Raw genomic sequence first — 87,203 nt, 5'->3', positions numbered from 1 at the left:
ATGAAGGAGAAGATCCTATCCGGTATTAGCTTCGGTTTCCCGAAGTTATCCCAGTCTTACAGGCAGGTTGCCCACGTGTTACTCACCCGTCCGCCGCTAACGTCATAGAAGCAAGCTTCTAATCAGTTCGCTCGACTTGCATGTATTAGGCACGCCGCCAGCGTTCATCCTGAGCCAGGATCAAACTCTCCGAAGAAATGTTTGACTTGCTCATTTAAAAAATAAAAATTAACGTTGACGTTGACGTTTACTATTTCGTTCAGTTTTCAAAGAACTCTTGTCTTAAAGCGACTCCTATATAATAACACTTTATAAGAATCGTTGTCAACACTTTTATATAACTTTTTTAAAACTACTAAAAAAGTTATATGTATTTTGCTGACTTTTTATATATTACCAAAATGAAAAGCCTACGGCAAGGTTTTTTTACATAAAAAAAGCCCCTGATTTTTCAGGGGCTCTTTTTATTCTTCCGTTTCTTCAGCTTCAATTACTATATCTGTCTCTTCATGTTCATCTAATTCATCTAATACTTCGTCTTCATCTTCTGAAGTTTGTACTTTTGCAACCGTTGAAACAAACTCTTCGTCTCCTAAACGGATGACTTTGACACCTTGTGTGTTACGGCCCATCTGTGAAATATCTGAAACAGAAACACGGATAAGAACGCCGCTTACTGTGATAAGCATAATATCTTCTTCTTGAGATACGCATTTCAGTGCGACAACATCACCATTTTTATCAGTGATATTACATGTTCTTAAACCTTTACCGCCTCTTGTTTGTACACGATATTCTTCAATCGGCGTACGTTTTCCATAACCATTTTTCGTAATGATCAAGACATCTGATTGTTCTTCGAGAATCTCCATACCGATTACTTCATCTTCTGAATCGAGAGTGATCCCTTTAACTCCAGTAGCCGTACGTCCCATTGAGCGAACATCATTTTCATTAAAACGAATTAACATACCCTTCTTCGTTCCAATAACCATATCGCGCTTACCATCTGTCAATTTAACAGAAATCAATTCATCTTCTTCTCTTAAATTCAAGGCGATAAGTCCGCTATTTCGAATGTTCTCAAAAGAAGATAAAGGTGTACGCTTAGAAATTCCTTGTTTTGTAGTAAAGAATAGATACCAATCGTCTACAAATTCATCGACGCGAATGATGGCATTTACCCACTCACCTTTGTCTACTTCTAACAAGTTAATAATAGGTATCCCTTTAGCCGTTCTTCCGTACTCTGGAATTTCGTATCCTTTTGTCCGATAGACTTTTCCCTTATTTGTAAAGAAGAGAATCGTATCATGAGTAGAAGTTGTTAAAAGATGTTCAACGAAATCATCTTCGTTTGTATTCATTCCTTGAATACCTCTTCCGCCTCTTCGCTGACTCTTATACGTAGAAACAGGCAAACGTTTAATATAGCCGTTGTGCGTTAAGCTAATAACAATATCTTGGCGAGGAATCAGATCCTCGTCTTCGATAATTTCCGCTCCTCCGCTTACGATTTCTGTTCGACGTCCGTCATTGAATCTTTCTTTTACTTCTATTAGTTCTTCTCTAATAATTTCTAATACTTTTTCTTCATCTGCTAAAATAGCTTTTAATTCAGCAATTAGCGCTAATAAAGATTGATATTCCGCTTCAATCTTCTCTCGCTCTAATCCTGTTAAACGCTGTAGGCGCATATCCAAAATAGCTTGCGCTTGTTTTTCAGATAACGAAAACTGAGTCATTAATCCTTCACGTGCAATATCTGTTGTTTGAGAACCTCTAATTAAAGCAATAACAGCATCTAAATTATCAAGAGCAATCTTTAAACCTTCTAAAATATGCGCACGTGCTTCTGCTTTTCGAAGTTCAAATTCAGTACGACGACGAATAACCACTACCTGATGGTCTAAGTAGTACTGTAGACATTGCTTCAAGTTCAATACTTTTGGCTGTCCATCTACTAATGCAAGGGTATTAATACCAAAACTTGTTTGAAGAGATGTCTGCTTATATAAGTTGTTTAATAAAACATTTGCATTTGCATCACGTCTTACTTCAATAACAATACGCATACCTGAACGGTCAGACTCATCTCGTAAATCCGTAATTCCATCAATCTTCTTATCACGAGCTAGCTCAGCAATTTTTTCAATTAGCTTTGCTTTATTTACTTGGTATGGTAGTTCATGAACAATAATAGTTTGTTTACCATTGCTTTGTTCTTCAATTTCTACTTTTGCGCGAACAATAATAGAACCTTTTCCAGTTTCATAAGCTTTACGAATTCCGCTGCGGCCAAGAATTTGTCCTGCAGTTGGGAAATCCGGGCCTGGAATAATCTCCATTAACTCTGCAATTGTGATATCAGGGTCTTGACTTACAGCTAAAACGCCGTCAATGACTTCCCCTAACTGATGCGGAGGAATATTTGTCGCCATACCTACCGCAATTCCGGCTGAACCGTTTACAAGTAAATTTGGAAATCTAGCAGGTAATACAATTGGTTCACGTTCAGAACCGTCATAGTTATCTTGGTAATCAATTGTATCTTTATTGATGTCACGCAACAGTTCCATCGAAACTTTTGACATTCTTGCTTCTGTATAACGCATAGCTGCTGCTGCATCTCCATCAACAGATCCAAAGTTTCCATGACCGTCAATTAGCATATAACGATAGCTAAAATCTTGTGCCATACGAACCATTGTTTCATATACAGCTGAGTCACCGTGTGGGTGATACTTACCAATTACTTCTCCTACGATACGAGCTGATTTTTTATATGGCTTATCCGATCCCATACCTAAATCATTCATTGCATATAAAATGCGACGGTGCACAGGCTTAAGTCCGTCTCTTACATCTGGTAAAGCACGCGATACAATTACGCTCATTGCATAATCTAAAAAAGATGCGCGCATTTCTTGACTAATATTTACTTCTCTTATTTGAGAGTTTGGTTTATCTGACATCGATAAGAACCTCCTTCGCGAAGTTCAGTATAGTAATTCATATATATGTAAACGCAGGATAGAACCTATCTCTATCCTGACGTTTATATACCCTTTATAAAAAATATAAAGGGTATTACCGTTCATTTAAATATCGAGATTTTTTACGTACTGAGCATTTTCTTCAATGAAATTACGGCGTGGTTCTACTTTGTCGCCCATTAAAATTTCAAATGTCTCATCAGCTTCAATTGCATCTTGCAAGTTCACCTGAAGAAGGGTACGGAACTCTGGATCCATTGTTGTTTCCCATAATTGTTCAGGGTTCATCTCTCCTAAACCTTTGTAACGCTGAAGGTTTGGCTTTGCGCCTTCAGGGAAAGAAGCTAATACCTCTTCTAATTGACGATCGTTGTACGCGTACTCCACCTTTTTACCTTGTGAAACTTTGTAAAGAGGCGGCTGGGCAATGTACACATATCCATGCTCAATAATCTGTCTCATATAGCGATAGAAGAACGTTAGAAGAAGCGTACGAATATGTGCACCGTCTACGTCTGCATCTGTCATAATCACAATTTTATGGTAGCGTGCTTTCGAGATATCAAAATCGTCACCAATACCCGTTCCTAGAGCGGTAATGATTGTACGAATTTCGTTATTAGATAAAATTTTATCTAAACGCGCTTTCTCTACGTTGATAATTTTACCGCGTAAAGGCAAAATAGCTTGGAAATGACGGCTTCTTCCCTGCTTAGCTGAACCTCCGGCAGAGTCACCCTCTACTACATAGAGTTCGCTAATAGAAGGATCTTTTGATGAACAGTCTGCTAATTTACCCGGTAAGTTTGAGATTTCAAGCGCACTTTTACGTCTTGTGAGCTCACGAGCTTTTTTAGCTGCCATTCTTGCTCTTGCAGCCATTAAACCTTTTTCAATTACCTTTTTCGCCACAATAGGGTTCTCTAGCAAGTACGTTTCTAAGTGTTCTGCAAATACAGAGTCAGTAATTGTTCTTGCTTCACTATTTCCCAGCTTTGTTTTTGTTTGTCCTTCGAACTGCGGATCTGGGTGCTTAATAGAGATGATAGCTGTAATTCCTTCACGAACATCTTCACCCGTTAGATTGGCGTCACTGTCTTTAAATACGCTGTTTTTACGTGCATAGTCGTTAATTACACGCGTTAACGCTGTTTTAAATCCTGCTTCGTGCGTTCCACCTTCATATGTGTGAATGTTGTTTGCAAAAGAATATAAATTACTTGTATAGCTATCGTTATATTGAATAGCAATTTCTACAGAAATGTTATCTCGATTACCTTCAATATAGATCGGCTCTTCGTGAATCACTTCTTTCGAACGGTTTAAGTGTTCAACATAAGACTTAATTCCGCCTTCATAGTGATATTCACGTCTTTTATCTTCTTCACGTTTGTCTTCAATCGTAATTTTAATGCCGCGATTTAAGAAAGCTAACTCACGCAGACGATTAGCTAACGTATCAAAGTCGTATTCAAGCGTTTCTGTAAAAATTTCACCGTCTGGATGGAATTGAATAACAGTACCTGTTTTATCTGTTTCTCCAACTACTTTTAAGTCAGCAGCCGGTACACCTCGTTCATATTTTTGATAATGAACTTTACCGTCACGATGTACGTGCACTTCCAAAGAGGTAGAAAGTGCGTTAACAACTGAGGCACCTACACCGTGTAATCCACCAGATACTTTATAGCCGCCGCCGCCAAATTTACCTCCGGCATGAAGAACCGTTAAGATAACTTCAACGGCAGGTCTGCCCATTTTTTCTTGAATACCAACCGGAATTCCACGACCGTTATCTTTGACTGTAATACTATTATCCTTTTCGATAATGACATTAATTTCATCGCAATAGCCGGCCAGCGCTTCATCAATACTATTATCTACAATTTCCCATACAAGATGATGTAAACCCTTTGCGCTCGTCGATCCAATATACATCCCAGGACGTTTACGAACAGCTTCTAATCCTTCTAATACTTGTATCTGATCAGCTTCATATGCTTGTACTTCTTTTTGTTCCATCGTCAAATGTATCACCTACACTTTTTTTTAACAGCAAACTGCTGTATTTATCATTTTGTATTATGTTTTTCGAATATTATGTGGAAATAATACGGAGCCTTTAATGTATTTGCAATTTGTTTACTTATGCACAAAATTTCATAATCGAGGGTACGAGTTGAAATATATAACTTAAAACTATAATGATATCATATTTCAGTTAGATTGCCTTGTGAAAAATTTTTAGACAGATCAATTACTATTTGACCTTTTGAATTTGGCCAGCTTCTACGTGATATGTAGCGGCTTTTTCTAAGGTCTCGTGATGAATTCCTTCAATGCTCGTTGTCGTTACAAACGTCTGAACTTTTCCTTGAATGGTATTTAGCAAGTGTGATTGACGAAAATCATCTAATTCAGACAATACGTCGTCTAAAAGCAAGATTGGATATTCACCTACTTCTTGATGAATTAACTCAATTTCAGCAAGCTTTAACGATAAAGCAGTCGTCCGCTGTTGCCCTTGTGAACCAAATGTTTGAACGTCTTTTTCATTAACGTAGAAAAGAAGATCATCACGGTGTGGTCCTGCTAAGGTGACACCTCTATCAATTTCTCTACTTTTTATTTTATCAAACTTTTGATGATATGCTTCTAACATTTTCGACAAATCTGCATCTTCTGATACATCAATTGAATTCTTATACTCAATTTTTAATGTTTCTAAGTCTCGACTGATCCCTTTATGAATAGGCTCTGCCCACTGTTGAAGTAACTGTAAAAACTCAAAACGTTTTTTTAAGATTTTCGCCGCCATTTCACTTAACTGTAACGTAAGTACGTCTAAAAGTGAAAGATCCGTTTGTTTTTTTGTCTGCAGCTGCTTCAAATATTGATTTCTTTGCTGCAAGATCTTTTGATACCTGCTTAAATCATGCATGTAAACAGGCGAAACTTGACCAATTTCCATATCGATAAATTTGCGCCTTACTTGCGGACTCCCTTTGACTAGGTTCAAATCCTCCGGAGCAAACATGACAGTGTTAATTGATCCTATATATTGACTGAGTTTTTTCTGCTCAATGTGATTATATTTTGCTTTTTTCCCTTTTGTTGAGATGACTAAATCCAGTGTAACAGGCCCTCTATGCTTTTCTACAATGCCCGATAGCTTTGCATACTCACAGTCCCATTTAATTAATTCTTTATCGTTGGATGTACGATGAGATTTAGCCATAGATAATACGAAGATCGATTCCATCACGTTTGTTTTACCCTGTGCATTTTCACCCAAAATGACGTTTACTTTATTTTCAAAAGGAATCGTTGTCTTCGTATAGTTTCGGTAATTTGTTAAAGTAATTTCTTTAATATACAAACGTTTCACCAACTTTAAGTAATAACAACAAATGATCCTGCAGCCGGTATATCCACTTCGTCATTTGCATATAATTTACGTCCGCGGCGCTCTTCTAGCTCCCCGTTCACATATACTTCGTGCTCACTTAAAAACCATTTTACCATTCCACCTGTTTGAATGACGTCTGCTAGTTTTAAAAACTGGCCAAGCGTAATGTATTCAGTTGAAATTTTAACCTCTGTTTTCATGCGACTCTCTCACTTTCTAATGATGTATCTCTATTTTACTAAATAATTCTCCCTGAGAAAAGAAAGCTACTAGTACGGCATGCTAGTAGCTTTCTGAGATTTAATATGTTCGCACTGGTAAAATCAGCTGTAGCATTGAATCATCCTCTAATGTTCGAATGACAAATGGACGCATCGCACCAGTGAAGTTAATTTTGATATCTGTTCCTTCGAGCGCTTTTAATGCGTCTAACATATATTTTGCGCTAAAAGAAATTTTTAATTCTTCTCCTGAGATAGACTGACTTTGTACCTCTTCAATTACTTTTCCGATTTCAGGAGAGTTAGAAGAGATTTCAACAATTCCTTCATCCAGCGTAGATAGTTTTACTACGTTGTTTCTTCCTTCACGAGCTAATAAAGAAGCGCGGTCAATCGATTGCAAGAATTCTTTTACGTTCAATATAACATCCGTTTTACTATCAGCTGGGATCAATCTTGAAGTATCAGGATAATTTCCGTCCAATAATCTTGAGAAAAATAGTAAATGTTTTGTTTTAAATAATACTTGATTTTCCGTAATAACAATGTCTACTAATTCATGAGAATCATCAAGGATCTTACTGAATTCACTTAAACTTTTACCTGGAATAACCACATTATACGTTGCTTCATTTCCAGTTTCAATGGTCGCTTTTCGCAAAGCTAGACGGTGACTGTCAGTGGCAATGCACGTTAATTCTTTGCCATCGACCTTCCAGTTTACACCTGTCAAGATAGGTCGTGTTTCTGAGGTGGACACTGCAAAGACAGTTTGTCGAATCATGTTTTTTAATAAGTCTGTCGGTAATCTAAACATGTTGTTTTCTTCGATCTGTGGCAAATGAGGATACTCTTCTGCATCTAAACCATTTAAGTTAAATTCAGCTTTTCCTGAACGAATGATTGTTAAAAAGTGACTTTGGACGTCTAATTCTACAATGTCTTTAGGAAGCTTTTTGACGATTTCACTAAAGAAACGAGCTGGGAGAACCACGCTTCCTGGTTTTTGGATATCAACAATCTCTTTTCCTTCTTCTTCGTTTGGAATAAACGATTCAATTGAAATGTCGGAATCACTTCCGGTTAAGGTAACACCTTCTTCAGTCGCTACAATTTTAATCCCCGTTAAAATTGGAATTGTTGTTCTAGAAGATACAGCTTTCATAACATCTTGAACGCTTTGAACTAGATAGTCTTTCTGTATGATGAATTTCATAATAATTAATCCTCCTTAAAAGTAGGTTTAAAAGCTTATTATTTATTATATTTTAAGATAGTAGTAGTAATAGGGGCTGTGGAAATGTGGATAACCCCCAAAAACGTGAGAACACAGCCTATCCACATGTGGACAGACTGTGTACAATCCTAACTCACTTATACACAAAATACAAGTAAAAAAAGCCTATATTTTTAGTGATTCACTTATTTCTTTAATTTGTTTTTGTAGGTCAGTATCTGTTTGAACAAGTTTTGAGATTTTTTCATGGGCATGGATGACAGTAGTATGGTCTCGCCCGCCAAACTCTTCTCCAATTTTAGGAAGCGAAAAATCCGTTAGTTCGCGAGAAAGGTACATGGCAATTTGTCTAGGAAACGCTACTGACTTTGTGCGTTTCTTCGCTTTGAAATCATCTAATTTTATATTAAATTCTTGTCCAACAATCTGTTGGATGTCTTGAATCGTAATAACCCTAGGTTTTGAACTAGGAATGATATCTTTTAATGCTTCTGCTGCTAAATCAGCGTTTATATCTTTATTAATTAGTGAAGAATAAGCTACTACACGAATAAGTGCTCCTTCTAATTCTCTAATATTTGAATCAATCTGATTGGCGATATAAAGCATAACTTCATTTGGAATAACTAAGCCGTCCGCTTTGGCTTTTTTTCGTAAAATAGCAATTCGTGTTTCCAAATCTGGTGGTGTGATGTCTGTAATAAGGCCCCATTCAAAGCGAGAGCGAAGTCGGTCTTCAAGTGTAGGAATTTCTTTTGGCGGTCGATCACTTGAGATGACAATCTGCTTGCTTTCTTCGTGAAGCGTATTAAACGTATGGAAAAATTCTTCTTGTGTCTGCTCTTTACCTGCTAAGAATTGAATATCATCAATTAGTAAAACATCTACATTACGGTATTTGTTGCGGAATTCTACTGCTTTATTATCACGAATAGAGTTAATAAACTCATTTGTAAATTTTTCAGATGATAAGTACACGACTTTAGCGGCAGGATTATGATCTAACACATAGTGGCCTATGGCGTGCATTAAGTGTGTTTTGCCTAATCCTACTCCCCCGTAAATAAAAAGCGGATTATAGGCTTTAGCCGGCGCTTCTGCTACTGCTAAAGAAGCTGCATGCGCAAACCGATTTCCAGATCCGATAACAAATGTATCAAAGGTATACTTCGAATTTAGCATGCTTTGAGGAAATTCTGATCCTTCGTCTTTATTGACTTTCTTTTTAGGAGTTTGAATATCAAATTCTTCCTCTGCCTGGTTAGGAGGAATAATAAATTTCACATCTAACTCTTCCCCCGTAAGATCGTAAAGTGTTTCAGCAATCAAATTAGAATACCTAGATTCTAACCAGTCCCGTGCAAAATCATTAGGCGCAGTAATAATGAGCGTGTCTCCTTGTAAAGCGTGAGCTTTTGTCGATTTGAGCCAGGTTTCAAAACTAGGTTTGCTTAATTTTTTTTCAATTTGATCTAAAGCTCTATTCCATAAATCATGAATGTTTTCCAACGAGCAATCCCTCCTTTTTCTAGCTTTTATGCACTCTGTACAACCCTTGTACAACCTGTACAAAACCTTATGCATAAAAAATTTATATTTATACAATTGCTATTATGTGGGTAAATATATATTATAGAAGAAAGCCGACTATTCGACAGATTCCACATGGTGTGGATAACTTTATACAGTGATAGTGGAAATGATGTCCACAAGTTGTCCACAGTTTGTGGATAAAAACCAACTGTGGAAAAGTAATTAAGAGTGAAAACAAAAATATAATATCAAAGAATTCGGCATGATGCAATGAATTTTCGAAACTTATCCACAATCACTACACCTTGTGGAGAAAAGTTTTCCACAACACAAGATAGTGTGCATGAGTTGTCGATAAGGAATGGAAAAGTAGAAAAATGTCGAAAAAACTTATCCACAAAGGTTTAAGAGCAGAATTTGAATAAAAAAGAGGCTTTTTATAACATTTATTGTTGTAGTTTTGTTCAGTAACGATGCGATCGCAGCTGCTAGAGAAAGAAAAAGTGATGAAAAGGAAAAATTTTTTCTTTAATAAATCAATGAATTTTATTGATTAGGTATAGACAATTGGGCTATAAAGATATTAGAATGAAGAAGATTGAGTAAAACAGATAATGAAACCAAGAGATTGAAAATTTTATTTTTTAAATAACATTGACATCTTCTTAGTCTTTTCATTATAATTGCAAGGACTGTCTTTTTCAGTTATTCCTCGAGGAGGTGTTTATAGATGAAAAGAACTTACCAACCAAACAAACGTAAGCACAGTAAAGTACACGGTTTCCGCGCTCGTATGAGCTCAGCGAATGGACGTAAAGTTTTAGCTCGTCGTCGTCGTAAAGGAAGAAAAGTATTATCAGCATAATAGACCACTGACGCCAGTGGTCTTTTTTCGCTTTATAAGGCTAAAATCACCTCTGTTCCTGTAGGGACTACATAAGAGCATGACCTGAAAAAGGGCAGGAGTTGTTAAAAATGAAAAAAAGATATCGTATAAAAAAGAATGATGAATTTCAAACAGTTTTTAAAAAGGGCAAGTCCGTAGCGAATCGCCAATTTGTCTTGTATGTTCTAGACAAACCGGATCAAGAACATTTCCGCGTAGGATTCTCCGTGGGCAAAAAGATTGGAAATGCCGTGACGCGTAATCGAGTTAAGCGCCTTGCTAAACAAATTATGTTTGAATTCACACCGTATTTAAAGCAAGACAAAGATTATATTGTAATTGCAAGGCAGCCTGCTGCAACAATGAGCTATGAAGAAATTAAAAGCAGCTTGCAGCATGTCTTTAAGCGTGGCAAATTACTTACACATAGACAAAACGATTAATAAACAATAGAAGAAAAGCCTTTAATAGCTGTTGTTTTTCTACCGCATCCTTATATAATGGATTTTGACGCACTTTCAGAATTGAAAGGTGAACATGTAGAAGGAGGAAAAACAGGTGAAGAAGAAGTTGTTTTTAGGAATAACGCTTATCTTTCTATTAACTGTTTTAGCGGGTTGTACGGAAATTAACCAACCTATTACAGATGATAGTAAAGGTTTTTGGAATGAGTATGTTGTGTATCCGCTGTCATTAGTCATTACGTATCTGGCGGAGGTATTTAAAAGCTATGGAGTTGCGATCATCGTTGTCACAATCCTGATTCGCTTACTTATTCTACCGCTTATGATTAAACAGATGAGAAATACGAAAGCAATGCAGACACTTCAGCCCGAAATGCAGAAGTTAAAGGAGAAATACAGTTCAAAAGATGCCCAGACGCAGCAGCAATTGCAGAAAGAAACGATGGCATTATTCCAAACTTACGGAGTAAATCCTTTAGCTGGGTGCTTTCCAATTCTAATTCAAATGCCCATTCTTATTGGGATTTTCCACGCGATTACACGAACGTCGGAAATCGCAAACAACAGCTTTTTATGGTTTGATTTAGGTGCGCGTGATCCGCTATTTATCTTACCAATTGTCGCAGGAATCACAACGTTTATTCAGCAAAAGATGATGATGGCCGGAAATGCAAATCAAAATCCTCAAATGGCTATGATGCTTTGGGTTATGCCGATCATGATTGTGGTTTTTGCAATCAATTTTCCAGCTGCCTTATCTCTTTATTGGGTAGTGGGAAATCTATTTATGATTATTCAAACCTACTTCATTAAAGGGCCAGACTTAAAACAAGCGAATATTGAAGGGGTTAAAAAATGAACGAAATCACAATTACGGCCCAGACGATTGAAGCTGCTGTTCAAGAAGCATTAGATGCTTTAGAAGTAGAGCGAAATCAAACAAATGTAGAAATAATTGAACCAGGAAAAAAAGGATTTTTAGGAATCTTTAAGGGAAAACCCTCAGTTGTAAAAGTTACAAAAATAGTTGACCCTGTAGAGGAAGCGGTTCATTTTATTACAAATGTTAGCCGTGAAATGGGGATTTCGATTCATACGAACGTCAAAAAAACCTCGAGAAACTGCATAATTGAGATTAGTAGCGATTCAGCGGGAATGTTGATTGGAAAACATGGACAAACCCTTAATGCGCTCCAGCTTCTCACACAATTGGTAGCTAATCGATACAGTCAACAATTTTTAAATGTTGTATTAAATCCAGAAGGCTACCGGGAAAAACGAAAAGAAATGGTCGAAAAACTGGCATTAAAAATAGCTAATCAGGCAATTAAAACGAATCGATCTGTTCAACTAGAACCAATGCCTTCTCATGAAAGAAAAATGATTCACCAAGCGTTAGCTAAAAATTCTTTAGTTGAAACACAATCCGTTGGCAAAGAACCCAAAAGAAGTATTTTGGTTCAGCCAGTTGCCAAAAAGCACTAGCAAAATAAGCTAGTGCTTTTTTATGTGCTTATTTTTATCGATCCAGCGTTCAAAAAAATCAGGATGCATACGTTGTTATTCACATGTGGATAAGTTAAAATAGTACATACTGCCTGTTTTTCTTGCTGTGCATAACAGAAGAACGTTAGAGATGTTCCAAATCGGTGAATTGTGGTATTCTATTTATTTGGTTCATACAAATCATGGGCCTTAAAATAGATGTTTTTGTTCGTGGAAAATTGTTAACGATGATAGTATATAACATCGTTTAAAATAAAAGGTTTATAAAATGAAATGAGGTGAAGTTGGTGTTAGATTTTGATACAATTGCGGCTATTTCTACACCAATGGGAGAAGGAGCTATTGCCATCGTCCGCCTGAGTGGTGAAGAAGCGATTACGATTGCAGATCGTATCTTTAAAAGCGTTTCGAATAAACGATTAACAGACGTAGCTTCTCATACCATTCACTACGGTCATATCGTAGATCCCAAGACAGAGCAAGTCGTTGAAGAAGTGATGCTTTCCATTATGAAAGGTCCCAAGACATTTACTAGAGAAGACATTATTGAAATTAACTGTCATGGAGGAATTGTATCCGTTAATCGTGTGCTGCAGTTAGTTATTGCAAATGGTGCCCGTTTAGCTGAGCCGGGTGAGTTTACAAAACGAGCATTTTTAAATGGTCGAGTAGACTTATCACAAGCAGAAGCTGTCATGGATTTAATTCGTGCCAAAACAGATAAAGCGATGAATATGGCGATTGGCCAAATGGAAGGGCGTTTGTCCAAGCTAGTACGTCATTTACGGCAGGAAATTCTCGAAACACTTGCCCACGTAGAAGTAAACATTGACTACCCAGAATATGACGATGTAGAGGAAATGACTCACCAAGTATTGATTGAAAAAGCTTCAAATGTACGCCAAGAAATTGATAAGCTTCTTCAAACCTCTCATCAAGGGAAAATTTTAAGAGAAGGATTGGCTACGGTTATTATTGGGCGTCCTAATGTAGGGAAATCTTCTCTTCTAAATAGTTTAGTGCAAGATGCAAAGGCCATTGTCACAGACATTCCTGGAACGACGCGAGATGTAATCGAAGAGTACGTCAATGTGCGAGGAGTTCCTCTGCGATTAGTTGATACAGCTGGAATTCGTGAAACAGAAGATATTGTAGAACGAATTGGTGTAGAACGTTCTCGTCAGTATTTGAAAGAAGCAGATTTAATTTTGCTTGTGTTGAATTTTAATGAAGAACTAACGGACGAAGATAAAAAGCTATTTGAAGCTGTAAAAGGCATGGACGTTATCGTGATTGTGAATAAAACAGATCTTGAGCAAAAAATTAATCTAGAGGAAGTGCAGCAATTTGCTGGTGATCATCCAATAGTGACGACTTCGCTTCTTCAAGAACAAGGAGTAGATCAGCTTGAAGAAGCAATCGCAGCTCTTTTCTTTGGAGGAACAATTGAATCTCAAGATTTAACATATTTATCTAATACGAGACATATTGCGCTTTTAACGCAAGCAAGAGGAGCTATCGATGAGGCCATCACAGGTATTGAAAGTGGTGTTCCAATCGATATTGTCCAAATTGATTTAACAAGAACGTGGGAACTATTAGGTGAAATTATTGGTGATGCTGTTCACGAAAGCTTAATTGATCAGTTGTTCTCTCAATTCTGTTTAGGAAAATAGATTATTAAAGGAGGCTACTATTATGCAATATGAAGGTGGACAATATGACGTTATTGTCATTGGAGCAGGTCATGCAGGTTGTGAAGCGGCACTTGCTTCTGCGCGTATGGGTGCTAAAACGTTAACCTTGACCATTAATTTAGACATGGTGGCGTTTATGCCCTGCAACCCTTCTGTAGGCGGTCCTGCAAAAGGTATTGTAGTACGTGAAATTGATGCTCTTGGCGGAGAAATGGGTAGAAATATCGATAAAACTCATATTCAAATGAGAATGTTAAACACAGGAAAAGGTCCAGCCGTTCGAGCACTTAGAGCTCAAGCGGATAAATTTGCTTATCAGCATGAAATGAAAAAAACGTTAGAAAATGAAGAAAATCTAACGCTTATGCAAGGCATGGTAGAACAGTTAATCGTAGAAGACGGTGTATGTACGGGCGTTGTCACTCAAACGGGAGCTGTATATAAAGCTAAAACAGTTGTTATTACGACAGGGACATTCTTACGCGGGGAAATTATTTTAGGTGAACTAAAATATTCAAGCGGTCCTAATAATCAACAACCAGCTATTAAGCTTTCTGAACACTTAGAGGAGTTAGGACTGGATATGGTCCGTTTTAAAACAGGAACTCCACCTCGTGTTAATAGCTCAACTATTGATTACAGCAAAACGGAGATTCAGCCTGGGGATGATGTACCTCGTGCTTTCTCATATGAAACAACACAGTACATTACAGATCAACTGCCTTGCTGGCTAACATATACAAGTGAACAAACTCATCAAATTATTGATGATAACCTCCACTTATCTCCTATGTATTCTGGGATGATTAAAGGCACTGGACCACGCTACTGTCCATCTATTGAAGATAAGGTTGTGCGCTTTAATGATAAACCGCGTCACCAAATTTTCTTAGAGCCAGAAGGACGAAATACGCAAGAAGTATATGTTCAAGGGCTATCAACGAGCCTTCCTGAGCACGTACAGCGTCAAATGCTTGCGACAATTCCTGGTCTTGAAAAAGTCCAAATGATGCGTGCGGGCTATGCTATTGAATATGATGCAATTGTTCCGACTCAGTTATGGCCAACGCTTGAAACGAAGAAAATTAAAAATCTTTATACGGCTGGACAAATTAACGGAACATCTGGTTATGAAGAAGCTGCAGGCCAAGGTCTTCTTGCTGGAATTAACGCGGGAAGAAGAGCGCTGGAACAAGAAGAAGTCATCTTAGGACGTTCTGATGCTTATATCGGTGTATTGGTAGACGATTTAGTAACAAAAGGAACAAATGAACCGTATCGTCTACTAACGTCTCGTGCAGAATATCGTTTATTGCTTCGTCACGATAACGCTGACTTACGCCTTACTGAAATTGGTCGTGAACTAGGATTAATCAGCGATGAGCGCTATGCTAAATTTGAACAAAAGAAAGCGGAAATCGAGCAAGAGAAGAAACGTCTTTTCTCCTTTATAATTAAGCCGAATGAAGCTGTTCAACAACTGATTAAAGAAGCTGGCGGCAGTGAATTAAAAGATGGCATTCGTGCGACAGATTTACTTCGCCGTCCTGAAATGACATATACTCATATTCATCAATTAGCACCAGCTGATGAGACGGTAGATCCTGAAGTAGCTGAACAAGTAGAAATCCAGGTGAAATACGAAGGATATATTCAGAAATCACTTCAGCAAGTTGAACGTTTGAAGAAGTTAGAAAACAAAAAGATTCCTGATTATATCGATTATGATGCAATTAACGGTTTAGCTACAGAAGCACGTCAAAAATTAAACCAAGTGCGTCCACTAACGGTAGCGCAAGCTTCACGTATTTCGGGAGTCAACCCAGCTGATATTTCAATCTTGCTTGTTTATATTGAACAAGGGCGCATCGCTAAAGTATCAAATGATTAAAACTCTTAGGCGCGAAGAAAGGGAAACTCAATGAATATTCAACAGTTTCAACAGCTATTAGAAGAAAAGGGAATTTCTCTTTCTTCTAAACAGCTGAATCAATTTGAAAAGTATTATCAAGTTTTAGTGGAATGGAACGAAAAAATGAATTTAACTGCTATCACTGATCACGGTGAAGTGTATGAAAAGCATTTTTACGATTCTATTTCAGCTGCTTTTTTTCAAGACTTTACAGAAATTGAATCCATGTGTGATGTAGGTGCAGGAGCAGGATTTCCAAGTATTCCGATCAAAATTTGCTTCCCGCATTTGCATGTAACAATCGTTGATTCGTTACAAAAGCGTATTACGTTTTTAACGCATCTTGTAAATGAGCTTGAACTAGACAATGTCACACTATGTCATGATCGAGCTGAAACATTTGGTAAAAAAGAAACGATTCGCGAGTCATTCGATCTTGTAACGGCAAGAGCCGTGGCACGTATCTCGGTTCTCAATGAATTTTGCTTACCGCTTGTTAAAGAACAAGGACGCTTTTTAGCAATGAAAGGTGCTTCTGCCCCTGAGGAATTAAAAAATGGAGAAAAATCATTCCAAGTATTAGGTGGAAAAGTGAATTCGATTGAACATTTCCAATTGCCTTTGGAGCAAAGTGAACGTTACATTATTTTAATAGACAAAATAAAGAAAACGCCTAAAAAATATCCTAGAAAACCTGGTACCCCAGTTAAGCTTCCACTAGAGTAGGCATTAAATAGATAGAGAAGAAAATGTTTCATATGAAACATTTTCTTCTCTATATTTTCTGTTTAGAAAGCAGGATATGATTAAAAAACATCGAATTAGTTTAAGGCGGGATTTTCCTGAAGGTGGTGTGGGACTATGAAATCTGCTTTTTCACGTTTTTTTAATTTAAAAGAAAAAGATGAGGATATTCATGTAGAGATTGAAACTGTCCAAGATGAAAATGTCGAAAAAGTTTTAAGAGATGAAGTAAAACAAATTAGGGTTTCAAGTATTATTCCGAATCGTTATCAGCCGCGTACTGTGTTTAATGAAGCAAAAATTGAAGAGCTAGCTCTTACTATTCATACACACGGTATTATTCAACCTATTGTGGTTCGACCGACTGAGGGCGAAGAATACGAATTAATTGCTGGAGAACGCCGGTGGAGAGCTGTACAAAGCTTAGGGTGGGATACGGTTCCTGCAATTGTGAAACATTTTAACGATACAGAAACGGCCTCTGTGGCTTTAATAGAAAACTTACAACGTGAAGAGCTAACGGCTGTCGAAGAAGCACTAGCCTACGCAAAGTTAATTGAGTTACATAATCTTACCCAAGAGGCATTAGCTCAACGTTTAGGAAAAGGCCAATCCACAATTGCAAACAAGCTTCGTTTGTTAAAGCTTCCTGTTGAAATACAAGAAGCAATCAAACAAAAATTGATTACAGAGCGACATGCAAGAGCGCTCATTCCCCTCAAAAATCAAGAAAAACAACTTCAAGTATTAGCTGAGATTATTGAAAAACAATTAAATGTAAAACAAACGGAAGATCGAGTAGTTAAATTGTTAGAAACGCAGGTTAAAAAGCCAAAAGCAAAAAGAAAAGCGTTTAGTAAAGATACGCGTATCGCAATGAATACAATTCGTCAATCCTTGACAATGGTTAGTGACAGCGGTATTTCATTAAACACGGAAGAAGAAGAGTTTGATGAATATTTTCAGTTTACTATTAAGATTCCGAAAAAATAAAGAAATAGCCCTCATCTTTTTTTGATGAGGCTTTTTTATCAAAGTTTTTCGTCAGAAAATTCAACGAACAATTAAACTGTCTGGACAAATGGGATGGAAATGAAAGTAGGTGACAACATGGGGAAAATTGTGGCAGTTGCGAATCAAAAAGGCGGAGTTGGAAAAACAACAACCGCTGTTAATTTAGGAGCATGTTTAGCTGAACAAGGAAAAAAGGTTCTACTTGTAGACGGAGATCCCCAGGGTAACGCTACGAGTGGAGTTGGTATAGATAAAGCAGATGTAGATGAATGTATTTATAATGTAATCGTGGAAGATATGGAAGCTAAGAACGTTGTTCGTTCAACAGCCGTCGAAAATTTATCAATCATTCCAGCGACCATTCAATTAGCTGGTGCAGAAATTGAATTAGTGTCGACTATTTCACGTGAAGTTCGACTTAAGAGAGCTTTAGAAACGGTGAAAGATCACTTTGATTATGTTATTATTGATTGTCCCCCTTCTCTTGGTTTACTGACATTAAATGCGTTAACGGCAGCTGATTCTGTTTTAATACCTGTACAGTGTGAATATTATGCGCTTGAAGGGTTAAGTCAATTGCTAAATACCGTTAGATTAGTCCAAAAACATTTGAATAATCAACTGCGCATCGAAGGTGTATTGCTGACTATGCTTGACGCACGCACAAATTTAGGACTGCAGGTAACAGCAGAAGTAAAGAAGTACTTTCAGGATCGCGTTTATCAAACGATTATTCCTCGAAATGTTCGTTTGAGCGAAGCACCTAGTCATGGTGAACCAATTATCTTATATGATGCAAGATCTAGAGGGGCCGCAGTTTATACGGAACTTGCAAAGGAAGTGATTTATAATGGCGAAAGGATTAGGGAAAGGAATTAATGCCTTATTTTCAGGCTTAGATGCACAGGCTGATGATTCAATTCAGGAAGTTGCTATTCACGAACTCAGACCCAACCCCTATCAACCACGTAAAACGTTTAATAAAGAAGCAATTAATGAGTTAAAGCAATCCATTTTACATCATGGCATCTTACAGCCTATTGTAGCTCGCAAAAGCATTAAAGGCTATGAAATCTTAGCGGGTGAAAGACGATTTAGAGCTGCTAAAGAAGCCGACCTTGCTACTGTTCCTGTCATTATAAAAGACTTTTCAGAAAAGCAAATGATGGAACTAGCTTTGTTAGAGAATTTACAGCGTGAAGATTTGACGCCAATTGAAGAAGCAACTGCTTATCAATTGCTTATGGATAAGCTCGATATGACACAGGAACAACTTGCTACACGACTGGGAAAAAGCCGACCTCATATTGCTAACTATGTTCGCCTCTTGCAACTGCCTGAGGAAATTCAAACCCTCATTTCTACTAATGAATTGTCTATGGGCCATGGGCGTACGCTAGTCGGTTTAAAAAATAAAGCGCTTCTACCTAAAGTCGTTGAAAAAATACGCAAGGAACAATTAAATGTTAGACAGTTAGAGGCTTATATTGCCCACTTAAATAAAGCCGTTCCACGTGAAACATCAAAAACTAAAAAAGATAAAGATTTATTTATAAAACAAAGTGAATCACAGCTTCGTGAACGTTTTGGTACCTCCGTTCACATTACACAAAGTAAGAAAAAAGGAAAAATTGAAATCGAATTTTTCTCTAAAGAAGATTTAAACCGTCTTCTTGAATTATTTAACGATCTTTCTCAGACTAATAAATCTTCTGTATAAAAAAGGTTGTCCTAGTTTTAGGACAACCTTTTTTATTGTTTATATTGTCTTACCGTTTGGTAAACCGAAGAATTATTAAACTCTTTCTCTCGTTCGTTGTGCGCAGTCTCAATACTTCTCGCAATTAAATCGGCAATGCACATAACGAGGTGAAGCCTCGTATTTTGCAAGACAAAAAACTCCATAAATCCGCTCACGTTGACAACCCCTGTTATATGAATATCTCCGACTGGCGGCAATTCTTTATTAACACCTGCTCCAGGTTTGACGGGCCCAACGGCAAGTGATGCAGAGCCTACACTTTTCATACGACCTAAGCAAGCATCAATTCCAATAATAAAAGGATTTGGAAAAAGCTTTTGAATATGTTTTAACGTTTCTTTCAAATTAACAGCATGAACAGGCTCTTCTAACGTTCCAAAAATGTGAAAAGATGAAACTTTTTTTTCGTTCAGTTTCGTTCCGACTAATGGACCCAATGAGTCCCCAGTTGAACGGTCCGTTCCAATACATACAAAAACAATTGGTCTGTCTTTCTGTGCTGGAAGTAAAGATAGTAACTGTGTACTCAGCTTCTTTGTAGCAGATTCTTCATCATGAAATACGCGGGTTGAATGTTGTGTCTTCTCAAAGAAGGGAGATTTTAAATTCATAGGGTCCACTCCTTATACATAATAGTAACAGTATACGAAGATTTTGAAGATTCTATACATATATTTCATGGATTGGGGGAAAATCGATGTGGAGAGCCGGGTGTAAATGGATATTCTTAATTATGGGAACCATGATAGGCGCTGGATATGCTTCAGGGAGAGAGCTATGGCAGTTTTTTGGCGAAGAAAGCGGACTTGCTATTTTTCTATTTTCTATTATTTTTGCGATTTCTTGCAATGTAATTATGCAAATCAGCTATCGCTACCGAACCAATCAATTTTACCCAGTACTAATTGAATTAATAGGAAAGAGATGGGCTGCAGCCTACGATGTTTTAATCGTTTTTTATTTGTTCACGACGACGGTAATTATGATCGCGGGCGGCGGGGCGACATTGGAAATGTGGCATGTTCCTTACTGGTGGGGAATTGGCGCTCTTAGTGCGTTAATCGTTTTTGTTTTTTCAAGAGGATTAAACGGGCTTCTTTCTATCAATTCTTTCGTTATGCCAATCTTAATGATTGGACTAGCTGGGGTACTTCTTACATTTATTTTACGTCATCCTGGAGCAAATGATTGGCATCTTCAGCATAATTGGCCTGCTGCTTTTACCTTTACGGCTTTAAATATTCTTCCTCTTGTCGCGGTATTATCTACAATTGGAAAGGAAATTAAAAGCAAAAAAGAGATTTATATTGCAAGCGTTGGCAGTGGTTTTTTATTAGGAGGGCTCTCCTTTATTTATAATGAATCGCTTATTCAAGTTTCAGGCCTTCTTTCTTCTTATGAAATTCCATTATTCGCTATTCTTAAAGATTTTCCTTATATAATGCTGTTTTTAATGAGCATTGTTTTGCTTATCGCAATTTATACAACAGCTGTATCGGGAATCTTAGGACTGACCGCGCGTTTTCATACTGAAAAGGTACAATCTCTTTGGAAACTGGCAGCCTGCTGGCTACTTTTAATGATTCCCTTTACAAAGGTAGGTTTTTCTACTTTGATTGCCGTTTTGTATCCAATGTATGGAATCGTCAATTTATTTTTAGTAACAGCCGTTCTATTGTATCCATTTCGAAATCGCTACAAAAGTTCGTAGAAACTTGCTACAATAGATTAAAACTTTCTCGTATGTAGATTATGTTACGATAGGAGCTACATGTAGTATGAATTCGCTGAAGTCAGTTTTTAAGAACGTGTTTGAGCCATTTTTTCAAGAAGAAACGTGGGCACATATTGGAGAGGGATTTATAAAAATTCTGTTGATTCTACTTATTTCCATGTTTTTAATTCGGATTGGAAAGCAAGCGTTAAATAAATTTGTAGAGGTTCGCACAAATAGTCCTCTGCGTATTTCTGAGCGACGAGAAGCTACGATGGTCCGTTTGCTTCAAAATATTTTTTCTTATGCTATTTATTTCGTTGCGGGAGTTATGATTTTAGAAACATTATCGGTAGATGTCCGTGGATTGCTAGCGGGGGCTGGAATTGTAGGGCTCGCGGTAGGGTTTGGTGCTCAAAACTTAGTGAAAGACATCATCACGGGGTTTTTTATTATCTTTGAAGATCAGTTCTCCGTTGGCGATTATGTTCGAGTAGGAACATTTGAGGGAACTGTGGAAGAAATTGGTTTGCGAACCACAAAAATTAAGAGTTGGACAGGCGAAATTAATATTTTGCCCAATGGCAGTATTGTGGAGGTCACTAATTTTTCGTTACATAACAGCGTAGCTTTCGTTGATGTAAGCATTTCTTATGAAGAAAACATACAAAAAGCAGAACAAGTAATTTTAGATTTGTTAGAAGAATTGCCAAGTCGCTATGAAGATATGGTTAAAACGCCTGAATTGCTGGGTGTTCAAAATATTCATGCAACTGAAGTCACGATGAGGATTACCAGCGAAGTAAAACCAATGAGGCATTTCCACATTTCCCGTATGATTCGTAAAGAAGTGCGTACAAGGTTAAATGAACATGGTATTGAAGTTCCATTTCCTCGTATGGTTATGTATAATCGTACAGAAGAAGCACAGCATTCGTCGACGTTGAAAGGGAAATAAGGAGGAGAGAGCTGATGACGGAAAAAGAATTTGGTTTAAATGACGTTGTGGAAATGAAAAAACCTCATCCTTGCGGTACAAATGAATGGAAAATCATTCGAATGGGAATGGATATCCGCATTAAATGTGAAGGCTGCGGCCACAGCGTAATGATTCCAAGACGTGATTTTGCACGTAAAATGAAAAAAATTCTTGTAAAGCATGAGGAATAACCTCATGCATTTTCTATGTTTATGCCTTATACTGTAAGGTGGGACAAAATGAAGTATCTTAACATGATGCGACTAAAGGTTCTTTATTAAACTTGTATTTCAAAAGTTGACTCACTATAATTGTGACAGGTTAACTTGTTTCGGATATATAAAGAGGAGTGAATAAATATATGGCTTTAACAGCTGGAATTGTTGGTCTTCCGAACGTTGGAAAATCAACATTATTTAATGCAATTACACAAGCGGGCGCAGAATCTGCGAACTATCCTTTCTGTACGATTGATCCTAACGTGGGTATTGTAGAAGTACCTGATCATCGTCTTCAAAAACTTACAGAGCTTGTAAAACCTAAAAAAACAATTCCAACAGCATTTGAATTCACAGATATCGCTGGAATCGTAAAAGGTGCTAGTAAAGGTGAAGGTCTTGGAAACAAATTCTTATCTCATATTCGAGAAGTAGATGCAATTTGTCACGTTGTACGTTGTTTTGAAGATGAAAACATCACGCACGTTTCAGGAAAAGTAGACCCTATTTCAGATATTGAAACAATTAATTTAGAATTAATTTTAGCGGATTTAGAAACGGTAGAGAAGCGTATCGGCCGTGTTCAAAAAATGGCTAAACAAAAAGATAAAGAAGCAATGTATGAATACGAAGTTCTAGAGAAACTAAAGAATGCATTTGAAAGTGATCAGCCAGCTCGTGCTGTATCATTTACAGAAGAACAAATGAAGTTAGTAAAACAATTTCACTTGCTAACGATCAAACCTATTCTTTATGTAGCAAACGTTTCTGAAGACGAAGTAGCCGATGCATCTGCTAACGAATATGTAGCAAAGGTGCGTGAGTATGCGGCAAGTGAAGGCGCAGAAGTAATTGTTGTTTGCGCACGCATTGAATCTGAAATTGCTGAACTTGAAGGAGAAGAAAAAGCAATGTTCCTTGAAGAACTAGGTATTGAACAGTCAGGTTTAGATCAGCTTGTACGTGCAGCTTATGACTTACTTGGATTAGCTACGTACTTTACAGCTGGTGAGCAAGAAGTACGCGCATGGACGTTCACACAAGGCATGAAAGCTCCTGAGTGTGCAGGTATTATTCATACAGATTTTGAACGTGGATTTATTCGTGCGGAAACAGTATCATACGAGGACTTATTAGCTGCCAAAACAATGGGAGCAGCTCGTGAAGCTGGAAAAGTACGTTTAGAAGGAAAAGAATACATCGTAAAAGACGGAGACGTTATGCATTTCCGCTTTAACGTATAAGATTAAAAGCCGAAAGAAGATATCTTCTTTCGGCTTTTGTCGTTGGCGAAAATATTAGCATATATTTACGAAACAGCCCGCGATGCGTATTGCTTTGCCTATGGTAGTGTGCTATAATTTTAATTCGTGAGTAATATTTTATTGCTCCTTGCCCGTTTCGGGCCGTTAGACCAAAAGGAGGTGACAGTGATGAGAAAGTATGAAGTAATGTACATCATCCGTCCAAGCATTGATGACGAAGCAAAGAAAGCATTAGTTGAGCGCTTCAACGGCGTATTAACTGATAATGGTGCTGAAATCGCAAATGTTAAAGAATGGGGTAAACGTCGTTTAGCATACGAAATCAATGATTTCCGTGACGGTTACTACATGATTCTTGACGTGGCGGCTACTTCAGAAGCAGTTTCTGAATTTGATCGTCTTGCGAAAATCAACGAAGACATTATCCGTCATATCGTTGTTAAACAAGAAGCATAATTAAACGTTTAAATAAATTGGGTTTTATTTCCTTAAGGAGTGGTTCTGATGATGAATCGCGTAATTCTCGTAGGACGCTTAACCAAAGATCCTGAATTACGTTATACCCCGAGTGGAGCAGCGGTTGCAACATTCACTTTAGCGGTAAACCGCACATTTACAAATCAGCAAGGTGAACGTGAAGCTGACTTCATCAACTGTGTTGTATGGCGTCGTCAGGCTGAAAATGCAGCCAATTTCCTTAAAAAAGGAAGTTTAGCTGGTGTTGATGGTCGACTACAATCTCGCAGTTACGAAGGACAAGACGGTCGTCGTGTATACGTAACGGAAGTTGTAGCGGAAAGTGTGCAATTTTTAGAGCCGAAAAGTGGCGGTGGGGATACGCAACGCAGTAACTTTGCTAACACTGGAGGATCTGGACAAGGCTCTCCATTTGGAGATAATCAGAACCGTAACTCAGGTAATCAAGGTTATACTCGCGTTGATGATGATCCATTTGCAAATAATGGCGAGACAATTGACATTTCTGATGACGATTTACCGTTTTAATTCGCAGTAGATTATCCGGAGTATAAAATTTTATAGAAACTTTTAAGCGGAAGGAGGCGTATCAAAATGGCAGGTGGACGTAAAGGTGGACGCAACAGACGTCGTAAAGTTTGTTTCTTCACAGCAAACGGCATCACTCACATCGATTACAAAGATGTAGATATGCTTAAAAAATTCGTTTCAGAGCGTGGTAAAATTTTACCTCGTCGTGTAACTGGAACAAGCGCTAAATACCAACGTAAATTAACGATCGCTATCAAACGCGCTCGTCAAATGGCATTATTACCATATGTTTCTGGTGAATAATGAACGGTATAAAAAGAGGCAGTAAGGGAATCCTTACTGCCTCTTTTTACATTACATAGGTGCTCTTTTGCCAAATAGTTGCTTCTTATGAATTGAATCGATAAAATAAATAATAGTCTATATCAACGAGGTGAAGTTGTGAAAGGAATTCGATATATTACAGAAGGAGCAGCTCTGTTAGCGCTGTTTGTGGCGCTTTTGCTTTTTTCACTATACATACCTGTTGTAGGAGCCATTTTTCAACTAGCGCTAGCTGTTCCGTTTATTGTGTATACCGTTCGTCATGGGTGGAAAAAGGCAATATTATTTTTGGTAGTAGGGTTGTTATTGACTTTGTTATTTGGAAATGTATTGACTCTTCCTTTTACATTTGTATTTGGTATTGGTGGATTAGCAATAGGAATGCTTTACCGACAAAAACAAAAAAGGTATACCATTTTACTAGGCGGCACGGTTGCATTTAGTTTAGGTTTACTTTTATTGTTCGTAGGAGCAAATGTCATTTTTAATGTTAATTTAATGGAGCAAATAAATAATGCTTTAGATCAATCGATTAATCAAAGTATTGAAATGATGAAAAGTTTAGGACAAGACGTTAAGGAATCTCAAATTGACCAAATGAGAGATGCATTTGATATGTTTAAAAATCTGTTGCCTCTATTAATTGTTATGGGTGGAGTTATTCTGGCCTTTTTCTCTCAGCTTATTTCTACGCCTATTCTTAAAAGAACAGGTTATGAGGTGCAAGCATTCCCGCCTTTTCGTGAATTTAAACTTCCTAAAAGTATTCTATGGTATTATTTGATTGCATTAATCTTATCCTTCCCATCTTTTAATATTGAACAAGGTACATTTATGTACGTAGCTATTATCAACATCGTGATGGGACTGCAAATGCTAGTAGTGTTACAAGGAATCTCTTTTATTTTCTATTTCTCACATCAAAAAGGGTATGCCAAAGCAATTCCAATTGTTGTAACAATTTTAGCATTAATTATTCCAATTATCCTTCAAATTGTGCGCATCTTAGGTATAATTGATTTAGGATTTAATTTAAGAAAACAATTAGACACAAAAAAGTAGATATTGTGGAACTTAAAAAAGTAGGAGCTGAAATGGATGCCTGTCTTTACAAAAAAGAACGTTATTCGCTATCCATTTTACTCATTGTATAGTATAGCTCTGATTTTAGTAGGTATCGTGACCTATCATAATTGGATCATAGGAATGATAGGCTTTATATTACTATTAGCCTGTCTTTTTCTATACATGAGAATGGAGCGAATGCTGTCCGATGAGTTTGAAACCTATATTTCAATGCTGTCTCATCGGCTGAAAAAAGTAGGCGAAGAGGCGTTAATGGAAATGCCGATTGGGATTATGCTGTTTAATGATGAATATCAAATTGAATGGACCAATCCTTTTCTAGCATCTTGTCTCGGTGAAGACACACTAGTGGGAAGATCATTATACGATGTAGCCGAAAGTATTATTCCACTGATCAAACAAGAAGTGGAAACAGAAGTTGTCACGTTGCATGATCGGAAATTTAAAGTGGTGATTAAACGAGACGAGCGCTTACTGTACTTCTTTGATATTACAGAGCAAATAGAAATCGAAAAATTGTATGAAGAAGAACGAACAAGTTTAGGTATTATCTTTTTAGATAATTATGATGAACTAACGCAAGGAATGGATGATCAAGTTAAAAGTAACTTGAATAGCCAAGTAACCTCTATGTTAAATAGTTGGGCTCAAGAATACGGTATTTTTATTAAACGTACGTCTTCCGAGAAATTTATTGCGATTATGAATGAACAAATCTTAATTCATTTAGAGCGAAGCAAATTTTCTATCTTAGACCAAGTTCGAGAAGAGACGTCTAAACAAAATATACCGCTTACATTGAGCATTGGTATCGGAGCTGGTGCTGCTGATTTACCTGAGCTGGGTGCTTTAGCTCAATCTAGCTTGGATTTGGCCTTAGGTCGAGGCGGAGATCAAGTAGCGATTAAACAGCCGAATGGAAAAGTGAAATTCTTTGGGGGCAAGACAAACCCAATGGAAAAACGGACGCGCGTGCGTGCAAGAGTTATTTCTCACGCGTTAAAAGAACTCATTACAGAGAGTGGAAAAGTGATTATCATGGGTCATAAGTATCCGGATATGGATGCTGTAGGAGCTGCTATTGGAATATTAAAAGTAGCCCAAGTAAATCAGAAAGACGGTTTTATCGTATTAGATCCTGATCATATCGATACAGGTGTTCAGCGAATGCTAGAAGAAATTAAAAAGAAAGAAGGCCTGTGGGAGCGATTTATTACGCCTGAAGAAGCCTTAAATCTTGTAAGTGATGATACTCTTTTAGTAGTAGTAGATACGCACAAGCCGTCCATGGTTATTGAAGAAAGATTATTACATCGTATTGAAAATGTCGTGGTCATTGATCATCATAGACGAGGAGAAGATTTTATTGAAGATCCTCTTCTTGTCTATATGGAGCCATATGCTTCCTCGACAGCAGAACTCGTTACTGAGCTTCTTGAATACCAGCCAAAACGATTTAAAATTGATATGCTAGAAGCAACGGCACTTTTAGCCGGTATTATTGTCGATACAAAAAGCTTTACATTACGTACGGGATCTCGTACGTTTGATGCAGCGTCCTTTTTACGTTCTCAAGGCGCAGATACGGTTCTTGTTCAAAAGTTTTTAAAAGAAGATATTACGCAATATGTACAGCGAGCACGCTTTATTGAACATGCAGAGATTTATACAGCAGGTATTGCCATTTCACGAGCCGAACCAAACAAAATGTATGATCAAGTGTTAATTGCGCAAGCTGCAGATACGCTGCTTTCAATCAGCGGAGTGGTTGCTTCGTTTGTTATTTCTAAGCGGCGGGATAATCTAATTGGTATTAGTGCTAGATCGCTTGGAGATATCAATGTACAAGTTATTATGGAAAGTCTCCAAGGCGGAGGCCACTTAACGAATGCTGCTACTCAGCTCCAAGACATTAGTTTGGATGAAGCTGAAGAACGGCTTAAACAAGCAATTGATGAGTACTTAGATGGAGGTAAAAAATCATGAAAGTAATTTTCTTAAAAGATGTAAAAGGAAAAGGTAAAAAAGGTGAAGTGAAAAATGTTTCAGATGGTTACGCACATAACTTCTTATTAAAAAATGGTTATGCTGTTGAAGCTACAGGCGGTAATGTGAAGGTATTAGAAGCACAAAAAAATAGAGAGCAAAAAGATGCAGCTGCAGAACTTCAAGCAAACAAAGAGTTAAAAGCAACTCTTGAAGAACTAACAGTTGAATTAAAAGCAAAATCTGGTGAAGGCGGCCGTTTATTCGGTTCTATCACAAGCAAACAAATTGCTGAAGAATTAAAGAAAAAGCACAACATTAAAGTAGATAAGCGTAAAATTGAATTAAATGATGCAATTCGCGCATTAGGCTACACAAATGTACCGGTTAAATTACATCCGGAAGTAACGGCTACGGTAAAGGTACACGTGACTGAACTAAAATAAACGTACGATTGAAAAATAGGTAAATAATATAAAGGGTTGGCGCGGACTTGTATTTGTTCGCGCCAACATTTATGATGAAAGAAAATACGAAAGAATATAAGAGGGGCATAGAAATATGAGTGATCTTTTTGCTGATCGTCTTCCGCCTCAGAATATTGAAGCAGAGCAAGCGCTATTAGGGGCCATTTTCTTAGAGCCTTCTTCTTTAACCTTAGCATCTGAACTGCTAATACCTGAAGATTTTTACCGGGCATCGCACCAGAAAATCTTTACATGTATGCTGAAACTTTCTGACCAAGGTGAACCGGTTGATTTGGTAACGGTAACGTCTGAATTAGCTGACCAAAAAATCTTAGAAGAAGTTGGCGGCGTATCGTATTTAAGTGATTTAGCTAACTCTGTTCCAACGGCTGCAAACGTAGAGTATTACGGTAAAATTGTAGAAGAAAAGTCGATTTTACGCCGTTTAATTCGTACTGCAACGCATATTGCTTCAGAAGGATATGCAAGGGAAGACGAAGTGGAAGTTTTATTAAATGAAGCGGAAAAAAACATTTTAGAAGTAGCACAGCGTAAAAACAGCGGTGTGTTTCAAAATATCAAAGATGTACTTGTACAAACGTACGATGATATCGAAGTTCTTCACAATCGAAAAGGTGACATTACGGGTATCCCAACCGGGTTTAGTGATTTAGATAGAATGACAGCAGGGTTCCAGCGAAATGATTTAATCATTGTAGCGGCCCGTCCATCGGTAGGTAAAACGGCTTTTGCCTTAAATATTGCGCAAAACGTTGCAACGAAAACGGATGAGAACGTAGCAATATTCAGTTTAGAGATGGGTGCTCAGCAGCTTGTTATGAGGATGCTGTGTGCCGAAGGAAATATTGATGCACAAAGGCTGCGTACAGGCTCGCTTACAGCCGATGACTGGGGAAAGCTCACGATGGCAATGGGATCTTTGTCCAATGCAGGGATTTATATTGATGATACACCGGGTATTCGAGTAGGTGAAATTCGTTCTAAGTGTCGTCGCTTGAAACAAGAAGGCGGACTTGGGATGATTTTAATTGACTACTTACAGCTTATTCAAGGTAATGGGCGAAGCGGAGAAAACCGACAGCAGGAAGTATCTGAAATTTCACGTGCGTTAAAAGCTTTAGCCCGTGAATTAGAAGTTCCTGTTATTGCCTTATCGCAGCTTTCCCGTGGCGTAGAGCAGAGACAAGATAAGCGACCGATGATGTCTGATATCCGTGAATCCGGAAGTATTGAGCAGGACGCCGATATCGTAGCTTTCTTATATCGTGAAGACTATTATGAAAAAGACACAGAAAATCAAAATATTATCGAGATTATTATAGCCAAGCAGCGTAACGGTCCAGTTGGAACCGTACAGCTTGCCTTTGTAAAAGAATACAATAAATTCGTTAATCTCGAGCGGCGCTTTGATGACGCAGGAGTGCCGCCTGGTGCATAAAACCTCTCAATATGAGAGGTTTTATTTTATTGTTATCGCATTCGTTCCGCAAAATACGATATATTTGTAATAACTTTTGTTAAATCGTTCGGATTTAATTGACTTTAGTGTGATAAATTGATACACTTATCCATGGTTAAATTATGTCGTAGTGAGCTGTTGCTTACTAAGCGGAGGTGCTTAAGATATGTCTTCAGTCGTTGTAGTAGGAACACAATGGGGAGATGAAGGAAAAGGGAAGATTACAGACTTCCTATCAGAAAATGCAGAAGTGATTGCACGTTACCAAGGTGGGAACAATGCAGGTCACACAATTAAGTTTAATGGTGAAACTTATAAGTTACATTTAATTCCTTCAGGTATTTTTTATAATGACAAAACGTGTGTAATTGGAAACGGTATGGTTGTCGATCCAAAAGCGCTTGTTCAAGAATTAAAATACTTACATGATCGCGGTGTAACAACAGAAAACTTACGTATTAGTAACCGAGCTCATGTGATTCTCCCATATCATTTAAAATTAGATGAAGTTGAAGAAGAACGTAAAGGTGAAAATAAGATTGGTACAACGAAAAAAGGTATTGGACCAGCTTATATGGATAAAGCAGCACGTGTCGGTATTCGAATTGCCGATTTACTAGACCGTGAAGTATTTGAAGCAAAATTAACACAAAACTTAGCAGAAAAAAATCGCCTTCTTGAAAAAATGTATGAAGTAGAAGGCTTTACATTAGAAGAAATTTTAGATGAGTACTATGAGTATGGTCAACAAGTTGCAAAATACGTTGTTGATACATCAGTAGTATTAAATGATGCGTTAGACGAAGGACGTCGTGTACTATTTGAAGGCGCACAAGGTGTTATGTTAGATATCGACCAAGGAACATATCCATTTGTTACATCTTCAAACCCAGTAGCGGGTGGAGTAACAATTGGCTCGGGTGTAGGTCCATCTAAAATCAAACACGTTGTAGGTGTATCAAAAGCGTATACAACTCGTGTTGGTGACGGTCCTTTCCCAACTGAATTAACAAACGAAATCGGTGATCAAATCCGTGAAGTAGGACGTGAATATGGTACAACAACTGGTCGTCCTCGCCGTGTAGGTTGGTTCGACAGTGTAGTTGTACGTCATGCTCGTCGCGTTAGCGGAATCACAGATTTATCTTTAAACTCAATTGATGTATTAACGGGAATTGAGACATTAAAGATTTGTGTAGCTTACCGTTATAAAGGGGAAGTTATGGAAGAATTCCCTGCTAGCTTAAAAACACTTGCAGAATGTGAACCTGTATATGAAGAGCTTCCAGGTTGGACAGAAGATATTACGGGTGTGAAAACATTAGATGAGTTACCTGATAACGCTCGCCACTACTTAGAGCGCGTGTCTCAATTAACAGGTATTCCTTTATCTATTTTCTCTGTAGGTCCAGATCGTACACAAACAAATGTATTACGTGGTGTATATAGCTAAATAAAAAAGGTTAGCTCCTCGTGAGCTAACCTTTTTTATTTATAATTGGTGCTTTGTTAACAAGATTTTTAAAAAAAGCTCAATAATAAAAAGAAAGTTTTAAAAAAACTATTGCATTCATATGAAATATCATGTTATTATAATAAGCGTCGCTAAGAGATATAACATGAGCCATTAGCTCAGTTGGTAGAGCATCTGACTTTTAATCAGAGGGTCGAAGGTTCGAGTCCTTCATGGCTCACTTTTGTTACAACGTGGCCCGTTGGTCAAGCGGTTAAGACACCGCCCTTTCACGGCGGTAACACGGGTTCGAATCCCGTACGGGTCATTTTTAATATTTTTAATACATAGCATATAGACTGAGGTCCCGTGGTGTAGCGGTTAACATGCCTGCCTGTCACGCAGGAGATCGCGGGTTCGATTCCCGTCGGGACCGCCATTTTGGCTCGGTAGCTCAGTTGGTAGAGCAAAGGACTGAAAATCCTTGTGTCGGCGGTTCGATTCCGTCCCGAGCCATCAAAAAGCATGACTTTATTTAAAGTCATGCTTTTTTCTTTTATTTACATTTAAAAGAAAACGTTATTTGCTTTGTATCTCTTTTGTGGTAATATATTACTTTTGTATTTAGAGGTGGTTGAAAATCATATATCTTCATGTATAGTAGAGGATGAACTTGTGACGTTTCAAGGGTTATCAAGTATAATAAAACTACGGTATTCAAACAGTATGAATACTATCTTTTATATTTTGCTTCAACTAATAAAGGAGAACGATGATCATGGATAAACGTATTTTAGTCGTAGATGACGAAAAGCCGATTGCAGATATTTTAAAGTTTAATTTGCAAAAAGAAGGTTACGAAGTATTTTGTGCTTATGATGGCGTAGAAGCGCTTGAAAAAGTGGAAGAAGTACAGCCTGAAATGATTTTATTAGATATTATGCTTCCTCAGAAAGATGGAATGGAAGTTTGCCGAGAAGTGCGCAAAAAATATGATATGCCAATTATCATGTTAACAGCAAAAGACTCTGAAATTGACAAAGTTTTAGGTCTAGAATTAGGTGCAGATGATTATGTAACTAAGCCATTTAGTACGCGTGAATTATTAGCACGTGTAAAAGCTAATTTACGTAGACATCAGCAAGTAGCTGTTCCAACAGAAGAAAGCGAAACGAATGAAATTACAATTGGAGCACTTGTTATTCACCCAGATGCTTATATCGTGTCTAAGCGCGGAGAAACGATTGAACTGACTCATCGTGAATTTGAGCTGCTGCATTATTTAGCGAAGCACATTGGACAAGTTATGACGCGTGAACACTTGCTTCAAACTGTATGGGGCTATGACTATTTTGGTGATGTGCGTACGGTAGATGTAACAGTTCGAAGATTACGTGAAAAAATTGAAGATAATCCAAGCCATCCAATGTGGATTGTAACAAGACGTGGAGTAGGCTATTATTTACGCAGCCCAGAGCAGGAGTAATTTTAGATGAAGAAAGTAAGGCTCCTGCAATCTATTCATTTAAAGTTTGTATTGATTTATGTGCTGCTCATTTTAATTGCGATGCAAATTATTGGGGTCTATTTTGCACGACAATTAGAAAAAGAATTAGTTAACAACTTTCGAACGTCTCTTCAAGAGCGGACAGACTTGCTGACGTATAACATTGGACAAGAAATGGTGAAAAATCGTGATGATGATTCACCCACTCTTGAGGAAGACTTAAAGACTATTTTACGAGATTTTGCTTCAAGACCCAATTTAGCTTCAAATGATATGAATGACATCTCTGAAGTAAGAGTCATTGACCAAAATAGAAGAATCATTGCTACATCGAACTCAAATCCTCAACAGATCATAGGTAAAAAGACTAATGATTTGGCGATTACAAATGCGTTGTTAGCAGGAACGAACTCTGATAATGTATTTGTTGATCAAAGCGGACAGCGAATCAGAGTTATGATACAGCCTATTCGTTTACAGGATAAAGTAGGTGCCAGTCAATCAAATTCAACTAATAAAAATGGAAAAGTTCAGTCTAGCGAAGAAATCTTAGGTGCTATTTACTTAACAGCTTCCATGGAGCCTGTTTACGATCAAATGAGTAATATCAATCAGATCTTTAAAGCAGGTACGGTAATTGCTCTTTTTATTACAGCTGTTTTAGGCGTGTTTTTAGCTCAGACGATTACTCGTCCAATGTCTGAAATGAGAAAACAAGCACTTGAGATGGCCAAAGGGAATTTTACGAGAAAAGCTAAGGTATACGGATATGATGAAATTGGTCAGCTAGCTCTCACATTCAACAACTTAACAAGAAAGCTTCAAGAAGCACAGGCAACTACAGAAGGGGAGCGCCGTAAGCTTAGTTCAGTATTAGCTCATATGACGGACGGCGTTATTGCGACGGATCGAAAGGGAAGAGTAATTTTAATTAATGATCCAGCCGCAGCTATGCTAAATGTTTCACGTGAAACGGTTTTATCTGACCCAGTTGTTTCCCTATTAGATCTTGAAGAAACGCATACGTTTGAAAGCTTGCTCGCTAATCAAGAGTCATTAATTTTGGACTTTAGTACAAAATCGGATCCTTTTATTTTAAGAGCTACCATTTCTGCTATTCAAAAAGAGACCGGTTTTATTAACGGAATTATCATTGTCTTGCATGATATTACAGAGCAGGAGAAAATTGAACAAGATCGCCGAGAATTTGTAGCAAATGTTTCACATGAATTGCGTACGCCGTTAACAACGATGCGCAGTTATTTAGATGCGCTTGCAGACGGAGCATGGCAAGATAAGGACTTAGCTCCAACGTTTTTAAATGTAACGCAAACAGAAACAGAACGAATGATTCGTCTCGTTAACGACTTGCTTCAATTATCTAAGCTAGATAGCCAAGACTACCGATTTAGTCGTGACCCAATCAATTTTGTGAAGTTCTATCATTACATCATTGATCGCTTTGAAATGACAATTGAACAAGGTATTTCGTTCGTGCGCGACTTGCCAAATGAAGCAATCTATGTCGCTATCGATCAAGATAAAATTACACAAGTATTAGATAACATTATTTCCAATGCAATAAAATATTCACCTGAAGGCGGAACCATTACATTTTCAATTGCTCAGCATACGCATGAAATTGTTGTGAGCATTAAAGACCAAGGTATGGGAATTCCAAAATCAAATTTAGCTAAAATTTTCGAACGCTTCTATCGTGTAGATAAAGCACGAACGCGTAAATTAGGCGGAACAGGATTAGGGCTTGCTATTGCCAAGGAAATTATTGAAGCACATGATGGACGCATTTGGGCAGATAGTCAGGAAGGAAAAGGAACAACGATTTACTTTACTCTTCCGATTGAAAGTGAGAATGATGACGAATGGGAATGAGATATGAACATATCAAAACGGCCATCTTAGTTGTTCTCGTCGCTTCCAGTTTAATTATGACGTATCATATATGGACGTATCAGCCTTCTTATAAGGTCATTTCAAAAAATCAACATTTACAGGAAGTTGAAGTGAGTTCAAAAAGTAAAATAGAAGATCATATTCTTCCAACAGAAGTTCTCTATCATCGAAACGATAACCACTACATGTCTCACGACGAAGATGATGTAAACAAATGGGTAAATGAAATGAAAAAATGGAAATTTTCGAATGTGACGGACGTTTCGGATGCTATTTCTCCTGATGGATTTTTAAATTATGTCCATGGAAGTAATTCTATTGAAGTGCTGTATCCAGATGCGCTGCCGTTAAAAACATTTCAACAGCTTTTTTCATTTTCTCAAACGTCTTTGCCTAATCAAACATTTGACCGTGTACTCATTAAAATTAAGCGTACACCTTCCTTTTTCGTGAGCGTGTATCTTGTGAATTATGAGCAAAAAAAGATTTATTCGGTTACAGTCAAGAATTTGGCCAAAGATGATATCAAAGAATTAGAAGACAAAATGAAACGTACGTATGCCCCGAGCTTTGTATATAAAGAAAACAAAAATCGGTATATCTTCCTTCCGGAAAACAATATCACGATGAATAGTGAAGTCTACTATACGAGCATGAGGCATTTAGATATTGAGAAATATAAGGAAGCGCTTTTTAACAACCCAGACTATGCAAGGAAAGAAACGTCTACGAACCGAGATGTCTACACCGAAGGTACAAAAGTGATTAATGTTAATACGAAGACAGATGTGATGGAATATGTGAATCTTGTAAATTCCACGACCGAGGTAATGGAAGATTATAATTTAATAAATCGCAGCTTTAGCTTCGTTAATGACCACGGCGGCTGGACGGAATCTAATTACAGGTTCAACAGCTGGAATCGTATTACAAAAGAAATTAGCTATCGTTATTATAAAGATAACTATCCCGTGTACAGCAATCAGGGAATGACTGAAATATATCAGAGATGGGGAAATGCAGAGATTTTAAATTACCGTCGTCCTCTTTATCGTTTTGTAAGAGTACAGGATTCCAGTGTAGAAAAGCTGCAGTCATCTCAAAAGGTGATTCAATTAATCGAAAAACACCAAAACTTTGACCCGAATCTGTTAAAAGATATTTCAATAGGCTATCAGTTAGAAGAAGTCTCACAGCAGCCAAAAACCGGTGAAAAGACGGTTGAGTTTAATTCTAATTCTGTCAAACTCGTTCCTTCTTGGTTCTATTATTATAATAGCAAGTGGTATCGAATTGCACCGCCGACCGAAGGAGGCGATAACGATGGATTGGAATAGAACAAAAACCATCTTTATTTTCACTTTCTTGGTTCTTAATATTTACTTAGGCTATCAGATTTTTAAAACCCATCAAGAAGATCAGTACTCTCTATTTGTAGAGTCGAGTGTTGAAGAACAATTAACGAGTGAAGGTATTGAATATAAACATTTACCTACAGATGTGAAGGAAGCTTCATCGTTAAATGCTAAAAGCAAACTGTTTAAAGATGAAGATTTAAAAAAGCTTAAAGAACAAAAAGCAGCGCTGCTTGAGGAAAAAACAATTCGAAGCGTATTAGACAAACCTTTTTCAGTGCCTGAAAAAAATACAAAAGCAAAGCTAAGTCAATTTCTAAAACGATATGTGCTCTCGGGTGAAGATTATGAGCTATGGAATGTTAATAAAGAGAAAAAAACAGTTACATTCTTTCAACAATATAAGAAGCACAAAATCTACGACAATGAAAATGGCATGATTATTGCTCATTTAAATGATAAAGGTGAAATTGTTTCATATGAACAAACGATGCTAGGTTCTGTGAAAACGTTGGATGATGAGCAGGATGTTTTGTCCCCTTTAAAAGCATTAGAAAATTTGTTTTTGAAGGATGAATTGAAGAAGAAAGATAAAGTGACAGACGTAGAGTTTGGATACTATACGTTTGATCTGCCGTTATTAAATTCTCAAGTTTTAGCACCAACTTGGCATATTGTTGTAAATGGCGATACGAGTTATTTTGTAAATGCCTTTGAAGGGCAGATTATTAAAAAAGGAAATAAATAAGTATTTGGAGTGAGATAAATGAGCCTGCATTTCAGCGTGCTAGCCAGTGGGAGCACAGGAAATGCGATTTTAGTAAGTGATGGAGAACATTCCTTACTAGTTGATGCGGGGCTGAGCGGAAAGCAAATGGAAGCTCTCTTTCAACAAGTAAATCGCAATATCCCGGATTTATCAGGAATTTTAGTGACTCACGAACACAGTGACCATATTAAAGGACTAGGTGTTCTGGCACGTAAATATAAGCTCCCTATTTTCGCAAATGAAAAAACGTGGAACGCAATGGATGGCTTGATCGGCAACATTGATACGGAACAGAAGTTTCACTTTGAAATTGGCCAAACGAAATCGTTTGGTCAATTGGAAGTGGAGTCTTTTGGCGTTTCGCATGATGCTGCAGAGCCTATGTTTTATGTCTTTCATCAAGGATCTAAAAAATTAACCCTTATTACGGATACCGGGTATGTAAGTGACCGTATGAAAGGTACGATTAAAAATAGCGATATGTACGTATTTGAAAGCAATCATGATGTTGAAATGCTTAGAATGGGGCGCTACCCTTGGAGCATTAAAAGACGAATTCTAAGCGACGTAGGACATGTATCAAATGAAGATGCGGCGCTTGCAATGGCAGATGTGATTGGAGATCAAACTAAACGCATTTACTTAGCGCATTTGAGTCAAGACAATAACATGAAGGAAATTGCCCGCATGTCTGTTGCGCAAGTGTTACAACAAAAAGACATCAATGTAGAGGACAATATTCTCCTATGTGATACAGATCCAAAAAGACCAACTGATATTGTTTATGTATAGTCTCTAGAAAGGAAGCGAAAAATAACTTCATTTAGTACGTGAATGCAGACATTCACGATGATAAATGAAGGGTTCGGTGATAGTGTGGAACATTATGATGAAGGCCAAGAGCCAAATAGTCGGCCGCCTAAACGCCGCAGAGGATATTTCGCTTCTGCTCTGATTGGAGCAATTATAGGTGCACTTATTGTACTGCTTCTTATGCCAGCCTTGGTGAGAAACGGGATTTTGCCAAATGGATGGATGACGGATGAAAATAGAGATGAACAAACAGGATCTACCATTCAAAAGTCAGTATCTCTTGACGTCACTACGGCCGTCACAAAAGCTGTTTCTGAAGCCAATGCAGCAGTTGTAGGAGTTGTAAACATTCAGAACTCTGAAAGCTTTTGGAATGATGAACGAACTGATGCCGGGACGGGCTCAGGTGTTATTTACAAAAAGCAAGGCAATAAAGCTTATATTGTGACAAACTATCATGTCATTAAAGGCGCTAACGAAATTGAAGTGAGCTTCAGTAACGGTACAAGGGTATCGGCTAAAATTCTTGGCAGCGATGATTTAATGGACTTAGCAGTTCTTGAAATTGACGCAGGCCACGTGACAAAAGTGGCTACCTTCGGAAATTCTGATAAGCTTAAGGCTGGTGAACCAGTGATTGCTATCGGAAACCCGCTAGGCCTTCAATTTTCTGGCTCCGTTACACAAGGAGTTGTCTCAGGGGTTAACCGTGTCATTCCTCAAGATTTGAATGGCGATGGAAATCCTGATTGGCAATCAGAAGTTATTCAAACAGATGCCGCCATTAACCCTGGTAATAGCGGGGGTGCTCTTGTTAATATTGATGGTGAATTAATCGGTATTAATTCCATGAAAATTGCCCAAGAAGCAGTAGAAGGCATTGGTCTTGCGATTCCAATCAACATGGCTAGACCCATTATTAATGACTTGGAACGATATGGTGAAGTCAGACGTCCGTATCTTGGAGTTAGTACACTATCATTAAGTGAGGTATCAGGGTATCATTTAAAAGAAACCCTTAAGTTACCGCATGATGTAGTAAACGGAGTCGCTGTTCTAAAAGTCGAGCCAGGTTCGCCAGCCGCTAAAGCCGGATTAAAGGAATATGATGTGATTGTTGAGTTAGATCACAGCAAAGTAAGAGACATTGCGACACTTCGCAAACACCTCTACATTGAAAAAGAAATTGGCGATAAAATGAACGTAACGTTCTATCGCGATGGCAAAAAGAAATCCACAGAAGTAAAATTAACGCGTCAAATGAAGTGAAAGAAAAGTTATCCACAGGGGATAAACTCCTGTGGTTTTTTAATGAAAAGAATAGAGAGAGGAAGATAAATACATGAAGATATATTGCTGTTTAGAACATACAGAACTAGCGCTGGATGTAATGGTAGATGAGATTGAGCTAGCGCCGGTTTTTGAAAAAATAGAAAATTCCACTGACAAAAAAAGCTGTGAATATTGTGACAATGAAGCTGTATATGTAGTAGGGAACTAATATTCTTATACAAAATGTGGATATAACATGTGGATATGTGGATAATATCTGTGGATAAGAGATAAAGGAGAGGAGAATAGCCTGTGAATATCTCTATTATAACCATTGGGAAGCTAAAAGAAAAATACTTAAAACAAGGTATTCAAGAATATTTAAAGCGTTTATCAAGCTATGCAAAAGTAGAAATTATTGAGCTTGCAGATGAAAAAGCGCCAGAAAACTTAAGTGAATCTGAAATGGAACAGGTGAAACAAAAAGAAGGAGAGCGCATCTTAGCGAAAATCTCAGACGATACTCACGTAATCGCATTAGCTATTAACGGAAAACAAAAATCTTCCGAGGAACTCGCAAAAGAAATTGATTCATTAGCTACCTACGGAAAAAGCAAAATAGCGTTTGTCATTGGCGGATCGCTTGGTTTAAGCAGCGAAGTAATGAAACGCTCAAACGCAGCCCTTTCTTTTTCAAAGATGACGTTTCCTCATCAGCTTATGCGCCTAGTATTAGTAGAACAGATTTACCGAGCTTTTCGTATTATTCGAAATGAACCTTATCATAAATAGAACGTGTGGATATTTTTTCATTAAAAGCTGAGGCAGAAGGAAATGTGAAACCTTCTGCCTCAGCTTTTATCATATGTGGATAAATAGCACACGTCTATAAAAAAGAACAAAAGGTTCTTCTCTCCAATAAAATGCTAGAACAATTGAGTTTAAGCAAACGAAATCTTATTTAAGAAACAGAAAAACCTTCGTCTTCTTTCACTCCAGCTCTGTCTTTAAACTCATCAAGCAACGCACGCACTTCGTCAGTTGTTTCCGTGCTCATGAGTAGGTTTCTTAATTCACTTGCACCGCGGAATCCGCGAACATAAATTTTGAAAAAACGTCGAAGCGGTTTGAAAGGGCGCGGCTCTAATTCTTCAGAATACTTATCATGAAGATCTAGCTGCAGGCGAAGAAGTTCTAATAGCTCTTCGCTTGTGTGCTCTTTCTTTTCTTTTTCAAACGCAAACGGATTATGGAAAATTCCGCGTCCAATCATGATTCCATCAACGCCATACTTTTCAGCAAGTTCAAGGCCTTTCTGGCGGTCAGGAATATCACCGTTAATTGTTAGTAGCGTATGAGGCGCAATTTCGTCACGAAGCTTCTTGATCTCCGGAATTAACTCCCAGTGCGCGTCAACATCGCTCATTTCTTTTTTCGTACGAAGGTGAATAGAAAGGTTCACGATATCCTGTTCTAAAATGTGCTTCAGCCAGTCGTACCACTCGTCAACTTGCGTATAGCCAAGACGAGTCTTTACGCTTACTGGAAGCCCTCCAGCTTTGGCTGCCTGGATAATCTCAGCCGCAGTATCTGGACGGCGAATCAGACCAGAACCTTTTCCGTTTCCTGCAACGTTCTGCACAGGACAGCCCATATTAATATCAATACCGCGAAATCCCATTTCGGCCATGCCGATACTCATTTGACGGAAGTATTCAGGCTTGTCTCCCCAAATGTGCGCAACGATTGGCTGTTCATCATCTGTAAACGTCAAACGTCCTTTTACGCTATCTTTTCCTTTCGGATGGCAGTAGCTTTCCGTATTTGTAAACTCTGTAAAAAATACGTCAGGTCGTGCTGCTTCGGTCACAACATGGCGAAAAACGACATCCGTCACAGCTTCCATCGGTGCCAAAATAAAAAACGGACGCGGCAACTCATGCCAAAAATTATCTTTCATCTTATATCTAAACCCTTTCTTTTAGGGAAAACATATTCCCAAAATTAAAAAGTGTAATTTCTTTTATCAGGTTGAATGCTAGTATAAACTTCAACCAATATATACTTTAATGGTATGGAACGAAAAGTGCAAGGGAACGAGTGGTTTTGTTTTGCTGGAAATACTTATTGAAACAACTTTTATCTCTAGTATTAGCGGGGGGATAAGCAATTAAAAGCGAGCCTGAAGGCATGTACCGGATACCTGCGAATATAAAGCATTTGGTTTGTGTTTAGGCACTTTCTCCAAGGATATTATAAAGTATTCACCATAATTATGATCATGATAAACAATTTTATAAATAACGTCGACTATATAAAAAACCACGTCTGTCACTGCACAACAGACGTGGCTTCATTACATATTAATGTTTTTTATAAGGAGCGCCGTCCTTAGAAGGAAGTCCAGAAATGTATCCGACACCACCAGTTTCTTGAATGCCGATGCTTTCTTTCATTGCATTAGCTAACTCTTCTTTATCAACAGCGGTAATATTTTTGTCGCTGATGTCCTCGCCCGGGTGCTGATAGTTGCTTAGTACGTAGCGAGAGTTTTTAATGTTTTCTACTGCACGAAGTCCTGTTGCTTCTGCTCCCACTGGAACTGAAAGGATGCGTGATAATTTTTTAGTTTTTACATTATAAGCCCATACGAAGTTGTTTGTATGCAGTGAGCTGTCTTCTCCGATAAACAGTGTATTTAAGTCATTTGAATACGTAAGGTTATCAGGGTTGGCAATTTTATTTGGATCCGCTGTATTACCGTATGCATCTGCTTTTTCTAGGTCTTGTCCAATGATTAGACCTTCCATGCTTGCTGGAACATAGCGGCTATTAATTTTGCTATTTGTATGGTCTTTTTGGTGTGATCCTAAGTTTAATTGGTACGTTACACCAGATTCTCGTTTTGGAAGTTGTATGTCATCCTGTACCGCACCTGGTTCTTTCAGCATCCCGCTTTCTTGATAAGAGATGGCCATGTAAGCTTTTTTATCTTGTTTGTTTACCGCAAGACCTTCCATTTTGTTAAATTCAGACGTAGCGCCTAAGATGGCTCCGTAGCGACGTGATTCTAAGAAGGCTGCTGCTTTTTCCATGCCTGGTTTAACTTTTAGATACTCCACGTTTTTGCTTGCAGCTGTTTTTACAGCAGTGAATCCTTCTGTAGGCTTGTCTGCTGTTTCAAACATATCGCTAAATTTTGTACCTTTGTTAATGATAGCTTTAACTTCGTCATCTGAAGCGTGACCAAGTTTGATCCACTGAAGGTCTCCTTGACCACCGTTTTCCGTACCTGTTTGTTTAAACTTCGCGGCGTACAATGTACCTTTCGAGAAGTCTTTTGCTTTGTCGGCTACGTACATAAACATCATTGTATTTGTGCCATCATCTCCGAACAGGGCCGTTTTATTGTCGGGGAGAATTTGCATCGTTTCATGTGAAAAGCGTCCTGTACTATAGTGTTTTTCTACTGAAGCTTCACCGTTGTCATCAATTGAAATTTCAGGAATCCATCCGTAGTAATAAGGATTTGCTTTTGATTCATCTCCAAAGTAGCGCTTCGCAAAGTTTGTTACATCTTTATATGCACTAGAAGAAGAGTCCTCAAAAGCGCGTGCATCAGGCTCGTATTCTTCTGAACCAAGATGAGTACCCCAATCGGTTGTAGAACCATTACATGGCGTCCACAAACCATTTACATTAGAAAAATCAATTTTCTTGGCATGATTGACGGTTAGTTTTCCGGTTTTGTCATCTCGGTCAACTTGTGTAAGCGTCATCGAAGCTGGGAGACCCGATACTTTATTTCCGGCATTATCAACTGAGTCATATTCATAGTGTGACACAATGTAAGATTTTCCGTTGATGGTGATAAAGCTGTTTGAATCCGGCGCATCTGATACATATGGTGATGGCTTATCAGGAACGCTTCGGTCAATAATTGGATCCCCTTTTGCATCGATCGGTGTACCTGCGGCAATTAATTCCCCTTTGTTATCGACAATTTTATCTTTTGAAAGAAAGAGCTGATTATAGTTAAGCGGCGTTTCTTCAACGCTTCCATCTTTATACGTTACTTTTACAGATGCCTCTGTATACGTTTTAATCATATTTTCAATCGTAGTAGGTGCTTTCATTGGCTGAAACTCGACGCTTTTTATTTGTTTTGGATGTTGAACTGTATGATGCTCTGCTGCAAAAGCAGAAGCGGCGCTAGAAGCTAAGAGAGTGAGAGATAGTCCAAGAGATACTCGTTTTTTCATGGTTGATAACCTCCAAATCGTATTCATACACTTATTAAATCATTTGATTGTTGAGGAAATATAAAGAGAAGTACTGGATTTGTTGAGCTGTTGTTAAGAACGTTGAACATTTAGATGACAAGTTTAACTAGAAGTTATTCAGCTATCTTTCAGAATTTGTTCAGATAGCATTCAGCTGGGCTTCATAGTGAATTCATGTTCCGCTTTTACAATAAACACATAGCTAAAGAGGACAAGAAGCGCTTTGGCTCGTACAGCAAAAGTGAAAGGTATTTTAGCAGAAAAAAACGTTACTCCAATGGCGCTATTTTGATAAATGACCGCTGTTAAAACCTTTAGCTTGTGCTGTAAATACATTGGAAATTACGCGGAGGTATAATCATGATTGGAAAAGTATTAGCAGGAAAAGCAGTAGTAGCAAAAGCCGTGGGAGGTGCCACAATTGGAACAGCTATCGCTCTTGGTTCAATGACAAGTGCATTTGCTTCAGACGGCCAGCACATTACTTCAACAAAAGCGTCGGCTCATACCGAAGCGGCCACATATACACAAGCTCAAGCAAAAACAATTGCCTTAAAGAACTGCGGAGGAACGGTTCAATCGGTTTCTTTTGAAAATAACGCCTATACGTTTTTAATTCACGGAAAAGATAATCAAGACCATCATGTGAAAGTAAATGCACACAGCGGAAAAGTGGTAAAGGTTGAAAAACTATCTTTTTCTCAAAGTGAGGCACAAGCAGTAGCGGTGAAAAACTGCGGAGGAACGGTTAAATCGGTAGGCTTCAACGATGGAGTGTATACGTTCTTAATTCATGGAAACGATAGCCGTGACCACCACGTAAAAGTCAATGCACAAAGTGGAAAAGTAATTCAAATTCAAAGCGCTGCATTTACAAAAGCACAGGTTCAATCAATTGCATTAAAAAATTGCAGCGGAACAATTCAATCGAGTTCATATGCAAATGATGTATACACATTTTTAATTCACGGAAAAGATAACAAAGATCACCATGTGAAAATAAACGCTGAAACAGGAAAAGTAATCAAAGTCGAAGCGGTAAAGTTTACGCAAGAACAAGCTAAACAAGCTGCTCTTCAACAGCACAAAGGAACGGTTCAATCTGTTTCATTCAGTGAACAAGCGTACACGTTTGTCATTAAAGGAACAGACAACGTACAACATACTGTAAAAATCAGTCCTCAAACAGGAAAAGTGTGCTGATTTGATAAAAAAGACGATTGCTTCACGGCAATCGTCTTTTTTACGTCAAGGGCAATACGATTTCAAAAGCAGTTCCTGCATTCAATTTGCTCTCTACACGTATTTCCCCCCCGTGCAATTCTATAATAGATGCGCTAATGGCCAAACCTAAACCTGCTCCTCCGTATGCCCGAGAGCGTGAAGCATCAGCTTTGTAAAATCGCTCAAATAAATGAGGAAGGTGTTCTTGAGGAATACCATGACCGTTATCTTGTATTATCAACGAAAGTTCTTCCTCATTTATTTTTCCTACCACTTGAATAACTCCTGTGGTTGGATTTGTATGCTGTACGGCGTTGGAAAATAAGTTTAAAACAACTTGTTTAAATTGATCTTTGTTAACTTCGGATGGCAAACGGCTTGGAAAGTCGAATAAAACCTTTCTGTTCCCCGCCAACAGTATGAGTTGAGGTTTCATATCTAAAATCAACTCATCTATAAAACAGTACTCTTTTTGAAACGGTGGAAGTTGATCAAGCTGAGCAAGAAGCAGAAGATCCTGAATAAGTTTGTGCAGTCTTTTGGACTCTCCATACATGCTTTTTAATGCGTCGTTTAATTGTTCTGGATTACTGCTAGCCCCTCTTAATAAAACTTCTAAAAAGCCGTGAATAGATGTAAGCGGCGTTCGCAGTTCATGCGAAGCATCCGCAACAAAACGCCGCATTTGTTCTTTGGCTTCTGTTTCTGCTTTAAATGCTTTTTCAAGACGTTCAAGCATTTCATTAATAGAAAGAGAAAGGCGATCCATTTCGATTTGTCCTTGATTAACAGGCAAGCGGTCATGTAAGCTTCCGGCATTAATATGCTCCACTTTTTTAGTAGTAGTAAACAAAGGGACTAACGTCTGTTTTAAAACAGAAGAAAAAACAAAAAAAGCAATGGTCATTGCGGTGAGTGAAAGCATTAAAAAGATGAGCATTTGTCTGATTAAGAGGTCTCTTAATGATTCTGTGGGAGTATTAATTTGAATAACTCCCTGTATTTCTCCATCAAAGATAATGGGTTTTAAAACAATGACTTGCTCTTGATGACCATCCATTTTTTTTATGAGGCTCGTCGTGTTGTCCGGCTGGTTGCTTTTTTTCATTACTTGTTTGTATGTAGATGCAGAAAGCTTAGGGAAGTAAGAATGATGTGGATCCTTAGCCAGCCGTAAAAATGTGCTTTTTTGATTGATAAAGGTAATATTAACGCCCGGGAAATAAACCATTGGTCTTGATGATTGTTTTACATTCTGGCTTGTTTCAATATCGTGCTTCCAGACATCATCGGGAATCAAGTGAATTTGGTCTTCGATGCTTCTAATTTTATTTGTGTAAATAAATTGCTTCATAAATACGTATTGAAAAACGCCTATCAGCATCAGTAAGCTCAAAATAACGAGTAAACTTCTAGATAAAAGCTGAAGGCGAAGAGAATTCAGATGAAAGAAACGTTTGTGCTTCATGAAATATCAATCCGGTATCCTACACCGCGAAGCGTTCGAATAACGGTTCGGCTATGGTCCTGTAATTTTTCTCTCAGTGATCGAATGTATACTTCAACAATGTTTTCTTCTCCTCCAAAATCATATCCCCACACTCGATCTAAAATGGTGGATTTACTTAGTACAAGACCGTGATTAATAACCAAGAATTTCAAGAGTGCATATTCAGTAGGGGATAAATCAAGTATGTGATTAAGGTATTTAATTTCTTTGCGGCGGTCATCAATTTTAAATGGACCGATTGATACCTCGTCTAATAGGTTGGGAAATTGATTGCGGATTCTAGCTTGAATGCGCGCAAGAAGTTCTTCAAAACTGAAGGGTTTGACCATATAATCATCTGCTCCAATAGTCAGTCCCTTTACTCGATCGTCCACTTGATCTTTTGCTGTTAGCATGATGACAGCTATATTCCCCATTTTCTTTAACAAGCGGCATACTTCAAATCCATCCATTCCAGGAAGCATAACATCTACAATAGCGATATGAGGCTTGAATTCTTTGGCTATATTAATTCCTTCAATTCCGTCTTGGGCAGTTTTGATATCAAATCCTTCATTCGTTAAACCTAAAGATAAAAACTGTAAAATAGTGGGTTCGTCATCTATAAGCAAGACTTTAATTCCTTTTAATTGATCCATCATGGTGAAAACTCCTTTGCTCCTCTACTTTCTATTATGCTTTTTTATCTGAAACAGCCCTGAATAATAGCTGAAAGCAAGCTGAAAAATAGTAGCTATTCTTATATCTTCAGCTAACTTTAAGCTTCTATTCGTCTTATTCTCAGAAATCTTTTGCATAATGAACGGCGTACTAGATAAAACGCCATAAATTAGACGGAAAGTCTAATGGTGAAAGAGGAGGAAATTTAAGGATGATTAAATGGACAAAAGTATTGTCTACATCTGCTTTAGGAACTGCAATTGCATTTAGCTCTATTACAACGAGTCACGCTGCAGAAATGAAGACAATGAAAGCAACTGAACATGTGAGTATCTCTCAAGCTCAGGCAAAAGGTATTGCTCTGCAAGATTGCAACGGTACGGTCACATCTACAGAATTTAAGCAGGAATCGAGTGTGTATGTGATTACAATTGTAACGAATAACCTGGAGCAAAGAATTGTAGAAGTAAGTGCGAGCACTGGAAAAGTAGTAAAGAAGCGAGAAGTGAAGTTATGGACACAAAATCAAGTGAAAGAATCTGTTTTTAAGCAGTATAAAGGCGCTATTCAATCTATTACCTTTAACAAAGAAACGCGTGAATATACGTTAACTGTAGTAGATGGCAAAGTAGAATATACGTTAACTGTAGATGGTCTAACGGGAAAAGTCATTCATGAGAATAAAAAAGAGCTGCAGCTAATGTCAGAGCAAAAAATAAAAGAAGCAATTGTTAAACAATATAGTGGTTACGTATATAGTCTGGAGTTTAAAGAATCCGCTAGTCAGTATGTCGCAGTGATTCTTAAAAATAGCACTCAATATACAGTAACGTTAGATGCTTTCACAGGAAAAGTAGTTAATACTTCTCAGCAAGAAGTGAAGGTATTAACGAGACAAGATGCAAAAGATCTTGCATTGGCTACATATGCAGGTAAGGTGAAAATAGTAGAATATGATCAAAACGCAGCGATTTTCACAGTGAAAATAATCAAAGATAATACGGAATACACAGTTACAATCGATGCGGTTTCGGGTGAAATCACACATGTAAAACATGATAATCTTCAGCCGTTAACGGAGAACGCTGTAAAAGTTCTTGCTTTAAAACATCAAGAAGGAAAAGTAGAGCATATTGAGCTTATAACAGAAAACTCAATAACTGTATACGTGGTGACTTTAGTGAGCGGAAGCAAGCAGCAGACGCTTAAGTTCGATGCATATACTGGACAAGAGTGCTCATAATTTTTTATCTTAAAACATAAAACATACATTTCATTTTTCATTCATATCAAGCAGAGGGTGCTTCAAGGCATCCTCTGCTTTTCTATTTTGTAACTGGAAACATTACCGGTTATCTATGTTAAGATAAATGTAGATTATTCTCGTAAAATGGATAAAACTAGAATGAACTAAATTAAATAGATAGGGTGTACACATGAGAAAAGAAGTACAAGTTATAGCCAAAGAAGCTTTTATTAAAAAAGTGAATAAAGGTTATCCACTCATTGAAAAAGATGCGCTTGTTGATGGTCATAAACTGCAAGAAGAAGGCGTTATTATTAACTTAGTCACTCCAAAGAATCAATTCTTAGCCAAAGGCTATTATGGAAAACAAAACAAAGGCTACGGATGGATTCTGACGAAGAAGAAAAGTGAACAAGTTGACGCGGCATTTTTTGCACGAAAAATTGAGCGAGCTATTGCCTCTCGTCACGATTTTTATGCGTCTGAAGATACAACTGCTTTTCGTGTATTTAATAGTGAAGGTGACGGAATTGGCGGCTTAATCATTGATTATTATGACGGATATTACGTCACGAGTTGGTATAGTGAAGGAATTTATCAATTTAAAGAATACGTTATTGAAGCTTTAAAATCTGCGCCTAACTTTAAAGGGCTGTACCAGAAAAAACGTTTCAACGTAAAAGGGCAGTATATTGAAGAAGATGATTTTGTCACAGGAAATAAAGGTGAATTCCCTTTAATTGTAAAAGAAAATGGTATTCGTTTTGCCGTTTATTTAAATGACGGAGCGATGGTTGGGGTCTTTTTAGATCAGCGAGACGTCCGTAAAACGATTCGAGATAAATATGCAAAAGGAAAGACCGTTCTAAACATGTTTTCGTATACAGGCGCATTTTCAGTGGCGGCCGCTCTTGGAGGAGCTGCGAAAACAACAAGTGTCGACTTAGCCAATCGCAGCTTGGCAAAAACAATTGAGCAATTTAGTGTAAATGGAATTGATCACGAAGCACAGGACATTATTGTGGAAGATGTTTTTAAGTATTTTAAATATGCGGTTAAGAAGAATATGACGTTTGATCTTGTGGTGCTAGATCCGCCGAGCTTTGCTAAATCGAAAAAGCATACGTTCAGCGCGGCAAAAGACTACAAAGATTTATTAAAAGAAGCCATTGCTCTTACAAAGCCAAATGGTGTCATTGTAGCTTCGACGAATGCAAGTAATTTTGATATGAAAAAATTTCATTCGTTTATTGAAAAAGCTTTTAACGAAAAAGGGGAACGTTACAAAATGATGGAGCAGTTCTCTCTTCCAGCTGATTTTAAAACAATAAAAGAATTTAAGTCAGGTGATTATCTCAAAGTCGTGTTTATTCAAAAAGTAAATCGTTAAATGCAAGGCTGCATGATGAACTCATGCAGCTTATTTATTTTGATGAAATAACGCTTACAAGCTATTTTGAAGGGAATAAAATGAAGGTGAAAGATAAAAATTGTCAATATGTATGATAAAATAATAAAGGAATTATGCTCAACACTTCACAAATTTACAATATCATCCTTATGAAACGTATTTTTACAATTATTTTATTTTACAGTGGACAAGTATTGGGTACGAAGGGGAAAGAGCATACTACTATTATTATTTAAAAACATGAAAGGAGAAAGATTATGGCTGAAACAACTAAAAAGCCTGCCGGCGAAGTGAAGTTTATTCCTTTATTAATTTGTCTGGCAATCGGACTTGTTTTATGGTTTATTACACCTCCGTCCGGACTTGATGTGAAGGCTTGGCACTTATTCGCTATTTTTGTGGCTACTATCGTAGGTCTTATCATTAAACCATTGCCATTAGGCAGTGTAGCTATTTTATCTTTAACCATTATTGTATTAACTAATACATTAACACTTGAACAATCGCTCAGCGGTTTTCAAAATACGACGATTTGGTTGATCGTTATTGCATTCTTTATTTCTAGAGGTTTTATTAAGACTGGTCTAGGAACAAGGGTTGCCTATATCTTTGTTCGTTTGTTCGGTAAAAAGACGTTGGGACTATCGTATTCTCTTATCGTAAGTGATTTACTTTTATCACCTGCAATGCCGTCTAATACAGCACGAGCTGGAGGAATTATTCTTCCAATCATTCGTTCTTTATCTGAAACATACGGATCGAGAACTGGAGACGGTACGGAGCGCAGAGTCGGTGCTTTCTTAACAAAAGTATCGTTTCAAGGAGATATGATTACATCGGCTATGTTCGTAACGGCAATGGCGGCCAATCCTCTTGCTGTTAAAATGACGGAACAAATTACAGGAAAGACTATTTCATGGGTTGGATGGGCAGCGGCTGCAATCGTACCTGGAATTATTAGTTTAATTGTTATTCCGCTCGTTATTTATAAGCTTTATCCGCCAGAATTAAAAGAAACGCCGGAAGCATCTGAAATTGCAGCAAAAAAACTAAATGAAATGGGTCCGCTAAAGAAAGAAGAATGGTACATGATTGGCGTATTTTTACTTCTTCTTGTGCTGTGGATTTTTGGAGCTAATTTAAATATTAATGCAACAACAACTGCTTTTATTGGTCTATGTGCGCTGCTTTTAACGCAAGTGTTAAGCTGGTCGGACATCAAAAAAGAACAGGGAGCATGGGATACATTAGTCTGGTTTGCTGTTTTGGTTATGATGGCAACTTTCTTAAATGATCTAGGCATGATTCCTTGGTTCAGTGATCTGATGAAAGGCACTGTTAGTCATATGTCTTGGATGACGGCGTTGATTGTACTAGCTATTGCATATTTTTATTCTCACTACTTTTTTGCAAGTAACACGGCTCACGTCAGCGCTATGTACGCAGCATTTTTATCTGTCATTGTGGCCGCTGGTGCGCCTCCGTTACTGTCAGCATTGATTTTAGCGTTCTTTAGCAATTTATTTGGCTGTTTAACTCACTACGGCAGTGGGCCGGCACCGGTGTTCTTCGGTAGTGGATATGTAACGCAGCAAAAATGGTGGTCGCTCGGCTTTTTAATTTCAATTATTCATATTATCATTTGGATTGGAATTGGCGGCTTGTGGTGGAAACTGCTAGGTCTATGGTAAAAAAACAGTGGCGCAGGCCACTGTTTTTTTATGCTTCAGCCCAAACGGATACAGAGCCGCCGTTTACAGGGAACTGTCCGTAGCCATCTTCTTCAATCACAACTTGATCTTCTCGGTTGTTTGTGAAGTCAATCCACGTTTGTCCACTTCGGTGTTGGCCGACGAACATTCTCTTTTCGCCATCTTCGCCGTTTGACATCACCACAGCGCATCCAGACTTCTCAAATTCCTCTACACCATGCCTTACCCATCCAATGGTATTCGGGTGATCAAAATAATCGTCTTGCTGGCCGTATGCTTTGTCATAGCGTACATGCAAGAGAGCGGAAATATCTTTTTCTTTTCCCTCAATTGGGTGCTCTCCGCCTATCCCAAAATAGTCTCCGTAAAACACACAAGGATAGCCGTCTTCACGAAGTAAAATTAGAGCGTAAGCACTTTGTTTGAACCAATCTTCTACCCAAGATTCTAAAGATTCATTTGGCTGAGAGTCATGGTTATCTACAAATGTGACAACATTCAACGGGTGAGTCTTGACTAATGTATCATCAAAAATCGTGGTTAAATCAAAATCTCTTCCTTGCTGAGAGGCTTCATGCAGTTTATAGTGCAGCGATACGTCAAACAAATCGATTTGATAATCAATCACGTCTAGGAATTCCTGACAGGCTGTTAACTCTGGATTCCAAAACTCTCCCACAAAATAAAAGGGCTTTTCTTGAGAAGAGGACAATTCGTGGGCAAACTCTTTAATAAAATCGTGGTTAATATGTTTAATGGCGTCCAATCGATAACCGTCGCACTGCAGAGTGTCTGCTAACCATTTTCCCCATTTGATCATTTCTTCTCGAACTTCAGGATGATCGTAATCAATATTTGCAAACATTAAATAATCGTAGTTGCCAAACTCTTGATCCACATTTTCGTTCCAGCTTTTGTTTTCTCCGGCAATACGAAAAACGCCTTCTTTTCCATTTTTATCATCGTAATCAGTGCCGTTAAAATGATTAAAGTTCCATTTGAAAGAAGAATATTGATCGCCGCGCCCTTCAAATGTAAACTTTGTCCACCCTTCAATTTCAAAAGGTTCAGAAATTTCTTCTGTTCGGTTCATGGGGTCCACTTCAATGACGTGGAACGTTTCTTTTTCATCTGCTGCAGCTTTATGGTTCATTACAATATCCACATAGACATTAATTCCATGATTATGACAGGCATCAATCGCTTCATGCAGCTCTTGCTTGGTTCCATACTTTGTACGAACGGTTCCTTTTTGATCAAATTCGCCAAGATCGTATAAGTCGTAAACGCCGTAGCCATTATCCTCTGATGAAACACCTTTTGTAACCGGGGGAATCCATACGGAATCAATTCCTTGTTCTTTTAGTTGAGGAGCGAGCTCTTTGAGGCGTTGCCAATGCTCGCCATCAGCTGGCACATGCCATTCGAAAAATTGCATAATTGTATGATTCCGTTCCAAGTTAAATCATCCTCCTTTTAAATAAAAAGATATAATCGCTCACGGATAGTTCTTTAGAATCAAATGAGGAATTGATTATATTTTTTCTTTTAACGTTCCTGTTATCCCTATTCTTTAAACCTTTTTCAACATATGAAGCTTAAGAAAATCTTAAGATTTCCCCTTCCTTTTTCTTAAGAAATGCAGTTTACAATAAAACCCATAGACGAAATGACCCATGATATACTTTTGAAAGGAGTGTGAGAAATCAATGAACGAATATGTGGTTTTAGTCGTAGACGATGAGCAAGAAATCCGTAATGGCATTGCTATTTATTTAAAAAATGAAGGTATTAAAGTCTTTACGGCCAAAGATGGAATCGAAGCCATAGAGATACTAAATAAAGAAAAAGTTCACTTAATTATTCTTGATATTATGATGCCAAGGCAAGACGGCATTTCAACGACGTTTAAAATCCGAGAACAAAAAAATATCCCGATTATTATGCTGAGCGCTAAAAGCGAAGATGCAGATAAAGTGCTCGGTCTGCAGGTAGGAGCAGATGATTATGTGACAAAGCCTTTTAATCCATTAGAACTGATAGCGAGAGTTAAATCACAGTTAAGAAGATATGTGACATTAGGTACATATGAGGAAACAAAGACGATTGATATCCGAGGTCTCGTACTTGATATTGAGGCTAAGTCCGTCACTCTTGATGGGGCATTCATTAAGCTGACTCCCATTGAGTATAAAATTGTAGAGTTATTAATGAAAAATGCAGGGAGAGTTTTTTCCATACATGATATTTATGAACGCGTATGGAATGAACCAGGCTACAACGCAGAAAACACAGTAGCGGTACACATTAGAAAAATAAGAGAAAAAATTGAGATTGAACCAAAAAATCCGAGGTATGTAAAGGTTGTGTGGGGACTTGGATACAAAATGGAAAAGTAGCGTCATTTCAGCTATAGGGATTATCTTGTTTTTATTTGGTTTAGGAGCAACTATTTCTTCAATTAGTAACGTGCATAATCTATTAAAAACAAACTATTTACAAAAAAGCAGCTATGTAAAATCAGAAGACTTCAAAAAGCAAATAAGTCGTTTTACAAATGATCTCTACCTTTTAGAATTGACACAAAAAGATAAGAATACCGTTAATGCAAATAAGATAACAGAAGAAGAGATTGAGTCGTATCGATATACGGAAGGAACATTAACAGAACAAATAAAAAACGTGCACGATAAATATGAAGAAAAAATAGAAGACGCTAAACAGGCAAAGAGCAAAAACGTTGAAGCTGCCTATGTAAAGCAGCAGGATCTAGAAGTTAAAAACATTCAAAAAAAGTTTCAAGATGATCAATTCGTTCGAGAAGAAATAGCGAAAAACAAAAAACTCGAAATGAAGAAACTATATGATGAAGCTTTTGATAGACAAAAAACATTATCTCAATATAAAAAAGACATCATGTATTATTTAAAAGATAGGAACACGAACAAAATATACACGAACATCCAAAACGCAGGCAAAGAAGATGTTAATCAATTAGTAAAACAGAAAAACATATTGTATAAACATACTTATTCAGCTCAATCACCGCTTGTGTTCCAAGCAGATGAATATAAAAATTCGTCGTTAAGCAGTGAGGTAGACTCAGAGATCCCAACCCGGTATTTAAAGCAGAAGTTTACGGGTATAATTGCTGTTCCTGAAAAAGAAACCTTCATTAGTCCTTTATTTGATGAATATAACTATTATCATCATCAAAATGTAGCGTTTCTCGTGTATGCATTGTCAGGGATACTAGCTCTGCTAATAGGTTCCTTTATTTATAAAAAAACAATAACTGGACATTTAAAAGAAATAACAAAACAAACTGCAGTACAGAGGGTTTATAAAAAAATACCTTTAGATATTTGTATAATTGTTTTTCTTTTATATTCATTTTTTACATTAAGTCTAGTTCTGAACGGCTATCCTGCTTCTTTATTAGAATCATATAAGCATGTTGCTACGTTCTTCTTTTATATGATAGCAATATCCATAGCTATTTCCCTATGGGCACTTCAAGTATTTCTACTGTTTCAGCGTATGCGCACAATAGATGACATAGAAGAATATAAAAGAACGTGTGTTTATCAAGTAATTTATTTTCTTCAATCTATTTTTATTATCAGACATATTGGCATGCATATAATGGTTGTAGTGCTGCTTTTAGTGTTTGCCGTGTTTGCTGTTGCAGCTCTATTGACTAGTGGATCTATGTTTGCAGAACAAGTATCCATACTGTACTTAGCTGTTGGAAGTGTTGTAGGAGTGGTTACTTTGATACTGCTTATGCTACGAGTTAATTATTTAAATAAAATTATTATCTCAATTGATCAAATCGCCACAGCCGAGTGGAAAGAGCCGTTACCTATCAAAGGAAAATCAGCTTTGACTCAAGCAGCGCTAAACATAAATCATATCCAGCAGCAGATTCAAACATCTCAGCATGTTCAAGTTAAAAGTGAACGCTTGAAAACAGAGTTAATTACCAACGTCAGTCACGATTTAAGAACACCATTGACTTCTATTATGACATATACAGCGTTGCTAAAGTCGCAAGATCTTACTTCGGACGAACAACATGCTTACATTGAAATTATTGACCGTAAATCAAAACGGTTACAGACACTTATTGATGATTTATTTGAAGTGTCAAAAATGGCAAGTGGAAATGTAGAATTGCATAAAGACAAAATTGATATTAACCAGCTTCTTCATCAGGCTTTAGCTGAATATAATGAAGCAATTGAAGATTCAACTCTGCAATTTCGTATTCAATCTCTCGAAAATCCAATATTTGCTACTGTAGATGGTCAAAAATTATGGAGAGTATTTGACAATTTGATAGAGAATATATTGAAATATTCACTTGAACAAACGCGTGTCTATATTTCTGTTCAAGAAATAAACGAACAAGTGAAACTAACATTTAAAAATGTAAGTAAATATGAATTAAATGAGCAGGCAGATGAGCTGTTTGAACGATTTAAAAGAGGGGACACTTCAAGACAAACCGATGGTTCCGGACTTGGGTTAGCTATTGCTAAGTCAATTATTGATTTGCACGGAGGAGAACTGAATATTGAAATTGACGGAGATTTATTTAAAGTAACGATTACTCTTTAATGTGAGTGAATATAAACAGCATATCTAGTAAAAAAAGAGAAGCAACCTCATTATGCTGGTTGCTTCTCTTTTTTTAGCGTTCGTAATTTTATTCCGCAACCGCAAAGCGTACTGTGCTTTAGTACTTTTATTTCTCTATTACACTGATTACATCTTATTTCTTGTCCAATCATTTCTTCATCCCTTCCTCTTTTTACAAGAATTTAAATAAGTATCCATAAAATATGGATACTTATTTAGTGATAAAATGTTAAACTAATTGAGAATAAACGATAATCTACAATGAGAAAAATACCTTTATTTTTTCATTTAGAAAACTGATAAATTTATTTTACTTGCTGCGGAACAGATAATCCTAAACCGTCTGCAACGCGTGTTCCATACTCTGGATCCGCTTTGTAGAAGTGTTGAATTTGACGCAGTTTAATCTCTTCTTTTTCTACAGGCTTCATAGCTTCAACGATGTTTGCAACTAGTCGTGTACGCTCGTCTTTGCTTAGAAGGCGGTATAAGTCACCTGCTTGCGTGTAATGGTCGTTATGATCATATGCAACACTATCGGCAACGCCTGAAACAGGGTATGCTGCTTGTTTGTTTTCCTGTGATTCTGTCGGGCCGCCAAAGCTGTTTGGCTCATAATAAACAGAACGGCCGCCGTTATCGTCAAAGCGCATTTGGCCGTCACGCTGATAGTTATTTACTTCGCTGCGCGGACGGTTAATCGGTAGCGCTTGATGGTTAGCACCCACGCGGTAGCGATGTGCATCGCTGTATGCGAATAGTCGACCTTGCAGCATTTTATCAGGTGATACGTCAATTCCCGGCACAAGCGTTCCAGGTGAGAATGTAGCTTGCTCCACTTCGGCAAAATAATTTTCTGGATTGCGGTCCAAGACCATGCGACCTACTTCAATTAACGGGTAGTCTTTTTGTGACCAAACCTTTGTTACGTCAAATGGATCAAAGCGATACGTATCAGCGTCTTCTAATGGCATAATCTGAACGTACAGCTTCCATGAAGGGAAATCGCCTTTTTCAATGGCATTAAATAAATCTTCAGTATGATAATCTGGATTTTCACCAGCTAGCTTTGCGGCTACGTCTGGAGACAGATTTTTTACGCCTTGCTCTGTTTTAAAGTGATATTTTACCCAAACGCCATCTCCTTTGGCATTAACCCATTTAAATGTGTGGCTGCCAAATCCATGCATATGGCGTAAAGTTGCGGGGATACCGCGGTCAGACATTAAAATAGAAACTTGATGTAAAGATTCAGGAGATAAAGACCAGAAATCCCAAACGGCCGTCGGGTTTTTTAAATGTGTGCGTGGATCGCGTTTTTGTGTATGAATAAAGTCAGGAAATTTAATCGCATCTCGGATGAAAAATACGGGTGTATTATTTCCGACTAAGTCGTAGTTTCCTTCTTCTGTATAAAATTTAACAGCAAATCCGCGAGGATCGCGAACAGTATCTGCTGAGCCGTTTTCACCAGCTACTGTTGAAAAGCGAACAAATAGAGGTGTTCGTTTTCCTACTTCAGAAAGGAAAGCTGCTTTTGTATAGGTTGAAACATCGTTTGTCACTTCAAAATAACCGTGGGCACCGGCGCCTTTTGCGTGTACGACGCGTTCAGGAACACGCTCTCGGTTAAAATGGGCTAATTTCTCTAAAAGGTGAACATCTTGAATTAAAGTAGGTCCGCGTGAACCAGCGGTCATCGAATTTTGGTTATCTCCAACCGGAGCTCCCCAACTAGTCGTTAGGTTATTCTTGTTTGTTGTCATCTTAGAACCACCTCTTATTTGAATTTTATTATGTTAGAAATAATAATAACATCTTTAAATAAAAAATCAATACTAATTTATAATTATTATAATTTAACTTGGATATTTTGAGATGTAATCAGTGGGAGGATACGCATGTGAAATGTACGAACTATTTTAAAAATTTTCTGTATAGTATATTTAGTTTAATAATAAAAATGCTTGGTGTGCAATTATTTTGACCGGCTATTACTACGTCAAAAACACGCTTGCTTCTATAAGCAAGCGTGTTCGTTTTATATATTTTGTGATAAGTTTGCTTTCGCCGCTAGTTCAGCCTGAGGCGTGCGCCAAAGCTGCGTCCATTTTTGAATCGCGGCAATCATAATAATGAGACCGAGTATAAGCATGATGATCGAAAGAGTCGCATTTAATATGCTGTAACCTGCCGCAGCCGCGTTTAAATACACATTCTTAACCATCCAATAACCCGCATAGTTAACCGTTACGTAAAGGTAGGCTAGTGGAATGAGACAAGTAAGCATATAGGAGCGCTTATCCGCAATTCTAAGAATAACGGTTGCACCAATAATTAAACCAATAGATGCCATTAACTGATTCGATACGCCGAACAGCGCCCAAACTGAGCCAATATCTCCTGAGAACAATAAGTATCCCCACATAAAACAGGCTAGGGCACTTGCAAAAATGGACCCAGGAAGCCAGTCTACTCGCTTCAATGGCTTATAAAATTCACCAAAAAAGTCTTGAATTAAATAGCGGGAAACGCGTGTACCAGCGTCGATAGCAGTCAAAATAAACACTGCTTCAAACATAATAACGAATTGAAAAAAGTAAGAAGACAGGTGGCTGAACCAAGGAATTTCCGTGAAAATATACGTCATTCCTACAGCCAGTGTAACAGCGCCGCCTGTACGGCCTTCTAAGTTTAGGCCAATTTCTTGGCTAAGCTGAGGAAGAGCTGTTACGTTCATGCCAAGCGTTTTGAACACTTCAGGTGTAGAGTTGATTGCAAAATAGTCTCCAGGATGTAAAGCAGTTGCGGCAATTAATGCCATAATTCCTACTAAGCATTCGACTAACATCGCGCCGAAGCCTACAACTTTAATGTCACTCCAACGATCGAGCATCTTAGGGGTTGTTCCTGAACCAACAAATGCATGGAAGCCAGAAATAGCACCGCAGGCGATCGTAATGGAAATGAACGGCCACACAGGTCCTGCTAAAATAGGGCCGCCTCCGTGAATAAATTCAGTAACTGCAGGAAATGGAATTGCTGGATTTACGAAAAACACGCCTACAATCAGCGCGATAAAGACACCAATTTTCATAAAGCTGCTTAAGTAATCTCGAGGTGCTAAAAGCAGCCAAACGGGCAAGGCCGCTGCGAAAAATGCATAAACGGGAAGAATAATTGAAAGTGTTTTAATATCTAGCGTTAAAAAATCTCCTAAAGCTGTTCCTTGAATATAAGGACCGCTAAATACGGCGATTAAAATTAAAATGAAGCCGACGGTAGAAGCCGCTTTTAAATTACCGGTTTTTTTGTGGTAAATACCTACCCCCATTGCGATCGGAATAGTAATTCCAACAGCAAATGTACCCCAAGGATTTTTCTCAAGTGCGTGTAACACGACCATAGATAAACCGGCCATTGTAATGGTAATGATAAAAAGCATAGCTAAACCTGTACAAAAACCAGCGACGGGTCCTAGCTCTTTTTTAGCCACTTCTGAAAGCGACTGACCTTTTTGGCGCATAGATGCAAATAACACAACTGCATCGTGAACGGCTCCTCCGATTACAGCTCCGATTAAAAGCCAGAGCAGTCCGGGCAAATAGCCAAACTGAGCTGCTAAAATAGGTCCAACAAGCGGACCCGCAGCTGCAATAGCTGCAAAGTGATGACCAAATGTTACCCATCGGTTGGTTGGCACGTAATCTTTTCCATCTTCAAGCTCATGTGCCGGCGTTTTTTGCGCATCGTTTAGTTTCAAGACCTTAACAGCCATGAATGTTCCATAAAGCCGATACGCAATCATTAAAATACAGATAGATCCAATAACAATCGTAACCGCATTCATTACAAATCCCCCTATCCCTTAGTTGTATGATGTTTGTACTACTACACAACGTTATGTAATTGTGTGTTCCCCTTACAACTTTCATTATAAAAGAAGAAAGCGCTTTTATCACCAGTTTTTCCCTTAATTATTTAAAAAATTAGAAAGTTCAAATCCCCTTTGAAAAACTATAAGACTTTTCGCATAATCTCTGCTATAATTTTTAAAAAAATTAGTACGCATTTAGGTGTTTTTAGTTAGGGAGATGAAAAGAGTGAACCATCGTCAAGAGTTACAAAATAGCAAGCGTATCGTAGTCAAAGTAGGTACATCTACGTTGACCTATGATAACGGAGATATTAACTTAGCACGCATTGAAAAACTAGCGCGTGTGTTATCTGATTTAATGAATGCAGGAAAAGAAGTTGTGCTTGTTACATCAGGTGCCGTTCAAGTGGGAGTAAAAAAACTAAAGTTAAAAGAAAAGCCAACTTCTATTCGAGAAAAACAAGCAGCAGCCTCTGTCGGTCAGTGTGAGCTTATGCATATCTATAGTAAATTCTTTGGTGAATACAGTCACATCGTTGGTCAAGTTCTGTTAACAAAAGACGTAATTGAAGATGAACATGTGCGCAATAACGTTGTAAACACGTTTGAAAAATTAATTGAAGATAAAGTGATTCCTATTGTGAATGAAAACGATACGGTTGCCATCGATGAGATTGAAAACATCGTGCGCTTCGGCGATAACGATAATTTATCTGCCATTGTTTCGGTTTTGATTCACGCAGACTTACTCGTTATTTTATCTGACATTGATGGTTTCTTTGATTCAGACCCCACAAAAAACCCTAACTCTAAGTTAATGAAAGTAATAGATGGCATTACACCGGAACTTGAGAATTTTGCTGGAGATAGCGGAACGGATGTTGGAACAGGCGGAATGGTCACAAAGCTTACCGCTGCTAAAACAGCTACAAGTGCAGGCGTGAGCTTAATCCTAGCAAATGGTAAAGAACCAAGTATTTTGCGAGATATTATTGAAGGCCAAGAAATTGGAACGTTATTCTTAAAACAAGCTGAAGGAGTAATGAAATGAATGAATTGCAGCTTAAAGGAAAGCAGGCAAAAGAAGCCTCTTATTTCTTAGGAAATGTAACGAGCGAACAAAAACAGCAAGCGCTTTATAAAATGGCGGCTGCTTTATTGAGTCAGCAAGAAGCGATTTTAAAAGCCAATGAATTAGACATAGAAAAAGCCGTTCAAAAAGGCACGTCAAAAGCGATGTTAGATCGCCTATCTTTAAATGAAGAGCGGATTCACGGAATGGCAGACGGCCTGCGCCAAGTAGCTGCGCTTGCGGATCCAGTAGGAGAAGTGCTGTCTATGGCGAAGCGACCAAATGGCTTACAAATTGGGCAGCAGCGTGTACCTATTGGTGTGATAGGAATTATTTATGAAGCGCGTCCAAACGTTACGTGTGATGCAGCAGGCTTATGCTTAAAAGCAGGAAATGCAGTTATTTTGCGCGGAGGCAGCGAGGCGTTTTATTCGAATCAAGCGATTGTTTCTGTATTATCTCAAGCTGCGGCAAGTGCAGGATTGCCTGAGCATAGCGTACAGCTTATTGAAGATACCTCGAGAGAAACAGCACTGGAGTTAATGAAACTAAATGAATATATCGATGTATTAATTCCTCGAGGCGGTGCTGGTTTAATTGAAGCGGTGGTAAAAAATGCAACGGTTCCCGTTATTGAGACAGGAACCGGGAACTGCCACATTTATGTTGATGAAGAATATGACCGTGACATGGCGGCCAATATTGTTATTAATGCAAAAACATCTCGTCCAGCGGTGTGTAACTCAGCCGAAAAGCTGATTATTCATGAACGAGCGGCTCATGAATTTTTGCCGATTATTGTTCAAGCGCTACGAGAGAAAGATGTAGAAGTACGCGGTGATGAACGTGCGCTAACAATCGTTCCAGATCTTGTTCCAGCAGGGGATGAGGATTGGAAGAAAGAGTATTTGGATTTCATCATGGCGGTTAAAATCGTAGATGATATCGATGAAGCGATTTCCCATATTAATGTTCATAGTTCACATCACTCTGAAGCGATTGTAACCACAAATTATGCTCATGCTCAGCGTTTTTTACAGCGCGTTAATTCAGCCGCTGTTTATGTGAATGCTTCAACGAGATTTACGGACGGAGAAGAGTTTGGTTTCGGGGCAGAAATCGGAATTAGTACACAAAAACTTCATGCGCGTGGACCAATGGGATTAAAGGAATTAACAACGCTAAAATATATTATTTACGGAGATGGACAAATTCGATAAAAAGAAGAGGCTGGGACGAAAGTATCTTAGACAAAGTAAAAACGAACCATTGATCAAAATTTTTGATTAGTGGTTCGTTTTTTTGTTAGGGTGAACATAGTTTTCATCTGTTTAGATTCTTCTAGTAGTTGATTGGAGGACGAGACGAAGACTCCTGCGGGAAAGCGGAACAGATGAGACCCGCAGGAGCGCAAGCGACGAGGAGGCTCAGCGCCCTCCCGCGGAAAGCGAAGTCTTGCACGGAAATCAACTGCGGTGTCATAAGCCGTTTAGCTCATGTATGCCATTTGTTCGTCTTTAGATTGGATTCAGTTAATTATATCCCAACCTCTTCTTTTACTTCCATATATGTTCAATTTCCTCAAGTGACTTTCCTTTTGTTTCTGGAACCCACTTCCATATAAACAAAAATGAAGCAATACACATAATCATAAAGGATAAAAATGTAAAAGATCCTCCAGCTTTGTTCCAAAGAATAGGGAAAAACTGAGACACAAACCAATTAGCTATCCACAAGAAAAACGTAGAAATAGACATTGCATAGCCTCTGGCGTGATTAGGGAAAATTTCAGAAATCACAACCCATACAACCGGTCCCATAGAAATATTAAAAAGAAATAAATAAAAAACAATAAGTAAACTAGTAGTCAACCCTTCAGTACCCTGAGAATGAAACCCAAAGGAAACGAGAAGCTGCGTAACGGCCATACCAGCTGTGCCAATAAGCAATAAAGCTTTGCGGCCAATCCGGTCGATAAGCCACATGGAACAAAGAACGCCTAAAAAGGCAGCTACACCAATCATAGACGTAACAAGGAGGGATAAATCTCCTCTAGCTCCAGCTGCTTCAAAAACTTGCGGGGCGTAATAAATAATGGCATTAATTCCGACAAGCTGTTGAAAGGCTGCAAGTAGAATACCAATAAGCAACGCTTTTCGAAGACCGGCCTCTTTAAAAAGCGAAAGAGAAGCCCGTTGATTTTCTTTTAACGATTGCTCAATATGATACAGCTCTTGGCGTGCAATGGGTGTACCATTGATTTTAATTAAAATGTCCATAGCCTCTAAAGTGCGGTTTGCTTTTACCAGCCACCTCGGACTTTCAGGAACAGGAGAAAGGATAAGAAGAAATAAAAGAGCTGGAATGCCAGAAGCGCCGATAATGTAGCGCCATCCCGTGGAATTCTGCCAAGCGTCTTCCCCAATAGATAAAATGTAGTCATTTACAAAATAAACAGAAACAATTCCAACGGCAACAGCAAATTGATAAAGAGAGCCTAAGCGGCCGCGCATGTGCGGAGGGGCTATTTCAGAAATATAGGTAATAGAAAGAACAGAAGCTATACCAATGCCTAGTCCTCCAATAATTCGAGAAATAATTACAAAAGAGATGGATAAAGATAGCGCTTGCATAATTGCGGACACGATAAATAAAGAAGCTGCTAAAAGTAAGATGCTTTTTCTACCGAATCGATCACTCAGTTTTCCTGAAGCAAGTACCCCAACGGCACCACCGAGCAGCAGACTAGATACAACAAAACCTACCATCGTTGGACTAAGATTAAAATGTACTTTCATCAACCCAATAGCTCCTGAAATGACGGCTGTGTCATAGCCGTAAAGCAACCCTCCAAAAGCAGCTGCACATGAAATGAAAATCACGAAAAACAGATTTCCTTTTTGCTCCTTATACTCGTCAGAAGTTACTTTTACTATCCCCATATAAATTCCTCCTTTGAATCACGGTCACTATTTTAATTTTAAAAAACGTTATGCGTAAAACGTTTTCATAAAAGATGTTTTTATGTTAAACTAAAAATTGTAAATAATCAAACTATTTTTCAACTTTTATATGAATTATGTACGTTTTGTTATCAACCAATAGGGAAGAAAAAATAGGGGGAAGAGAAATATGGCGTTTATGCAATGTAATTTTTTTTCAGAAGTATTGCAAATAAGTACTTCAATGAACGTTTTGATACCGCAGCAAACAAAATCTCAAATTGGTTTACAAACAAATACAAGAAGTGAGAAACACCCTACGCTTTATTTATTACACGGTCTTTCTGATGATCATACGATATGGATGAGAAGAACTTCGATTGAACGCTACGCATCAGAATTAGGACTTGCAGTTGTAATGCCAAATGTAGATCGCAGCTTTTATAGAGATATGGCTTATGGAAAGAAGTATTGGACGTTTGTAACAGAAGAACTTCCTCAATTGGCTAGATCATTCTTTCCGTTATCGGAAAAAAGAGAAGATAATTTTGTAGCTGGCCTTTCTATGGGAGGGTACGGCGCTTTAAAATGGGCGTTTCGCAAACCACATCAATTTTCTGCAGCTGCCAGTTTATCAGGAGTAATGGACGTTGAAGGGCTTGGAGGACGTGGAGAAGTGCAGTTCTTAGATTATCCTTTGATTTTTGGCATGCCGCCTGTTATTAGACCTGAGGATGATCTTTTCTGGCTGCTTGAAAATCGCCGGCGCTATGGAGAAGTGACTCCGCGTATTTATCAATGCTGTGGAACGGAAGATTTTTTATATCAGGAAAATAAACGTTTTTCCGAGCGCTGTAAGCAAGAGCCTATTTGTTTTACATATGAAGAAGGAAAAGGAAGTCACGACTGGGCATATTGGGATCAAAAAATTCAAGATGTGTTAAAGTGGCTGTTTAGTGAAAAGTAGGGAAGATAGTTTTCAGTGGTGCCGGCTTTAGTAGTATAATAAAGAAATGGTCGATAGACTAAAAGGAAATGGGAGTCGGTACGAATGGGGAGAAAAAAAGTCACGATTACAGAAGTAGCAAAAGAAGCGGGTGTTTCATTAGCTACGGTATCAAGAATCTTCAATAATAAAGACGGTAAAATTAAAATTAGTGAAAAAACTAAACAAAAAGTACTAAAAGCAGCAGCTCATTTAGGGTATCAGACGAATCCATTTGCGGCAGCTCTGCGGGCCCAAAAAACAGGGATTATCGGGATATTAATTAGAGATTTAAAAGATCCGTTTCTAATTGAACTATTAAAAAAGGTACAGCAACAAGTCCAAAGTCGAGGGATGGACGTTCTTATTGGACACACGGATTACGAAGAAACAACGGCTGAGCGTCAATTAAATGTTATGATGAACCATTGGTTTGATGGGGTCATTTTATTAGACTATGTAGCTGCTCAGCATCCGTTTGTAGATGTATTAAAACAATATCAAACGCCTTACGTTTCTCTTACAGGAGACGCCTCTTCTGCACTTTGGCCGATTGTACATGTAGATGATGCGGTGGGAATGCAATTAGCTGTTGCTCACTTAACGGACCTTGGTCATAAGAATATAGGGTTCGTTGGAAAAGCTGTAAGCGGAGTCGAGCACCGTCTGTCTCTTTTTTATCAGTATGTACCGTCAGCAAACGCAAAGTTTGTGAAAGAAAATATGAATAACTCAGATGAACTATATCAGTTTATAAATGAGCTAGCTCATCATCCAGAGCCTCCAACTGCGCTTATTTGTGCTACGGATTACATCGCTCTGAAAGTGATACACTGTGCGTGGCAAAACGAGATTCACGTTCCAGCAGATTTATCTGTTATAGGGTTTGATGATATTACAGAAGCTAGTGAAGCGCATCCTCCACTAACAACTATCCGTCAACCGATGGAAAAAATGGCTGAAAAAGCAGTAAACCTATTACTTCAGCAAATTCAGGATCAGCAAGAAATAGATCAGATACAGTATAAAATGGCACCTGTATTAGTAGAGCGTGAGACCACAAAACGTATGAATTGATAAGGAATGTATATACTATTCCTGAAAGTGTGAGACAAAAAGTCCACACTTTTTTGCATTAACCATTGCGTCCACTTCCCTCTTTCTTATACACTGTATGCTGTAGGGAAAAAAACCAAGCTTTAATATGTTTGGAGCGATTTGATGACACAACAAAAATTAGATAAATATGAAATTATGGACGTTAGCTTACTAGCAGGTAAAATTATGTTAGAAAGCGGAGCAGAAACGTATCGAGTAGAAGACACAATGATGCGGATTGCAGCGTCTTACGGTATAAAAAAATCCCACAGCTATGTGACGCCAACAGGGATTATGTTTTCACTTGAAACGAAAGAACCGACGAAAACGAAGTTAATTCGTATTTCCGAACGAACGACAGATTTAAAAAAAGTAACCATGGTAAATAGCGTCTCAAGAACAATCAGTCAAGGAAACATCTCCTTAGAGGAAGCGTATGAAATGCTACAAGAAATTGAAGCAACGAACGTAGCTTTTCCACTATGGGTTCAACTTGCAGCTGCATCCATTTCTAGCGGATGCTTTTTAATCATGTTTCAAGGTTTATGGACGGACTTTATTCCAGCTATGTTTTCAGGAGGTCTCGGATTTTTAACCGTGGTGTATTTCCACCGTCTTATTCCGATTCGCTTTTTTGCTGAGTTTACCGCTTCGTTAGTTATTGGACTTTTATCAGCTCTTTTAGTCGCTTCAGGACTAGGCACGCAAATTGATAAAATTATTATTGGATCCGTTATGCCTCTCGTTCCTGGCTTATCCATTACCAATGCAGTGCGAGACTTAATGGCGGGACATTTACTGTCTGGATTATCAAAAGGAGCAGAAGCGTTTCTGACGGCATTCGCTATTGGTGCAGGTATTGCCATTGTATTTACGCTTCTATAGAAGGGAGGCATCATATGCATATCGTAGAGCAGATAATTACAAGTTTTATTGCTTCAGCAGCATTTGGGATCATTTTTAATGTTCCACGTGAATCATTATTAAAAAGTGGCTTTGTCGGAATGATTGGCTGGCTCATTTACTATTTGCTAACGTTCTATGGCGTAGATGAAATTCCAAGCACAGTTGCATCGGCCTTCTTTATTGCTATTATTAGTCAAATTTACGCAAAAATTTACCGAACGCCGATCATTATTTTCACCGTAGCAGGTATTATTCCGCTCGTTCCAGGAGGAACAGCATACGATGCCATGCGTAACTTTGTAGAAAATAATTATAATGAAGCGATTAGTCTTGCAGCGAAAGCCTTTATGATTTCAGGTTCAATTGCCATTGGTATTGTGTTTTCTGAAGTCATCAACCAAATCATTCGTCAATCTAAATTAAATGCGAAAGCAAAATATCGACCGTAGGGAAGCAAGCTCAAATCAGAGCGTGCTTTTTTTATGAAAAAAATAAAGAGATCCTTCACTTTTTTGTCACAAGAAAGTCACGTTTTAGTCTAAAAACGTTCAAAAAATGTACGTGCACAGCTAAAAAAATAGACTATACTATGTAAATAGAAAGAGAGATATTACATATGTATGTGAAATACTGAGCATATCTCTCGAATTATTATGCTCAATGTTTCACAATGTAAGTAAAAGATACTCAGAAATGAGCAAAGTATCTATAGAAATGATGAATGTTCTTATATATGAAAGGAGAAAGAAGATGGATACAGTCATACTATCACGTATTCAATTTGCATCAACGACGCTGTTTCATTTTATCTTTGTACCGCTGTCTATCGGCCTTGTCTTTTTAGTAGCGATCATGGAAACGATGTACGTAGTAAAAAAAGATGAACAGTATAAAAAGATGGCAAAGTTTTGGGGGCACTTATTCCTGATTAACTTTGCTGTCGGAGTCGTAACAGGTATTTTACAAGAATTTCAGTTTGGCATGAACTGGTCAGAGTACTCAAGGTTTGTAGGAGATGTATTCGGTGCGCCGCTCGCTATTGAAGCACTGCTAGCGTTTTTTATGGAGTCCACGTTCCTCGGGCTGTGGATTTTCGGGTGGGATCGTTTGCCTAAATGGCTGCACTGTCTATGTATTTGGCTTGTTAGTCTAGGTACTATTTTTTCAGCGTTCTTTATTTTAACGGCTAACTCTTTTATGCAGCATCCGGTTGGAATGGAGCTGAATAATGGCCGTTTAGAAATGAATAACTTCTTTAAATTGTTAACAAACGGTCAGCTGTGGGTTGAATTCCCTCATACAATTTTAGGTTCGTTTGCAACAGGCGCCTTTTTTATTACGGGTGTCAGTGCTGTTATGCTCTTGAAGAAAAAACATGTGGCTTTTGCCAAAAAATCATTTCAAGTTGCCATTATTGTAGGGTTAGTTTCAGGTGTAGGAATTGCGTTATCTGGTCATGAACAGGCTGGATACTTAGTTAAAACACAGCCGATGAAAATGGCCGCAAGTGAAGGATTATGGGAAAACAGCGGAAGTCCAGGCGCTTGGACAGTAACAGCAAATATTCACCCCGATGAAAAGAAAAATACGAGCGAAATCAAAATACCTTATTTATTAAGCTTCTTATCATACGGGAAATTTTCAGGCTCCGTTCCTGGGATGAACGAGCTGCAGGAGCAGTATACGGCGAAATATGGAGCAGGAAATTATATTCCACCCGTTCGGACAACATTTTGGAGTTTCCGTATTATGGCTGGTCTAGGTGGCGTATTATGTGCATTAGGCATTTGGGGCACGTACTTGCTTTCTCGTAAAAAACTTCAAGAAAGCAAACTATTTTTACGTATTATGACGATTGCCATTGCCTTTCCGTTCCTTGGGAGCTCAGCAGGTTGGATTATGACAGAGATTGGCCGTCAGCCTTGGGTTGTATTTGGCTATATGAAAACGGAAGATGCCGTGTCTCCTGGTGTCACAGCAGGTGAATTGCTGTTTTCTATTATCTCGTTTTCAGTCTTTTATTTAATTTTAGCTGTGATTATGGTGTTCTTGTTCGTTAAAGAAATTAAAAAAGGTCCAGATCACGATCACGAAGCACATACAAAAGTAACATCAACTGATCCGTTTACAAAGGAGGGATACAATGTTTTCTCTTAATGAATTCTGGTATTTACTAGTATCCATTCTGTTTGTTGGTTTTATCTTTTTAGAAGGCTTTGATTTTGGTATTGGAATGGTGTCTCGTTTTTTAGGGAGAAACGACTTAGAGCGACGAGCTTTTATTAATACAATCGGTCCTTTTTGGGATGCAAATGAAGTTTGGCTAATTTCAGCAATCGGTGCTATGTTTGCCGCTTTTCCAAACTGGTATGCAACGCTATTAAGCGGGTCATATGTTCTTTTTGTTCTTCTTTTGCTTTCGCTGATTGGCCGCGGTGTAGCATTTGAATTTCGAGGAAAAGTTGAAAAACAAGCGTGGAAAAATGCGTGGGATTGGGTTATCTTCTTTGGAAGTCTTTTTCCACCGCTCATTTTCGGCATCTTATTTTCAGCACTAATGAAAGGATTGCCTGTTGAGCGCAACATGCAAATGAATGCCGGCTTTTCGGATATTGTGAATCTATATACCATCACAGGCGGCGTTACGTTAACAATGCTTTGCTTATGGCACGGACTTATTTTTGCCACGATCCGTACGATGGACGATATTAGAGATCGTTCACGGAAGGTTGCTATGAAGCTTTTGCCTATAAATGCCTTATTACTTCTTATCTTTTCAGGCATGACGTTTTTTGAAACAGATTTATTCAGTAATCATAGCCGCTTGATGCTATATACATTTTTCATCGGTATTTTCGTGTATTTACTAGCAGGATTTTTCCTTACACGTAAAAAAGACGGATGGGCATTTGCTATGTCTGGCTTAATCTTAATTTTATCAATTTCCTCTATATTTGCAGGATTGTTCCCAACCGTTTTGGTTAGTTCAATCAATGACAGCTATAGTTTAACGATTCATAATGCAGCATCAGGGAATTATTCCTTGAAAATTATGTCTTACGCTGCTATTGCGTTACTGCCTTTTGTGTTAGGTTATCAAATTTGGAGCTACTACGTTTTCAGAAAACGTGTAGATCATAAGGAGCATATGGAGTACTAATGGGTAGAAATTTAATGGTTTACAACGGAATAAAAATGGTTCTTGCCATGTTAATAGGGCTTATTACTATTCAAAGTGTAGCCATTATTTTTCAAGCTAAGTGGCTTGCCGAAGTAATTACCGCTCTTTTTCATGGTGAAAGTTTAACTTCGCAGACAAAAGCAATCGGACTGTTTTTGTCTGCCTTTATGGTTCGTCAGATCGTAGGTTTTATAGTAAAAAAAACAGCATATCAATTTGGAGTCAAAACGACTCAGGAACTTCGTTTGATAGTCATGAAAAGCATTTTTTCATTAGGACCGCGTTTTACCAAAGATGAAGGAACAGGAAACTTGGTGACGCTCATCACCACAGGTCTACAGAAGCTTCGCGCTTATCTCGAGCTGTTTTTGCCTAAACTGGCCGCCATTAGCGTTACACCTTGGCTAGTGCTTGCTTTCGTTTGGTACCATGATCGGCTTTCAGGCATTATTTTACTTGTGACCATGCCAATTTTAATTTTATTTATGATTTTGCTCGGACTGGCTGCACAAAAAAAAATAGATAGCCAATGGGAGACATATCACGTGTTGTCCAACCACTTTGTAGATTCGCTTCGAGGGTTAGAAACCTTAACATTTCTCGGGAAAAGTAAGGAACATGCTGAAACGATTGAGAGAGTCAGTGACCGTTATCGAAAAGCGACAATGGGAACCCTCCGAATTGCTTTTTTATCTACGTTTGCTCTCGATTTCTTTACGATGTTATCTGTAGCCATCGTGGCTGTTACGCTTGGTTTGCGGCTGGTGAACGGGTCTATGACATTAGAGCCTGCACTTATGATTTTATTGCTGGCGCCTGAATATTTCCTGCCGATACGAGAAGTCGGAAACGATTACCATGCAACATTAGACGGAAAAGAATCTGGAGATGCATTACTTAAGATTGTGAAGCAGGCTGAAAAACCGTCGGCTAAAGAAGAAGATGTTCCTACTTGGACTGAAAGCAGTGAACTTCAAATAAGGCATATCACCGTCAAGTATGACGAAGAGCAGCCACCTTCTCTTGAAGATGTGTCGCTTCATGTTAAAGGAAGTAAAAAAATTGGAATCATCGGAAAAAGCGGAGCTGGAAAATCGACGCTTATTGATATACTAAGCGGCTTTGTACAATCTACAGAAGGTTCTGCTGAAGTAAACGGCGTGCAGGTTGATTTACGCTCAGATGCTTGGCAAAAGCAGATTACGTATATCCCTCAGCATCCATTTATTTTTAATGGAACAGTGAAAGAAAATATTGAATTTTATCAGGACAGAGGCGGTTCTTATGATTATGAAGATGCTTTAACGAAAGCAGGACTTTTATCTACGATTCAACAGATGCCTAAGAAAGAAAATGAAATGATAGGGGATGGGGGACGGCAGCTTAGCGGCGGCCAAGCTCAAAGGATTGCCCTAGCTAGGGCGTTTCTAAGCGATCGCCCTATTATTATGCTTGATGAACCAACGGCGCAAGTCGATATTGAAACGGAATATGAATTAAAGCAAGATATTTTAACGATGTTTCAAGACAAGTTATTCATTTTAGCTACGCACCGTCTGCATTGGATGAAAGACATGGATCTCATTGTTGTAATAGAGGACGGAAAGGTTGCAGAAATCGGTAATCATCAAGAACTGATTCAAAAAAAAGGAGCTTACTATCAATTTTTACATGAAGGGGAGGAGATATGATGAAATATAAAAGTTGGATATGGCCCTACTTTAAAACATATAAATATCGTATCTTTTCTATCTTATTACTAAGCTTGTTAACGATTGGTTCTGCTTGCGCGCTAATGTTCACGTCAGGTTATTTGATTTCAGCTTCTTCCTTACGGCCAGAAACGATTTTATTGGTGTATGTTCCAATTGTACTTGTGCGTACATTTGGTTTAAGCCGAGCCGCTTTCCGTTATGCGGAGCGTCTTGTCAGTCACGATTTTATTCTTCGTATTTTAGCTAAAATGCGTACACGTCTTTATCATTTGATTGAACCGTTAATTGCTACATCTCGCTATCAAACAGGAGATGTTTTAGGAGTTCTCGCGGAAGATATTGAAAGTTTACAAGACTTGTTCTTGCGTACCATTCTTCCAACAATTTCAGCTGTTATTTTATACGTTATTTCGATTGTATCTTTAGGGTTCTTTAGCCTAAAGTTTGCATGTTTGATTGCCATCTATTTATTTTTATTAGTAGTAGTGATGCCGCTTTTTTCCCTTTGGCATATGAAGGCAGCCAATAAGCGATATAAATCAAGCAAAGCACAGTTATATGCCAAGGTCACAGACGGCTTTTTAGGAGTGGCTGATTGGGTGTTAAGCGGTCAGCAGCAGTCATTTTTTCATTCGTATAACAAAACAGAAAATGAGTTAGACGGCATGGATCGTAAGCTTAAACTATGGACGTATTACCGAGAATTGTTTGGACAACTTATTGTAGCAGGTTTAATTGTCACAATGATTTGGTTTGGGGCTTCTCTTTTTGCAGATAAAGAGCTTGCAGGTGTGTTTATTGCTGCTTTTATTTTAGTAGTATTTCCTTTATCTGAAGCGCTGCTGCCAGTAGCTAATGCAGTAGAAAAGATTCCTCAGTTTGAAGAATCATTAAATAGAGTACAGGCAATGGAAAAGAACTGGGAAGATGTGAACGAAAAGAAAAAACATACTCTTTCTCTACCTTATAAAGGTTCATGGAATTCGGTTAGATTAGAAGTTGAGCATGTAAGCTTTCGCTATAGTAATGAGGAAGAGTCAGTAATTCATGATCTTTCATTTCAAGTCGAGCAAGGGAAAAAAATTGCGATTCTTGGCAAGAGTGGAGCTGGAAAATCGACTCTATTAAAGTTGCTGCAAGGCTCCTTAGTACCTACAGAAGGTACAGTTCAGCTAAACGGTCAGTCTGTTGCTGAAGTTCGTGAAGATGTACCAAAACTCATCTCTGTATTAAATCAAAATCCTTATTTATTTAATACAAGCGTAGCCAACAATTTATTACTAGCCAATGAAGAGGCCACAAAAGAAGAAGTAATTGAGGCCATGAAGCAAGTGAATATGCACTCCCTTGTGGAAGGTTTGCACCAAGGATATCAAACGCCGATGCTCGAAACAGGTCAGCGTTTCTCGGGAGGAGAACGTCAGCGGATTGCGTTAGCACGTGTTCTGCTTCAGCATACGCCAATTGTTATGCTAGATGAGCCAACTGCAGGGTTGGATGCTATGACTGAAAAGCATCTGTTATCCACTATCTTTGAAACTCTTCAAGACAAAACCTTAATTTGGGTTACGCATAATTTAGTTGGGATGGAAAAAATGGATGAAATCTTATTCCTACAAGATGGAAAGATAGCCATTCGTGGAACGCATGAGGAATTACTTGCTACGAACAGTCACTATCAAAAGCTATATGAATTGGATCATCCGGCAAAAAGCCTTTAGCAGAAGCTAAAGGCTTTTTATTATTTGATAATAAAGTGAAATTCGACAAACACGAGTAAAATATGTGTCGAATGAAAGAAAGAAAGCAGCTTGGATTCAAAGAAAAGAGTATGCGTTTAGCATTTTTGAAAAAGTGGTAAAACAAGGTAGTGTTTGTTTCTTCCTGTATAACATCGGTTTATTTTAGGGAAAATATATACACATTATGCGAACGAGAGAAGGAAGATACAATGGAACCTATGCTTATACATATCACGCTCGTAGTGGGACTAGGAGTTCTATCTCAGTGGCTGGCTTGGAGATTTAAGTTACCAGCAATTGTCGTGATGTCAATTATCGGACTGCTAACAGGCCCTATTTTAGGTTTAATTGATCCTAAAGCACAGTTTGCTCAGCTTTTTGATCCTTTTGTATCGATTGCTGTAGCTGTTATTTTATTTGAAGGCAGCTTGAATTTAGACATGAGAGAGGTAAGAGGAATCGAAAAGCCCGTGTTTCGCATTGTGACGCTCGGAGCCATGCTAGCTTGGATTTTAGGCTCCTTGGCTGCTCATTATATAGCGGATTTATCATGGGCGGTGGCAATTGTTATCGGAGGGCTTTTTATTGTGACGGGTCCAACCGTGATTTTACCTCTTTTACGACAAGCTAAATTAAAACCAAAACCAGCAGCGATTTTAAAATGGGAAGGTATTATTGTTGATCCATTCGGTGCACTGCTGGCCGTTTTTTCGTTTGAAATTGTTCAATTTTTAGTGCTTAGAGAAGTGAGTGGAAAAACAATTCTCTTTTTCTTTGCAGCCTCTATTATTGCTGTTTTAATAGGGTGGCTTCTTGGCCGCGGAATAGGATGGATGTTTCAAAAGGGGCATATTCCAGAGTATTTAAAATCTCCGGTCGTATTTATTGTTGTTATTGCCTGCTTTACAGTAGCTGATGAAATTAAGCATGAAACAGGTCTTCTAGCAGTAACGGCGATGGGGATTACCCTTGCTAATATGCATATTTCATCTATTAGTGATATGCGACATTTTAAAGAGAACATTTCGGTTCTATTGACTTCTACTATTTTTATCATGTTAACGGCTGGACTGACGATGAAGACCATTACTGAAATTTTTCATTGGAATATTATTTTGTTTGTTTTACTTATGCTGTTTATTGTCAGACCTGTCTCCATCTTTTTATCAACGGTAGGGACAGATTTATCTATAAAAGAAAAAATACTGATTGGCTGGATTGCTCCGCGCGGAATTGTGGCGTTAACGGTCTCGAGCTACTTTGCGAAAGTACTAATTGATGAAGGGTTTAAAGATGCTTCGATCTTAACAACGCTGACATTTGCTTTAGTGTTTGCTACGGTTTGTGCACACGGTTTTTCCCTTTCATGGCTAGCTAAGAAGCTTGATTTATCAATTGGAGAAGAACCTGGTATTTTGCTTGTAGGAAGCAATGATTTTACGGTTGCCTTTGCTTCAAAGTTAAAACAGCTAGGCTATCCAGTATTAGTAGCTGATTCTTCGTGGGAGCGGTTAAGAGTTGCGCGCAGAGCGGAAGTAGATGTGTATCACGGAGAAGTTCTAGCTGAGCAAACAGAATATCATCTAGATTTAACTCCTTATGAATATGTGATTGCTGCAACTGAGTTAGATGCATATAATGCGCTTGTTTGTACTGCTTTTCTTCAAGATATGGGACGGAACAATGTTTTTCAATTGAGCATTCGTGACCAAGAAGATTCAAGAGAAGATGTCGATGAAATTATGCACACAGTAAGAGGACGTATGCTCTTTAAGAAAGGAATTACGTGGGAGTTTCTGCATCATAAAATGGAGCACGGATATACGATTTCCAATACAAAAATTACGGATGAATATACGTATAAAACATATCTTGAGGAGAAAAGCGATGATTCTCTTTTACTAGCAGTGAGCAAGCAAGGAAAGGCATTGAGTTTTTTTGCTCATGATCAAGAAATAAACGTTAATGCGGGTGACACGGTGTTAAGCCTTCAGCCATTAAAAAGATAAAAAAACAGGCCTTTAATGGCCTGTTTTTTTATGCTTGTCTTTGTTTAAAATGAATGACGAACAGATAAGCAGCAGCTGCTGCAAAATAGATGGTAACGGCTGGTGCCGTGAAGACATGCCCAGCTACAAAAGCAATTCCAAGAGCTAATACAATTGCTGTACTATACATCATAAAGCTTTCATCAAGAAGCTGTGATGGGTCTTTAAATAATCGAACCAACACGGTTAAACCAACTACTAGAAGTGGAAGAACCCATAGTAAAAATCCGATGATACCTAAAGAGAAAAACAAATCATAAAAATCCATTTCAATCATCTTTGGCGGAAGCTGCTTTGTATAGTCACCAGAAAAGCCCATACCTATCATTTTTCGTGCAATAGGTGCTTTTGCATACTCTTCCTTATGATGAGCTAAGAATTGCTCACGGCTGCTTAGAATCAGATTTTGAATATCTTTGTCATCTAAATTTGATTCCTTTTGTTTTTTCTTTTTAGCCGGCTTTTCTTTTTCTTTCTTTTCCGGCTTTTCTTTCTCTGTTTTCTCTTTTTTAGCCTCTAACATATCGATGTGCGTATATGTGTTTTTATAAGCTGGAGAAATCGGAGTAGTTGCTCCGGTTACAATTAAAAGCAGAATTGAGATTACTAAGTTGGCTTTAATTAAGCTGCGTTTATTCGTAAATAATTTTGCAAATAAGACAACTGTTGCTACAACTAAAGAAAGAATAACGGCACCTAAGCCTACTTTCGTTCCAAGCATGATGGACGAAACGGCTAACAAGATAAAAGGAATCCAGTAATAAGCTTTTGAAAACGAACGTACTTTATCTAAAGCTAAAAGCAGTGTGAGAGGAAGCAAAATAGCAACGGTTGCCCCTAGCTCATTCGCTGCATAAAACCAGCCTTTGAATCCGATTTTATTATACTGATAACTCTCTAGTGCTGTACCTGTTAGCATTGTACCGATAAAAACAATACTGATGATGAGTGAAGCAGTCAATAAGTTTTTGCTCAGTATTCTTTTTACATCCACAGACGATCGATAATGTGAAAACATCACAATCATTCCAAGTAAGGTAACATTCATATAAACAACCTTATTGAAAAATTTAATTTCTTGCCCGATATAATAAGGATCTTTCCATTGATGATTTAAGTAGATATTGAGTCCAAGAAAGAGTGCAAAAACAATAAGGTAGATAATCGAATATCTAGCCCATTTTGACTGTTTGGCAAACACTAAAAGTAGGACACCTGCAAAAATCATATATAGAAAGCGAATAACAACCCCAATTGAGAGACCACTATCCATGTTCAAAACCATGTACGTCGTTAGCATATCAATAATTGGCTGAATTGAAATAAAACCAACGAACAGAAAAAATAACCAGTATGTGTTCTTCATATAGTACTCTCCTGTTTTACGTGAATTAACGTTTTCTTTTAACTAAAAGCATAACACCTTCTACTCTGCATAATAGCGTCGACATTAAGTATACTAAACCACCTGCAATACAGACAATACCAAATCGTAAGATAACATGTAATGAATTCAAAAATGCGATGTCCTTTAAGAAGAACATGACGATCGCAACAGGTACGGAAGCTAAAAGAATTTTTCCTGTTTCTTTCCCTAGATATCCGTAATGGAAGTGATTGATTTGTTTTGCCAGCATAACGAATACGATAGCTGTGTAGAAAAAAGCAACCACTGACATGGAAAGTGCTAATCCTTGGTATCCCATAAATTTAGTGAAAATCATGTTAAAGATGATATTTAACACAATGGATAATAAGCCTGCTCTCATAATAAGATAACCTTTTTGAAGAGAATAAAATCCTTTTGCAAGAACAGCTTGCAGCGAATAGAAAAACACTGAACCTAGGTAATAATAAGATACATCCGTTGTTTTTAACGTTGAATGTGCGTCAAATGCACCGCGCTGATAAGCAATCATTACAATGTCTTTCATATAAAAGATCATAATAACAATCGTCGGAATCAGCAACATCAGCATAAACGTAATCCCTTTTTCAATTCCTGATTTAAAGCGTTCTTCATCCTTTTCAGAAATGGCTCTTGCAATCAGTGGATAAATAATGGTTGCGACCGTAACCCCGAATATTGCCTGGGGAATACTTACAAGTCTGAAAGCATAATTTAAGTATGAAATAACACCTTCACCAAAGGAGCCAGCAAAGAAGAAGTTTACAGTTAAATTAATTTGACCGACCATAATGGTCACACCGACAGGGATGAATACTTTATAAAAAGCCACCACTTCATCACGGTCAATTTTTTGCTTCCATAACAGCAGATGCTGCGGTTTAAAATAGAAAACTTTAATTAAGAAAGAAGCAATTGTTCCTACAAAATAGCCAAGAGCAATTGCATAGCCGCCCATAATTGAATGTAATAGGATTGTACTTAAAATCGTAAATAGTACAACAACCGTTTGAGAAAACACGGAGAAAGAATATTGACTTCGTGCATCAAATACACCTTCGTATACGGCATTCACTCCAACTAGTGAAAGAGATAAAAAGTACATAACGCCCGTATAAATTCCTAGTTCAATTGCTGCTTTGGAAAAATTAGAATACGAAGCGGGAAAGTAAAAGAAAGCGGCAATTGATCCGAGAACCGAAATAATGAAACAAATAAGAAAGGTTGATTTAACAATATTAGTCAAATGAACCTTTCCTTTATTTTCTTTTTCATAACGTAAATAACTAGGAATAAATGCATCCTTCATCCCCGTTAACATAAATAAAATAAAAGCGTTTGGAATAATCATTGCTGCGTTGTATGAATCGACAATATAACTTGTACCGAAATAGTTAGCAATAACTAAATCGCGAATCATACTAGAAAATTTCAAAAATAATGTTGATATGAGCAGTAAAATGCTCGCGAATTTTAAGTTTTTCATGCGAAACTCCTACCTTTTCAAGTTATCTCATCAACTATTAGCAATAAAAAAGCATCCGACAATTAGAAGAATACAGCCGATAACTTGTTTTGTTGTAACTTTTTCTTTAATTAAAAAGTAACCGAATGTTAATGTCCAAATATACGTAATAGACGTGAGCGGAAATACAATAGAATAAGGTAACAGCGTTAAAACATACACATTAAGCAGAGCTGCCGCCCCGTAAAAAAGGCCGCCACCCACAAAACAAATAAGCGCTAGCTTTATCTTTTTTTCATTTAAATACGTAGAAATATACTTGAAAAAGACAGCTCCAACTGAACCTAAAAGAGTCATAATAATTAAAAGTGGGATACTATTCATCTTGGCCACCTACTAAAATTACACCTAAGATAATAATAAAAGTACCGACCAGCTTCATAGGGCTAATGGTTTCATTTAATAGAAAGAAACCAAGAGCGATGCTGATGACATATCCTAGGCTTAAAAATGGATGAAGCAAGGAAACTCTTTCAAATTTAAAAGCGGCAATCATAAACACCGCTCCTAATCCATAAAGGAAAAAACCAATGATTAAATTTAAGTTAAATGAAGCTTCGGACAACTTCCAAAAAAGTTGTCCAACAGCTGTAAACAGGGAAGCCACGATAATGAGTGTGATTCCTAGCTTTTTGTTATAATTGCTCTCCATCAGGAGGTCACATCCTTTTCGTTCTGATCAAATCGGATAAAAGGAAGACCAATAAAGAAGAAAGACACAAATACGCTTGCTAATAAATATCGAAAATCTTGAGCTGGCAATGCCGCAAGAACAGAAAGCGTGTTAAGAGCCCAAGGAATGACGATTATAAGTGACGTAATTCCTCTTCGAATCACTAGCATTAATGAAAATAATAAAATGACACAGTGATAAAAAGCTGGTTTCCATAAGAATGTAAAAACAGGGTGCTTAAAAATAGCTAAGTAAGCATTGGCAGTATGTGTAATAAAAGGCTCGATTACTTTATTTTTAAGACCTAAATCATTGCCGTAATAAATGTTGGTTACATACGTATCCGTGTAGCCATCTTTAAAAGGATTGATTTGCCATACTAAAGCTGTTTGTTTGAGAAAGCCTTCCGTTGCTAGATAAGGATTTTTGATGACAATGCTAGCATAATTCTTAAAGTAAAGACCTAAATCATTAAAAATAAACTCGCGGTCGTAGTATTTCCAAGTAAATTTAATAGGATCGCTTTTGTATGGATTGTACTTTTCTTTCCACAATTCAATAGGGAGCACTTTATTAAAATATTCACGCTCTTCTTTTGACATTTCCCCATCATTTGAAATGATGTTTGCAATTTGTTGAGTTGGAATAGACAAAGCTTCATTTGGATCCGAAGGCTGTACATCAAGCCACGTGAACACAGGGCCTGTAACAATCTTTTGTAAAATAAAGACAACTAAGAAAATCGTGACAAGAGGTTTCCAATTTTTTCTGAATAAGACGATCATTAAAAGGAAAGTCAAAACAAATACAGGAAAACCATTATGTCTAAAGAAAGCTACTCCAAATGCGGAAAGTAAAAGTAAGAAAAAGCTTGCTTTGCTTTTAATCCAAGCACCTTTTGACAAATAGATTTTTGCAATATTTACCGTAAAAAACAGCAGAAAAGCACTGTATAAAATATCTTTCCAAATAATAATTGAAAAGATTAAAAAGCTTGGAATAACGACAATAATAGCTGTTAGAAGTCCAATCATAACAGGATGTGCTTTGCGTTTAATGAAAAAGTCAAACGTATAGGCGTATATGCTTACTACAACAACAATTTGCGTGAACGCTACAATTCCTGGGTTATCCCATATTTTTGTCAGCAGCATAATCAGCCATGTAATCATAATAGGGTGCCAATCGTTGAATTCTCCGTTATGTGCCTGTCTCCACTGTGCTAATGAATCGGGAGTCATGGCCGCTGGGAAAAAGGCGAACCAGTAATATAGGCTAACAGCTAAAATAAGAATCGTAACAATTCCTAGGTAACGCTTTGGATGTGCAAATGTATAGTGAAAATCGTTTATCTGTTTGATAGCGCTGAGTACAGCGGCCGTCAGCAGCATTGCCAATAGAGTACGGCTGATGGCATACAAAACGAGTAAGAAAATAGTTGAGCTCGTCATATGTAAGTTATCTAAAAGTGAAAACTGTACGATAAACGAAAAAACAATCAGCAATAGCCATTCTAGCGGTTTAAATGAAGCATAAGCTCTATTTTTATAAATAAAAATAGAGCTTATGATGGTAAATACAAGTGCAGCAAAAAGGGAAAGATAGTGAACACCGTCTGGATTACCAATACTTAAACCGATAAGAATAATTAAAGCTGTTACTGTAAGCAGTAAAATACTTTTTCTATTCTTCATCATTGTTATTCTCCTACTTGTTCAATCTGTTCAATTTTTTTATTTAGTTCTAATTCATATTGCTTGCGATTTAATGAAGCGATTGTATCTAGAATTAATCCACAGACGAAAGATAAAACACCTAACACCATCAATCCAGTTGCTAAGATAGATGACGGTACTTTGGTAATAAAGCCTGTATCAAAAAATTCATAAAGTACTGGAGCACCAACAGCTAATCCTGCGACAATAAATAACACTGTCCAAATGGAGAAGAACTGAAGCGGCTTGTACTCTTTAAATAACGTAAAAATCATTCGTAACACTTTAAATCCATCAGAGAACGTATTAAGTTTCGATTCGCTGCCTTCAGGTCGATCGCGATAATCGATCGCGATTTCTTTTAGGCGGAAGCGTTTATCTAACGCGTGAAGACTCATTTCTGTTTCAATTTCAAATCCCGGGCTCATCACGGGTATTGATTTTACAAATAATTTATCGTACGCACGATAACCTGTCATGATATCTTTAATGTTGCTTTTGTACAGGCCATTAATTAAAGAACGCACTAAGTTGTTACCAAAATTATGGAAAGCACGTTTGTTTTCTTCGAGATACGTTCCGTTTGATAAACGATCTCCAATGACCATGTTAGCTTCTCGATTTCTAATAGGCTCAATTAATTGATGAACAAATTCTGCAGGATACGTATCATCTCCATCTACCATGACATAACAATCTGCATCAATTTCTTGAAACATCGAACGTACAACATTTCCTTTTCCTTGCTTGAATTCTTTTTTGACGATTGCCCCGTGTTCAAGTGCAATTTCACTTGTGCGATCTTTTGAATTGTTGTCGTACACATAAATATCTGCACTAGGCAGTTCGCGTTTGAAATCGTCAATTACTTTTCCAATTGTTACTTCCTCGTTATAACAAGGAATTAAAACTGCGACTTTCATTTTTCCACCTCATCAAAAAAAATTGTTGGGAGTTGTTCAGCAATTACATCTACTGTGTAGCGGTTTGCTGTTTGTAACGCCTGTTGAGACATTTGCTGTTTCACATCTTCAGGAAGATTAATAAAAGCCTGTAGCTGTGAAGCTAGTTCGTCTACATTTTTGGGCTCAAAGAATAGACCATTTTTTCCGTCTATAATGTAATCTTTTAGACCACCAATCTGACTCCCAATTACGGGTGCTCCGCAAGCCATAGCTTCGAGGCCGACTAAGCCCAAACTTTCTCCTTTTCTTACGGTCGGAAACACGAATGCTTCAATTGCATTATATACGTAAGCAAGAGAGGACTGAGGAAGGAGAGGGAAATGGATGACTTTTTCCTCTAGACCTAGAGTCTTGATCATTTCCTTAAATGCAGCTTCATCTTTTCCGCTTCCAACGTATAGGTATTTGTAAGAAGTGGGCATTTGTTGTTCAGCTTTTGCAATTGCTTGCAGGTAGTATTCCCATCCTTTACCCACATCAATGCGGCTTACACATCCAAGATAACGGATAGTAGGGTCCAAGTTTAGTTCTTGATAAGCTTTGCTTTTATCTGCATAAGGGTGAAACAGATCTTTATTCACTCCTCCGCTTGGAAAAATATAGATTGGGTTATGAACCTTATATTTCTCTTCAACGAGCCCTTTATAATAAGGAGAAGGAGTAATAATTTTAGTAGAATGGTGCAATAAGTCATTTACTCTAGGCTGATACTTTTCCTGTGAAGGTACTTCAGGTACAACGTCTGAACCATGCACGTTTGTCACAATCTTCACATTCTTCTTTAGCTTTTTAAGAATCAGCAGCGGAAGAGCATTATGAGATGCATAATGTACGTAAAGGTAGTCGTAGTTTTTTGTCAAGCCCGTCAAGACGACATTAGCATAATGAGAAGCATAGCTAAAAAGCTTGCTTAATTTGCTTGTCTTTTTTTGCATGACAATTTTATCAACTTGAATACCATGTTGAACTAAAATTTTTTCAGTGTTTTGAACAAATACACCATAGCTCGGGAATTGTTCCGAAGGATACATATTTGAAATCAACAAAATTTTCATGATTGTTTCACACCTATTTTTCTTTATTAGTTTATGATAATGACAACGGGTGTTCATTTAAATAGAGCTTACATGTATCATCTTATTATTAAGTTGAGCGATTTCATTGATAAACATGCAAAAATGGGTTGCATATCGCCAACATCACAATATTATAGCACACCTACTTTTTAAAATGCGAAAGTTTATCGGACACTTCTAAAACGATAGATAAAGCGGTAAAGAAGATGATTTTTACATCATCATAATCACACGAAAAAAAGCGAACGCTATTCGTTCGCTTTATGTCACTTATTTCACTTCAACGCTTACCCCAAAATGGTCGGAAACAACGGGATAATGTATGCCGTTAAACACCACAGTTGATGACTGAATATCCTGCGCATGACTCGATAGAATTAGATCAAGGCGCAGTGCCCGGTCATTATCATCCCATCCAGCAATGTTACCTTTAACTGTAATACCGCTGTCTTTTTTGTTCGATAGAGTATACGTATCATAGAGGCCTTGGCTCAACAGGTAGTCGTAACCTTCATTTCGTCTATGAGCGTCATTATTAAAGTCTCCGAGTAGGAAAAATGGATTATCTTTGTGTACATGAGCTAGCAGTGTATCAACTTGCTGCTTGAACGGCTCTTCCTCGTCATCCCACCAGCCAAGATGACAAGAATAAAACGTAAGAAGTTCTTTTTCATATTCGATTGTGGCTCCAACAATTCTTCTCGTTTTCCAGTAGTCAATATTTGACGTTTGTGAAACGAAAAATGAATGCTCTTCAATAACCGGATGTTTTGTTAAAATGGCAATTCCTTCTTCATACACTTCATAGCCTATATGAGATAAATCCCATACCAATTGATAGTCTTCACCTTGCTTACCCAGTTCTTTTGCTAAAAGCCAAGCGTAATTATCGCTGCGAATGTAGTCATATACATAAGGTGCGTCTACTTTTTGGCTTACTTCCTGTAAAGCAATGACATCATATTTTTCTTTTTTAATTACTTCAGCTAGACAAGATAACTTGTCTAGCTGATTTTCCTCTTGCCAAGAGTGGCAATTTAACGTTAATAGCTTCATTATGTTAAGCTCCTAACAAATCTTGAATGTCGGATTTCAAAACATCCGCTTTAGGTCCATAAATAGCTTGTACCCCTTTATCTTTCAAGATTAAACCAAGGGCTCCGTTTTGTTTCCACTCACTTTCTCCTGCAACGGCATGTATATCTTTTACCGTTACACGTAAGCGAGTCATACAAGCATCAACGTCTTCAATATTGTTTTCTCCGCCAAGCAGTCCAATAATGACTGGTGCAAGCGAATCATTTTTCACCTGCTTGCTGCTTGCTGCAGTTGTTTCTTCATCAATATAGTTTCCGTTACGTCCCGGCGTTGGGAAGTTAAAACGTTTAATTAAGAAGTTTGCCACTCCAAAATTTAAGCCAAAGAATACAAGGCAGGCGATGACAAAGTTCATTAAGTCAGCCCATAGTCCGGCTTTGATAATCATTGGTGTACGTGTTAATAGTTCAATTACGCCAAATGAGTGTACGCGAACATGAACAATATCAACAATGGCAAAAGCCAGTCCCGTCATAATTGCATATACGACATATAAAAGAGGTGCTGCGAACATGAACATAAATTCGATTGGTTCTGTTACGCCTGTTAAGAAAACAGCTAGTCCAGCTGAAAAGAACATTGAACGATATTTTGAACGTTTGTCAGGATCTACGTTACGATACATTGCTAAAGCGATTCCAATTAGCGACGCACAAGATAAAATCATCTGTCCTACTTTAAAGCGTGCAGGTGTAACGTCATGTAATAACTGCTTGTAGCTTTCCATATCTCCTGCAGCGCGGAAGTTATTTAAATCTGCAATCCAAGCAAGCCATAAAGGATCTTGACCGGCAACCGTGGAACCTGCTCCAGAACCCGTTAAAATTTTGTACGTTCCGCCTAGCTCCGTGTAGTTCATAGGAACTGTCAGCATATGATGAAGACCAAATGGAAGAAGCAGACGTTCTAATGCTCCGAAAATAAATGGTGCTAGAATAGGAGCTGTGTCTCTAGATGTTGCAATCCACTGTCCGAAGCTGTTTAATGAACCTTGGATAAACGGCCATACAATGGATAAAAGCAGTGCTGTTACAACTGAACCACCGATGACCACAAATGGTACGAAGCGCTTGCCGTTAAAAAACGAAAGGGCTTCAGGCAATTTATCATAGTTATAATATTTATTGAATAAATTTGCGCCTAAAAAACCAGCGATAATTCCTACGAATACTCCCATGTTAAGAGCTGGAGCTCCTAAAATAGATGTGAAGTAGTCTTTTACTACTAACTCTTGTCCAAATAGTGAGTGAACCGTTGCTTTTGGATCTGAAAGCATTTCTGCTTGAACTCCAAAAATAGCTCCTGTAATTCGGTTAATAAGAACGAATGCAATAAGTGCAGCAAATGCACCTCCAGCACGTTCTTTAGCCCAAGACCCCCCGATGGCAACAGCGAACAAGATGTGAAGATTTGTAATGATACCCCAACCTATATCTTCCATCACGCGTGCGATTGTTTGTACAGCAGTGATGTCTCCCCCAGTCATTGCAACTAGCTTTCCAAGTGAAATCATAATACCAGCTGCGGGCATAACCGCTACTACTACTAATAAAGCCTTACCGAATTTCTGCCAAAAATCAAATGAAAAGAACTTTTTCATAGTTTTTCCCCTTCCCCTATGTATGGGTTTTCATTTTATTTTTTGATAAACTATATTTCCAAGATAGTGCAACCGTTTGCATAAACCTATTGTAATAAAAGGGCTTTCATAATGCAAGACTGTAATTTCTCTTTTTTGAAAAATTTATTCATGAATCATAAATGATGAAAAAATTTTTATGATAAAGTGAACAATATCAACGGTATTTTAACATGATGGAATGTAATAAAAGCATTCAAATAATGGCATAAAGACAAGTACAGAGGAGGATAATATGAAAAAAGAAGAGCTACAAGCGATTATTTTTGATTTAGACGGTGTTATTGCAGATACGGTACATTTATACTATAAAGCAAATAAAAAAGTAGCAGATCAACTTAACGTTTCATTTTCTGAAAAACTCAATCAGCAGCTGCAGGGGATCAGCCGAGTGAAAACTGTAGAGCTCATTGCTGCCCAAGGAAATGTACATCTGACAGTGGAAAAAAAAGAACAGCTTGCTGATGAAAAGAATAAGCATTATCAAGCATTAATAAAGGAAATGACAAAGAATCACTTACTTCCAGGAATACAATTGTTGTTAGAGGATTGTAAAAAACAAGGTATTAAAATGGCGATTGCTTCTTCTAGTTCAAATGCAAATACTGTAGTGGATGCGTTAGGAATACGTCTTTTTTTTGATTGCATTGTGGATGTGAGAAAAATAAAGAAGGGAAAACCAGATCCAGAAATATTTTTGACAGCTGCCGATCAATTAAAAGTAACACCCTATGCATGTGTGGCTATAGAAGATGGAGAGGCGGGGATAAAAGCTATTAATCAAACAGATATGGTTTCTATCGGCGTTGGTAAGCATCTGAAGGAAGAGAATATGAATTTTCACGTATATTCAACAGCTGATTTGCGTTTAAAGACGATCAAAGAGGTTTTCGAAAAAGCAAGAAAAGGAACAGATTATAACAGCACGTATACAAAAAATTAGTAAATCTTTTACATGCAAGTAGCAAAGCGCAAAAAAACATATGCTAGAATAAAATAAGAGAGCAAAGATACATAGGAAGGGGTACATCATGATTAAATGTATTGCGATCGATATGGATGGAACTTTAGTAAATAGTGAACAAGTTGTAAGTAAAGAAAATGCCCAAGCGATTAAGACAGCTCAAAAGGCAGGGGTGGAAGTTGTTGTTGCTACGGGACGTTCTTATGAAGAGGCCCGCTATGTTTTAGAAGAAGCAGGACTTCATACATATTTAATTTGTGCAAACGGAGCGGAGCTTCGGAATCCACAAGGGGAAAAACAATATTCAGTAGGCATGACGATGGAATCTATTCGCGAAGTAGAAAATATTTTTAAGAAGTTTCAGCTGTACTTTGAAGTCTATACAAGTGAAGGTACGTATTCAAATGACTATGAAAAAGCTTTGTCGGTATTAATGGATATTTATTTAAGCGCTAGCTTAAAAGATAATTATGAAAAATCGTTAGAAGCGGCAAAAGAGCGTTTCAATAGCGGCAGAGTAAAGCTTATTGAAGAGTATGAAGCGTTGTTTCAAGATCCAAACAAGGATATTTATAAGCTGCTTGCTTTCTCTTTTGACGAAGAAAAGTTAGAACAGGCAAAAATAGAACTTGTGAAGTTAGATTCCATTGCAGTCAGTGCATCTGGTAAAGAAAATATTGAAATAAATGATGAAAATGCTCAAAAAGGAATTGCAGTTACATCATTTGTTCAAGAACGTCATATTTCTTTAGAAGAAACGATGGCCATTGGAGACAATTATAATGATGTATCAATGTTTCAGAGAGTTGGACGTGCTGTAGCGATGGGAAATGCACCTCAAGAAATTAAAGAGTTTGCCGATTTAGTAACAGGAACGAATGACGAGCACGGCG

At 37.8% G+C, this 87,203-nt stretch carries 73 protein-coding genes, 4 tRNA genes and 1 rRNA gene (1 of these 78 only partly in view); 53 read left to right on the top strand and 25 right to left on the bottom strand.

What is annotated here, in order from left to right; genetic code table 11:
• The 7 genes from MMB68_RS19880 to dnaA form a co-directional block, all read right to left on the bottom strand.
• A 16S ribosomal RNA gene (locus tag MMB68_RS19880) occupies nucleotides 1-196 on the bottom strand; the annotation flags it as partial.
• A 268-nt stretch (nucleotides 197-464) separates the two neighbouring features.
• Nucleotides 465-2,975: a DNA gyrase subunit A gene (gene gyrA, locus MMB68_RS19875; RefSeq protein ID WP_221785927.1), complete on the bottom strand. Its 2,511-nt coding sequence runs from the start codon at nucleotides 2,973-2,975 to the stop codon at nucleotides 465-467.
• A 126-nt stretch (nucleotides 2,976-3,101) separates the two neighbouring features.
• On the bottom strand, nucleotides 3,102-5,018 hold the full coding sequence (gyrB, locus tag MMB68_RS19870; RefSeq protein ID WP_028411910.1) for a DNA topoisomerase (ATP-hydrolyzing) subunit B: 1,917 nt from the start codon (nucleotides 5,016-5,018) through the stop codon (nucleotides 3,102-3,104).
• A 238-nt stretch (nucleotides 5,019-5,256) separates the two neighbouring features.
• Entirely contained in the window at nucleotides 5,257-6,375 is a 1,119-nt protein-coding gene (gene recF, locus MMB68_RS19865) for a DNA replication/repair protein RecF (RefSeq protein WP_013054823.1), read from the bottom strand.
• Nucleotides 6,376-6,389: 14 nt separating this feature from the next.
• Nucleotides 6,390-6,605, bottom strand: coding sequence for a S4 domain-containing protein YaaA (gene yaaA / locus MMB68_RS19860; protein ID WP_013054822.1), 216 nt, complete (start codon nucleotides 6,603-6,605; stop codon nucleotides 6,390-6,392).
• A 100-nt stretch (nucleotides 6,606-6,705) separates the two neighbouring features.
• Nucleotides 6,706-7,842: a DNA polymerase III subunit beta gene (dnaN, locus tag MMB68_RS19855; RefSeq protein ID WP_013054821.1), complete on the bottom strand. Its 1,137-nt coding sequence runs from the start codon at nucleotides 7,840-7,842 to the stop codon at nucleotides 6,706-6,708.
• 186 nt (nucleotides 7,843-8,028) lie between these two features.
• The gene (dnaA, locus tag MMB68_RS19850) at nucleotides 8,029-9,372 is read right to left on the bottom strand and encodes a chromosomal replication initiator protein DnaA (protein WP_028409768.1); all 1,344 of its coding nucleotides are present in this window, start codon (nucleotides 9,370-9,372) and stop codon (nucleotides 8,029-8,031) included.
• Nucleotides 9,373-10,126: 754 nt separating this feature from the next.
• Here dnaA and rpmH point away from each other — a divergent pair.
• The 10 genes from rpmH (at nucleotide 10,127) to MMB68_RS19800 (ending at nucleotide 19,339) form a co-directional block, all read left to right on the top strand.
• Nucleotides 10,127-10,261 (top strand): 50S ribosomal protein L34, encoded by a 135-nt coding sequence (rpmH, locus tag MMB68_RS19845; protein ID WP_013059930.1) that lies wholly within the window; start codon nucleotides 10,127-10,129, stop codon nucleotides 10,259-10,261.
• 110 nt (nucleotides 10,262-10,371) lie between these two features.
• Entirely contained in the window at nucleotides 10,372-10,725 is a 354-nt protein-coding gene (gene rnpA, locus MMB68_RS19840) for a ribonuclease P protein component (protein ID WP_013059929.1), read from the top strand.
• A 115-nt stretch (nucleotides 10,726-10,840) separates the two neighbouring features.
• The gene (gene spoIIIJ / locus MMB68_RS19835) at nucleotides 10,841-11,605 is read left to right on the top strand and encodes a YidC family membrane integrase SpoIIIJ (protein WP_013085568.1); all 765 of its coding nucleotides are present in this window, start codon (nucleotides 10,841-10,843) and stop codon (nucleotides 11,603-11,605) included.
• Nucleotides 11,602-12,231: an RNA-binding cell elongation regulator Jag/EloR gene (gene jag, locus MMB68_RS19830; RefSeq protein ID WP_221785925.1), complete on the top strand. Its 630-nt coding sequence runs from the start codon at nucleotides 11,602-11,604 to the stop codon at nucleotides 12,229-12,231. Before spoIIIJ ends, jag begins: the two co-directional genes overlap by 4 nt.
• Before the next feature lie 308 nt (nucleotides 12,232-12,539).
• Nucleotides 12,540-13,928 (top strand): tRNA uridine-5-carboxymethylaminomethyl(34) synthesis GTPase MnmE, encoded by a 1,389-nt coding sequence (gene mnmE / locus MMB68_RS19825; protein ID WP_013085566.1) that lies wholly within the window; start codon nucleotides 12,540-12,542, stop codon nucleotides 13,926-13,928.
• A gap of 22 nt (nucleotides 13,929-13,950) precedes the next feature.
• Complete coding sequence (gene mnmG / locus MMB68_RS19820; RefSeq protein WP_013059925.1) at nucleotides 13,951-15,840, top strand: tRNA uridine-5-carboxymethylaminomethyl(34) synthesis enzyme MnmG; 1,890 nt, start codon at nucleotides 13,951-13,953, stop codon at nucleotides 15,838-15,840.
• 30 nt (nucleotides 15,841-15,870) lie between these two features.
• Entirely contained in the window at nucleotides 15,871-16,587 is a 717-nt protein-coding gene (gene rsmG / locus MMB68_RS19815) for a 16S rRNA (guanine(527)-N(7))-methyltransferase RsmG (protein ID WP_014457672.1), read from the top strand.
• Nucleotides 16,588-16,722: 135 nt separating this feature from the next.
• Nucleotides 16,723-17,598 carry a nucleoid occlusion protein gene (gene noc, locus MMB68_RS19810; RefSeq protein WP_013059923.1) on the top strand — a complete coding sequence of 292 codons (876 nt, stop codon included), beginning with the start codon at nucleotides 16,723-16,725 and terminating at the stop codon, nucleotides 17,596-17,598.
• 117 nt (nucleotides 17,599-17,715) lie between these two features.
• Nucleotides 17,716-18,498, top strand: a complete 783-nt coding sequence (locus tag MMB68_RS19805; RefSeq protein ID WP_028409764.1) for a ParA family protein — start codon at nucleotides 17,716-17,718, stop codon at nucleotides 18,496-18,498.
• A complete protein-coding gene (locus MMB68_RS19800; RefSeq protein WP_221785923.1) occupies nucleotides 18,470-19,339 on the top strand; it encodes a ParB/RepB/Spo0J family partition protein in 870 nt (289 codons plus the stop codon). The genes MMB68_RS19805 and MMB68_RS19800 overlap by 29 nt, the downstream gene beginning before the upstream one ends.
• Before the next feature lie 32 nt (nucleotides 19,340-19,371).
• On the opposite strand, the gene yyaC is transcribed toward MMB68_RS19800, so the two are convergent.
• On the bottom strand, nucleotides 19,372-19,992 hold the full coding sequence (yyaC, locus tag MMB68_RS19795; protein WP_277448493.1) for a spore protease YyaC: 621 nt from the start codon (nucleotides 19,990-19,992) through the stop codon (nucleotides 19,372-19,374).
• An 86-nt stretch (nucleotides 19,993-20,078) separates the two neighbouring features.
• Between yyaC and MMB68_RS19790 the strand changes: the two genes are divergently transcribed.
• From MMB68_RS19790 to rlmH, 24 genes are all read left to right on the top strand, one after another.
• Nucleotides 20,079-21,092 carry a YkvI family membrane protein gene (locus MMB68_RS19790; protein WP_277448492.1) on the top strand — a complete coding sequence of 338 codons (1,014 nt, stop codon included), beginning with the start codon at nucleotides 20,079-20,081 and terminating at the stop codon, nucleotides 21,090-21,092.
• Between the two features lie 67 nt (nucleotides 21,093-21,159).
• Nucleotides 21,160-22,053, top strand: a complete 894-nt coding sequence (locus MMB68_RS19785) for a mechanosensitive ion channel family protein (RefSeq protein ID WP_116741587.1) — start codon at nucleotides 21,160-21,162, stop codon at nucleotides 22,051-22,053.
• A gap of 14 nt (nucleotides 22,054-22,067) precedes the next feature.
• Nucleotides 22,068-22,265: a DUF951 domain-containing protein gene (locus MMB68_RS19780; protein WP_013059917.1), complete on the top strand. Its 198-nt coding sequence runs from the start codon at nucleotides 22,068-22,070 to the stop codon at nucleotides 22,263-22,265.
• A 170-nt stretch (nucleotides 22,266-22,435) separates the two neighbouring features.
• On the top strand, nucleotides 22,436-23,536 hold the full coding sequence (gene ychF, locus MMB68_RS19775) for a redox-regulated ATPase YchF (protein WP_014457678.1): 1,101 nt from the start codon (nucleotides 22,436-22,438) through the stop codon (nucleotides 23,534-23,536).
• Between the two features lie 189 nt (nucleotides 23,537-23,725).
• On the top strand, nucleotides 23,726-24,013 hold the full coding sequence (gene rpsF / locus MMB68_RS19770; protein ID WP_013059915.1) for a 30S ribosomal protein S6: 288 nt from the start codon (nucleotides 23,726-23,728) through the stop codon (nucleotides 24,011-24,013).
• A 48-nt stretch (nucleotides 24,014-24,061) separates the two neighbouring features.
• Nucleotides 24,062-24,562 carry a single-stranded DNA-binding protein gene (ssb, locus tag MMB68_RS19765; protein ID WP_013059914.1) on the top strand — a complete coding sequence of 167 codons (501 nt, stop codon included), beginning with the start codon at nucleotides 24,062-24,064 and terminating at the stop codon, nucleotides 24,560-24,562.
• Between the two features lie 66 nt (nucleotides 24,563-24,628).
• Nucleotides 24,629-24,868: a 30S ribosomal protein S18 gene (gene rpsR / locus MMB68_RS19760; protein WP_013059913.1), complete on the top strand. Its 240-nt coding sequence runs from the start codon at nucleotides 24,629-24,631 to the stop codon at nucleotides 24,866-24,868.
• Between the two features lie 138 nt (nucleotides 24,869-25,006).
• Nucleotides 25,007-25,951 (top strand): YybS family protein, encoded by a 945-nt coding sequence (locus MMB68_RS19755; protein ID WP_221785921.1) that lies wholly within the window; start codon nucleotides 25,007-25,009, stop codon nucleotides 25,949-25,951.
• Nucleotides 25,952-25,987: 36 nt separating this feature from the next.
• On the top strand, nucleotides 25,988-27,961 hold the full coding sequence (locus MMB68_RS19750; protein WP_028409759.1) for a DHH family phosphoesterase: 1,974 nt from the start codon (nucleotides 25,988-25,990) through the stop codon (nucleotides 27,959-27,961).
• Entirely contained in the window at nucleotides 27,958-28,407 is a 450-nt protein-coding gene (rplI, locus tag MMB68_RS19745; RefSeq protein ID WP_221785920.1) for a 50S ribosomal protein L9, read from the top strand. The genes MMB68_RS19750 and rplI overlap by 4 nt, the downstream gene beginning before the upstream one ends.
• 115 nt (nucleotides 28,408-28,522) lie before the next feature.
• Nucleotides 28,523-29,887, top strand: a complete 1,365-nt coding sequence (dnaB, locus tag MMB68_RS19740; protein ID WP_013059909.1) for a replicative DNA helicase — start codon at nucleotides 28,523-28,525, stop codon at nucleotides 29,885-29,887.
• Nucleotides 29,888-30,074: 187 nt separating this feature from the next.
• Entirely contained in the window at nucleotides 30,075-31,361 is a 1,287-nt protein-coding gene (locus tag MMB68_RS19735; RefSeq protein ID WP_013085553.1) for an adenylosuccinate synthase, read from the top strand.
• 168 nt (nucleotides 31,362-31,529) lie between these two features.
• A tRNA-Lys gene (locus MMB68_RS19730) sits at nucleotides 31,530-31,602 on the top strand.
• 15 nt (nucleotides 31,603-31,617) lie between these two features.
• Nucleotides 31,618-31,689 (top strand) — tRNA-Glu (locus MMB68_RS19725).
• A gap of 35 nt (nucleotides 31,690-31,724) precedes the next feature.
• Nucleotides 31,725-31,800, top strand: a tRNA-Asp gene (locus MMB68_RS19720).
• A gap of 4 nt (nucleotides 31,801-31,804) precedes the next feature.
• Nucleotides 31,805-31,877: transfer RNA gene (locus MMB68_RS19715), tRNA-Phe, on the top strand.
• A gap of 262 nt (nucleotides 31,878-32,139) precedes the next feature.
• The gene (gene yycF / locus MMB68_RS19710; RefSeq protein ID WP_013085552.1) at nucleotides 32,140-32,847 is read left to right on the top strand and encodes a response regulator YycF; all 708 of its coding nucleotides are present in this window, start codon (nucleotides 32,140-32,142) and stop codon (nucleotides 32,845-32,847) included.
• Nucleotides 32,848-32,853: 6 nt separating this feature from the next.
• Nucleotides 32,854-34,761, top strand: coding sequence for a cell wall metabolism sensor histidine kinase WalK (gene walK / locus MMB68_RS19705; RefSeq protein ID WP_221785918.1), 1,908 nt, complete (start codon nucleotides 32,854-32,856; stop codon nucleotides 34,759-34,761).
• Nucleotides 34,752-36,119 carry a YycH family regulatory protein gene (locus MMB68_RS19700; protein ID WP_028409756.1) on the top strand — a complete coding sequence of 456 codons (1,368 nt, stop codon included), beginning with the start codon at nucleotides 34,752-34,754 and terminating at the stop codon, nucleotides 36,117-36,119. Before walK ends, MMB68_RS19700 begins: the two co-directional genes overlap by 10 nt.
• A complete protein-coding gene (locus MMB68_RS19695) occupies nucleotides 36,106-36,885 on the top strand; it encodes a two-component system regulatory protein YycI (protein ID WP_221785917.1) in 780 nt (259 codons plus the stop codon). Before MMB68_RS19700 ends, MMB68_RS19695 begins: the two co-directional genes overlap by 14 nt.
• 18 nt (nucleotides 36,886-36,903) lie before the next feature.
• Nucleotides 36,904-37,698 (top strand): MBL fold metallo-hydrolase, encoded by a 795-nt coding sequence (locus MMB68_RS19690; RefSeq protein ID WP_014457688.1) that lies wholly within the window; start codon nucleotides 36,904-36,906, stop codon nucleotides 37,696-37,698.
• 57 nt (nucleotides 37,699-37,755) lie between these two features.
• Nucleotides 37,756-38,988 (top strand): S1C family serine protease, encoded by a 1,233-nt coding sequence (locus MMB68_RS19685; RefSeq protein WP_260507036.1) that lies wholly within the window; start codon nucleotides 37,756-37,758, stop codon nucleotides 38,986-38,988.
• 73 nt (nucleotides 38,989-39,061) lie between these two features.
• Nucleotides 39,062-39,220 carry a CxxH/CxxC protein gene (locus MMB68_RS19680; protein WP_013059901.1) on the top strand — a complete coding sequence of 53 codons (159 nt, stop codon included), beginning with the start codon at nucleotides 39,062-39,064 and terminating at the stop codon, nucleotides 39,218-39,220.
• An 83-nt stretch (nucleotides 39,221-39,303) separates the two neighbouring features.
• Complete coding sequence (gene rlmH, locus MMB68_RS19675) at nucleotides 39,304-39,783, top strand: 23S rRNA (pseudouridine(1915)-N(3))-methyltransferase RlmH (RefSeq protein WP_013085547.1); 480 nt, start codon at nucleotides 39,304-39,306, stop codon at nucleotides 39,781-39,783.
• Between the two features lie 169 nt (nucleotides 39,784-39,952).
• On the opposite strand, the gene MMB68_RS19670 is transcribed toward rlmH, so the two are convergent.
• Nucleotides 39,953-40,951, bottom strand: coding sequence for a tRNA dihydrouridine synthase (locus MMB68_RS19670; RefSeq protein WP_014457691.1), 999 nt, complete (start codon nucleotides 40,949-40,951; stop codon nucleotides 39,953-39,955).
• Between the two features lie 403 nt (nucleotides 40,952-41,354).
• On the bottom strand, nucleotides 41,355-43,253 hold the full coding sequence (locus tag MMB68_RS19665) for a PhoX family protein (protein ID WP_221785916.1): 1,899 nt from the start codon (nucleotides 43,251-43,253) through the stop codon (nucleotides 41,355-41,357).
• A 381-nt stretch (nucleotides 43,254-43,634) separates the two neighbouring features.
• Here MMB68_RS19665 and MMB68_RS19660 point away from each other — a divergent pair, with 381 nt between their 5' ends.
• Nucleotides 43,635-44,477, top strand: coding sequence for a PepSY domain-containing protein (locus MMB68_RS19660; RefSeq protein ID WP_221785915.1), 843 nt, complete (start codon nucleotides 43,635-43,637; stop codon nucleotides 44,475-44,477).
• A 40-nt stretch (nucleotides 44,478-44,517) separates the two neighbouring features.
• Here the strand turns inward: MMB68_RS19660 and MMB68_RS19655 are convergent, their stop codons facing one another.
• Both MMB68_RS19655 and MMB68_RS19650 read right to left on the bottom strand, forming a co-directional pair.
• Nucleotides 44,518-45,966, bottom strand: a complete 1,449-nt coding sequence (locus MMB68_RS19655; RefSeq protein ID WP_221785914.1) for a sensor histidine kinase — start codon at nucleotides 45,964-45,966, stop codon at nucleotides 44,518-44,520.
• Entirely contained in the window at nucleotides 45,963-46,646 is a 684-nt protein-coding gene (locus MMB68_RS19650) for a response regulator transcription factor (protein WP_217028910.1), read from the bottom strand. Before MMB68_RS19650 ends, MMB68_RS19655 begins: the two co-directional genes overlap by 4 nt.
• A gap of 233 nt (nucleotides 46,647-46,879) precedes the next feature.
• Here MMB68_RS19650 and MMB68_RS19645 point away from each other — a divergent pair, with 233 nt between their 5' ends.
• From MMB68_RS19645 to MMB68_RS19635, 3 genes are all read left to right on the top strand, one after another.
• Nucleotides 46,880-47,911 (top strand): PepSY domain-containing protein, encoded by a 1,032-nt coding sequence (locus MMB68_RS19645; protein WP_221785913.1) that lies wholly within the window; start codon nucleotides 46,880-46,882, stop codon nucleotides 47,909-47,911.
• A gap of 193 nt (nucleotides 47,912-48,104) precedes the next feature.
• Complete coding sequence (locus tag MMB68_RS19640) at nucleotides 48,105-49,304, top strand: class I SAM-dependent rRNA methyltransferase (protein ID WP_221785912.1); 1,200 nt, start codon at nucleotides 48,105-48,107, stop codon at nucleotides 49,302-49,304.
• 278 nt (nucleotides 49,305-49,582) lie between these two features.
• Nucleotides 49,583-51,016, top strand: a complete 1,434-nt coding sequence (locus MMB68_RS19635; RefSeq protein ID WP_028411930.1) for an anion permease — start codon at nucleotides 49,583-49,585, stop codon at nucleotides 51,014-51,016.
• 28 nt (nucleotides 51,017-51,044) lie between these two features.
• Here MMB68_RS19635 and MMB68_RS19630 read toward each other — a convergent pair whose 3' ends face one another.
• Complete coding sequence (locus MMB68_RS19630) at nucleotides 51,045-52,496, bottom strand: alpha-amylase (protein WP_221785911.1); 1,452 nt, start codon at nucleotides 52,494-52,496, stop codon at nucleotides 51,045-51,047.
• 250 nt (nucleotides 52,497-52,746) lie between these two features.
• On the opposite strand from MMB68_RS19630, the gene MMB68_RS19625 reads away from it, so the two are divergent.
• Together MMB68_RS19625 and MMB68_RS19620 are read left to right on the top strand one after the other, a co-directional pair.
• Complete coding sequence (locus MMB68_RS19625; protein WP_221785910.1) at nucleotides 52,747-53,436, top strand: response regulator transcription factor; 690 nt, start codon at nucleotides 52,747-52,749, stop codon at nucleotides 53,434-53,436.
• Nucleotides 53,414-55,660, top strand: coding sequence for a sensor histidine kinase (locus tag MMB68_RS19620; RefSeq protein WP_264408722.1), 2,247 nt, complete (start codon nucleotides 53,414-53,416; stop codon nucleotides 55,658-55,660). The genes MMB68_RS19625 and MMB68_RS19620 overlap by 23 nt, the downstream gene beginning before the upstream one ends.
• Nucleotides 55,661-55,986: 326 nt before the next feature.
• Here MMB68_RS19620 and katA read toward each other — a convergent pair whose 3' ends face one another.
• Both katA and cstA read right to left on the bottom strand, forming a co-directional pair.
• Entirely contained in the window at nucleotides 55,987-57,447 is a 1,461-nt protein-coding gene (katA, locus tag MMB68_RS19615) for a catalase (RefSeq protein WP_221785908.1), read from the bottom strand.
• 275 nt (nucleotides 57,448-57,722) lie between these two features.
• Entirely contained in the window at nucleotides 57,723-59,531 is a 1,809-nt protein-coding gene (cstA, locus tag MMB68_RS19610; protein ID WP_221785907.1) for a carbon starvation CstA family protein, read from the bottom strand.
• 244 nt (nucleotides 59,532-59,775) lie between these two features.
• Here cstA and proB point away from each other — a divergent pair, with 244 nt between their 5' ends.
• Together proB and MMB68_RS19600 are read left to right on the top strand one after the other, a co-directional pair.
• The gene (proB, locus tag MMB68_RS19605) at nucleotides 59,776-60,609 is read left to right on the top strand and encodes a glutamate 5-kinase (protein WP_014457700.1); all 834 of its coding nucleotides are present in this window, start codon (nucleotides 59,776-59,778) and stop codon (nucleotides 60,607-60,609) included.
• Nucleotides 60,606-61,850, top strand: a complete 1,245-nt coding sequence (locus MMB68_RS19600) for a glutamate-5-semialdehyde dehydrogenase (protein ID WP_221785906.1) — start codon at nucleotides 60,606-60,608, stop codon at nucleotides 61,848-61,850. Before proB ends, MMB68_RS19600 begins: the two co-directional genes overlap by 4 nt.
• A 336-nt stretch (nucleotides 61,851-62,186) precedes the next feature.
• Here the strand turns inward: MMB68_RS19600 and MMB68_RS19595 are convergent, their stop codons facing one another.
• On the bottom strand, nucleotides 62,187-63,572 hold the full coding sequence (locus MMB68_RS19595) for a sugar porter family MFS transporter (protein ID WP_269870921.1): 1,386 nt from the start codon (nucleotides 63,570-63,572) through the stop codon (nucleotides 62,187-62,189).
• 190 nt (nucleotides 63,573-63,762) lie between these two features.
• On the opposite strand from MMB68_RS19595, the gene MMB68_RS19590 reads away from it, so the two are divergent.
• From MMB68_RS19590 to MMB68_RS19550, 9 genes are all read left to right on the top strand, one after another.
• The gene (locus MMB68_RS19590) at nucleotides 63,763-64,539 is read left to right on the top strand and encodes an alpha/beta hydrolase (protein ID WP_153252820.1); all 777 of its coding nucleotides are present in this window, start codon (nucleotides 63,763-63,765) and stop codon (nucleotides 64,537-64,539) included.
• A gap of 84 nt (nucleotides 64,540-64,623) precedes the next feature.
• Nucleotides 64,624-65,634 (top strand): LacI family DNA-binding transcriptional regulator, encoded by a 1,011-nt coding sequence (locus MMB68_RS19585; protein WP_277549261.1) that lies wholly within the window; start codon nucleotides 64,624-64,626, stop codon nucleotides 65,632-65,634.
• Nucleotides 65,635-65,778: 144 nt separating this feature from the next.
• Complete coding sequence (locus tag MMB68_RS19580) at nucleotides 65,779-66,540, top strand: threonine/serine exporter family protein (protein ID WP_013085528.1); 762 nt, start codon at nucleotides 65,779-65,781, stop codon at nucleotides 66,538-66,540.
• Between the two features lie 14 nt (nucleotides 66,541-66,554).
• A complete protein-coding gene (locus tag MMB68_RS19575) occupies nucleotides 66,555-67,010 on the top strand; it encodes a threonine/serine exporter family protein (protein WP_013059882.1) in 456 nt (151 codons plus the stop codon).
• A 301-nt stretch (nucleotides 67,011-67,311) separates the two neighbouring features.
• Nucleotides 67,312-68,718 carry a cytochrome ubiquinol oxidase subunit I gene (locus MMB68_RS19570; protein WP_277549260.1) on the top strand — a complete coding sequence of 469 codons (1,407 nt, stop codon included), beginning with the start codon at nucleotides 67,312-67,314 and terminating at the stop codon, nucleotides 68,716-68,718.
• The gene (gene cydB, locus MMB68_RS19565) at nucleotides 68,705-69,721 is read left to right on the top strand and encodes a cytochrome d ubiquinol oxidase subunit II (protein WP_269870918.1); all 1,017 of its coding nucleotides are present in this window, start codon (nucleotides 68,705-68,707) and stop codon (nucleotides 69,719-69,721) included. The genes MMB68_RS19570 and cydB overlap by 14 nt, the downstream gene beginning before the upstream one ends.
• Nucleotides 69,721-71,433 (top strand): thiol reductant ABC exporter subunit CydD, encoded by a 1,713-nt coding sequence (gene cydD / locus MMB68_RS19560; protein ID WP_277549259.1) that lies wholly within the window; start codon nucleotides 69,721-69,723, stop codon nucleotides 71,431-71,433. The genes cydB and cydD overlap by 1 nt, the downstream gene beginning before the upstream one ends.
• Nucleotides 71,430-73,178, top strand: a complete 1,749-nt coding sequence (gene cydC, locus MMB68_RS19555) for a thiol reductant ABC exporter subunit CydC (RefSeq protein ID WP_277549258.1) — start codon at nucleotides 71,430-71,432, stop codon at nucleotides 73,176-73,178. Before cydD ends, cydC begins: the two co-directional genes overlap by 4 nt.
• 230 nt (nucleotides 73,179-73,408) lie before the next feature.
• Nucleotides 73,409-75,208 (top strand): cation:proton antiporter, encoded by a 1,800-nt coding sequence (locus tag MMB68_RS19550; protein WP_221785898.1) that lies wholly within the window; start codon nucleotides 73,409-73,411, stop codon nucleotides 75,206-75,208.
• Between the two features lie 28 nt (nucleotides 75,209-75,236).
• On the opposite strand, the gene MMB68_RS19545 is transcribed toward MMB68_RS19550, so the two are convergent.
• The 9 genes from MMB68_RS19545 to MMB68_RS19505 form a co-directional block, all read right to left on the bottom strand.
• Nucleotides 75,237-76,613 (bottom strand): O-antigen ligase family protein, encoded by a 1,377-nt coding sequence (locus MMB68_RS19545; protein WP_221785897.1) that lies wholly within the window; start codon nucleotides 76,611-76,613, stop codon nucleotides 75,237-75,239.
• 25 nt (nucleotides 76,614-76,638) lie between these two features.
• Nucleotides 76,639-78,141, bottom strand: coding sequence for a murein biosynthesis integral membrane protein MurJ (murJ, locus tag MMB68_RS19540; protein ID WP_277549257.1), 1,503 nt, complete (start codon nucleotides 78,139-78,141; stop codon nucleotides 76,639-76,641).
• A 30-nt stretch (nucleotides 78,142-78,171) separates the two neighbouring features.
• A complete protein-coding gene (locus tag MMB68_RS19535) occupies nucleotides 78,172-78,504 on the bottom strand; it encodes an EamA family transporter (RefSeq protein ID WP_014457712.1) in 333 nt (110 codons plus the stop codon).
• A complete protein-coding gene (locus MMB68_RS19530) occupies nucleotides 78,497-78,832 on the bottom strand; it encodes an EamA family transporter (protein WP_277549256.1) in 336 nt (111 codons plus the stop codon). Before MMB68_RS19530 ends, MMB68_RS19535 begins: the two co-directional genes overlap by 8 nt.
• The gene (locus MMB68_RS19525) at nucleotides 78,832-80,550 is read right to left on the bottom strand and encodes a DUF6020 family protein (RefSeq protein ID WP_277549255.1); all 1,719 of its coding nucleotides are present in this window, start codon (nucleotides 80,548-80,550) and stop codon (nucleotides 78,832-78,834) included. The genes MMB68_RS19530 and MMB68_RS19525 overlap by 1 nt, the downstream gene beginning before the upstream one ends.
• Nucleotides 80,551-80,552: 2 nt before the next feature.
• On the bottom strand, nucleotides 80,553-81,491 hold the full coding sequence (locus tag MMB68_RS19520; protein ID WP_013059871.1) for a glycosyltransferase family 2 protein: 939 nt from the start codon (nucleotides 81,489-81,491) through the stop codon (nucleotides 80,553-80,555).
• Nucleotides 81,488-82,588 carry a glycosyltransferase family 4 protein gene (locus tag MMB68_RS19515; protein WP_074896220.1) on the bottom strand — a complete coding sequence of 367 codons (1,101 nt, stop codon included), beginning with the start codon at nucleotides 82,586-82,588 and terminating at the stop codon, nucleotides 81,488-81,490. Before MMB68_RS19515 ends, MMB68_RS19520 begins: the two co-directional genes overlap by 4 nt.
• A 291-nt stretch (nucleotides 82,589-82,879) precedes the next feature.
• Nucleotides 82,880-83,665 carry an endonuclease/exonuclease/phosphatase family protein gene (locus MMB68_RS19510; RefSeq protein ID WP_221785893.1) on the bottom strand — a complete coding sequence of 262 codons (786 nt, stop codon included), beginning with the start codon at nucleotides 83,663-83,665 and terminating at the stop codon, nucleotides 82,880-82,882.
• Between the two features lie 4 nt (nucleotides 83,666-83,669).
• Nucleotides 83,670-85,307, bottom strand: a complete 1,638-nt coding sequence (locus MMB68_RS19505; RefSeq protein ID WP_221785892.1) for a PTS transporter subunit IIBC — start codon at nucleotides 85,305-85,307, stop codon at nucleotides 83,670-83,672.
• 274 nt (nucleotides 85,308-85,581) lie between these two features.
• Between MMB68_RS19505 and pgmB the strand changes: the two genes are divergently transcribed.
• Together pgmB and MMB68_RS19495 are read left to right on the top strand one after the other, a co-directional pair.
• Nucleotides 85,582-86,289 carry a beta-phosphoglucomutase gene (gene pgmB, locus MMB68_RS19500; RefSeq protein ID WP_221785891.1) on the top strand — a complete coding sequence of 236 codons (708 nt, stop codon included), beginning with the start codon at nucleotides 85,582-85,584 and terminating at the stop codon, nucleotides 86,287-86,289.
• An 88-nt stretch (nucleotides 86,290-86,377) separates the two neighbouring features.
• Nucleotides 86,378-87,203, top strand: the 5' portion of a protein-coding gene (locus MMB68_RS19495) for a Cof-type HAD-IIB family hydrolase (RefSeq protein ID WP_153252809.1). 44 nt of this gene lie beyond the right edge of the window; only the first 826 of its 870 coding nucleotides appear in the window; the start codon lies at nucleotides 86,378-86,380; the stop codon falls past the right edge of the window.

This window comes from Priestia sp. Y58, assembly GCF_029522095.1.
Lineage (GTDB): Bacteria > Bacillota > Bacilli > Bacillales > Bacillaceae_H > Priestia > Priestia megaterium_E.
Note: the sequence above shows the minus strand (reverse complement) of the source record. Positions and strands in the feature narration are given on the sequence as shown.

What these genes read in the sequence shown, in the direction of transcription:
- MMB68_RS19680 (WP_013059901.1), top strand. Translation starts at nt 39,062, where the DNA reads ATGAAGATATATTGCTGTTTAGAACATACAGAACTAGCGCTGGATGTA.
- MMB68_RS19785 (WP_116741587.1), top strand. Translation starts at nt 21,160, where the DNA reads ATGAATTCGCTGAAGTCAGTTTTTAAGAACGTGTTTGAGCCATTTTTT.
- MMB68_RS19670 (WP_014457691.1), bottom strand. Translation starts at nt 40,951, where the DNA reads ATGAAAGATAATTTTTGGCATGAGTTGCCGCGTCCGTTTTTTATTTTG.
- MMB68_RS19595 (WP_269870921.1), bottom strand. Translation starts at nt 63,572, where the DNA reads ATGGGGATAGTAAAAGTAACTTCTGACGAGTATAAGGAGCAAAAAGGA.
- MMB68_RS19515 (WP_074896220.1), bottom strand. Translation starts at nt 82,588, where the DNA reads ATGAAAATTTTGTTGATTTCAAATATGTATCCTTCGGAACAATTCCCG.
- dnaB (WP_013059909.1), top strand. Translation starts at nt 28,523, where the DNA reads ATGAGTGATCTTTTTGCTGATCGTCTTCCGCCTCAGAATATTGAAGCA.
- MMB68_RS19635 (WP_028411930.1), top strand. Translation starts at nt 49,583, where the DNA reads ATGGCTGAAACAACTAAAAAGCCTGCCGGCGAAGTGAAGTTTATTCCT.
- MMB68_RS19780 (WP_013059917.1), top strand. Translation starts at nt 22,068, where the DNA reads ATGACGGAAAAAGAATTTGGTTTAAATGACGTTGTGGAAATGAAAAAA.
- MMB68_RS19695 (WP_221785917.1), top strand. Translation starts at nt 36,106, where the DNA reads ATGGATTGGAATAGAACAAAAACCATCTTTATTTTCACTTTCTTGGTT.
- rpsR (WP_013059913.1), top strand. Translation starts at nt 24,629, where the DNA reads ATGGCAGGTGGACGTAAAGGTGGACGCAACAGACGTCGTAAAGTTTGT.
- MMB68_RS19525 (WP_277549255.1), bottom strand. Translation starts at nt 80,550, where the DNA reads ATGATGAAGAATAGAAAAAGTATTTTACTGCTTACAGTAACAGCTTTA.
- cydC (WP_277549258.1), top strand. Translation starts at nt 71,430, where the DNA reads ATGATGAAATATAAAAGTTGGATATGGCCCTACTTTAAAACATATAAA.
- proB (WP_014457700.1), top strand. Translation starts at nt 59,776, where the DNA reads ATGAAAAGAGTGAACCATCGTCAAGAGTTACAAAATAGCAAGCGTATC.
- ssb (WP_013059914.1), top strand. Translation starts at nt 24,062, where the DNA reads ATGATGAATCGCGTAATTCTCGTAGGACGCTTAACCAAAGATCCTGAA.
- MMB68_RS19665 (WP_221785916.1), bottom strand. Translation starts at nt 43,253, where the DNA reads ATGAAAAAACGAGTATCTCTTGGACTATCTCTCACTCTCTTAGCTTCT.
- MMB68_RS19510 (WP_221785893.1), bottom strand. Translation starts at nt 83,665, where the DNA reads ATGAAGCTATTAACGTTAAATTGCCACTCTTGGCAAGAGGAAAATCAG.
- MMB68_RS19520 (WP_013059871.1), bottom strand. Translation starts at nt 81,491, where the DNA reads ATGAAAGTCGCAGTTTTAATTCCTTGTTATAACGAGGAAGTAACAATT.
- ychF (WP_014457678.1), top strand. Translation starts at nt 22,436, where the DNA reads ATGGCTTTAACAGCTGGAATTGTTGGTCTTCCGAACGTTGGAAAATCA.
- gyrA (WP_221785927.1), bottom strand. Translation starts at nt 2,975, where the DNA reads ATGTCAGATAAACCAAACTCTCAAATAAGAGAAGTAAATATTAGTCAA.
- rnpA (WP_013059929.1), top strand. Translation starts at nt 10,372, where the DNA reads ATGAAAAAAAGATATCGTATAAAAAAGAATGATGAATTTCAAACAGTT.
- rplI (WP_221785920.1), top strand. Translation starts at nt 27,958, where the DNA reads ATGAAAGTAATTTTCTTAAAAGATGTAAAAGGAAAAGGTAAAAAAGGT.
- MMB68_RS19570 (WP_277549260.1), top strand. Translation starts at nt 67,312, where the DNA reads ATGGATACAGTCATACTATCACGTATTCAATTTGCATCAACGACGCTG.
- MMB68_RS19685 (WP_260507036.1), top strand. Translation starts at nt 37,756, where the DNA reads ATGATAAATGAAGGGTTCGGTGATAGTGTGGAACATTATGATGAAGGC.
- MMB68_RS19790 (WP_277448492.1), top strand. Translation starts at nt 20,079, where the DNA reads ATGTGGAGAGCCGGGTGTAAATGGATATTCTTAATTATGGGAACCATG.
- cstA (WP_221785907.1), bottom strand. Translation starts at nt 59,531, where the DNA reads ATGAATGCGGTTACGATTGTTATTGGATCTATCTGTATTTTAATGATT.
- cydB (WP_269870918.1), top strand. Translation starts at nt 68,705, where the DNA reads ATGTTTTCTCTTAATGAATTCTGGTATTTACTAGTATCCATTCTGTTT.
- MMB68_RS19575 (WP_013059882.1), top strand. Translation starts at nt 66,555, where the DNA reads ATGCATATCGTAGAGCAGATAATTACAAGTTTTATTGCTTCAGCAGCA.
- MMB68_RS19505 (WP_221785892.1), bottom strand. Translation starts at nt 85,307, where the DNA reads ATGAAAAAGTTCTTTTCATTTGATTTTTGGCAGAAATTCGGTAAGGCT.
- MMB68_RS19735 (WP_013085553.1), top strand. Translation starts at nt 30,075, where the DNA reads ATGTCTTCAGTCGTTGTAGTAGGAACACAATGGGGAGATGAAGGAAAA.
- MMB68_RS19660 (WP_221785915.1), top strand. Translation starts at nt 43,635, where the DNA reads ATGATTGGAAAAGTATTAGCAGGAAAAGCAGTAGTAGCAAAAGCCGTG.
- yaaA (WP_013054822.1), bottom strand. Translation starts at nt 6,605, where the DNA reads ATGAAAACAGAGGTTAAAATTTCAACTGAATACATTACGCTTGGCCAG.
- MMB68_RS19535 (WP_014457712.1), bottom strand. Translation starts at nt 78,504, where the DNA reads ATGAATAGTATCCCACTTTTAATTATTATGACTCTTTTAGGTTCAGTT.
- MMB68_RS19690 (WP_014457688.1), top strand. Translation starts at nt 36,904, where the DNA reads ATGAGCCTGCATTTCAGCGTGCTAGCCAGTGGGAGCACAGGAAATGCG.
- MMB68_RS19700 (WP_028409756.1), top strand. Translation starts at nt 34,752, where the DNA reads ATGGGAATGAGATATGAACATATCAAAACGGCCATCTTAGTTGTTCTC.
- MMB68_RS19800 (WP_221785923.1), top strand. Translation starts at nt 18,470, where the DNA reads ATGGCGAAAGGATTAGGGAAAGGAATTAATGCCTTATTTTCAGGCTTA.
- pgmB (WP_221785891.1), top strand. Translation starts at nt 85,582, where the DNA reads ATGAAAAAAGAAGAGCTACAAGCGATTATTTTTGATTTAGACGGTGTT.
- MMB68_RS19625 (WP_221785910.1), top strand. Translation starts at nt 52,747, where the DNA reads ATGAACGAATATGTGGTTTTAGTCGTAGACGATGAGCAAGAAATCCGT.
- rpsF (WP_013059915.1), top strand. Translation starts at nt 23,726, where the DNA reads ATGAGAAAGTATGAAGTAATGTACATCATCCGTCCAAGCATTGATGAC.
- rsmG (WP_014457672.1), top strand. Translation starts at nt 15,871, where the DNA reads ATGAATATTCAACAGTTTCAACAGCTATTAGAAGAAAAGGGAATTTCT.
- MMB68_RS19580 (WP_013085528.1), top strand. Translation starts at nt 65,779, where the DNA reads ATGACACAACAAAAATTAGATAAATATGAAATTATGGACGTTAGCTTA.
- murJ (WP_277549257.1), bottom strand. Translation starts at nt 78,141, where the DNA reads ATGAAAAACTTAAAATTCGCGAGCATTTTACTGCTCATATCAACATTA.
- MMB68_RS19600 (WP_221785906.1), top strand. Translation starts at nt 60,606, where the DNA reads ATGAATGAATTGCAGCTTAAAGGAAAGCAGGCAAAAGAAGCCTCTTAT.
- yyaC (WP_277448493.1), bottom strand. Translation starts at nt 19,992, where the DNA reads ATGAATTTAAAATCTCCCTTCTTTGAGAAGACACAACATTCAACCCGC.
- mnmG (WP_013059925.1), top strand. Translation starts at nt 13,951, where the DNA reads ATGCAATATGAAGGTGGACAATATGACGTTATTGTCATTGGAGCAGGT.
- MMB68_RS19655 (WP_221785914.1), bottom strand. Translation starts at nt 45,966, where the DNA reads ATGAAGCACAAACGTTTCTTTCATCTGAATTCTCTTCGCCTTCAGCTT.
- katA (WP_221785908.1), bottom strand. Translation starts at nt 57,447, where the DNA reads ATGACAACAAACAAGAATAACCTAACGACTAGTTGGGGAGCTCCGGTT.
- MMB68_RS19645 (WP_221785913.1), top strand. Translation starts at nt 46,880, where the DNA reads ATGATTAAATGGACAAAAGTATTGTCTACATCTGCTTTAGGAACTGCA.
- jag (WP_221785925.1), top strand. Translation starts at nt 11,602, where the DNA reads ATGAACGAAATCACAATTACGGCCCAGACGATTGAAGCTGCTGTTCAA.
- walK (WP_221785918.1), top strand. Translation starts at nt 32,854, where the DNA reads ATGAAGAAAGTAAGGCTCCTGCAATCTATTCATTTAAAGTTTGTATTG.
- MMB68_RS19805 (WP_028409764.1), top strand. Translation starts at nt 17,716, where the DNA reads ATGGGGAAAATTGTGGCAGTTGCGAATCAAAAAGGCGGAGTTGGAAAA.
- MMB68_RS19650 (WP_217028910.1), bottom strand. Translation starts at nt 46,646, where the DNA reads ATGGATCAATTAAAAGGAATTAAAGTCTTGCTTATAGATGACGAACCC.
- gyrB (WP_028411910.1), bottom strand. Translation starts at nt 5,018, where the DNA reads ATGGAACAAAAAGAAGTACAAGCATATGAAGCTGATCAGATACAAGTA.
- MMB68_RS19545 (WP_221785897.1), bottom strand. Translation starts at nt 76,613, where the DNA reads ATGAAGAACACATACTGGTTATTTTTTCTGTTCGTTGGTTTTATTTCA.
- dnaN (WP_013054821.1), bottom strand. Translation starts at nt 7,842, where the DNA reads ATGAAATTCATCATACAGAAAGACTATCTAGTTCAAAGCGTTCAAGAT.
- cydD (WP_277549259.1), top strand. Translation starts at nt 69,721, where the DNA reads ATGGGTAGAAATTTAATGGTTTACAACGGAATAAAAATGGTTCTTGCC.
- MMB68_RS19585 (WP_277549261.1), top strand. Translation starts at nt 64,624, where the DNA reads ATGGGGAGAAAAAAAGTCACGATTACAGAAGTAGCAAAAGAAGCGGGT.
- rpmH (WP_013059930.1), top strand. Translation starts at nt 10,127, where the DNA reads ATGAAAAGAACTTACCAACCAAACAAACGTAAGCACAGTAAAGTACAC.
- noc (WP_013059923.1), top strand. Translation starts at nt 16,723, where the DNA reads ATGAAATCTGCTTTTTCACGTTTTTTTAATTTAAAAGAAAAAGATGAG.
- MMB68_RS19640 (WP_221785912.1), top strand. Translation starts at nt 48,105, where the DNA reads ATGAGAAAAGAAGTACAAGTTATAGCCAAAGAAGCTTTTATTAAAAAA.
- MMB68_RS19590 (WP_153252820.1), top strand. Translation starts at nt 63,763, where the DNA reads ATGGCGTTTATGCAATGTAATTTTTTTTCAGAAGTATTGCAAATAAGT.
- MMB68_RS19750 (WP_028409759.1), top strand. Translation starts at nt 25,988, where the DNA reads ATGCCTGTCTTTACAAAAAAGAACGTTATTCGCTATCCATTTTACTCA.
- yycF (WP_013085552.1), top strand. Translation starts at nt 32,140, where the DNA reads ATGGATAAACGTATTTTAGTCGTAGATGACGAAAAGCCGATTGCAGAT.
- MMB68_RS19550 (WP_221785898.1), top strand. Translation starts at nt 73,409, where the DNA reads ATGGAACCTATGCTTATACATATCACGCTCGTAGTGGGACTAGGAGTT.
- MMB68_RS19530 (WP_277549256.1), bottom strand. Translation starts at nt 78,832, where the DNA reads ATGGAGAGCAATTATAACAAAAAGCTAGGAATCACACTCATTATCGTG.